At 73.8% G+C, this 114865-nt stretch carries 96 protein-coding genes, 2 rRNA genes, 6 pseudogenes and 2 riboswitches (2 of these 106 only partly in view); of the genes and pseudogenes, 48 read left to right on the forward strand and 56 right to left on the reverse strand.

All coding sequences use genetic code 11. The annotated features are described in order from the left end of the window. The 12 genes from VSR01_RS35695 to VSR01_RS35750 form a co-directional block, all read left to right on the forward strand. A 23S ribosomal RNA gene (locus tag VSR01_RS35695) occupies positions 1-1688 on the forward strand (it extends 1441 nt beyond the left edge of the window). Positions 1689-1768: 80 nt separating this feature from the next. Further along, positions 1769-1885, forward strand: a 5S ribosomal RNA gene (gene rrf / locus VSR01_RS35700). A 135-nt stretch (positions 1886-2020) separates the two neighbouring features. After that, positions 2021-2629: a CDP-alcohol phosphatidyltransferase family protein gene (locus VSR01_RS35705; protein ID WP_326453112.1), complete on the forward strand. Its 609-nt coding sequence runs from the start codon at positions 2021-2023 to the stop codon at positions 2627-2629. 23 nt (positions 2630-2652) lie between these two features. Continuing rightward, positions 2653-5148 carry a mannose-1-phosphate guanyltransferase gene (locus VSR01_RS35710; RefSeq protein WP_326453113.1) on the forward strand — a complete coding sequence of 832 codons (2496 nt, stop codon included), beginning with the start codon at positions 2653-2655 and terminating at the stop codon, positions 5146-5148. Between the two features lie 70 nt (positions 5149-5218). Next, positions 5219-6163, forward strand: a complete 945-nt coding sequence (locus VSR01_RS35715) for a DUF881 domain-containing protein (protein WP_326453114.1) — start codon at positions 5219-5221, stop codon at positions 6161-6163. Then, complete coding sequence (locus tag VSR01_RS35720) at positions 6160-6492, forward strand: small basic family protein (protein WP_311300372.1); 333 nt, start codon at positions 6160-6162, stop codon at positions 6490-6492. Before VSR01_RS35715 ends, VSR01_RS35720 begins: the two co-directional genes overlap by 4 nt. Positions 6493-6499: 7 nt before the next feature. Next, positions 6500-7402: a DUF881 domain-containing protein gene (locus tag VSR01_RS35725; RefSeq protein ID WP_326453115.1), complete on the forward strand. Its 903-nt coding sequence runs from the start codon at positions 6500-6502 to the stop codon at positions 7400-7402. A gap of 91 nt (positions 7403-7493) precedes the next feature. After that, a complete protein-coding gene (locus tag VSR01_RS38130) occupies positions 7494-8336 on the forward strand; it encodes an FHA domain-containing protein (RefSeq protein WP_442785747.1) in 843 nt (280 codons plus the stop codon). A gap of 47 nt (positions 8337-8383) precedes the next feature. Further along, entirely contained in the window at positions 8384-9139 is a 756-nt protein-coding gene (ftsR, locus tag VSR01_RS35735) for a transcriptional regulator FtsR (protein WP_326453117.1), read from the forward strand. 136 nt (positions 9140-9275) lie between these two features. Further along, entirely contained in the window at positions 9276-9749 is a 474-nt protein-coding gene (locus VSR01_RS35740) for a bifunctional nuclease family protein (protein WP_326453118.1), read from the forward strand. A gap of 199 nt (positions 9750-9948) precedes the next feature. Then, positions 9949-10590 (forward strand): MerR family transcriptional regulator, encoded by a 642-nt coding sequence (locus VSR01_RS35745; RefSeq protein ID WP_442785612.1) that lies wholly within the window; start codon positions 9949-9951, stop codon positions 10588-10590. A gap of 112 nt (positions 10591-10702) precedes the next feature. After that, a complete protein-coding gene (locus VSR01_RS35750) occupies positions 10703-12076 on the forward strand; it encodes a DNA polymerase IV (RefSeq protein WP_326453120.1) in 1374 nt (457 codons plus the stop codon). Between the two features lie 282 nt (positions 12077-12358). Here the strand turns inward: VSR01_RS35750 and VSR01_RS38135 are convergent. After that, positions 12359-12508 (reverse strand): annotated as a pseudogene (locus VSR01_RS38135) (PRC-barrel domain-containing protein); the annotation flags it as partial. A gap of 200 nt (positions 12509-12708) precedes the next feature. Next, a riboswitch (glycine riboswitch) is annotated at positions 12709-12817 on the forward strand. Beyond that, a riboswitch (glycine riboswitch) is annotated at positions 12818-12941 on the forward strand. It begins immediately after the preceding riboswitch. A gap of 55 nt (positions 12942-12996) precedes the next feature. Here VSR01_RS38135 and gcvP point away from each other — a divergent pair. Beyond that, positions 12997-15897, forward strand: a complete 2901-nt coding sequence (gene gcvP / locus VSR01_RS35760; RefSeq protein WP_326453121.1) for an aminomethyl-transferring glycine dehydrogenase — start codon at positions 12997-12999, stop codon at positions 15895-15897. An 80-nt stretch (positions 15898-15977) separates the two neighbouring features. On the opposite strand, the gene VSR01_RS35765 is transcribed toward gcvP, so the two are convergent. Together VSR01_RS35765 and VSR01_RS35770 are read right to left on the reverse strand one after the other, a co-directional pair. Further along, a complete protein-coding gene (locus VSR01_RS35765) occupies positions 15978-16184 on the reverse strand; it encodes a DUF5999 family protein (RefSeq protein WP_326453122.1) in 207 nt (68 codons plus the stop codon). 315 nt (positions 16185-16499) lie between these two features. After that, on the reverse strand, positions 16500-17042 hold the full coding sequence (locus tag VSR01_RS35770) for a hypothetical protein (RefSeq protein ID WP_326453123.1): 543 nt from the start codon (positions 17040-17042) through the stop codon (positions 16500-16502). 517 nt (positions 17043-17559) lie between these two features. On the opposite strand from VSR01_RS35770, the gene VSR01_RS35775 reads away from it, so the two are divergent. Beyond that, on the forward strand, positions 17560-19050 hold the full coding sequence (locus VSR01_RS35775; RefSeq protein ID WP_326453124.1) for a glutamate--cysteine ligase: 1491 nt from the start codon (positions 17560-17562) through the stop codon (positions 19048-19050). A gap of 341 nt (positions 19051-19391) precedes the next feature. Next, positions 19392-20201, forward strand: a complete 810-nt coding sequence (locus tag VSR01_RS35780) for a CPBP family intramembrane glutamic endopeptidase (protein WP_326453125.1) — start codon at positions 19392-19394, stop codon at positions 20199-20201. 81 nt (positions 20202-20282) lie between these two features. Here the strand turns inward: VSR01_RS35780 and VSR01_RS35785 are convergent, their stop codons facing one another. Further along, positions 20283-21155 carry a PhzF family phenazine biosynthesis protein gene (locus tag VSR01_RS35785; RefSeq protein WP_326453126.1) on the reverse strand — a complete coding sequence of 291 codons (873 nt, stop codon included), beginning with the start codon at positions 21153-21155 and terminating at the stop codon, positions 20283-20285. A gap of 84 nt (positions 21156-21239) precedes the next feature. Continuing rightward, positions 21240-21431 (reverse strand): DUF1059 domain-containing protein, encoded by a 192-nt coding sequence (locus VSR01_RS35790; protein ID WP_326453127.1) that lies wholly within the window; start codon positions 21429-21431, stop codon positions 21240-21242. A 305-nt stretch (positions 21432-21736) separates the two neighbouring features. On the opposite strand from VSR01_RS35790, the gene VSR01_RS35795 reads away from it, so the two are divergent. The 3 genes from VSR01_RS35795 to VSR01_RS35805 all read left to right on the forward strand — a co-directional run bounded on the left by VSR01_RS35795 (position 21737) and on the right by VSR01_RS35805 (position 24381). Beyond that, the gene (locus tag VSR01_RS35795) at positions 21737-22771 is read left to right on the forward strand and encodes a methyltransferase domain-containing protein (protein WP_326453988.1); all 1035 of its coding nucleotides are present in this window, start codon (positions 21737-21739) and stop codon (positions 22769-22771) included. Between the two features lie 44 nt (positions 22772-22815). After that, the gene (locus VSR01_RS35800; protein ID WP_326453128.1) at positions 22816-23616 is read left to right on the forward strand and encodes a helix-turn-helix transcriptional regulator; all 801 of its coding nucleotides are present in this window, start codon (positions 22816-22818) and stop codon (positions 23614-23616) included. 135 nt (positions 23617-23751) lie between these two features. Next, positions 23752-24381 (forward strand): PadR family transcriptional regulator, encoded by a 630-nt coding sequence (locus VSR01_RS35805; RefSeq protein WP_326453129.1) that lies wholly within the window; start codon positions 23752-23754, stop codon positions 24379-24381. 96 nt (positions 24382-24477) lie between these two features. Here the strand turns inward: VSR01_RS35805 and VSR01_RS35810 are convergent, their stop codons facing one another. Then, complete coding sequence (locus VSR01_RS35810; RefSeq protein ID WP_326453130.1) at positions 24478-25596, reverse strand: LacI family DNA-binding transcriptional regulator; 1119 nt, start codon at positions 25594-25596, stop codon at positions 24478-24480. Between the two features lie 315 nt (positions 25597-25911). Between VSR01_RS35810 and VSR01_RS35815 the strand changes: the two genes are divergently transcribed. From VSR01_RS35815 to VSR01_RS35835, 5 genes and pseudogenes are all read left to right on the forward strand, one after another. Continuing rightward, positions 25912-28170 carry a glycoside hydrolase family 3 N-terminal domain-containing protein gene (locus VSR01_RS35815; protein WP_326453131.1) on the forward strand — a complete coding sequence of 753 codons (2259 nt, stop codon included), beginning with the start codon at positions 25912-25914 and terminating at the stop codon, positions 28168-28170. Between the two features lie 144 nt (positions 28171-28314). After that, positions 28315-29031 carry a pyridoxine/pyridoxamine 5'-phosphate oxidase gene (locus VSR01_RS35820; RefSeq protein ID WP_326453132.1) on the forward strand — a complete coding sequence of 239 codons (717 nt, stop codon included), beginning with the start codon at positions 28315-28317 and terminating at the stop codon, positions 29029-29031. Between the two features lie 388 nt (positions 29032-29419). After that, positions 29420-30064 carry a Clp protease N-terminal domain-containing protein gene (locus VSR01_RS35825; protein WP_326453133.1) on the forward strand — a complete coding sequence of 215 codons (645 nt, stop codon included), beginning with the start codon at positions 29420-29422 and terminating at the stop codon, positions 30062-30064. A gap of 12 nt (positions 30065-30076) precedes the next feature. Further along, positions 30077-31108, forward strand: coding sequence for an EamA family transporter (locus VSR01_RS35830; RefSeq protein WP_326453134.1), 1032 nt, complete (start codon positions 30077-30079; stop codon positions 31106-31108). Positions 31109-31550: 442 nt separating this feature from the next. Beyond that, positions 31551-32594, forward strand: a pseudogene (locus VSR01_RS35835) (DMT family transporter); the annotation flags it as partial. A gap of 95 nt (positions 32595-32689) precedes the next feature. On the opposite strand, the gene VSR01_RS35840 reads toward VSR01_RS35835, so the two are convergent. Both VSR01_RS35840 and VSR01_RS35845 read right to left on the reverse strand, forming a co-directional pair. Next, complete coding sequence (locus tag VSR01_RS35840) at positions 32690-33346, reverse strand: FMN-binding negative transcriptional regulator (protein ID WP_326453135.1); 657 nt, start codon at positions 33344-33346, stop codon at positions 32690-32692. Between the two features lie 17 nt (positions 33347-33363). Continuing rightward, complete coding sequence (locus VSR01_RS35845; protein WP_326453136.1) at positions 33364-34038, reverse strand: pyridoxamine 5'-phosphate oxidase family protein; 675 nt, start codon at positions 34036-34038, stop codon at positions 33364-33366. A 35-nt stretch (positions 34039-34073) separates the two neighbouring features. Between VSR01_RS35845 and VSR01_RS35850 the strand changes: the two genes are divergently transcribed. Then, a complete protein-coding gene (locus VSR01_RS35850; protein WP_326453137.1) occupies positions 34074-35405 on the forward strand; it encodes an aminotransferase class I/II-fold pyridoxal phosphate-dependent enzyme in 1332 nt (443 codons plus the stop codon). Here the strand turns inward: VSR01_RS35850 and VSR01_RS35855 are convergent. Continuing rightward, a complete protein-coding gene (locus VSR01_RS35855) occupies positions 35396-36556 on the reverse strand; it encodes a DMT family transporter (RefSeq protein ID WP_326453138.1) in 1161 nt (386 codons plus the stop codon). The two genes, VSR01_RS35850 and VSR01_RS35855, sit on opposite strands and share 10 nt — an antisense overlap. A 72-nt stretch (positions 36557-36628) precedes the next feature. On the opposite strand from VSR01_RS35855, the gene VSR01_RS35860 reads away from it, so the two are divergent. Continuing rightward, positions 36629-37534: a LysR family transcriptional regulator gene (locus VSR01_RS35860; protein ID WP_326453139.1), complete on the forward strand. Its 906-nt coding sequence runs from the start codon at positions 36629-36631 to the stop codon at positions 37532-37534. Between the two features lie 95 nt (positions 37535-37629). Here the strand turns inward: VSR01_RS35860 and VSR01_RS35865 are convergent, their stop codons facing one another. Both VSR01_RS35865 and VSR01_RS35870 read right to left on the reverse strand, forming a co-directional pair. Next, complete coding sequence (locus VSR01_RS35865; protein ID WP_326453140.1) at positions 37630-38151, reverse strand: Rieske (2Fe-2S) protein; 522 nt, start codon at positions 38149-38151, stop codon at positions 37630-37632. A gap of 85 nt (positions 38152-38236) precedes the next feature. After that, on the reverse strand, positions 38237-40594 hold the full coding sequence (locus VSR01_RS35870; RefSeq protein WP_326453141.1) for a S9 family peptidase: 2358 nt from the start codon (positions 40592-40594) through the stop codon (positions 38237-38239). Between the two features lie 31 nt (positions 40595-40625). Between VSR01_RS35870 and VSR01_RS35875 the strand changes: the two genes are divergently transcribed. The 5 genes and pseudogenes from VSR01_RS35875 to ung all read left to right on the forward strand — a co-directional run bounded on the left by VSR01_RS35875 (position 40626) and on the right by ung (position 44387). Then, positions 40626-41474: a HipA family kinase gene (locus VSR01_RS35875; protein WP_326453142.1), complete on the forward strand. Its 849-nt coding sequence runs from the start codon at positions 40626-40628 to the stop codon at positions 41472-41474. Continuing rightward, the gene (locus VSR01_RS35880) at positions 41420-41854 is read left to right on the forward strand and encodes a DUF3037 domain-containing protein (protein ID WP_326453143.1); all 435 of its coding nucleotides are present in this window, start codon (positions 41420-41422) and stop codon (positions 41852-41854) included. Before VSR01_RS35875 ends, VSR01_RS35880 begins: the two co-directional genes overlap by 55 nt. 140 nt (positions 41855-41994) lie before the next feature. Then, positions 41995-42756, forward strand: a complete 762-nt coding sequence (gene fabG, locus VSR01_RS35885) for a 3-oxoacyl-ACP reductase FabG (RefSeq protein ID WP_326453144.1) — start codon at positions 41995-41997, stop codon at positions 42754-42756. A 65-nt stretch (positions 42757-42821) separates the two neighbouring features. Beyond that, entirely contained in the window at positions 42822-43580 is a 759-nt protein-coding gene (locus VSR01_RS35890) for an SDR family oxidoreductase (protein WP_326453145.1), read from the forward strand. A gap of 130 nt (positions 43581-43710) precedes the next feature. Then, positions 43711-44387 (forward strand): annotated as a pseudogene (gene ung / locus VSR01_RS35895) (uracil-DNA glycosylase). Between the two features lie 85 nt (positions 44388-44472). On the opposite strand, the gene VSR01_RS35900 reads toward ung, so the two are convergent. After that, positions 44473-44916 (reverse strand): hypothetical protein, encoded by a 444-nt coding sequence (locus VSR01_RS35900; RefSeq protein ID WP_326453146.1) that lies wholly within the window; start codon positions 44914-44916, stop codon positions 44473-44475. 182 nt (positions 44917-45098) lie between these two features. Here VSR01_RS35900 and VSR01_RS35905 point away from each other — a divergent pair, with 182 nt between their 5' ends. Beyond that, positions 45099-45992: a Gfo/Idh/MocA family protein gene (locus VSR01_RS35905; RefSeq protein WP_326453989.1), complete on the forward strand. Its 894-nt coding sequence runs from the start codon at positions 45099-45101 to the stop codon at positions 45990-45992. A gap of 23 nt (positions 45993-46015) precedes the next feature. Here the strand turns inward: VSR01_RS35905 and lnt are convergent, their stop codons facing one another. After that, positions 46016-47758, reverse strand: coding sequence for an apolipoprotein N-acyltransferase (gene lnt, locus VSR01_RS35910; RefSeq protein WP_326453147.1), 1743 nt, complete (start codon positions 47756-47758; stop codon positions 46016-46018). 116 nt (positions 47759-47874) lie between these two features. Beyond that, the gene (locus VSR01_RS35915) at positions 47875-48471 is read right to left on the reverse strand and encodes a histidine phosphatase family protein (RefSeq protein WP_326453148.1); all 597 of its coding nucleotides are present in this window, start codon (positions 48469-48471) and stop codon (positions 47875-47877) included. A 255-nt stretch (positions 48472-48726) separates the two neighbouring features. On the opposite strand from VSR01_RS35915, the gene VSR01_RS35920 reads away from it, so the two are divergent. After that, entirely contained in the window at positions 48727-50196 is a 1470-nt protein-coding gene (locus VSR01_RS35920; RefSeq protein ID WP_326453149.1) for a dihydrolipoyl dehydrogenase family protein, read from the forward strand. A gap of 73 nt (positions 50197-50269) precedes the next feature. Here the strand turns inward: VSR01_RS35920 and VSR01_RS35925 are convergent, their stop codons facing one another. Next, entirely contained in the window at positions 50270-50977 is a 708-nt protein-coding gene (locus tag VSR01_RS35925; RefSeq protein WP_326453150.1) for an SDR family oxidoreductase, read from the reverse strand. 148 nt (positions 50978-51125) lie between these two features. Here VSR01_RS35925 and VSR01_RS35930 point away from each other — a divergent pair, with 148 nt between their 5' ends. Continuing rightward, on the forward strand, positions 51126-51701 hold the full coding sequence (locus tag VSR01_RS35930) for a TetR/AcrR family transcriptional regulator (protein ID WP_326453151.1): 576 nt from the start codon (positions 51126-51128) through the stop codon (positions 51699-51701). 222 nt (positions 51702-51923) lie between these two features. Here VSR01_RS35930 and VSR01_RS38140 read toward each other — a convergent pair whose 3' ends face one another. The 12 genes and pseudogenes from VSR01_RS38140 to ku all read right to left on the reverse strand — a co-directional run bounded on the left by VSR01_RS38140 (position 51924) and on the right by ku (position 63798). After that, positions 51924-52577 carry an LLM class flavin-dependent oxidoreductase gene (locus VSR01_RS38140; RefSeq protein WP_442785613.1) on the reverse strand — a complete coding sequence of 218 codons (654 nt, stop codon included), beginning with the start codon at positions 52575-52577 and terminating at the stop codon, positions 51924-51926. Between the two features lie 17 nt (positions 52578-52594). Next, entirely contained in the window at positions 52595-53095 is a 501-nt protein-coding gene (locus VSR01_RS38145; RefSeq protein ID WP_442785614.1) for an LLM class flavin-dependent oxidoreductase, read from the reverse strand. Further along, complete coding sequence (locus VSR01_RS35940; protein WP_326453152.1) at positions 53092-54246, reverse strand: LLM class flavin-dependent oxidoreductase; 1155 nt, start codon at positions 54244-54246, stop codon at positions 53092-53094. The genes VSR01_RS38145 and VSR01_RS35940 overlap by 4 nt, the downstream gene beginning before the upstream one ends. Next, positions 54243-55689 (reverse strand): annotated as a pseudogene (locus tag VSR01_RS35945) (NtaA/DmoA family FMN-dependent monooxygenase). The gene VSR01_RS35940 and the pseudogene VSR01_RS35945 overlap by 4 nt, the downstream one beginning before the upstream one ends. A gap of 19 nt (positions 55690-55708) precedes the next feature. Then, positions 55709-57049 carry an LLM class flavin-dependent oxidoreductase gene (locus VSR01_RS35950; RefSeq protein WP_326453153.1) on the reverse strand — a complete coding sequence of 447 codons (1341 nt, stop codon included), beginning with the start codon at positions 57047-57049 and terminating at the stop codon, positions 55709-55711. A 170-nt stretch (positions 57050-57219) separates the two neighbouring features. After that, positions 57220-57321 (reverse strand): putative leader peptide, encoded by a 102-nt coding sequence (locus tag VSR01_RS38150; RefSeq protein WP_442785615.1) that lies wholly within the window; start codon positions 57319-57321, stop codon positions 57220-57222. Positions 57322-57323: 2 nt separating this feature from the next. Continuing rightward, positions 57324-58244, reverse strand: a complete 921-nt coding sequence (locus VSR01_RS35955) for an NADP-dependent oxidoreductase (protein WP_326453154.1) — start codon at positions 58242-58244, stop codon at positions 57324-57326. A 130-nt stretch (positions 58245-58374) separates the two neighbouring features. Further along, entirely contained in the window at positions 58375-59115 is a 741-nt protein-coding gene (locus VSR01_RS35960; protein ID WP_326453155.1) for a GNAT family N-acetyltransferase, read from the reverse strand. Positions 59116-59227: 112 nt separating this feature from the next. Then, positions 59228-60253, reverse strand: a complete 1026-nt coding sequence (locus tag VSR01_RS35965) for a transporter substrate-binding domain-containing protein (RefSeq protein WP_326453156.1) — start codon at positions 60251-60253, stop codon at positions 59228-59230. Positions 60254-60383: 130 nt separating this feature from the next. Continuing rightward, positions 60384-61208: an amino acid ABC transporter ATP-binding protein gene (locus VSR01_RS35970; RefSeq protein WP_326453157.1), complete on the reverse strand. Its 825-nt coding sequence runs from the start codon at positions 61206-61208 to the stop codon at positions 60384-60386. Then, positions 61205-62200 carry an amino acid ABC transporter permease gene (locus VSR01_RS35975; RefSeq protein ID WP_326453158.1) on the reverse strand — a complete coding sequence of 332 codons (996 nt, stop codon included), beginning with the start codon at positions 62198-62200 and terminating at the stop codon, positions 61205-61207. The genes VSR01_RS35970 and VSR01_RS35975 overlap by 4 nt, the downstream gene beginning before the upstream one ends. Positions 62201-62820: 620 nt before the next feature. Then, entirely contained in the window at positions 62821-63798 is a 978-nt protein-coding gene (gene ku / locus VSR01_RS35980) for a non-homologous end joining protein Ku (RefSeq protein ID WP_326453159.1), read from the reverse strand. 38 nt (positions 63799-63836) lie between these two features. Between ku and ligD the strand changes: the two genes are divergently transcribed. Beyond that, entirely contained in the window at positions 63837-64724 is an 888-nt protein-coding gene (gene ligD, locus VSR01_RS35985; protein ID WP_326453160.1) for a non-homologous end-joining DNA ligase, read from the forward strand. 195 nt (positions 64725-64919) lie between these two features. Here the strand turns inward: ligD and VSR01_RS35990 are convergent, their stop codons facing one another. The 4 genes from VSR01_RS35990 to VSR01_RS36005 form a co-directional block, all read right to left on the reverse strand. Beyond that, positions 64920-65261, reverse strand: coding sequence for a DUF779 domain-containing protein (locus tag VSR01_RS35990; RefSeq protein ID WP_326453990.1), 342 nt, complete (start codon positions 65259-65261; stop codon positions 64920-64922). Next, positions 65225-65404, reverse strand: a complete 180-nt coding sequence (locus VSR01_RS35995) for a hypothetical protein (protein WP_326453161.1) — start codon at positions 65402-65404, stop codon at positions 65225-65227. Before VSR01_RS35995 ends, VSR01_RS35990 begins: the two co-directional genes overlap by 37 nt. Continuing rightward, positions 65404-66921, reverse strand: coding sequence for an aldehyde dehydrogenase (adh, locus tag VSR01_RS36000; protein ID WP_326453162.1), 1518 nt, complete (start codon positions 66919-66921; stop codon positions 65404-65406). The genes VSR01_RS35995 and adh overlap by 1 nt, the downstream gene beginning before the upstream one ends. Before the next feature lie 74 nt (positions 66922-66995). Further along, positions 66996-68249 (reverse strand): MFS transporter, encoded by a 1254-nt coding sequence (locus VSR01_RS36005; protein ID WP_326453163.1) that lies wholly within the window; start codon positions 68247-68249, stop codon positions 66996-66998. Positions 68250-68584: 335 nt separating this feature from the next. Here VSR01_RS36005 and VSR01_RS36010 point away from each other — a divergent pair, with 335 nt between their 5' ends. Further along, a complete protein-coding gene (locus VSR01_RS36010; RefSeq protein ID WP_326453164.1) occupies positions 68585-69382 on the forward strand; it encodes an AraC family transcriptional regulator in 798 nt (265 codons plus the stop codon). 108 nt (positions 69383-69490) lie between these two features. Here the strand turns inward: VSR01_RS36010 and VSR01_RS36015 are convergent, their stop codons facing one another. Continuing rightward, positions 69491-70729 carry a transcriptional regulator gene (locus tag VSR01_RS36015; RefSeq protein ID WP_326453165.1) on the reverse strand — a complete coding sequence of 413 codons (1239 nt, stop codon included), beginning with the start codon at positions 70727-70729 and terminating at the stop codon, positions 69491-69493. 190 nt (positions 70730-70919) lie between these two features. Further along, positions 70920-72119, reverse strand: a complete 1200-nt coding sequence (locus VSR01_RS36020) for an ROK family transcriptional regulator (protein ID WP_326453166.1) — start codon at positions 72117-72119, stop codon at positions 70920-70922. A 226-nt stretch (positions 72120-72345) separates the two neighbouring features. Here VSR01_RS36020 and VSR01_RS36025 point away from each other — a divergent pair, with 226 nt between their 5' ends. Further along, positions 72346-74463 (forward strand): fibronectin type III domain-containing protein, encoded by a 2118-nt coding sequence (locus VSR01_RS36025; RefSeq protein ID WP_326453167.1) that lies wholly within the window; start codon positions 72346-72348, stop codon positions 74461-74463. Positions 74464-74648: 185 nt separating this feature from the next. Beyond that, a complete protein-coding gene (locus VSR01_RS36030; protein WP_326453168.1) occupies positions 74649-76916 on the forward strand; it encodes an alpha-galactosidase in 2268 nt (755 codons plus the stop codon). Here the strand turns inward: VSR01_RS36030 and VSR01_RS36035 are convergent. Then, on the reverse strand, positions 76870-77442 hold the full coding sequence (locus VSR01_RS36035; protein ID WP_326453169.1) for an ATP-binding protein: 573 nt from the start codon (positions 77440-77442) through the stop codon (positions 76870-76872). The genes VSR01_RS36030 and VSR01_RS36035 overlap by 47 nt on opposite strands. Before the next feature lie 199 nt (positions 77443-77641). On the opposite strand from VSR01_RS36035, the gene VSR01_RS36040 reads away from it, so the two are divergent. Both VSR01_RS36040 and VSR01_RS36045 read left to right on the forward strand, forming a co-directional pair. Further along, positions 77642-77878 carry a DUF397 domain-containing protein gene (locus tag VSR01_RS36040; protein ID WP_326453170.1) on the forward strand — a complete coding sequence of 79 codons (237 nt, stop codon included), beginning with the start codon at positions 77642-77644 and terminating at the stop codon, positions 77876-77878. An 84-nt stretch (positions 77879-77962) separates the two neighbouring features. Continuing rightward, positions 77963-78865, forward strand: a complete 903-nt coding sequence (locus tag VSR01_RS36045) for a helix-turn-helix domain-containing protein (protein ID WP_326453171.1) — start codon at positions 77963-77965, stop codon at positions 78863-78865. A gap of 125 nt (positions 78866-78990) precedes the next feature. Here the strand turns inward: VSR01_RS36045 and VSR01_RS36050 are convergent, their stop codons facing one another. The 12 genes from VSR01_RS36050 to VSR01_RS36100 all read right to left on the reverse strand — a co-directional run bounded on the left by VSR01_RS36050 (position 78991) and on the right by VSR01_RS36100 (position 89842). Beyond that, a complete protein-coding gene (locus VSR01_RS36050) occupies positions 78991-79803 on the reverse strand; it encodes an SAM-dependent methyltransferase (protein ID WP_326453172.1) in 813 nt (270 codons plus the stop codon). 102 nt (positions 79804-79905) lie between these two features. Then, positions 79906-80817, reverse strand: coding sequence for an LmeA family phospholipid-binding protein (locus tag VSR01_RS36055; protein ID WP_326453173.1), 912 nt, complete (start codon positions 80815-80817; stop codon positions 79906-79908). 83 nt (positions 80818-80900) lie between these two features. Then, positions 80901-82133 (reverse strand): hypothetical protein, encoded by a 1233-nt coding sequence (locus VSR01_RS38155; RefSeq protein WP_442785616.1) that lies wholly within the window; start codon positions 82131-82133, stop codon positions 80901-80903. After that, positions 82130-82789 (reverse strand): hypothetical protein, encoded by a 660-nt coding sequence (locus tag VSR01_RS38160; protein ID WP_442785617.1) that lies wholly within the window; start codon positions 82787-82789, stop codon positions 82130-82132. The genes VSR01_RS38155 and VSR01_RS38160 overlap by 4 nt, the downstream gene beginning before the upstream one ends. Before the next feature lie 218 nt (positions 82790-83007). Then, a complete protein-coding gene (locus tag VSR01_RS36065; protein ID WP_326453174.1) occupies positions 83008-83289 on the reverse strand; it encodes a hypothetical protein in 282 nt (93 codons plus the stop codon). Between the two features lie 68 nt (positions 83290-83357). Further along, positions 83358-84152 (reverse strand): YhjD/YihY/BrkB family envelope integrity protein, encoded by a 795-nt coding sequence (locus tag VSR01_RS36070; RefSeq protein ID WP_326453175.1) that lies wholly within the window; start codon positions 84150-84152, stop codon positions 83358-83360. A 621-nt stretch (positions 84153-84773) separates the two neighbouring features. Then, positions 84774-85478 carry a hypothetical protein gene (locus VSR01_RS36075; RefSeq protein ID WP_326453176.1) on the reverse strand — a complete coding sequence of 235 codons (705 nt, stop codon included), beginning with the start codon at positions 85476-85478 and terminating at the stop codon, positions 84774-84776. Next, entirely contained in the window at positions 85475-86212 is a 738-nt protein-coding gene (locus VSR01_RS36080) for a hypothetical protein (protein WP_326453177.1), read from the reverse strand. The genes VSR01_RS36075 and VSR01_RS36080 overlap by 4 nt, the downstream gene beginning before the upstream one ends. After that, on the reverse strand, positions 86209-86934 hold the full coding sequence (locus VSR01_RS36085; protein ID WP_326453178.1) for a hypothetical protein: 726 nt from the start codon (positions 86932-86934) through the stop codon (positions 86209-86211). Before VSR01_RS36085 ends, VSR01_RS36080 begins: the two co-directional genes overlap by 4 nt. A 75-nt stretch (positions 86935-87009) precedes the next feature. Then, on the reverse strand, positions 87010-88866 hold the full coding sequence (locus VSR01_RS36090; RefSeq protein ID WP_326453179.1) for a putative T7SS-secreted protein: 1857 nt from the start codon (positions 88864-88866) through the stop codon (positions 87010-87012). 2 nt (positions 88867-88868) lie between these two features. Continuing rightward, complete coding sequence (locus tag VSR01_RS36095; RefSeq protein WP_326453180.1) at positions 88869-89552, reverse strand: hypothetical protein; 684 nt, start codon at positions 89550-89552, stop codon at positions 88869-88871. Further along, on the reverse strand, positions 89549-89842 hold the full coding sequence (locus tag VSR01_RS36100; protein ID WP_326453181.1) for a DUF6507 family protein: 294 nt from the start codon (positions 89840-89842) through the stop codon (positions 89549-89551). The genes VSR01_RS36095 and VSR01_RS36100 overlap by 4 nt, the downstream gene beginning before the upstream one ends. A 325-nt stretch (positions 89843-90167) precedes the next feature. On the opposite strand from VSR01_RS36100, the gene VSR01_RS36105 reads away from it, so the two are divergent. Continuing rightward, positions 90168-92198 (forward strand): NPCBM/NEW2 domain-containing protein, encoded by a 2031-nt coding sequence (locus VSR01_RS36105; protein WP_326453182.1) that lies wholly within the window; start codon positions 90168-90170, stop codon positions 92196-92198. Between the two features lie 100 nt (positions 92199-92298). Here VSR01_RS36105 and VSR01_RS36110 read toward each other — a convergent pair whose 3' ends face one another. Then, positions 92299-92880: an Rv1733c family protein gene (locus VSR01_RS36110; protein ID WP_326453183.1), complete on the reverse strand. Its 582-nt coding sequence runs from the start codon at positions 92878-92880 to the stop codon at positions 92299-92301. Positions 92881-93206: 326 nt separating this feature from the next. Between VSR01_RS36110 and VSR01_RS36115 the strand changes: the two genes are divergently transcribed. The 3 genes and pseudogenes from VSR01_RS36115 to fahA form a co-directional block, all read left to right on the forward strand. Further along, positions 93207-93866 (forward strand): hypothetical protein, encoded by a 660-nt coding sequence (locus VSR01_RS36115; protein ID WP_326453184.1) that lies wholly within the window; start codon positions 93207-93209, stop codon positions 93864-93866. Further along, positions 93860-94093 carry a hypothetical protein gene (locus VSR01_RS36120; RefSeq protein ID WP_326453185.1) on the forward strand — a complete coding sequence of 78 codons (234 nt, stop codon included), beginning with the start codon at positions 93860-93862 and terminating at the stop codon, positions 94091-94093. Before VSR01_RS36115 ends, VSR01_RS36120 begins: the two co-directional genes overlap by 7 nt. A 150-nt stretch (positions 94094-94243) precedes the next feature. Next, positions 94244-95473 (forward strand): annotated as a pseudogene (fahA, locus tag VSR01_RS36125) (fumarylacetoacetase); the annotation flags it as partial. Between the two features lie 227 nt (positions 95474-95700). Here the strand turns inward: fahA and VSR01_RS36130 are convergent. From VSR01_RS36130 to VSR01_RS36145, 4 genes are read right to left on the reverse strand one after another with little or no spacing between them, the layout of a single operon-like run. Continuing rightward, entirely contained in the window at positions 95701-98082 is a 2382-nt protein-coding gene (locus tag VSR01_RS36130; protein ID WP_442785618.1) for a glycoside hydrolase family 3 N-terminal domain-containing protein, read from the reverse strand. Then, positions 98079-98897: a carbohydrate ABC transporter permease gene (locus tag VSR01_RS36135; RefSeq protein ID WP_326453187.1), complete on the reverse strand. Its 819-nt coding sequence runs from the start codon at positions 98895-98897 to the stop codon at positions 98079-98081. Before VSR01_RS36135 ends, VSR01_RS36130 begins: the two co-directional genes overlap by 4 nt. Beyond that, entirely contained in the window at positions 98897-99844 is a 948-nt protein-coding gene (locus VSR01_RS36140; protein WP_326453188.1) for a carbohydrate ABC transporter permease, read from the reverse strand. The genes VSR01_RS36135 and VSR01_RS36140 overlap by 1 nt, the downstream gene beginning before the upstream one ends. A 14-nt stretch (positions 99845-99858) precedes the next feature. Next, a complete protein-coding gene (locus tag VSR01_RS36145; protein WP_326453189.1) occupies positions 99859-101163 on the reverse strand; it encodes an ABC transporter substrate-binding protein in 1305 nt (434 codons plus the stop codon). A 151-nt stretch (positions 101164-101314) separates the two neighbouring features. Here VSR01_RS36145 and VSR01_RS36150 point away from each other — a divergent pair, with 151 nt between their 5' ends. After that, positions 101315-102355 (forward strand): LacI family DNA-binding transcriptional regulator, encoded by a 1041-nt coding sequence (locus VSR01_RS36150; protein ID WP_326453190.1) that lies wholly within the window; start codon positions 101315-101317, stop codon positions 102353-102355. Positions 102356-102373: 18 nt separating this feature from the next. Here the strand turns inward: VSR01_RS36150 and VSR01_RS36155 are convergent, their stop codons facing one another. Further along, the gene (locus VSR01_RS36155; RefSeq protein WP_326453191.1) at positions 102374-103687 is read right to left on the reverse strand and encodes a benzoate/H(+) symporter BenE family transporter; all 1314 of its coding nucleotides are present in this window, start codon (positions 103685-103687) and stop codon (positions 102374-102376) included. Positions 103688-104002: 315 nt separating this feature from the next. Here VSR01_RS36155 and VSR01_RS36160 point away from each other — a divergent pair, with 315 nt between their 5' ends. The 3 genes from VSR01_RS36160 to VSR01_RS36170 all read left to right on the forward strand — a co-directional run bounded on the left by VSR01_RS36160 (position 104003) and on the right by VSR01_RS36170 (position 108226). Beyond that, positions 104003-104611, forward strand: coding sequence for a helix-turn-helix domain-containing protein (locus VSR01_RS36160; protein ID WP_326453192.1), 609 nt, complete (start codon positions 104003-104005; stop codon positions 104609-104611). A 188-nt stretch (positions 104612-104799) separates the two neighbouring features. Next, positions 104800-105855: a slipin family protein gene (locus tag VSR01_RS36165; protein ID WP_326453193.1), complete on the forward strand. Its 1056-nt coding sequence runs from the start codon at positions 104800-104802 to the stop codon at positions 105853-105855. 478 nt (positions 105856-106333) lie between these two features. Continuing rightward, positions 106334-108226: a hypothetical protein gene (locus VSR01_RS36170; protein ID WP_326453194.1), complete on the forward strand. Its 1893-nt coding sequence runs from the start codon at positions 106334-106336 to the stop codon at positions 108224-108226. A 65-nt stretch (positions 108227-108291) separates the two neighbouring features. Here VSR01_RS36170 and VSR01_RS36175 read toward each other — a convergent pair. The 4 genes and pseudogenes from VSR01_RS36175 to VSR01_RS36190 form a co-directional block, all read right to left on the reverse strand. Further along, a pseudogene (locus VSR01_RS36175) lies at positions 108292-110336 on the reverse strand (phosphocholine-specific phospholipase C). An 84-nt stretch (positions 110337-110420) separates the two neighbouring features. Then, positions 110421-111887 (reverse strand): ASCH domain-containing protein, encoded by a 1467-nt coding sequence (locus tag VSR01_RS36180; protein WP_326453195.1) that lies wholly within the window; start codon positions 111885-111887, stop codon positions 110421-110423. A gap of 5 nt (positions 111888-111892) precedes the next feature. Further along, entirely contained in the window at positions 111893-112495 is a 603-nt protein-coding gene (locus VSR01_RS36185) for an ATP-binding protein (protein ID WP_326453196.1), read from the reverse strand. Then, positions 112492-113313 carry a hypothetical protein gene (locus VSR01_RS36190; RefSeq protein WP_326453197.1) on the reverse strand — a complete coding sequence of 274 codons (822 nt, stop codon included), beginning with the start codon at positions 113311-113313 and terminating at the stop codon, positions 112492-112494. The genes VSR01_RS36185 and VSR01_RS36190 overlap by 4 nt, the downstream gene beginning before the upstream one ends. A 733-nt stretch (positions 113314-114046) precedes the next feature. On the opposite strand from VSR01_RS36190, the gene VSR01_RS36195 reads away from it, so the two are divergent. Then, positions 114047-114865 carry the start of a ricin-type beta-trefoil lectin domain protein gene (locus VSR01_RS36195; RefSeq protein ID WP_326453198.1) on the forward strand. The gene runs 2805 nt beyond the window's last position, so the window shows 819 of its 3624 coding nt (coding positions 1-819); its start codon is at positions 114047-114049; the stop codon falls past the right edge of the window.

A 114865-nucleotide genomic window follows, 5' to 3' on the forward strand; every position in this document is an offset into this window, starting at 1 on the left:
CTGATCTGCCCAGGGTAAGTCGGGACCTAAGGCGAGGCCGACAGGCGTAGTCGATGGACAACCGGTTGATATTCCGGTACCCGCTTTGAAGCGCCCAGTATCGAATCCTCTGATGCTAAGCCCGTGAAGCCGCCCGTTCTCAGCTTTGCTGGGGGTGGGAGTGGTGGAGCCGGTGACCCGAGGTGGTAGTAGGTAAGTGATGGGGTGACGCAGGAAGGTAGTCCAGCCCGGGCGGTGGTTGTCCCGGGGTAAGGGTGTAGCCCGAGGGGTAGGTAAATCCGTCCCTCGCGCAAGGGTGAGACCTGATGCCGAGCCGATTGTGGTGAAGTGGATGATCCTATGCTGTCGAGAAAAGCCTCTAGCGAGTTTCATGGCGGCCCGTACCCTAAACCGACTCAGGTGGTCTGGTAGAGAATACCGAGGCGTTCGGGTGAACTATGGTTAAGGAACTCGGCAAAATGCCCCCGTAACTTCGGGAGAAGGGGGGCCACACCTGGTGATCACTCTTGCAGTGTGAGCTGGGGGTGGCCGCAGAGACCAGCGAGAAGCGACTGTTTACTAAAAACACAGGTCCGTGCGAAGCCGTAAGGCGATGTATACGGACTGACGCCTGCCCGGTGCTGGAACGTTAAGGGGACCGGTTAGTCCTGCTTCGGTGGGGCGAAGCTGAGAACTTAAGCGCCAGTAAACGGCGGTGGTAACTATAACCATCCTAAGGTAGCGAAATTCCTTGTCGGGTAAGTTCCGACCTGCACGAATGGCGTAACGACTTCTCGACTGTCTCAACCATAGGCCCGGTGAAATTGCACTACGAGTAAAGATGCTCGTTTCGCGCAGCAGGACGGAAAGACCCCGGGACCTTTACTATAGCTTGATATTGGTGTTCGGTTCGGCTTGTGTAGGATAGGTGGGAGACTGTGATCATCGGGCGCCAGCCTGGTGGGAGTCGTCGTTGAAATACCACTCTGGTCGTGCTGGATGTCTAACCTCGGTCCGTGATCCGGATCAGGGACAGTGTCTGGTGGGTAGTTTAACTGGGGCGGTTGCCTCCTAAAGGGTAACGGAGGCGCCCAAAGGTTCCCTCAGCCTGGTTGGCAATCAGGTGGTGAGTGTAAGTGCACAAGGGAGCTTGACTGTGAGACTGACGGGTCGAGCAGGTACGAAAGTAGGGACTAGTGATCCGGCGGTGGCTTGTGGAAGCGCCGTCGCTCAACGGATAAAAGGTACCCCGGGGATAACAGGCTGATCTTCCCCAAGAGTCCATATCGACGGGATGGTTTGGCACCTCGATGTCGGCTCGTCGCATCCTGGGGCTGGAGTCGGTCCCAAGGGTTGGGCTGTTCGCCCATTAAAGCGGTACGCGAGCTGGGTTTAGAACGTCGTGAGACAGTTCGGTCCCTATCCGCTGTGCGCGTTGGAGTCTTGAGAAGGGCTGTCCCTAGTACGAGAGGACCGGGACGGACGAACCTCTGGTGTGCCAGTTGTCCTGCCAAGGGCATGGCTGGTTGGCTACGTTCGGGAGGGATAACCGCTGAAAGCATCTAAGCGGGAAGCCTGCTTCGAGATGAGGGCTCCCACCCCCGTTGAGGGGTTAAGGCTCCCAGGAGACGACTGGGTTGATAGGCCGGATGTGGAAGCCCTGTGAGGGGTGGAGCTGACCGGTACTAATAAGCCGAGGGCTTGTCTACAAGACTGTGTGTTCGCGTCCACTGTGCGGTTCTGAAACAACCAGCCCCACCCGTTGGCGGGTGGGTGTGTTTCATGGTGTTTCGGTGGTCATAGCGTGAGGGAAACGCCCGGTTACATTCCGAACCCGGAAGCTAAGCCTTTCAGCGCCGATGGTACTGCAGGGGGGACCCTGTGGGAGAGTAGGACACCGCCGAACAATTCTTCACAATGAGGCCCGGCCTCGGATCGCTGATCCGGGGCCGGGCCCTTTTTGTGCCTGGGGTAGAGTCGGGCGGCGGCGTCCGGATCATGGCGCGTCGGTACCGACTTGACAGCAGCAGGAGGGGACCCGGTGGAGGTCCAGGAGACACGGGTGCAAACGGATCGGATCTTCACGATCCCCAACATCCTGAGTATGGCGCGCCTGGTCGGCGTCCCCGTGTTCCTGTGGCTGATTCTGTGGCCCGAGTTCGACGGCCCCAAGGCCGACGGCTGGGCGCTGCTGGTGCTGGCGTTCAGCGGCGTCAGCGACTATCTGGACGGGAAGCTGGCCCGGCGCTGGAATCAGATCAGCAGTCTCGGACGGGTGCTGGACCCGGCCGCGGACCGGCTGTTCGTGCTGTCCACCCTCGTCGGCCTCACATGGCGGGACATCCTGCCGCTGTGGCTCACCGTGCTGCTGCTGGCACGGGAGGCGATGATGGCGGTGATGCTGCTGATTCTGCGGAGGCACCGTTACGGCCCACCCCAGGTGAACTTCATCGGGAAAGCGGCTACCTTCAACCTCATGTACGCCTTTCCGCTGCTGCTGCTCAGCGACGGCAGCGGATGGCTTGCGACGCTGGCGTCAATTTTCGGCTGGGCGTTCGCAGGGTGGGGTACAACCCTGTACTGGTGGGCAGGGTTCCTCTATGTGGTGCAGGTCCGGCAACTCGTCAGGGCGGACGCCACGGCTGACTGAGTCACGAGGAGGATGCTTCCGACATGAAGGCGGTTGTCATGGCCGGCGGCGAAGGTACTCGCCTTCGCCCGATGACTTCGAGCATGCCAAAACCTCTGCTGCCGGTGGTTAACCGCCCAATTATGCAGCACGTTCTGACCCTGCTCAAGCGGCACGGCCTCACTGAGACGGTGGTCACAGTCCAGTTCCTCGCGTCCCTCGTGAAGAATTACTTCGGGGACGGCGAAGAATTCGGGATGGAGCTGACCTACGCCAACGAAGAGAAGCCGCTGGGGACGGCCGGAAGCGTCAAGAACGCCGAGGAGGCGCTGAAGGACGACTCCTTTCTCGTGATTTCCGGTGACGCCCTCACCGATTTCAACCTGACCGAGCTGATCGAATTCCACAAGGAGAAGGGCGCCCTCGTCACGGTGTGTCTGACGCGGGTGCCGAACCCCCTGGAGTTCGGCATCACCATCGTCGACGACGAGGGCAAGGTCGAGCGCTTCCTGGAGAAGCCCACATGGGGCCAGGTGTTCTCGGACACCGTGAACACCGGCATCTACGTGATGGAGCCGGAGGTCTTCAACTACGTCGACCCCGACGTCCCCGTGGACTGGTCGGGCGACGTGTTCCCGCAGCTGATGAAGGAGGGCAAGCCGATCTACGGCTATGTCGCCGAGGGCTACTGGGAGGACGTCGGCACCCACGAGAGCTATGTGAAGGCCCAGGCGGACGTCCTGGAGGGCAAGGTCGACGTCGACATCGACGGCTTCGAGATCTCGCCGGGCGTGTGGGTCGCCGAAGGCGCCGAGGTGCATCCGGACGCGGTGCTGCGCGGCCCGCTGTTCATCGGCGACTACGCCAAGGTCGAGGCCGGCGCGGAGATCCGCGAGCACACCGTGGTGGGCTCCAACGTCGTGGTGAAGACCGGCGCCTTCCTGCACAAGGCGGTGATCGCCGACAACGTCTACGTCGGCCAGGGGACCAATCTCCGCGGCTGCGTGATCGGCAAGAACACCGACGTGATGCGGGCCGCGCGGATCGACGAGGGCGCTGTCATCGGTGACGAGTGCCTGATCGGCGAGGAGTCGATCATCTCGGGCAACGTCCGGGTGTACCCGTTCAAGACGGTCGAGGCCGGCGCGTTCGTCAACACCTCGGTCATCTGGGAGTCGCGCGGCCAGGCGCATCTGTTCGGCGCCCGGGGCGTCACCGGCATCCTCAACGTCGAGATCACGCCGGAGCTGGCGGTCCGCCTCGCCGGCGCGTACGCGACCACGCTGAAGAAGGGCGCCACGGTCACCACCGCCCGCGACCACTCCCGCGGCGCGCGCGCCCTGAAGCGGGCGGTGATCTCGGCGCTGCAGACCAGCGCGATCGACGTGCGCGACCTGGAGAACGTACCCATGCCGGTGGCCCGGCAGCAGACCGCGCGCGGCAGCGCGGGCGGCATCATGATCAGGACCACGCCGGGCCGTCCTGACTCGCTCGACATCATGTTCTTCGACGAGCGGGGAGCGGACCTGTCGGCGGCCGGCCAGCGCAAACTGGACCGGGTCTTCGCGCGCCAGGAGTACCGCAGGGCGTTCCCCGGCGAGATCGGCGATCTGCGGTTCCCCGCGACGGTCTTCGACTCGTACACCGGCGCCCTGCTGCGCGCGGTGGACATCTCCGGCATCGCCGAGTCCGGCCTGAAGGTCGTCGTGGACGCGGCGAACGGCAGCGCGGGCCTGGTGCTGCCCAGCCTGCTGGGCAGGCTCGGCGTGGACGCGCTGACCATCAACCCCGGCCTGGACGAGGCGCGGCCCACCGAGACCGAGGAGAGCCGCAGGGCCGGCCTGGTGCGGCTCGGCGAGATCGTGTCCTCGGCGCGCGCCGCCTTCGGCGTCCGCTTCGACCCGGTGGGCGAGCGCATGTCGCTGGTCGACGAGCGGGGCAAGATCGTCGAGGACGACCGGGCGCTGCTGGTGCTGCTCGACCTGGTCGCCGCCGAGCGCCGCAGCGGGCGGGTGGCGCTGCCCGTCACCACGACCCGGATCGGCGAGCAGGTGGCGGCGTACCACGGCACGCAGGTCACCTGGACGACCACCGCGTCCGACGACCTGACCAGGGTCGGCCGGGACGAGGGCACGATCTTCGGCGGCGACGGCCGCGGCGGCTACATCGTCCCGGAGTTCAGCAGCGTCTTCGACGGCTCCGCCGCGTTCGTGCGGCTGATCGGCCTGGTGGCGCGCACCCAGCTCACGCTCAGCCAGATCGACGCCCGTATCCCGCGCGCGCACGTGCTGAAGCGGGACGTGCCGACCCCGTGGGCGGTCAAGGGCTCGGTGATGCGCCGGGTCGTCGAGGAGGCCGGAGACCGCTCGGTGGACACCACCGACGGCGTACGGGTGGTGGAGTCCGACGGACGCTGGGTGATGGTGCTGCCCGACCCCGCGGAGGCCGTCACCCACCTGTGGGCCGAGGGGCCGGACGACGCGTCGACGCAGGCGCTGCTGGAGGAGTGGTCGGAGGTCGTGGAGAGCGCCGGCCGCTGATCCGACCGCGGACGGGCCCCGCGGCGCGCCGCATGGGGCCCGTTCGAGTCCGGGCTCCCGACGTGGGACGATGTGCGGCATGCCGCAGCAGCGACCCGATCGGAGCAGCCCCTCGCCAGGGGCCGCTCAGCGGCGTCCCGACGCCTCGATGTCGCTGCTGACCAATGTCATGGAGCACAGCCTGGACGACGGGTACGCGCAGGCCGCGGCCCGGCGCGGCGCCGTGGGCAGCTCGCGGCTGCCCACGGCGCTCAGCGGCCGGCTGTGGCTCGCGGCGGGCCTGGTGCTCGCCGCGGTCGTGGTGACCCTGGGCGCCGCGCAGGCGCAGGTCTCGGCGCCTACCGCGGCCAAGGAGCGGCAGAAGCTGATCGACCGGGTGCAGACCGAGACCAGGAGCGCGGACGCGTTGCAGAAGGACGTCGACTCGCTGCGCGAGACGGTCTCCGCCGAGCAGCAGAAGGCGCTGCGCGCCACGGGGGGCGGCGACCAGGCGGCCCTGCTCGGCCTGCTGGCCGGCGCGACGCCCGTGCACGGCCCCGGCGTGAAACTCGTGGTCGACGACGCCAAGGAGGCGTCCACCGGCGACGGCGGCGGCCCCCGGGAGAGCAACGGCTTCGCCGACACCGGCCGGGTCCGCGACCGGGACATGCAGCACGTCGTCAACGGCCTGTGGGCGTCCGGCGCGGAGGCGGTCACGGTGAACGGGCAGCGGCTGACCGCGTTGTCGGCGATCCGGGCCGCCGGGGACGCCATACTGGTCGATAACAAACCGCTGGCGCCGCCGTACACGGTGCTGGCGATCGGGGACGGGGAGCGGTTGAGCAAGGCATTCCAGGACAGCGAGGACGGCCAGTACCTCCGGCTGCTCCAGTCGGACTACGGGATCCGTGCGAACATCTCCGTCCAGAAGGAACTGGAGCTGGCCGCCGCGCCGAGCCTGACCGTGCGGTACGCCAAGCCGGTCGCCGGTGCCCCGAAGGCCGACAGCGCCGCGCATGGGAAGGGTTCGAAGTGATCGCCGTACTGGGCCTCGTCGTGGGGGTCGTGGTCGGCCTCGTGGTGCGCCCCGTGGTGCCCTCCGGGGTGGAGCCGTATCTCCCGATCGCGGTGGTGGCCGCCCTGGACGCCGTCTTCGGCGGCCTGCGGGCCATGCTGGACGGGATCTTCGACGACAAGGTGTTCGTCGTGTCCTTCCTGTCCAACGTCGTGGTGGCCGCGTTGATCGTGTTCCTGGGCGACAAGCTGGGGGTCGGCTCGCAGCTGTCCACCGGCGTCGTGGTCGTCCTCGGCATCCGCATCTTCTCCAACGCGGCGGCCATCCGCCGCCACGTCTTCCGGGCGTGACCGGCGGATGAGCGACGAGCACCACCCGCGCGGGCACCACGCGAGCGGGCACCACGCGAGCGGGCACCACGCGAGCGGGCCCGACCCGAGCGAGCACGACCCGAGCGGGCACGACCCGCGCGGGCACCACGCGAGGGAGCACGAGACGGCCGGGCACGACCCCGTCGGTCACGACTCCGGCGAGCCCGAGGAACGCACCGGACGCCAGCGGTTGCTGGCCGCCCTGTGGCCGCCGCGCGCCTCGCGGGCGCAGCTGATCGTCGCGGTGCTGCTGGCCGTGCTGGGCCTGGGCGTGGCCATCCAGGTCCGCACCACCAGCGACAACGGCGCGCTGCGCGGCGCCCGCCAGGAGGACCTGGTGCGCATCCTGACCGAGCTGGACAACCGCAGCCAGCGGCTCCAGGACGAGAAGCGCGGACTGGACAGCCAGCGCTCGGAGCTGGAGACCAGCTCCGACCAGGCGGCGGAGGCGCTGAAGCAGACCCAGCAGAAGGAGCGCGAGCTGGGCGTGCTGGCCGGCTCGGTGCCCGCGCAGGGGCCGGGGATCACTCTGACGATCACCGATCCGCACGGCGGCGTGGAGTCCGACTCGCTGCTGGACACGCTCCAGGAGCTGCGGGCGGCCGGCGCCGAGGCGATCCAGATCAACGGCGTCCGCGCGGTCGCGGACACATACTTCACGCAGGGTTCCGACGGCGTGCTCGTCGACGGGCACAAGCTCGCCCAGCCCTACGTCTTCAAGGTCATCGGCAACCCGCAGGATCTTGAGCCGGCGCTGAACATCCCCGGAGGGGTCGTGCAGACGCTGGAGAAGGAGCAGGCCACCGCGGACGTGGTGCGGTCGCAGAAGATCGTCGTGGACGCCTTGCGGTCGCCGAAGCAGCCTGACTACGCTCGGTCATCCCAGTGAGGCCGGAGTCGGGGAGTCGGTACGGGGATCGGGGATGTCGGGGAATCGGTACGTGTTGCGTGGTGGAAACTGTGAGTAGCGAGAGTTCGTCCTGCCCCACGGGCGGGTCTGCGTCTTTCAAGGGGAATCGCCCGTGAAGTTGTTCGGGAAGTTGTTCGGCAAGAGCGCGCGGCAGTCGGGTGACCCGGCGACGGCGCGCCATCGCGCCCCGCGGGGCACGGTCGACGAGGGCCAGGGCGGCCAGGGCGCGGGTGACCGCCCGCTGTTCAGGAACGACCCGCAGGGGCAGGGCGGCGGCTATTCCGACGCGTCCGGCGTGGCGTCTGTTGACCAGGGATCTGCCGCCCGCATAGGTTTCGGGGAAGCGTCAACCTCAACCACGGGTGGAGGGTTCGGCTTGCCGGTATGCAGCAGGTGCGGTCACACCAACGCGGAGGCGAGTCGCTTCTGCTCCAACTGCGGTGCGCCCCTGCGCGGGACCGCCGGCGGTGGCCACGAGCGCCCTTCGGAGACCACCTCCACCATCTCGATCTCGGGCATCGAGGCGTACGAGGCGGAGGCCACCGGCCAGACGCCGTCGCCGTCGCTGTCGCCCGAGGCGCAGGCCGCGGTCGACGCCCTGCCGATCGGCTCGGCGCTGCTGGTGGTGCGCCGGGGGCCCAACTCCGGCAGTCGCTTCCTGCTCGACGGTGAGCTGACCACCGCGGGCCGCCACCCGCAGAGCGACATCTTCCTGGACGACGTGACGGTCTCGCGCCGGCACGTGGAGTTCCGGCGCGGCTCCGACGGCGGCTTCACCGTCTCGGACGTCGGCAGCCTGAACGGCACGTACGTCAACCGGGAGCGGATCGACGCGGTGCCGCTGTCCAACGGCGACGAGGTGCAGATCGGCAAGTACCGGTTGGTCTTCTACGCGAGCCAGCGGGGCATCTGACCCCGGGCACAGGCAGGCGGGCGTCCGGGCCCGCGGGGAAGGTGTTCATGCCGAGAACGTCAGGCGGCGCCGGGAGCAACGGCGCCGCCGCGGCCGACGAGGCGCTGCTGAGCATCGGCGCGGTGCTCGGCAGGCTGCGGGACGAGTTCCCCGAGATCACCATCTCCAAGATCCGCTTCCTGGAGGCGGAGGGCCTGGTCGAGCCGCAGCGCACCCCGTCGGGTTACCGGAAGTTCTCCGCCAAGGACGTGGAGCGGCTCGGGTACGTCCTGCGGGTGCAGCGCGACCACTACCTGCCGCTGCGGGTGATCCGGGAGCACCTGGACGCCCTGGACCGCGGCGAGCAGGTCGCGCTGCCCGGTCCCGCCGAGTCCCGCGAGTCGCTGGACGCCCCGGCCGCCGCGGCGGCGGCCTTCGACCCCGAGCCGCCCGCCGAGCTGCGGATCGGCCGTGAGGAGCTGCTCGCGGCCACCGGGGCGGACGGCGCGGAGCTGGCGGAGTGGGAGTCCTACGGCCTGGTCAAGGCCGGCCGCGACGGCGGCTACGACGCGGACGCCGTGCAGATCGCCCGGCTGATCACCGACCTGGGCCGGTTCGGCCTCGAGCCGCGGCACCTGCGCGCGGTGAAGGCGGCGGCGGACCGTGAGGCGGGCCTGGTCGAGCAGGTGGTGGCGCCGCTGCGGCGGCACCGCAACCCGCAGACCCGCACCCACGCCGAGACCACCGCGCGCGAGCTGGCGGAGCTGTCGGTGCGGCTGCACGCCGCGCTGGTGCAGTCCGCGCTGCGGACCAGGCTGCGCTGAGCGGTGGCTCCGGGGCGGCCGAGGACGAGGTCGGAAGCCGCGCCGGGGCCCCCGACCCCCCGGTCGGGGGCCCGGACGGCCCTGCTCCGGCCTGCCCGACTACCCAAACCCGGCAGGCACGGCCTAGGGTTGCTGTGTGAACGAGCTCGACGTTGTGGGTGTCCGGGTCGAAATGCCCTCCAACCAACCGATCGTGCTCCTGCGTGAAGTGGGAGGCGACCGGTACCTGCCCATCTGGATCGGGCCGGGGGAGGCGACGGCCATCGCTTTCGCGCAGCAGGGCATGACACCGGCGCGGCCGCTCACCCATGACCTTTTCAAGGATGTCCTGGAGGCGGTGGGCCAGACCCTCACCGAGGTGCGCATCACGGAGCTGCGGGACAACGTGTTCTACGCGGTACTGGTGTTCGCCAGCGGGGTCGAGGTCAGTGCCCGCCCGTCCGACGCCATAGCGCTGGCGCTGCGCACCGGCACGCCGATCTACGGCAGCGACGGCGTCCTGGACGACGCGGGCATCGCCATCCCCGACGAGCAGGAGGACGAGGTGGAGAAGTTCCGCGAGTTCCTCGACCAGATCTCGCCCGAGGACTTCGGCACCAGCAACCAGTGAGGCCGCGAGCCGACCGGGCGGCCGGTTCCGACCTCGGCGAGGCAAGGTTGCCCCGAGAAGGGGCATTCGGTCAGTCGTTCCCCGGGGCGCGACGAAGCAAACCACTCCTGGGGTGAATTTCACTCGGCGTGCCGAGTGTGGCGATCGTTGACGCACCCCTGACGACTGCCTACCGTCGAGGTGGAAAGTCTCGTGGCACATGCGCGTGGCTACGGGATGCGAAGGGACGGAGGGCGGCGTGAGAAGCACCGGCGACGGTTTGCCGCCCGGCGGCCCGTTTGCGACCGACGGGGCGCTGGCCCGTACGGCGCCCGGGGGGCCCGCCGGCGCCGCGGACGCCGCCGCGGAGCGGATCGGCTACCGCGGACCCACCGCGTGCGCCGCCACCGGCATCACCTACCGGCAGCTGGACTACTGGGCCCGCACCGGACTCGTCGAGCCCAGCGTGCGGCCGGCCTACGGCTCCGGCACCCAGCGGCTCTACAGCTTCCGCGACGTGGTCGTGCTGAAGATCGTCAAGCGTCTGCTGGACACCGGCGTGGCGCTGCAGAACATCCGCACCGCGGTCCAGCACCTGCGCTCGGTCGGTCCGTCCGAGCTGACCCGGATGACCCTGATGAGCGACGGCGCGACGGTCTACGAGTGCACCTCGCCCGACGAGGTGGTCGACCTGCTTCAGGGCGGCCAGGGCGTCTTCGGCATCGCGGTCGGCGTGGTGTGGCGGGACGTGGAGAGCGCGCTGTCCCAGATGCACGGCGAGCGGGTCGACACCGGGGAGACCCTGATCGGCCACAACCCCGCCGACGAACTGGCGCGCCGCCGCAGCAACCGCGCCGTCTGAAATTCGCCCCGCCTGATATTCGCGCCGTCCGGGCCCCCCGTACGGGCCCTGTATCCGCGCCGCACCGTACACGTGTACGGCCGATGTCGGCGGTGTGCGGCACGATCGAGGTGTGAGAAGTGCGCCGACGATCCTCCACCTGGACATGGACGCGTTCTTCGCCGCGGTCGAGCAGGCGGCCAAGCCGAGCCTGCGGGGCAAGCCGGTGGTGGTCGGCGGCCTGGGGAACCGGGGCGTGGTGTCGACCGCGTCCTACGAGGCACGCGTGCACGGCGTCCACTCCGCCATGGCCACCGCGCACGCCCGCAGGCTCTGCCCGAACGCCGCGTACCTCTACCCCCGCTTCGGCATCTACCGCCAGGTCAGCGAGACCGTGATGGCCCTGCTCGCCGAGGTCTCGCCGCTGATAGAGCCGCTGAGCCTCGACGAGGCCTTCCTGGACCTGGAGGCGGGCGCCGCGGCCGACGGGGGCGCCGACCCGCCGCGGGTCGTCGCCGAGCGCCTGCGGGCCCGGATCAGGGCCGCCACGGGCCTGACCGCCTCGGTGGGCCTGGCCGGCTCCAAGCTGCTCGCCAAGATCGCCTCGGAGCGGGCCAAGCCCGACGGCCTGGTGGTGGTCGAGCCGGGCACCGAGCGGGCGCTGCTCGACCCGTTGCCGGTGCGCACCCTGTGGGGCGTCGGCCCGGCCACCGCCGAGCACCTGCGCAAGGCCGGGATCACCACCGTCGCCGAGATCACCCACGCCGGCGAGCCGGAGCTGGTCCGGCTGCTCGGCAAGGCGCACGGCACCGGCCTCTACGCGATGGCCGCCGGCCTCGACAACCGCCCGGTGGTCGCCGACCGGGACGTGAAGTCCATCTCCGTCGAGGACACCTTCGAGTACGACCTGACCGACCGCGCCCACGTCCGCCACGAGATCGACCGCCTCGCCGAACGCTGCGTGCAGCGGCTGCGCGGCGCCGGCCGGTCCGGGCGCACCGTGGTGATCAAGGTCCGCCGCTACGACTTCTCCACGCTGACCCGCTCCGAGACCCTGCGCGCCCCCACCGACGACCCCGCCGTGGTCAGGGAGACCGCGCGGCGGCTGGTCGAGGCCGTGGACACCACCGGCGGCGTCCGGCTGCTCGGGGTGGGCGTCGCGGGCCTGGCGGACTTCACCCAGGAGGACCTGTTCGCACAGCACGCGGGGGAGGGCGGCGCCGGCGGCACCGTGGACGAGGCCGCCGACCTGCCGTCCGAGCCCCCGCCGGTCCCCGAGGGGCACGCCAGGCGCTGGCTGCCCGGGCAGGACGTGGTGCACGAGGAGCACGGCAACGGATGGGTGCAGGGCAGCGGCGTCGGGCGGGTGACCGTCCGCTTCGAGGTGCCCTCCGACACCCGCCCCGGCCGCGTCCGCACCTTCGCCGCCGACGACCCCGCGCTCTGCCACGGCGAGCCGCTGCCGCTCGCCCCGATGTCCCGGGACCGGTCGCCGGCGGCCGGCTAGCGCGCCCGGCCGGTGCCACCGGCCCGCGCGGTCGGCGGGTGCGGCAGGCCCGCGAGGTTCAGTCCTCCCGGCCGACCCGGCCGAAGTCCCGCTCCGGCGCCGCCGGCTGGGGTTCGCCCGCGGCACGTCCATTCCGTAGTGGTGGTAGAGCTGCAGCTCCTGCTCGGGCGACAGATGACGGCCCACGCCGAAGTCCGGCGCGTCCTTGATCAGGGACTTCTCGTACGGGACGCGCAGCTGCCCGTCCTCCAGCGTGCTGGGCTCCAGCGGCACGAAGGCGTCGCGGGTGAACAGCCCGGTGCGGACCGCGGCCCACTCGGGGGTCCCGGTCGCGTCATCGAGGTACACCTCGTCGACCGTGCCGATCTTCGTACCGTCGCGGTCGAAGGCACGTCGCCCGATCAGGCTCCGCGGATCGATGTCGCTCTGCACGGTCCCTCCAACTCACGGTGAAGCACCCCAGGCGAACTGACTGCTTGCTGGACACCAGCCAAAGCCACATTACGGGCGCTGTCGACTCGGAACGGCCGGGCGGGCAGCGCGGCGCGCGGCGGTCCGGGCGGCGCGGGTGCGGTCCGGCAGGGCGGCGCCGGGGCGCGCGCCGGGCGCGCTGGTAGTCTGGAGACGGCTGCAGACCCCATGCGGGAGAGTCCTCCGCCGGCGCACGCAAGGGCGTCACGGAGGCGCCGAAGGAGCAATCCCTCCCCGGAATCTCTCAGGCATCCGTACCGCACGGGCGAGGTCACTCTGGAAAGCAGGACCTGACCCGGAAGCGTCGCCGCCTCCGGGACGCGTCCTCACCGACGGTGAAAGCCGCCCGCGACGGGCGGTGAAGCTCTCAGGTTCTGATGACAGAGGGGGAGGCCGTCCGGGTGCCACGGCACCCCCGAAGGTCGTCGCAGACCAGGAGGCCTCCGCAGATGACTGACCGCCGCACCACCCTCGCCGAGCTGGAAGCCGGCGTGCCGTTCGAGCGCCGCCACATCGGGCCCGACGCCGAGGCCGAGGCCAAGATGCTCGCCCAGGTCGGCTACGGCTCGCTGGACGAGCTGACCGCCGCCGCCGTGCCCGACGCGATCAGGAGCGCCGAGGCGCTCGGCCTGCCCCGGGCGCTCACCGAGGCCGAGGCGCTCGCCGAACTGCGGGCGCTGGCCGACCGCAACCAGGTGCTCGCGCCGATGATCGGCCTCGGCTACTACGGCACCTTCACCCCGCCGGTCATCCTGCGCAATGTCATGGAGAACCCCGCCTGGTACACCGCGTACACCCCGTACCAGCCGGAGATCTCGCAGGGGCGGCTGGAGGCGCTGCTGAACTTCCAGACGGTCGTCGCCGACCTCACCGGCCTGCCCACCTCCGGGGCGTCGCTGCTGGACGAGGGCACCGCGGCCGCCGAGGCGATGGCGCTGTCGCGCCGGGTCGGCAAGGTCAAGCAGGGCGTCTTCCTGGTCGACGCCGACACCTTCCCGCAGACCCTGGCCGTGCTGCGCACCCGCGCCGAACCGACCGGCGTCGAGGTCGTCGTCGCCGACCTCCGCGACGGCATCCCCGCCGAGGCCGCCGAGCGCGGCGTGTTCGGCGTGCTGCTGCAGTACCCCGGCGCCTCGGGCGCGGTGCGCGACCTGCGGCCGGTCGTCGAGGCCGCGCACCAGCTGGGCGCGGTCGTCACCGTCGCCGCCGACCTGCTGGCGCTGACGCTGCTCACCTCTCCCGGCGCGCTCGGCGCCGACATCGCGGTGGGCACCACCCAGCGCTTCGGCGTCCCGATGGGCTTCGGCGGCCCGCACGCCGGCTACATGGCGGTCCGCGAGAGCTACGCCCGCAACCTGCCGGGACGCCTGGTCGGCGTCTCCGTCGACGCGGACGGCGCGAAGGCGTACCGGCTGGCGCTGCAGACCCGCGAGCAGCACATCCGGCGCGAGAAGGCCACCAGCAACATCTGCACCGCGCAGGTCCTGCTCGCCGTCATGGCCGGGATGTACGCCGTCTACCACGGACCCGAGGGCCTGGCCGGGATCGCCCGGCGCACCCACCGCTACGCCGAACTGCTCGCGGCGGGACTGCGGGCCGGCGGCGTGGAGATCGAGCACGCGGAGTTCTTCGACACGGTCACCGCGCGGGTCCCCGGCCGGGCCGCCGAGATCGTGGCCGCCGCCCGCGAGGCCGGCGTCAACCTCCGGCTGACCGACGCCGACCGGGTCGGCGTCGCCTGCGACGAGACCACCACCCGGGACCAGCTGGCGGCGGTCCTCGCCGCCTTCGGGGCGCCCGCCGCCGACCTCGACGCACTGGACGCGTCGACCGCCGGGCAGGCCGGGGACGCGCTGCCCGCGGCACTGGCCCGCACCGAGCCGTACCTGACCCACCCGGTCTTCCACCAGCACCGCAGCGAGACCGCGATGCTGCGCTACCTGCGCCGGCTCGCCGACCGGGACTACGCGCTGGACCGCGGCATGATCCCGCTCGGCTCGTGCACCATGAAGCTCAACGCGACCACCGAGATGGAGCCGGTCACCTGGCCGGAGTTCGGCGCGCTGCACCCCTTCGCGCCGATCGAGCAGGCGGCCGGTTACCTGGAGCTGATCCGCGGCCTGGAGCGGCAGCTCGCCGAGGTCACCGGCTACGACGCGGTGAGCCTGCAGCCCAACGCCGGCTCTCAGGGCGAACTGGCCGGACTGCTGGCGGTGCGCGCCTACCACCGCGCCAACGGCGACACCGCCCGCACCGTCTGCCTGATCCCCTCCTCCGCGCACGGCACCAACGCCGCGAGCGCGGTGATGGCCGGCATGAAGGTGGTCGTCGTCAAGACCGGCCAGAACGGCGACGTGGACATCGAGGACCTGCACGCCAAGATCGAGCAGCACCGCGACGAGCTGGCCGTGCTGATGGTCACCTACCCCTCCACGCACGGCGTCTTCGAGGACAACATCACCGAGGTGTGCGCGGCCGTGCACGACGCGGGCGGCCAGGTCTACGTGGACGGCGCCAACCTCAACGCGCTGGTCGGCCTGGCCCGCCCGGGCCGCTTCGGCGCCGACGTCTCGCACCTGAACCTGCACAAGACCTTCTGCATCCCGCACGGCGGCGGCGGTCCGGGCGTCGGCCCGGTCGCGGTCCGCGCCCACCTGGCGCCGTACCTGCCCAACCACCCGCTGCAGCCGGCCGCGGGACCGGAGACGGGCGTGGGACCGGTCTCGGCGGCCCCCTGGGGCTCCGCGGGCATCCTGCCCATCTCCTGGACGTACGTGCGGCTGATGGGCGGCGAGGGCCTCAAGCGCGCCACCCAGATCGCGGTGCTGAGCGCCAACTACATCGCCAAGCGGCTGGAGCCGCACTTCCCGGTGCTCTACACCGGCCCGGGCGGCCTGGTCGCGCACGAGTGCATCATCGACCTGCGGCCGCTGACCAAGGAGACCGGCGTCACCGTCGACGACATCGCCAAGCGGCTGATCGACTACGGCTTCCACGCGCCGACCATGTCCTTCCCGGTGGCCGGGACGCTGATGATCGAGCCCACCGAGAGCGAGGACCTCGCCGAGCTCGACCGGTTCTGCGAGGCGATGATCGCGATCCGCGGCGAGATCGACCGGGTCGCCGCCGGGCAGTGGCCCGCCGACGACAACCCGCTGCGCGGCGCCCCGCACACCGCCGCCGTGCTGGCCGGCGAGTGGACCCACCCGTACGGCCGTGAGGAGGCCGTCTTCCCGGCCGGGGTGAGCGCCGCCGACAAGTACTGGCCGCCGGTGCGGCGGATCGACGGCGCGTACGGCGACCGCAACCTGGTCTGCTCCTGCCCGCCGCCGGACGCGTACGAGGGCTGAGCCCGCCGCCGGGCCGGGCCGCGGCGGCGACCGCGGTCGGGCCCGGGGCCGGGCCCCGGGCGTCCGCGGTCAGGCCCCGGTCAGGCCGCGGTCGTGACCCGACCGGACTCCAGCGGCCGGTGCGGCGCGATGATCCGCCCGTCGGGCAGCAGCTCGCCGGTGTCCTCGAACAGCAGGACCCCGTTGCACAACAGGCTCCAGCCCTGTTCCGGGTGGTGGGCCACGATGTGCGCGGCCTCGCGGTCGGAACAGTCGGCGGGCGGGCACTGCGGGTGGTGCTGGCACATGGTCGTTGGCGTCTTTCGCTGCGATGTGTGGATGCTGCCTGTGGTCGCTTCCCCTGTCCGCATGTGGTGCGTACCCCCGTTCCTGGTGCGGCCGGTCCCAGTGTTGCTCCGCCGGCGCCGATCCGCAGGGATTTGGCGGAGCCGGGGCACACATGAAGAAGACGCCTCACCCGTGCGGGTGGTTGCGGCCCCGCGCGGGCACGCCGGCGCCCCCTCGCGCAGGTGCGAGGGGGCGCCGCGGGGTCCGTGCGGGAGGCCGGCGGCCGGGCGGGAGCCGGCCCGCCGCTCGCCCGCCGGCCACGGGCCGCGTCCCGCTCAGGCCGGTGAACCCGCCAGCGGCGGCGGCGCGTGGCGCACGCTGATCACCTGCGCCAGCTCCGCCAGCCGGTGGACGCGGTGCGCCGCGATGCCCGGCGGCGCGGGCGCCAGCGGGATCAGCAGGTCCGCCGGGTCGGGCTGGGCGGTGGCCGCGTCGGCGCGCGCGTCGTGGTGCAGCCACAACGCCAGCATGTACAGGCCCGGCACCGACAGCAGGTGCGGCTGGTACGTGGCCGGCAGCGCCTCCGCCTGCCGCAGCGCCCGCTCCGTCGAACCCAGGTAGGGCCCCTCGGAGAAGCGCGAGAAGACCCATCCGTCGGGCGTCGCCACCGTCTCGCCCGCGGCCGCCACCACCGCGCCCGCCCTGATATGGAACCGCCAGCCGGTCAGCCGCGCCCGCGGCAGCCCGCCCGGCACCGACGCCGGTTCGAACACGTGGACAGGAAGAGGGTGTTCGGCGTCCAGTGGGCCCTGCGCCGTGCGCAGTGCGGGGGTCCGCGCCTCCAGGACGGCGGTGGGCGAGCTGAGCGCCGCGAGCACGCTCAGCAGGGCGGGTGCGGGTGCGGGGGGACAAGCAGCGGCATGATGTCGCCTCTCACTTGGAGACACAACGGGAGACACAGGTGGCGGGGGCGCGAACGGCGTCGTCGACGAGGGCGCTCCCGCCCCGGTTCCGGCTCAGCGAGTCCGGCCCGGGGGCAGGGAGCACGGCCTTGTGCGCGGAGTTTATACGACGCGTGTTCGCTCCGTGTTTCATCTAGTCGCTGCCAGTATTACGCGCAAGACGAGAATTCGCCTTCTTCGACGGGCCGCTCGCCGGCATTCCCGCAGGCTATGGGCGGGGCGGCGGGATTTTCCCGGCGCCGCGGACGGCCGGAACCCGTCGGTCGGAAAGTCCCGGCGATTAGGCGGCCCGGGTGGCCCCGAATGTGCCGCCGTCACGTGCGCCGGGTGCTGTCTACAGCAAGCCTAGCGTGCGGCCCGGTTCCCGCGGGACGTTATGGATCATTTGGCCGGGGCATCCTCAGATGAGGACCCGAGCGAGGAGGACCCGTAGATGGGGGAGAAGGTCGAGGCCGGATCGTTCGACCTGGCCGACCGCCGGATGTACCGCACCAAGCTCCAGCAGTGCCTGCTGGGGCTCGAGCGGCTGCTGGACGAGAAGCGATTCGACCGGCCGCGCAATCTGATGGGTCTGGAGATCGAATTGAATCTCGCGGATTCCGGTGGGCTGCCCCGCATGATGAACGAGGAGGTGCTGGAGCGCATCGCGAGCCGCGATTTCCAGACCGAGCTGGCACAGTTCAATATTGAAGTGAACATCGCGCCGCACCGGCTATCGGGACGGGTGCTCGACCGGCTCGCCGAGGAACTGCGCACCGGCCTCGGCTACGCCGACCGCAGGGCGCGGGAAGTCGGCGCTCACATCGTGATGGTCGGAATTCTGCCAACCCTGGAGGCACAGGACCTGGTCTCGGCGAACCTGTCGAGGGCGGACCGCTACACCCTGCTCAACGAACGCATCCTCGCCATGCGCGGCGAGGACATCACCCTCGACATCGACGGCGTCGAGCACCTCGTCTACACCTCCTCCTCGATCGCCCCCGAAGCCGCCTGCACCTCCATGCAGATGCACCTGCAGGTCACCCCCGGGCGCTTCGCCGCGGTCTGGAACGCCGCCCAGGCGGTGTCCGGGCCGCAGATCGCGGCCGGCGCCAACTCGCCCTTCCTGTTCGGCCGCGAGCTGTGGCGCGAGACCCGCCCGTTGCTGTTCCAACAGGCCACCGACACCCGGCCGCAGGAGCTGCGGGCGCAGGGCGTGCGCCCGCTGGCCTGGTTCGGCGAGCGCTGGATCGACTCCGCCGCCGACCTGTTCGCCGAGAACGTCCGCTACTTCCCGTCCCTGCTGCCCATCTGCGACGACGAGGAGCCGCTGCGGGTGCTGGACGAGGGCGGCGTGCCTCAGCTGCGCGAGCTGACCCTGCACAACGGCACGATCTACCGCTGGAACCGCCCGGTCTACGAAGTGGTCGACGGCGTCCCGCACCTGCGGGTGGAGAACCGGGTGATGCCGGCCGGACCGACCGTCGCCGACGTCGTGGCCAACGCCGCGTTCTACTACGGCCTGGTGCGGGCGCTGGCGGAGGCGCCGCGCCCGGTGTGGCAGCGGATGCCGTTCGGGGCGGCCGCGGCCAACTTCGACGCGGCCTGCCGCGACGGCATCGACGCCACGCTGCACTGGCCGCGCGGGCGCGGCGGTTCGCTCACCGAGGTGCCGGCCGCGGACCTGATCGTGGAGGAGCTGCTGCCGCTGGCCGCCGCCGGCCTGGACGCCTGGGGCATCGAGCCGGTCGACCGGGACCGCTACCTCGGCATCGTCGAGGAGCGCTGCAGTCGCCGCACCAACGGCGCGCAGTGGCAGGCGGCGGCGTTCCACCGTCAGCTGGAGCGCGGGCTCGACCGGCGGGCCGCGCTCGCCGCGATGACGCTGCGCTACCGCGCCCACATGGAGAGCGGCGACCCCGTCCATACCTGGCCGGCCGCCTGAGCCGTACGTCCGCCGCGGGCCTCCCGCTCGTGCGCCCGGACGCGCGAGGCGCCGTGGCACGCACCGCCGGGGTCAGGGCAGCCGTGGCACGCACGGCCCGTCAGGGCTCCGCGGCGGCCATCGAGGCCGACACGTCGACCACGTGGTGATCCGGGCGCGCGGGCGTCCGGAGCGGCTGCCGTCCCTGCGGCGCCCGCGGTGACATGGCGTGACGTCCCATGGCGGCCTCTCGTTGCCGGTGAGGCGTGGGTGCGGGTGGAGGGGGCGGCCCGGAACCCCGGGCCTGATCTTCGTATCTTTTTCCGGAAGACCCTACCGTGCGCGCACGGCGCTGAAGCGGGATGACGATATTGGAGGGCCGCGTGCACGCAGAGTCATACGAGGTGGAGACCCGGCGGGACGGCGACCGGACGCTGCGCGACGAGACGCTCATCGTGCTCGCCCTCTCACTGGGCGCCAGCGGGGTCTCGGCGCTGATCAGCTTCATCGGCTCGGTGACCAGGCCGGGCGCGCTGAAGAACCAGGCGGCCACGCTCGTCGGCTCGGCCGCGCCCGGCCGGCCCTGGCTCGACCTGGCCTGGCAGCTCTTCGACATCGCCAGCGCGCTGGTGCCGGTGGTGCTGGTCGCGCACCTGCTCGGCCGCGAGGGCGTCGGGCTGCGCGCGATCGGCTTCGACCTGTCCCGGCCGCGGCCGGACCTGGCCAGGGGCGCGGTGGTCGCTGCGGTCATCGGCGGCACCGGGCTCGCCTTCTACCTCGGGGCGCGCGGCGCGGGCTTCAATCTGACCGTCGTGCCCGAGTCGCTGCCCGCGGTGTGGTGGCGCATCCCGGTCCTGATCGCCTCCGCGGTGCAGAACGCCGTGCTCGAAGAGGTCATCGTGGTCGGCTACCTGTTGCGCCGGCTCGACCGGCTGGGGTGGTCGCCGGCCGGCGCGCTGGCCGCGAGCGCGGTGCTCCGCGGCTCGTACCACCTCTACCAGGGCATCGGCGGCTTCGTCGGCAACATGGCGATGGGCGTGGTGTTCGTGCTGCTCTACCGCAGGTGGGGGCGGGTCGGCCCGCTGGTCGCCGCCCACTCGCTCATCGACACGGTGGCCTTCGTCGGCTACGCGCTGCTCGCCGGCAAGGTCGGCTGGCTGCCGACCGGCTGAGGCGGCGCGCCCCGGAACAGCAGCCGACGGCGGCGTCCTCACGCGTCCCGGCGCGCCCGGACGGTCCTGCCACGGCCCGGCCTACGGCACCGCGTGCAGTTCGCCGTCGACGACGGTGACCGCGGTGCCCGACAGCAGCACCCGGTCGCCGAGCAGCCGGGTGGCGACCAGGCCGCCGCGCGCGGACGCCTGGAAGCCGGTGAGCGCGTCCCGGCCCAGCCGCGCCGACCAGAAGGGCGCGAGCGCGGTGTGCGCGCTGCCGGTCACCGGGTCCTCGTCGATGCCGACCGCGGGGAAGAAGCCGCGGGAGACGAAGTCGTAGCCGAGCCCGGGACCGGCCGCCGCGGCGGTGGCGATCACCCCGCGCCGCGACAGCCGGGCCAGCGCGGCGAAGTCCGGGCGCAGCGCGCGCACCTGGGCCTCGTCGGCCAGTTCGACCAGCAGATCGCCGCAGTCGGGACCGGTGTCCAGCACCGTCAGCGGCCGCGCGCCCAGCGCCCGCGCCAGGCCCGCCAGCGCCGGCTCGGGGGTGAGCGGCGCCGCCGGGAAGTCCAAGGTCACCGTGCCGTCGCCGCCCGCCCGCGCGGACAGTGTGCCCGCCCGGGTGCGGAACCGGATGGTGTCCCGCGCCTGCCCCACGGTGCGCAGCACGTGCGCGGTGGCCAGCGTGGCGTGCCCGCACAGCCCCACCTCGGTGACCGGTGTGAACCAGCGCAGCGCCCACTGCGTACCGCCGTCGGACCTGCCGCCGCCGGCGGCGCCGCCGTCCGAGCCGCTCCCGTCGGCGCCCGCCGCCAGCGGGTGCGCGAACGCCGTCTCGGAGAGATTGAGCTCCGCCGCGACCTGCCGCATCCACGCGTCGTCGGGGAACGCGGGGGAGTCCAGCACCAGGACCCCGGCCGGGTTGCCCGAGAACGGGCGGTCGGTGAAGGCGTCGACGATCCGGATGCGCATGCCGAGAGCGTACGGCCTGACACGCCGCCGCCCCGCGCGGGAGCACGCGAAGCGGCGGGGAGAGCAGAACCTGCCCGGAACACGTCAGGCGTGCTGCGGGACGTCGTCCTTCAGCATGGTCCTGATCTGCTCGCGCAGCTCCGGTGTGTCCTCGTGGCCGTGCACGGACACGGCGTGCTCGCTCGCGGCGCGCACCACTTCGTCCTCTTCACCGGAGATGGCGAGGGTGCAGTGCGATTCGCTCGGATGATCGCGGCAATCGGCGACTTTGCGCATGATGTGCCTCCTGTGCGCAGTCCGTGCCCCCTCATCACCGAGTCTAGGCCGCCGACCGGGACCGGGAACCGCGCGGTCACGTCCCGAACGTACGGAAAAGTCCGTATGGCCCGCGTGCGTGGGTCCTGGTGCAGTGGAAGGGACGGGGGACGGCCGCAGGACCTGCCCGGCGGGACGTGGCCGGCGAGACCGGGGGGATCACGAGAGGAGTGAGCACCATGACCGCCACGACCCCGAGGCCGCCGGCCCGCAACGCGCGCCGTCCCGCCGAGGACACCGCGCGCCGTCCCGCCGAGGACGAGGTCATGGAGTTCCTCGAACAGGTCATCACCGACGGCGCGGCCGCGATGTCCGGCCTGTGCACCTCGCTCGGCGACCGGCTCGGCCTCTACCGCGCCATGGCGGGCGCGGGACCGCTCACCTCGCGGCAACTGGCCGACCGCACGGGCCTGTCCGAGCGCTACCTGCGCGAGTGGCTGGCCGCCCAGGTGGCCGGCGAGTACGTCGACCACGACCGTGCGACCGACACGTACGAACTGTCCGACGTGCGCGCCGCCGTCCTCTCCGACCCGGACGCGCCCACCTACGCGGCCGGCATGTTCACGATGCTCCAGGCGCTCTACGGCACCGAGGACGAGCTGATGGAAGCCTTCAGGACCGGCGAGGGCGTCGGCTGGGGCGACCACGGCCCGGCGCTCTTCGAGGGCACCGCGAAGTTCTTCCGCCCCGGCTACGCGGCCGCGCTGGTCCCCGAGTGGCTGGCGTCGGTGGAGGGCCTGACGCGCAGGCTGGAGCGCGGCGCGAAGGTCGCCGACGTGGGCTGCGGCTACGGGCACTCGACGCTGCTGATGGCGCAGGCCTTCCCCCGCTCCTCCTTCTACGGGTTCGACTTCCACCGTCCGTCGATCGAGGCGGCCCGAGGGCTCGCGGCCGAGCAGGGACTCGGCGACCGCGTCGCGTTCGAGGTGGCGACCGCGCAGGACTTCCCGGGCGAGGGGTTCGACCTGATCACCTTCCTCGACTGCCTGCACGACATGAGCGACCCCGCGGCCGCCCTGCGCCGCGCCGAGCACGCCCTGTCCGCCGAGGGCGTCTGCCTGCTGGTGGAGCCGAACATGTCCGCCGACGTGGACGAGAACGTCCATCCGGTCGGCCGCGGCATGAGCGCCGCGTCCGTGGCGGTGTGCCTGCCGTCCGCGCTGGCCCAGCACGGGCCCGAGGCGCTCGGCAACCACGCGGGCGAGGCGAAGATGCGCGGCATCGCCGACGGCGCCGGCCTGCACCACTGGACGATGACCGCAGAGACCCCGGTCAACAGGATCTACGCGCTGGCCCGATGAGCCGGCGCCTTGACCGCTCGCCGGCGGCTGGTCAGGCTGGAGGCATGACCACGGCCGGGGAGGCCGCGCTGCGGCGGGTGCTCGCCGTCGCCGACCTCCTGATCGACGCGGTCGACGAGGAGGCGCTGGTCCCCGCGCTGCTGCCGCCGCTGCTCGCGGCGCTGCCGGGCGACAGCATCGTCTGGGCCCCGCACCCCGCCCCCGCCGGCCCGGTCTGCCTGCCCGGGGACCTCATCGGGCCGGACGCGCTGGCGGCCTACGAACGCGGCGCCGGCGCGGACCCGCTGGTCGCGCACACCACGACCGGGTCCGGCGTCCCGGCGCGCCGCTCGGACCTGCAGAGCCGGGCCCAGTCCCGGGCGATGCGGGTCTACGCCGAGGTGTACCGGCCGCTGGGCGCCGAGCACCAGCTCGCGATGGCCTTCCCCGCGGGGTCCGCGAGCGGTGCGCGCGGCCGGATCTGCCTGGTGGTCAACCGCTCGTCGGCCGACTTCGGCGACGCCGAACTGGAGACCGCGGCCATGCTCCGCGTCCGGCTGGCGCACGCCATGGCACGGCTCGCCGCCGGGCCGCACGCCGCCGGGCCTGACGGCGTCGGGCCGCACGCCGCCGGGGCGCTCGCCGTCAGGCCTGACGGCGACGACGGCGGGCTCCCGGTGACGCGGCGCGAGGCAGCGGTGCTCGGCCTGCTCTCCCGCGGCCTGACCAACGAGCAGATCGCGCACCGCCTGGACATCAGCCCCCGCACCGTCGACAAGCACCTGGAGCACGTCTACCCGAAGCTGCGCGTCCGCGGCCGGGTGGAGGCGGCCAACGCCTGGCGCACGGTCTCGCACTCGCTGTAGGCGCGCAAGCACACCCGGTCCGCACGCTGCGAACACCCGCTCATCCCGCTCCGCACGGATACATCCTTGCCATCCGATCGGTTCCGATATATCGTTGAGTTGTCGCGAACGATCAACGATGGAAGGAGCGACATCATGTACTCCCACGGACACGGACATGACCACGAGCGCGGCCACGGGGGCCCGGGCCGCCACGGCTGGGGCGAGCGCGAGGGACGCAGGTCGGCCTTCGGGCCGTTCGGGCCGCCGTTCGGCGGCGGCCCCTTCGGCGGCGGCCCCTTCGGACCCGGAGGCCGGGGGCGGGGCGGGGGAAGGGCGCGGCGCGGCGACGTGCGCGCGTCGATCCTGGCCCTGCTCAAGGACCGCCCGATGCACGGCTACGAGATGATCCAGGAGATCGCCGAGCGCAGCGGCGGCGCGTGGCGGCCGAGCCCCGGCTCGGTCTACCCCACGCTGCAGCTGCTGGAGGACGAGGGCCTGATCAGCAGCGAGAGCGAGGGCGGCAAGAAGCTGTTCACGCTCACCGACAGCGGTCGCACCGAAGCCGAGGCGGGCCCGGAGGCCCCCTGGGAGGAGGCCGGCCGCGGCGTCGACTGGGACTCCCTCAACGAGATCAGGAAGGCAGGCGGCGGCCTCTTCGAGGCGTTCCGCCAGGTGTGGGCCACCGGTACGCCCGAGCAGCGCGACAAGGCGCTGGCCGTGGTCAACGACGCCCGCAAGAAGCTCTACCTGATCCTCGCCGACGAGGACTCCGAGCAGGGCTGAGGCCCGGCCACCCGCTCCGGCGCGCCCCACGTGGCCCGGGCGACGCCGGGTACGCCGCGACAGCGGCGCGTTCCGATCGAGCCGGTCCGCGACCTCTCAGGTCCCGGGCCGGCTCGATCCGCGTATCAGCAGCCGCGTCGGCACGATGTGCGCGGCGGCCGCGCGCCGCTCGGACTGCTCGGTCCCGGCGCCCTTGGCGGCCTGCGCCGCCGCTCCCACCGACCGGGCAGCCGACGCGTGCACCGTGGCCGTCGCCGTCCGGGACGGCGCGGAGTCGTCCAGCAGCGCCCGCAGCGCGGCCACCGCCGCCTCGCCCAGCGCCCGCTGGTCCTGGGCCACCGTGGTCAGCGCCGGGCGCACCAGCGCCGCCGCGTCGATGTCGTCGAAGCCGACCACCGCCAGGTCCCGCGGCACCGAAAGGCCCGCGTCGGCCGCCGCGTGCATCGCGCCGATCGCCATCTGGTCGCCGGCCGCGAAGATCGCCGTCGGCGGCCGGTCCACCGCAAGCAGCGCGCGCGCCGCCCGCTCGCCGCTCTCCAGAAAGAAGTCGCCGCCCGCCACGTACTCCTCCGGCACCTCCAGGCCCAGCCGCTGGCACGCCCTGCGGTAGCCGGCCAGCCGCTCGGCGGCCGGCGGCAGGTGCAGCGGCCCGGTGACGGTGGCGATCCTGCGGTGCCCGAGCGCGTACAGGTGCTCCACCGCGGCCTCCGCGCCCGCCGCGTTGTCCGAGCTGACCCGGACGGTGCGCGGACCGGTGAACGCGGTGTCGATGCCGGCGCACGGCACGTTGGAGGCCGCCAGCACCCGCAGGCAGCGGTCGTCCGGGGGAGTCGTGAGCACGATGACGCCCTCCAGATTGTGCCGGCGTACCGCCTGCAGATAGCTCGCGTCCGGATCCTCCGGCGTGGGCGTGGTGAGCAGCATCAGGTGGTAGTCCGCCTCCGACAGGGCCGTGCGCACCGCGCTCAACAGGCCGAGCAGGAACGGGTTGTGCAGGCCCTGCGCCTCCTGGCCGCTGTCCCAGATCAGGCCGATGGTGTCCGAGCGGCGCCGCACCAGCGTGCGGGCCGGCTCGTTCGGCGCGTACCCCAGCTCGCTGGCCAGCCGTCTGATCCGCTCCCTGGTCGCCTCGCTCACCTCGGCGCGGTCGTTGAGCGCGCGCGAGACGGTGGCGGTCGAGACCCCGCTGCGGCGGGCGAGTTCACGGATGTTCACGGGAAAGCCGTTCTGCGCGGGGACGGTTGCGGACGGGGAACGCATCGGGCCGGCGGCCCGCGGCAGCGGCCGGCCGGGCGGGGGAGGCGCCGGGTTCGGAGTGCGGACACGGGGACCAGAGTGCGGACGCATGGATCAGGGTGCGGGAAAACACCTCCTGCGTACAGTCTTGACGGTCCGTGAGAACGCGGGACAGACTTCCGGCCGTTCGAAAACGTTTACGGCAGTTTACGGGAATTCGGTCCCGAAACACGTGCTCGGGACCCTGACAGGAACGGGACTCCTGCCATGCCAGCGAACGCACGACGACTACGGATGAACGCCCTGCTGACGCTCGCCACCGCGGTTGCCTGTGTGGCGGCCGTCGCGTCGGTGCCGGCCCAGGCCGGCGACAACCCGACGTACACGAACCCTAATGCGCCCGTCGACCTCCGCGTCAGGGATCTGCTGCACCGGATGACGCTGGACGAGAAGATCGGCCAGATGGACCAGATCTCGGTCGTCAACATGCAGGGCGACTGCCAGTGGAGCGGCGGCGCGTTCACCGAGTCCTGCATGAAGAACGTGCTGGTGGACAACCACGCGGGCTCGGTGCTGTCCGGCGGCGGCGCGGGACCCTCCGTGAACACCCCGGAGAACTGGGCGACGATGGTCAACACCGTCCAGAAGTACGCCGTCGACAACACCCGGCTGCACATCCCGATCATCTACGGCGTGGACGCGGTGCACGGCCACAACAACGTGCTCGGCGCGACGGTCTTCCCGCAGGAGATCGGGATGGGCTCGACCTGGGACCCGTCGCTGGTCCGCCAGGCCGGCGCCGCCACCGCCCGCGCGGTCGCCGCCACCGGCATCGACTGGAACTTCGCACCGGTCACCGACATCGCCCGCGACCAGCGCTGGGGCCGCTACTACGAGACCTTCGGCGAGGACCCGCTGCTGTCCGGCACGCTGGCCGCCTCCGCGGTCCAGGGCATCCAGGACGCGGGCGGCGCGAAGGACGTCGCCGCGACCGTCAAGCACTTCGCCGGCTACGGCGAACCCGGCAACGGCCACGACCGGGTGCCCGGCGACGTCTCGATCCGCTACCTGCAGGACACCCTGCTGCCCTCCTACCAGCAGGCCATCGACGCCGGCGCGCAGAGCGTGATGGTCAACTCCGGCGCGATCAACGGCGTCCCGGCGACCGGCTCGCACTACCTGCTCACCGACGTGCTGCGCAAGCAGTTCGGCTTCCAGGGCGTGGTGGTCAGCGACTGGCAGGACGTCCGCGCCCTGCAGACCTCCTACCACGTCGCCGCCGACTACCCCGCCGCCATCGCCAAGGCCGTCAACGCCGGCCTGGACATGGCGATGGAGCCCTACGACGCCCAGGGCTTCAGCGACGGCCTGAAGACCGCCGTGCAGCGGCACCTGGTCTCCGTCAGCCGCATCGACCAGTCCGTCTCCCGCATCCTGCGGCTGAAGTTCGAACTCGGTCTGTTCGAACACCCCTACGTGGACGCCTCCAAGGCGAACTCCCGGGTGATCGGCGCGGACACCGCGCTGGCCCGGCAGGCCGCCGACGCCTCGCAGGTGCTGCTGCGCAACGACGACAGCGTGCTGCCCATCTCCTCCTCCGCCAAGAAGATCGTCGTCGCCGGCTCCTACGCGGACGACATCAACGACCAGGCGGGCGGCTGGACGATCGGCTGGCAGGGCGTCCCCAGCGGCGTGACGCTGCCCGGCACCACCGTGCTCCAGGGCATCGAGAAGGCCGCGCCGTCCGGCACCCAGGTGATCCGCGCCACCTCCGCCGACGACGCGGTGGCCAAGACGAAGGACGCCGACCTGACCGTCGTGGTGGTCGGCGAGAAGGCCGCCGCCGAGGGCGCGGCGGACAGCCCGCGGCCCGAACTGAGCGCGGACCAGCAGGCGCTGGTGAAGTCCCTGAAGGCCACCGGCAAGCCCGTGGTCACCGTGGTGATCGCCGGCCGGCCGCTGGTGCTCGGCGACGCGGACGGCACCGAGGGCCTGCTGATGTCCTGGCTGCCCGGCAGCGAGGGCGGCGACGCGGTCGCCGACGTGCTCTTCGGCAAGGTGAACCCGAGCGGCAGGCTCAGCGCCTCCTGGCCCAAGGACATCGGCAACGAGCCGCTGTACTACCAGCAGCTGCCCGGCACCAACAGCGGTCCGGAGTCGTCGTACGACGCCGCGTACCCCTTCGGCGCCGGCCTGTCCTACACCACCTACTCCTTCGACTCGATCAGCGCGGGCGCCCCGACCGGGCGCACCAGGGACACCGTCCACCTGAAGGTGAAGGTCACCGACTCCGGCGCGCGCTCCGGCGACGTGGTCGTGCCGGTGTACGTCTCGCAGCCGGTGAGCGACGTGCTCTCGCCCTCCCGCAAGCTCGTCGCCTTCACCAAGGTGCACCTGGACGCGGGACGGTCCCGCACGGTGACGCTCGACGTGCCGCCGAGCCGGCTGGCCGTCACCCCGGGCGACATCGACGGCGCCGGCCGCAGGGCGGTCGCGAGCGGCGCGTACGTCTTCACGGTGGGGACGCAGACCACGACGGTGACGCTGCACTGAGCGGAACCGGCGCTCGCACCGGCGCCGGGCCGCGCGGTGGGTCCTCCCGCCCGCGGCCCGGCGCCGGGTGTGTGATGGACGCCGGGGAGCCGGCCCCGCGGCGGAGCGGCGGCACGGCGGACCCCGGGACCGGCGGGAGGACGGATGGGCACGGACGGCACGGACGGCACGGGGGCGGGCGACGGGGCCGCGGAGCGCGACGCGGAGCTGCTCGCGCGGATGCGGGCCGCGCCGGTGCTCGCCGGGGAGCTGCCCCGGTTCGACCCGGGGGACGCGCCCGCCGCGCCCGGACCGCTGTTCGCGCGGTGGCTGGAGCGCGCGCTGGCCGACCGGCTGCCGGAACCGCACGTGATGACGCTGAGCACGGCCGGCCCCGGCGGCGAACCCGGCGCCCGGGTGCTGATGCTGCGGGGCGTCGACAGCGCGGACTGCGCCTTCCTCTTCGCCTCCGACGCCCGCAGCCCCAAGGGGCGCGACCTGGCCGCCAACCCGCGGGCCGCGCTCACCTTCTACTGGCCCGGGCACGGCCGGCAAATCAGGCTCACCGGCCCGGTCGCCGTCCTCGGCCCCGAGGCCGCCCGGCAGGACTACCTCGGGCGCAGCCCCGCCTCCCGCGCGGCCGGCTTCACCGGACGGCAGAGCGCACCGCTGTCCGGCCCCGAGGAGTACGAACGGGCGACCCGCGAGGCGCGCGCCCACGTGGCCGCGGACCCGGCGGCCGTCCCCGCCACACACACCGTCTACCGGCTGCGCGCGCGGGAGGCGGAGTTCTTCCAGGCCGACCCCGCGCGCGGACACCTGCGGCTGCGGTACGCCCGCACCGCGGACGGCGGCTGGGACCGCACCCTGCTCTGGCCGTGACGCGTACCGCGCCCTGCGGCCGGCCGTGGACGGCGGCTACGGCGGCGGTCGGTGCCACCCCGGCCGCCGGCGGCGGCGCGCCGGGCGCGGACGGCGTCGGACCGGCCGGAATCCGACACGGGGACCGCGTATGCGAGAAAGGCCGGAAGTCGGTGGTATTGCCGTGGCCATGACTCATCCCTCCGGATGATGCGGCGCCGTCCGGAATGCCCCGCTGAGCCGATGCGGCCACGCCCGGCCGCCCGATGGGGTGGGACCCGTGCACACCAGTCCCGGGCTACCGCCCGAATCCCACGGCCCCGCGGACCACCGACCCGCGGACCACAACCCCGCGGACCACCGACCCGCGGACCACCGACCGGCTGACGACGCGCGCCTGAGCATAGGGGTGCGCGCGGTCGCCGCGGCGGCCCGCCGGCGTGCGGTCAGGGACGGCGACCGCCAGGCCGACACCGCGCACCTGCTGCACTCCCTCCTGGAACGCGATCCGGCGGCGCGCGAGGCCTGCGACGACGGCACCGGCCGGATCGTCCGCGTGCTCGGCTATCTGGTGCAGCGCAGCATCGGCTACGGGATGCGGTGGAGCGGGTCGGTCGAGGACTCCGGCGCGGTGCCGGTCGTCTCCGAACGCGGCGAACGGGGCGGGGGCGGCGCCGGTGGTGTGGGTGCCGCCGGCGGTGTGGGCGGCTCGGGCCGCGGTGGGCTGCGGGGCGGTGGGTTGCGCGATGTGTCGCGCGCGCCGGGCGGGTCCGGCGGGGACGCCGCGACGGTCCGGGCGGGTGGGGCGAGCGGGTCCCGGTCCGAGGCGGCGCGGTCGCTGCGGGCCGGCGGGACCGTCGCGTGGAGTCCCGCCGCGGCGGCCGCGCTGCGCGCCGCCGTGATCCTCGCCGAGGAACGCGGCCGGGCGCAGGCCGACGGCACCGACCTGCTGGACGCGCTGGTGGCCGACCCCGGCTGCCGCGCGGTGGAGGTGCTGCGCACCGCCGGACTGGATGTCAGCCGCTACCGGGATGACGGTCCTGTCGCGAGCTGACATCATGACCGGATGCAGGGGACATCGGGGGCCGGCCCGGCGCGGGCGAAATCCAGGGGGCTGGGGCTCGCCCTGGCGTCCGCGGTCGCCTTCGGCGGGAGCGGGGCCGCCGCCAAGCCGCTGATCGAGGCCGGGTTCACACCGCTGCACGTGGTGTGGATGCGGGTCGCGGGCGCGGCGCTCGTGCTGCTGCCCGTCGCGCTGCGGCACCGCGCGCTGCCCCGGCTGCGGCCCGGACTGCTGCTGGGCTTCGGCGCGTTGGGCGTCGCCGGGTGTCAGGGCCTGTACTTCCTGGCGATCTCCCGCATCCCGGTCGGCGTCGCGATCCTGGTGGAGTACCTCGGTCCCGCGCTGCTGCTCGGCTGGGTCCGCTATGTGCAGCGCCGCCCGGTCAGCCGGGCCGCGGCGCTGGGGGTGCTGCTCGCGGTGTCCGGCATGGCGTGTGTGGTGGAGATCTGGTCGGGGCTCGCCTTCGACGCGCTCGGCCTGCTCTGCGCGTTCGGCGCGGCGTGCTGCCAGGTCGCCTACTTCGTGCTCGCCGACCACGGCGCCGCGGGCGACGACGCCCCCGATCCGGTCGCCGTCATCGCCTACGGCCTCCTCGTCGGCGCCGCCCTGCTCACCGCCGTCTCCCGGCCGTGGAACCTCCCCTTCGGCACGCTCACCCACCGGGCCGCGCTCGACGACCGGGAGGTGCCGGCGGTGCTGCTGCTGGGCTGGCTCGTCCTCGTGGCCACCGTCGTCGCCTATCTCACCGGCGTGGTGGCGGTCCGCCGGCTCAGCCCCCAGGTCGCCGGCGTCGTCGCCTGCGTCGAGGCGGTCGTCGGGACCGTGCTGGCCTGGACACTCCTCGGCGAGCACCTCGGCGCGTCCCAGATCGCGGGCGGACTCCTCGTGCTGTGCGGCGCGTTCGTCGCCCAGACCGCGGCGGCGCCGCACGCACCGGTGACCGCTCCTGTGCCGGAGCCGCCGGAGCCGCCGGAGCCGCTGCCCGAGCCGGCCGCCGACGCCCTGCCCCCACCCACCTCACAGGTCCGGCGCTAGACGGCTCTCGGGGCTCCCCGGCGCGTGCCGCCGCGTCCGGCGAGGCGCCACGGTTCTCGGCCCGGCCTCGTCACCGTTGGGGCGGCCACGCCGGACACCGGGGGCCGCGCCTGTCGAAGTGCGTCCGGCGGGTGGGGCCCGCGGGGCAGCGCGCGGGCCGTGCGGGGCGCTAGGGTGGCCCGCATGACGTCGATGGTTCTTCCGCCGCCGGCCCGCTGAGGCGGGCGGCGCGCGCAGACGCGACCGCAGAGGTCCCGGCCCGGGAAGGGCGCCGGCTCGTCGTACGGCGAGGGCGCACCCGGCGGTGAGTGCTGCCCGCAGACGGTGATGTGTCCATCGCTCACCTCCTCGCGGGAGAACTCTCGTGTCCCTCACGAAGATCCGTCATGCCTCCGTCCCCGCCGATCCGGCGCCGACCGCCGTACGCGGCCTGCTCTACGTCATGTTCGCGGCCACCGCCTGGGGTACCGCGGGCGCCGCGGCCGCGCTGCTCTACCGGGGCAGCGGCCTCGGACCGTTCGGCCTCACCTTCTGGCGCGCGGCCGGCGGCTTCGTGCTGCTGCTCGCCGTCCGTCTGACGCGGCGCTCCCTGCGTGCCGGTGCCGGTGCCGGTGCCGGTGGCGGTGCCGGTGGCGGCGTGGGCGCGCGTGCCGCGCGCCGAGCGGCGCGTCCCACGCCGCTCGCCACCCCGCTCGCCGTCCCGACCGCCTCGCCGACCGCCGTGCCGCTCGCCGCCTCGCGCCCGCGCCGGACGGACGTCCGTGGCGCCGCGGTCCGCATCCTCACGACCGGCGCGGGGCTGACGCTCTTCCAGGCGGCGTACTTCTGCGCGGTCCAGGTGACCGGCCTCGCCGTCGCGACGGTGGTGACGCTCGGCTCGGGACCGGTGATGATCGCCCTGATCGCGCGGCTGACGATGGGCGAACGCCTCGGCCGCGGCGGCGTCGCGGCGGTCGGCGGGGCGATGGCCGGGCTCGGCGTGCTGGTCCTCGGCGGCGGCCACGCGGCGGTCCGGCCGGCCGGCGTCGCCCTCGCCGTGCTCTCGGCCGCCGGGTACGCGGGCATCACCCTGCTCACCCGGTGGTACGGCAGCCGCGGCGTCGCCGCCGACCCGCTGGACACCTCGCTGTGGTCGTTCGGGATCTGCGCGGTCCTGCTGCTGCCCGCGGCCCTCGGCGAGGGGCTGCTGCCGCACGCCGCCGGGCTCGGCCGCACGCTGGTGCTGCTCGGCTACCTCGCCTCGGTGCCCACCGCCGTGGCGTACGGCCTGTACTTCGCGGGCGCCGCGGTGCTGCGGGCCGCGACCGTCTCGGTGATCGCCCTCATCGAGCCCGTCTCGGCCGCGGTCCTCGCCGTCGCCCTCCTCGGCGAGCACCTCGGCGCCGCCACCTGTGTGGGCACGGCGATCCTGCTGGCCGCGGTGACCGCACTGGCCCTCCAGGAGGCGGCCGGCGCGAGGGCGACGCCGACAGCGCCGGCCGTGGCGCCGGCATCGGCCGCCTCGGGCCGGCGGCGGGTGACGAAGGACGGGCCGCTGCCCACACCCGGTAGCGACCCGTCCGTCCATGGGGGAGCCGCCTGTCACGGCTCCCGGTCGGCCGCGGCGAGGCGGCGCACCTGCTGCGCGCGGGCGGCGCGGTCGCGCGGCCCGTCGCGGCGGGCGAGCAGCCCGGTGACGCGGCGCTGGACCTCCCGCGCCTTGTTGCCGCCGTACGTGAACTTGGCGCGCACCTCCGTCACCTCGATCCGCACGCCGCGGATGCCCGAGAGCATGCGGCCGAACGGCTCCTCGCCCACCGCCGGCCGCGCCGTGCCGCCGTCCGGCTGGAAGTGGTCGAGTCGGCGGCGCAGCAGCTCCGCCTTCTCCTCCGGGTCATCCAGGACGTGCGCCACGCCCACCAGTTGGACCGCGGCGTAGTAGCTGGTCGGCGTGCCGTGCTCGGGCGGCGCGCCGACCGGCGCGTGCCAGGGGCCGGGGATGTACGCGTAGTCGTCGACCACGCTCAGGGTGACCCGGGGAGCCGCCGCCAGCGCCCGCCACAGCGGGTTGGGGCGGGCCAGGTGCAGCAGCGCCTCGCCGTACGCGCCGGGCCCGGTGGCGTACGCGACGTGGACGGGCTGCACGAACGGGGGTTCGCCGTCGAGCCCGTTGACGGCCAGCTGGCCGAAGTCGTGGGCGGCGAGCCAGGTGCGCCACTCGGCGTCCTCGGCCGGCGCGTCCCAGGGGTGGATGAGCACGGTCCCTCCGCGGCCGGTCAGGCGGCGCCGCGCGGCGCGCCCGGCTTCAGGTAGTCGGGCAGGGGCGTCTCGGCGGCCTGGTCGGCGGCGGGTATCGGCGCGCCGTAGCCGGTGGCCACCGGGATCACGCCGGACCAGTGGGGGAGTTGCGCGTCCTCCGGCTCGTCGTTGGGCCCGCCGGTGCGCAGCTTCGCGGACACCTCGGCGAGCTCCAGCCGGAGCACCGCGGTGGCCGCGAGCTCCTTGGCGTTCGCCGGCCGGGAGTCCGCGGCCCGGCCGGGCACCACGTGGTCGACCAGGACGTCGAGCGCCGCCGCCTTCTCCCGCGGGTCGGTGACCTGGTAGGCGGTGCCCTGCACCACCACCGAGCGGTAGTTGATCGAGTGGTGGAACGCCGACCGGGCCAGCACCAGGCCGTCCACATGGGTCACCGTCACGCACACCGCGACCCCGGGATCGGCCCCCCGCAGCGGCCGCGAGCCCGTCGACCCGTGCAGATAGAGCGTCTCGCCGGAGCGGGCGTAGAGCGTCGGCAGCACCACCGGGGCGCCGTCGCGGACATAGCCGAGGTGGCACACATAGCCGCCGTCGAGGATGGCGTGCACCGTGGCGCGGTCGTACGCCGCACGCTCGCGCGCGCGGGTCGGCACGTTCCGCCCGGTCTGCGGGTACGGCGGGGCCGTGGTCTCCATGGCGCCATCCTTTGAACTAGTGCATAATGAACTTTGTGCTAGGAGCATATCGGATCACCGGTCGGGGCGCATCGGGTATCGCCGCGGACATCGAGGGCGCCGTCGGCGCGGGCGCGCTGCGCCCGGGTCAAGCGCTGCCGCCGCTGCGGGAGTTGGCGCGCGAACTCGACGTCAACCCCAACACCGTCGCCGCCGCCTACCGCCTGCTGCGCGACCGCGGCGTCATCGAGACGGCCGGACGCCGCGGCAGCAGGGTGCGGACCCGCCCGGCGACGGCGCCGCGCGACGCCCTGCGCATCGACCTCCCGCCCGGCACGCGGGACGTGTCCACCGGCAACCCCGACACCGCCCTGCTGCCGCCGCTCGCCGAGGCGCTCGCCGCGGCCGCCGCCCACCACGCGGCGGCGCCCGCCCTCTACGGCGGCCCGGTGACCGACGCGGAACTGGCCGCCGCGGCCCGCGCCGCCTTCGACGCCGACGGCGTGCCCGCCGGCCCGATCGGCCTCGCCTCGGGCTCCCTCGACGCGATGGAACGCGTCCTCACCGCGCACCTGCGCCCGGGCGACGCGGTCGCCGTCGAGGACCCCGGCTGGGGCAGCGTCCACGACCTCGCGCCGGCGCTCGGCCTGCGGGTGGTCCCCGTCGGCGTGGACGACGAGGGGCCGATGGCCGAGGACGTCGCCGGTGCGCTGGAGGTCGGGGCCCGCGCGCTCGTGGTCACCGACCGGGGCCAGAACCCCACCGGCGCCGCGCTGTCCGCGGCCCGCGCCGCACGCCTGCGGGACCTGCTCGCCGACCACCCCTCCGTGCTCGTCATCGACGACGACCATGTGCACGGCCTGACCTCCCTCCCGCTGCACTGCCTGTCCGGCGCCACCGACCACTGGGCGCTGGTGCGTTCGACCGCCAAGGCGTACGGCCCCGACCTGCGGCTCGCCGTGTACACCGGCGACGCCGTGACCGTCGACCGGGTGCGCGGCCGGCACCGGCTCGGCGCCGGCTGGGTCAGCCACCTCCTCCAGCGCGCCGTCCTCCACCTGTGGCGCACCGGCGCCGTCGACACCGAGGCCACCGCCCGCTCGTACGACCTGCGCCGCGACGCCCTGCTGGCCGCCCTGGCCGAGCGCGGCGTCGTCGCCCACGGGCGCAGCGGCATGAACGTCTGGGTGCCGGTGTCCGACGAGACCGGCGCCGTCGCCGGACTGCTCCAGCGCGGCTGGGCGGTGGCGCCCGGCGCCCGCTTCCGCGCGCGCTCGGCTCCCGGTCTGCGGATCACCGTCTCCCCGCTCGGCGCCGACGACATCGCGCCCCTCGCCGACGCCGTCGCGAAGACGCTGCGCCCCTCCGGCTCCGGGCGCTACGCCTGAGCCTCGGCGGTCTCCCGCGCTCCGGCCTGCGGCGCCCGGTCCTCCCGCGCGGCCGCGGTCGGTGCGTCGGACCCGGCCACGCCGCTCGCCCGCACGGCGGCGCCCGACCTGGGCCGGCGCTGGGTGAGCGCCGCGCCGAACAGGATCACCACGGCGCCCACCGGTTCGTTCCAGCTCAGCGACTCGCCGAGCAGCAGCACGCCGGCAGCGGTGGCGACGATGGGTATCAGATACGTGACCATCGAGCCGATCGTCGGGCCCTTCTCGGCGACCAGGCCGTACTGCACCAGGAACGCCAGCCCCGTGCCGAGCGCGCCGAGTGCCAGCACCGACAGCACCGACCTGGCCGGGTAGGAGTGCGGCAGCGAGGTGAAGAAGGGCGTTACCACCAGCAGTTGCAGGGTGCCGATCCCCAACTGCCCCGCGGACATCGCCAGGTGGGAGCCGCCGTTGCCGGCCAGGGTACGGCGCACATAGGCCCAGCCGACCGCGTAGCTGACCGCCGCCGTGAGCGCCATGAGCGTGCCCCCGGGGTCCTCCCCGGAGAAGCCCTGCCAGGCCCCGAGGACGGTGAGCACGCCGATGAAGCCTATGCCGACACCGGCGAAGCGCTGCCGCGACGGCCGGTCCTCGGAGAGCGCGACGACCGAGACCAGCATCGAGAACAGCGGCGTCGCGGCGTTGCACATCCCCGCGAGCATCGACGGGATGGTCTGTTCGGCCGTCGCGAAGAGCGAGAACGGCAGCGAGTTGAGCAGTATCGCGGCGACGAACAGATGCAGCCAGGTGCGCCCGCCGCGCGGCAGCCGCTCCCGTGTGACCGCGACCGCCACCGCCAGCACGGCCGTCCCGAACACCATCCGCCCGAGCGTGACCTGAAGCGGCGCGAAGGCTTCATTCCCCACCTTCATGAACAGGAAGCTGAAGCCCCACACCAGGCCGAGCGCGACGAAGCGGATGCGCCAGTCCACGAAGCGCCCGAGCCCGGCGGCCCCGCGCGCGGCGGACGGCGAGGGCGAGGACGCAGAGGACGCAGAGGACGCAGCGGGCGAGGGGGACGCGGGGGACGCCGCGGACGCGGCGGATGGGTCGGGATCGGTGTCGGATGCGGCCGCCGCTGCGGCGGGGCGGCTCTCGGCTGGTGCGCTCATGCCCCCACGATGGCCTCCGGGACGTCGTAGAACAAGCGAGTTTTTTTACATCCACGATGTAGAATCACTAACATGTTGAGCCTGGAACGCCTGCGCATCCTGCACGCCATCGACACCTACGGCTCGGTCAGCGCCGCCGCCGACGTGCTCAGTGTGACGACCTCGGCGGTCTCGCAGCAGATGGCCAAGCTGGAGCGCGAGACCGGGCAGTCGCTGCTGGCCAAGAGCGGCCGCGGGGTCAGGCTCACCGACGCCGGCCGGCTGCTGTCCGGCCACGCCGAGCGGATACTCTCCCTGGTCGAACTGGCCCACGCCGACCTGGAGGCGCACCGCGGCGCCGCGGTCGGCGAGCTGCGGGCCGGCGCCTTCCCCACCGCGGTCCGCGGCCTGTTCCCCGAGGCGCTGCGCGAGCTGCGCCGCGAGCACCCCCAACTGCGCACCGTGGTCCACGAACTGGAGCCGCACGACCAGCTCGCCCGGCTGGCCCGCGGCGACATCGACCTGGCGGTGGTCCTCGACTGGTACAACAAGCCGCTGTCGCTGCCCGGCGGGCTGGCCAAGGCGCCCCTGTTCGACGACCTCGTGGACGTGGCGCTGCCGGCCGGCCACCAACTCCAGGACAGCGCGGGCGTCGACCTGGACGAACTCGCGGACGACGACTGGATCGCCTGGCCGGACGGCGGCTTCTGCCACGAGTGGCTGCTGTTCACCCTGCGCGGCAAGGGCATCGAGCCGCGGATCTCGCACCACGCCGAGGAGCACGCGACGGTGCTCGCCCTGGTCGCCGCGGGCCTCGGGGTCGCCGTGATGCCGCGGCTCGGCCGCGACCCGATGCCCGAGGGCGTGCGCATCGTGCCGGTCCGGCACACCATGCGCCGGCACGTCTACGCGGTCTGGCGCGAGGACGCCGACCGCCGCCCGGCGATCCGGGTGGCGGTCGACGCGCTGCGCCGATCGGCCGGCCGCTACGGCGACTGATTCCGACGGGCCCGGGCCGGAGGAGACCGCCCCGCCGGGTTTCCGGGCCCGGCGGGGCGGCCTCCGCTCGTGGGGGCCGCCCGGGAGCGGCCCGCTCAGGCCAGCGTGATCTCGCCGCCGGAGACGGTGACCTGCTTGGCGGGCAGCGGCGAGGTCGCCGGGCCGTTGGCCACGCTGCCGTCGGCGACGTGGAACTTGCTGCCGTGGCACGGGCAGACGATGACGCCGTCGGAGACGCCGGAGACCGAGCAGCCCATGTGGGTGCAGACCGCCGAGAACGCCTTGAACTGCCCCGCGGTCGGTTGGGTGACGACCACCTTCTGGGCGTCGAAGACCTTGCCGCCGCCGACGGGGATGTCCGTGGTCTTCGCCAGCGCCTGGCCGCCGCCCCCGCCCGAGGCGTCGGTCGGCCCGGACGCCGAGGGCGTCGCACCGGCGTCCGAGGAGGAGCCGCTCGGTGTCGCGTCCGCGCCGGAGTCCGCCTTGGAGTCCGAGTCCGAGTCCGAGTCCGAGTCCGAGCCGCACGCCGCCAGCACGGCGGCGAGTCCCACGCCACCCGCGGCGGCCACGACGCCGCGACGGGTCGGGGAGTCGGGGAATCCGGAGTTTTCGGCCATGAGGTGCATCCTGTCCGCTGCTGGGACCGGGCGGCCGGAACGGTGGCGGTGCGCCCGGTGGCGTGCTGGTGTCACGCGTGACCGTTCATACGGGCCGGGACGCCGCGGTGTTCAACGACGCGCGCAAAAAGTCCAACTGGTGTCGCAACAGTCCCTCCACCACCACGGGGTCGGACGGCGAATGGGTGACGTGCGACAGCGGCAGCACCTGGTGCGGCCGTCCCGCGGCCAGCAGCGCCGCGGACATCCGCAGGGTGTGCGCCGGGACCACGTTGTCGTCGGCCATCCCGTGCACCAGCAGCAGCGGCCGGGTCAGCGCCGCGGCCTCCTCGATGGGGGACGAGCGGCGGTAGGCCTCCGGCTCCTCGTCAGGGTGGCCGAGGAAGCGCTCGCGCCAGTGCGTGTCGTACAACCGCTGGTCGCTCGGGCCGGCCCCGCAGATCGCCGCGTGGAAGACATCGGGCCGGCGCAGCACCGCCATCGTGGCCAGCGAGCCGCCGAAGCTCCACCCCCGGACGGCCACCCGGCCCAGGTCCAGCCGGCCGCCGCGCGCCGCCAGGTGCTCCGCGGCGGCGTGCAGCGCGGTGACCTGGTCCTCGACCGGTCCGCCGAGCGAGTCCAGGTGGATGGACTTGTCCCACTCGGGACCGCGTCCCGGCGTGCCGCGCCCGTCGGCCACCACCACCGCGAAGCCCTGCTCGGCGAACCACTGCGCCTCGCACAGCCGCGCGGTCCTGGCGCGCACCACGAGTTGGAGGGCGGGCCCGCCGTAGGGCGCCATCAGCACCGGCAGCGGCAGCGGCCCGCCCTCCGGGTCCCGCCCGTCCGACGTCTCCCGGACCCGCGCACCTCGACCCTCCGCCTCCGGTTCCCGCCCGCCCGAGTCTCCCGCCTCCTTGCCGGGCAGCCGGTACCAGGAGGGCAACAGCAACGCCGTGCGCACCTCGTACTCGCCCGCCCGCAGCCACAGGGGCCTGGGCACCACGGCGGGCCGCGCCGCCAGCGAGGCGATCGGGCGGCTGCGGCCGCCCGCGGACAGCCGGAAGACGTCCCCGTCCTCGGTGTGCGAGATCAGCAGCAGCGTGTCGCCGGCGCGCCGACCCTCGTGCAGGCCCGGCCCGTCGCTGAGCCGCACCGGCCCGGCTCCGACCCCCGAGCCGTCCCCGTGCGGGGGCGCGTACGACCACAGGTGCTCCTCGGTCGGCTCGTCGCTCGCGACGAACAGCACCGAGGCGCCGTCCACCGAGAGGACGTCGCGCACCTGGAGCCCCTCGGGCGTCACCGGCTCGCCGCCGACCGTCAGCCGCCGGGTCGCGCCGTCGTCCACGGTGTGCACGAGCGCGCCGGAGGCGGTACGGGCCGGGGTGCCGGGGACCAGTTCGACCCACGCGGGATCGCGCTGCTCGTGCAGCAGATGGGTGGCGCCGGTGTCGGGGTCGCACCCCAGCACCCGCAGGGTGCGCTGGTCGCGGCTCTGCACGCCGATCAGCGGGCCGTGCGCGTCCCAGGCGGCCGAGGTGAGGTACTCGAACGCGGCCCGGTCCCAGGCGACCTCGGTCCGCGACCCGTCGACGCCGAGGATGTGCAGCGAGACGTCGGCGTTGGCGGTCCCCGCGGCGGGATACGGCACCGCGCGCGGTGGGCGCGCCGGGTCCGCCGGGTCGGCGATCCACCAGCGGGACACCGGGGAGGTGTCCACGCGGGCCGCGAGCAGCCGCTCGCCGTCCGGCGCCCACCAGTAGCCGCGGGGACGGTGCATCGACTCCGAGGCGACGTGCTCGGCGAGGCCGTACACCACCTCGGGGCCCTCCGGGCCGGCCAGCAGCCGGTCCTCGCCGCCGTCCGATCCGCCGCCGTCCGATCCGCCCCCGGCCGTATCGCCCCCGTCCAGTTCGACGACGCGCAGCGCGCCGCCGGTGACGTACGCGACGCGGCGGCCCAGCGGGTCGGGACGCGGGTCGACCACCGGACCCGCGGTGCGCACCCGGCGCGGCGCGCCGCCGTCGCAGCCCAGCGTCCACAGCTCGCCGTCGAGGGCCAGGACGATCACGCGGGCCGCCGCGTCGGTGGCGTACCCGACGATCCCCGACGTGTGCTCGCGGGCGCGCTCGCGCCGTATCCGCTCGGCCTCCGGGATCTCGCCGGCCGCCCGGTCGAGGGCGGCGGGGTCGAGCAGCAGGTGCTCGCCCGCCTCGTCCGCGCGCCACAGGCAGCCGGTGGCGTCCTCGGGGCCGCGGGTGCGCAGGAAGAGCGCGAAGGAGCCGTCGGGGGCGAGGGTGAAGGCGCGCGGCGCCCCGAGGCTGAAGCGGCGGGTGCGGGCGTACTGGGCGGGGAAGGCGTCGGAGTCGGCGGGCTGGTGGGGCGGCCGGCCCGCGGGCCGGCCGGTGGTGTGGCCGGGGGGCTGATGCGCGGGCGGCCCCGCGGGCGGAGTGATCTTGTCCATGGCGACAGTCTCCACCGCATAGCCTGGGGGGATGGTGAGAGAAGTGACCGGCATCCGGTACGTGACGCCGCTGCGCGAGGGCGGCTCGGTGCCCGGCGTGGTCGAGGCGGACGACCTCGGCACCTATGTGGTGAAGTTCGTCGGCGCGGCCCAGGGGCGCAAGGCGCTGGTCGCCGAGGTGATCGCGGGGGAGCTCGGCAGGCGGCTGGGCCTGCGGGTGCCGGAGCTGGTGCGGTTCGTCTTCGACCCGGTGATCGCGCTGGGCGAGCCCGACCAGGAGATCCAGGACCTGCTGAAGGCGAGCGGCGGTCTCAACCTGGGCATGGACTTTCTACCAGGTTCCCTCGGGTTCGATCCACTGGTCTTCCCGGTGGACGCCGAGGAGGCGAGCCGCGTCGTCTGGTTCGACGCGCTGATCGGCAACGTCGACCGGTCGTGGCGCAACCCCAACATGCTGGTCTGGCACCGGGACCTGTGGCTCATCGACCACGGCGCCTCCCTCATCTGGCACCACAACTGGCCGTCCGCGCCCGCCGCCGCGGCCAGGCTGTACGACGCCTCGGACCACGCGCTGACCCGGTTCTCGCCCGATCCGGCGGCGGTGGCGGGGGAGTTGGCGGCCCGGGTCACCGAGGACCTGCTCACCGAGGTGACCGCGCTGGTGCCGGACGAGTGGCTGGTCGACGAGCCGGGCTTCGACACGCCCGACGACGTGCGGGCCGCGTACCGCGACCTGCTCGGCGCCCGCGCGCCGCGGGTCCACGAGCGGATCACCCTGGCGCCCTCGGTGCGCGAGAAGCAGCCGCCGCCGGAGTGGCTGCGCCCATGGGTGGAGGGGCACGCGGGCAGGAGCGACGCCGACGGGAGGGGCGCGCGGTGAGCGGGCGGGACGTCTTCGAGTACGCGCTGGTGCGCGTGGTGCCGCGGATCGAGCGCGGCGAGATGATCAACGCGGGTGTGCTCGTGTACTGCCGCGCCCAGGGCTACGTCGGCGCCCGGGTGCACCTGGACGAGGCCCGGCTGCGCTGCCTCGACCCGACCGTCGACGTGGTCGGCGTGCGGGCCGCGCTCCGCGGCTACCAGGGCGTGTGCGAGGGCGGCGCGCGGGCCGGGCAGGCCGAGGGCGAGGACCCCGGGCGGCGGTTCCGCTGGCTGACCGCGCCGCGCTCCACGGTGGTGCAGCCCGGACCGATCCACACCGGGCTCACCGAGGACGCCGACAAGGAGGCCGACCGGCTGCTGGAGCTGCTGGTCCGCTGAAGCGTCCGCCACATCCGCCGTGGTGGCGTTGACAGTGGGTCACTGGCCTCCTACGGTTTCGACCACGAGACCTACTAAGCGGTCGCTCATGTGCGCGGAGGCGCACGCGGCCGGCCACCACCGGGCTTGAGGAGACACAGATGTCCACCACCGAGCAGCGCGTCGCGATCGTCACCGGGGCCGCCCGCGGGATCGGCGCCGCCACCGCGGTGCGGCTGGCCGAGGAGGGTCGCGCCGTGGCCGTGCTCGACCTCGACGAGGGCGCCTGCAAGGAGACCGTCGAGGCGATCACCGCGGCCGGCGGCCGGGCGCTCGCCGTCGGCGCGGACGTCTCCGACGAGGCCCAGGTCGAGGCCGCCGTGGCGCGGGTCGCGCAGGAGCTGGGCGCGCCCACCGTCCTGGTGAACAACGCGGGTGTGCTCCGCGACAACCTGCTGTTCAAGATGTCCGCCGCCGACTGGGACACGGTGATGGCCGTCCACCTGCGCGGCGCCTTCCTGATGACGCGCGCGGTGCAGAAGCACATGGTGGACGCGAGGTTCGGCCGAGTGGTCAACCTCTCCTCGTCCTCCGCGCAGGGCAACCGCGGCCAGGCCAACTACTCGGCCGCCAAGGCGGGTCTGCAGGGCTTCACCAAGACCCTCGCCATCGAGCTGGGCAAGTTCGGCGTCACCGCCAACGCCGTGGCGCCCGGCTTCATCGCCACCGACATGACCGCCGCCACCGCCGCGCGCGTCGGCATGGCCTTCGAGGACTTCAAGGCCGCGGCCGCCTCGCAGATCCCGGTCCAGCGGGTCGGCGTCCCCGACGACATCGCCAACGCGATCGCCTTCTTCACCGGCGAGCAGGCCGGCTTCGTCTCCGGCCAGGTGCTGTACGTGGCCGGCGGCCCGCTCGACTGACCCCGCCCCGCCTGCTCCGCCCGTCCACCGCCGCCGCACCGGCCCGTCCAGAAGGTCCCGCACCCATGACCCAGCTCCCCCCGGAGAGCGGCCGCGCCGCCCTCGTCACCGGCGCCAGCCGCGGCATCGGCTACGGCATCGCCGAGGCGCTCGTCGCCCGCGGCGACCGCGTCTGCATCACCGGCCGCAACGAGGACGCCCTCAAGGCGGCCGTCGAGAAGCTCGGCCCCGAGCGGGTGATCGGCGTCGCCGGCAAGGCGCACGACGAGGCGCACCGGGTCGCCGCGGTCGAACGCGCCATGGAGGCGTTCGGCCGCATCGACTACCTGGCCAACAACGCCGGCACCAACCCGGTGTACGGGCTGCTCACCGACCTCGACCTCGGCGTGGCCCGCAAGGTCTACGAGATCAACGTCGTCTCCGCGCTCGGCTTCGCCCAGCAGACCTGGAAGGCGTGGCAGAAGGAGAACGGCGGCGCGATCGTCAACGTCGCCTCCATCGCCGGCCTCGCGCCGTCCCCGCTCATCGGCGCCTACGGGATGAGCAAGGCCGCCATGGTCAACCTGACCGTGCAGCTCGCGGCCGAGATGGCGCCGGGCGTGCGGGTCAACTCGGTGGCGCCGGCGGTGGTCAAGACGAAGTTCGCCGCCGCGCTGTACGAGGGCCACGAGGAGGAGGTGGCGGCGACGTACCCGCTCGGCCGGCTCGGCGTGCCCGAGGACGTCGGCGGCGCGGTCGCGTTCCTGCTCTCCGACCAGGCGTCCTGGGTGACCGGGCAGAATCTGGTGCTGGACGGCGGCCTGTTCCTGCAGGCCGGTCACTGACCCGTCCTGCAGGCCGGCCACTGACCCGGCGCACCCCGCCGCGACCTGGGCGTTCGGGCGTTGTCAGTGGGTGGGGCTAGGTTCTGAGGCAGCATCGGATCGTTCACCGGAGGTTCCCGACGTGCCCAGCATGCTGCCCGACTCCTGGCAGGCCGCCCTCGGCGGGGAGTTGGACAAGCCCTACTTCCAGCAGCTCACCGACTTCGTGGAGGCGGAGCGGCGCGAGCACCGCGTCTTCCCCCGCGGGACGAGGTGTTCGCCGCCCTGGAGGCCACGCCGTTCGACCGGGTGAAGGTGCTCGTCCTCGGCCAGGACCCCTACCACGGCGAGGGCCAGGGCCACGGGCTGTGCTTCTCGGTGCGCCCGGGCGTCAGGACGCCGCCGTCGCTGCGGAACATCTTCAAGGAGCTGCGGGACGAGTTCGGCTACCCGGTGCCGGACAACGGCTATCTGATGCCCTGGGCCCAGCAGGGCGTCCTGCTGCTCAACGCGGTGCTGACGGTCCGCGAGGGCGAGGCCAACTCGCACAAGGGCAAGGGCTGGGAGAAGTTCACCGACGCGGTGATCAGGGCGGTCTCCGCCCGGCCCGACCCCGCGGTCTTCGTGCTGTGGGGCAACTACGCCAAGAAGAAGCTGCCGCTGATCGACACCGACCGGCACGCCGTCGTCCAGGGCGCCCACCCGTCCCCGCTGTCGGCCAAGCTCTTCCTCGGCAGCAGGCCCTTCGGACAGATCGACGAGGCCCTCAAGGCGCAGGGACACGACCCGGTCGACTGGCGCATCCCGGACCTGGGCGCCACGGCGTAGGGACCTCGCGGGAAGGCACGAAGGGCCTTCGCGAAGGCCGACCGGGGTGCACCCGATGCCGGCGGTCTCGCGCGGCCGGCAGGGCTCAACGGCCGTACGCCCGGCGGCAGATGTGCGCCGCCTGGCTGCCGCCGCCCCAGCCGCCGTACGCCTCGCCGAGCGTGCACACGTCCGGCAGCGCGTGCGCCGGCGGCGCGGACCCGGCCGGACGGGTGCGGTCCGGCACCGTCCCCCGGCCACGGGCGCGACGGGGTGCGGCGGGACGCACCGCGACCGGAGCGGACGGCGCGGCACGAGACGCCGCGCCGGGCCCCGGCCCGGTGAACCCCAGCACATGGTGCACCGGCGGCGGTGGGACCTCCGGCCCCTCCCGGACGCCGTCCAGGTGGTCGGCGCCGTCGGCCGCAGCGGGAGCACTGGTCGCTGCGGCCGACGGCACCGCGGACGGCGGGTCGGGGGAGACGGTGGCGCACCCGGCCGCGGCGCACGCCGCCACCGCCAGGACCACCGCCGCGGGGAAGCGGCGCACCTGCCCAACTGTGCAGGAACCGGGCCGGATCGGAAATTCCCCGCAGGAGTGAACATGGCCGCCGACCCCGTATGCTGCGGTGACGGCGGCGCCGCGCGACCTGCGGAAACGGTGTGCGGCCAGGCGGAACGGCGGAACACCGGTCGGAAGAGGAGCACGGCATGGTCCCGGGCAGCGCCCCGCTGAGGGTCGGCGTCATCGGACTCGGCGACATCGCGCGGAAGGCGTACCTGCCGGTGCTCACCGCGCAGCCCGGACTCGACCTGCACCTGCACACCCGCACCCCGGCCACCCTGGACCGGGTCGGTGAGGCGTACCGGCTGCCGCACCGCCACACCACCCTCGACGCGCTGCTCGACCAGGACCTGGACGCGGCCTTCGTGCACGCGCCCACCGAGCACCACGTGGAGATCGCCGAGCGACTGATCGAGGCGGGCGTCCCGGTCTACGTGGACAAGCCGCTCGCCTACGACCTGGCCGCCGCCCGCCGCGTCGTCACGCTCGCCGAGGGGCGCGGCGTGCCGCTCACCGTCGGCTTCAACCGCCGCTACGCGCCCGGCTACGCGCAGTGCCTGGACCACCCGCGCGACCTGATCCTGATGCAGAAGAACCGGGTCGGTCTGGCCGGCGAACCGCGCGCCGTGGTCTTCGACGACTTCGTGCACGTCGTGGACACCCTGCGGTTCCTCGCGCCGGGACCGGTGACGCAGGTGCGGGTGTCCGCGCGGACGGAGCGCGGCCTGCTGCACCACGTCGTGCTGCACCTGTCGGGCGACGGCTTCACCGCGATCGGGTCGATGAACCGGATGAGCGGCTCCACCGAGGAGAGTCTCGACGTCAGCGGCGCCGACTCCCGCCGTCAGGTGGTCAACCTCTCCGAGGTGATCGACCACAAGGGTCAGCCGTCGGTGCGCCGCCGCAGCGACTGGGTGCCGGTGGCCCGGCAGCGGGGCATCGAGCAGATCACCCTCGCGTTCCTCGCCGCGGTGCGCGAGGGCAGGCCGCTGGACGGCCGGGACGCGCTGCTCACGCACGAACTGTGCGAGCGGGTCGTCACCGAGATCCTCGCGGCCTGACGCGGCCGCAGGAGCCGGACCCCTCACACCAGCGGCGGTTCCTGCCGCTCGGGGCCCCGGACGCGGCGCGTCACCTCGTAGGCCAGCGCCGACAGCACCAGCACCAGGGCCAGGTGCGGAACCCAGTCGCCCAGCCGCGCGTACGGGCTCTGGCCGGTCGCCAGCGGCACCTGGTAGACCGCCGCGGTGCTCGCCCCGGTGCCGATCCGCCGGCCGACCGGACGGCCGTCGGCGTCGTAGACCGCGCTGATCCCGGTGAGGGTGGCGTGCACCATGGGCCGCCACGTCTCGGCGGCCCGCAGGGCGGCGAGCGAGGCGTGCTGGGCCGGCGCCCAACTGTGCTGGAAGGACGACGTGGAGGACTGCGCGACCAGCAGCCGCGCGCCGTCGTCCGCCAGGTGGCGGCTCATGTCCGGGAACGCCGACTCGAAGCAGACCAGCGGTCCGATCCGCAGCCGCCCGGTGTCCATCACCACCTGCCGTCTGCCCGGCGTGCGGTTCTGGTCGGCGGCCTTGCCGACCGAGGTGGCCCAGCCCAGCACCGGGCGCAGCGGGATGTACTCGCCGAACGGCACCAGCCGCATCTTGTCGTACTCCGGGCCGGTCACCCCGCGCGGGCCGATCAGCTCGGAGGTCTTGGAGATGCCGGAGCCGTCGGCCTTCTCGGCGTCCACGTTCACCAGCAGGTCCGCGCCCACCTCGGCGGAGAGCGAGGCCAGCCGGTGCAACATGTCGGTGCGCGTGGTCAGGTCCTGGCCGACGCTGCTCTCGCCCCACACCACCAGGTCCGGGTGGGCGCCGGCGAGCTGCCGGGTGAGCCGGACCTCGCGCTCGAAGCGCGCGTCGGCGGTCGCGACCACGCCCGGCTGCACCACGGCGACGCGCACCGATCCGGCCGCGTGCGGTCGCGGCGCCCACAGCCACACCGAGCCGGTGGCCAGTCCGGCGGCGGCGAGGGCCGCCACGGCGGGCCGGCGCAGCGCGGGCGCCGCCACCAGCGCGGCCAGGCAGGTGTTCACGAGCACCACCAGGAAGCTGACCAGCCACACCCCGCCCAGCGAGGCCAGCCGCAGCGCCGCCGGGACCTGCCACTGGCTGGCGCCCAGCAGCCCCCACGGGCCGCCCAGATACTGCCAGGACCGCACCAGTTCGACCATCAGCCAGCCGCTCGGCAGCAGCAGCACGGCGGCGAGGGCCTGCGCGGGCCCGGCCCGGCCGCCGAGCAGCCGCCGCACCAGCCAGCCCCAGGGCGCCCACAGCGCGCCCAGCATCAGCGCGAGCACCGGCAGGAAGACGGTGAGGCTCGGCAGCAGCCAGTGGTGCACCGCGAGCATGAAGCCCGCGCCGCCGAGCCAGCCGTCCCGGGCCGCGGTACGGCCGCTGTCCGCGGACCGCGCCAGCAGCATCCACGGCACCAGGGCGACGTAGGCGAGCCACCACAGCGAGGGCGCGGGGAAGGCCAGCGCGGGCAGCGCGCCCGCCACGGCGGCGGTCAGCAGCCGCGTCCGCCCGGACCTGATCCGTACCGTCCACGGGGGCGGGCTGCCGTTCACACCGTCCCCGGCGGGCGCGGTCCCGGTCGTCGCGTCTCCGGTCGTCGCGGTCCCGTCCGGCCCGTTCCCGGCCGCCGCGGGCGCGGCGCCGACGGCGGCTCGTCCCGCGGTGTCCGCCGCGAGATCCACGGGTACGCCGTCGCCGGTGGCGGCGGCGTCCTCGGGCGGCTGCTCCGCGGGGCTTCCCGCGGGTCTTCCGGCGGCGACGGCCATGCGTGCTCCCCTGCTGCGGCGGATCCTGGTGTCCGGTTGCGCCCGGCCCGCGGCGGCGGCCCGCCGGCGTCCGCGTCACGCCGGCCGCGCTCGGGCCGCGGCCGCGCGCGTCCGGTTCAGGGCAGCCGGTTCCACGCGGTCAGCACGTGCCGGCCGTGCTCCAGGCCGAGGCGGCTGACGGTGCCGGTGGCCAGCTGGAACAGCGCGCCGTCGGCCGGCGGCAGGCCGAGCCGGCGCGCGGTCAGCACCCGCAGGAAGTGCGCGTGCGCCACCAGCACCACGTCGCCGCCCTCGCCGTTGGCGAAGGCCGCGTCGACCCGGGCGAGGACCCGGTCGGCGCGGTCGCCGACCTCCTCGGGAGTCTCACCCGGATGGCCGTCGGGACCCGGGACCACGCCGTCGGTCCACAGGTCCCAGCCCGGCCGGTGCTTGTGGATGGCCCGGGTGGTCACGCCCTCGTAGCCGCCGTAGTCCCACTCGACCAGGTCCTCGTCGATCCGCGCGTGGTCCAGGCCGGCCAGCTTGGCGGTGTCGCGGGCCCGCCGCATCGGGCTGGTCAGCACGCACGCGACGTGCCGGGACGCCAGCAGCGGCGCCAGCGTGCGGGCCTGCCGCTCGCCGTTCTCGGTCAGCGGTATGTCGGTGTAGCTCGTGTGCTGCCCCGACAGGGTCCACTCGGTCTCTCCGTGCCGGATCAGCACCAGCTCGCCCATCGGAAACCTCCCGTGACGCCCTCCGGCGCCCCGACTGTGATCATATGCGCTGCCGTGCGGCGACGCCCCCGGCGGCCGCCGGCCGCCCCTTCCGTTCGGGGAACCGTCAGGGCTGCGAAAGACTTCCCCTCACACCCCGTCAGTACCATGGCGCTGAGCACCCCGGCCAGACGGCGGCCCCGGCCGACGTCGCCGCGGGGGGCTTCCGGCGGCGCCGTCGCCGGGCCGCAGCCGCCAGGACAGGAGCCCGCCGACATGGCCGACAGGGACGACACGAACGACGCCTCCCGCACCTACGACGTCGTGGTCATCGGCGCCGGACCGGTGGGCGAGAACCTCGCCGACCGCACCCGGGCCGCCGGACTGAGCACGGTGATCGTGGAGAGCGAACTGGTCGGCGGCGAGTGCTCGTACTGGGCGTGCATGCCGAGCAAGGCGCTGCTGCGGCCGGTCGTCGCCCGCGCCGACGCCCGCCGCCTGCCGGGGCTGGGCGAGGCGGTCGCGGGGCCGCTGGACGCCGCGAAGGTGCTGGCGCGGCGGGACGAGTACACCTCGCACTGGAAGGACGACGGCCAGGTGGGCTGGCTGGAGTCGGTCGGCGTCGACCTGGTCCGCGGCCACGGCCGGATCGACGGCCCGCGCACGGTGGCGGTCGCCACTCCCGACGGCGGCACGGTACGGCTGACCGCGCGCCACGCGGTGGCGGTCTGCACCGGCACCACCGCGGCGCTGCCCGACCTGCCGGGCGTGGCCGACGTACGGCCGTGGACCAGCCGTGAGGCCACCGCCGCGAAGGAGGCGCCGGCCCGGCTCGCGGTGGTCGGCGGCGGCGTGGTCGCCGTCGAGATGGCCACCGCGTGGCAGGCGCTCGGCTCGCAGGTCACGCTGCTGGTCCGCGGCGACGGCCTGCTGCCGCGGATGGAGCCGTTCGCCGGCGAGCTGGTCGCGGGCGCGCTGCGCGAGGCCGGGGCGGACGTCAGGTTCGGGGTGTCCGTGACGTCCGTGGCCCGCGAGGGCGGCCGGTCCGACGGCGCGGTGCGCATCGCCCTCGACGGCGGCGACGGGCCCGGCGAGCTGGTCGCCGACGAGATCCTCTTCGCCACCGGGCGCGACCCGCACACCGGCGACATCGGCCTGGAGACGGTCGGGCTCACCCCCGGGGACTGGCTGACCGTCGACGACACCTGCCGGGTGACCGGCGTCGCCGACGGCTGGCTGTACGCGGCGGGCGACGTCAACCACCGCGCGCTGCTGACCCACCAGGGCAAGTACCAGGGCCGGACGGCCGGCGCGGCGATCGCCGCGCGGGCCAAGGGCGAGCCGGTCGACGACGCGCCGTGGGGCGCGCACGTCGCCACCGCCGACCACGCGGCCGTGCCGCAGGTCGTCTTCACCGACCCCGAGATCGGGTCGGTCGGACTGACCGCGGCGGAGGCGGAGCGGGCCGGCCTGCGGACGCGGGTCGTGGACTACGACCTCGCCGGCGTCGCGGGCGCGGGGCTCTACGGTGAGGGGTACGAGGGCCGGGCCCGGATGGTGGTCGACCTCGACCGCGAACTCGTGGTCGGTGTGACGTTCGCCGGGCCCGGCGTGGGGGAGCTGCTGCACTCCGCGACGGTCGCGGTGGCCGGGCAGGTGCCGCTGGCCCGGTTGTGGCACGCGGTGCCGGCCTACCCGACGATCAGCGAGGTGTGGCTGCGCCTGCTGGAGACCTACCGGGGCTGAGCCCGCGGCTCCGTTGCCCCGCCCGGCCGGGCGGGCGGGGCCGTCGCGGGAGGGGGGCGGGAACCGCTCCGGGCTAGGCCGCCGCGAGGTCGGGGTAGAGGGCCGGGACGCCCGCCGTGAGCGCGGACTTCACCTGCGTGGCCGTGGCGTCCGCGGTGACCTCGGGGTCGCCCGCGGCGAACCCCGCGAGCGCCGCGCGGACGATGTCCGCCGGATCGGCCTTGGCGACGTCGAGGCGCGCGGTCAGATCCGTGTCCACGTAGCCCATGTGCAGGGCGGTGACCTGCGTGCCCTGCGCGGCCAGGGCGACCCGCAACGCGTTCGTGACCGACCACTGCGCCGACTTCGCGGCGCAGTAGGCCGCGCTGCCCGGCAGCGACACCCAGGACAGCGCGGAGAGCACGTTGAGGATGCCGCCGCCCCCGTTGCCCGCCAGGACGGGCGCGAACGCGCGGCTGACGGCCAGGGTGCCGAGCACGTGCGTCTCGTACTCGCGCCGCCAGTCGTCGAGGCCGCCGCCCAGGATGTCCGCGCCGGTGGCGATGCCGGCGTTGTTCACCAGCAGGTCCACGTCGGCGGCCTGCTCCGCCGCCGCCCGGACCTGCTCGGGGTCGGTGATGTCCAGGCGCAGCGGCACCGCGCCGGCCGCGGTGACCGTCCGCGGGTCGCGGGCCGCGGCGTAGACCTTGGCCGCGCCGCCGTCGAGCAGCGCGCGGACGAAGTGCGCGCCGATGCCGCGGTTGCCCCCGGTGACGAGCGCGACGGAGCCGTTGATCTTCATGGGAATGCCCTTCGAGCGAGTGGTGCGCGGACGACCGCGCGCGGGACGCCGCCGGAGACCCGTACCGGCGAGTCGGGAAACCGATCGGTTTCCACCGACCGTATACCGATCGGTTTCCGATGTCGAGGCGGAGCGCTAACCTGGCCGCATGAGCAGCACCACACCCGGGCAGCCGACCCGCGAGCGCCTGCTGGACGCGGCGGCGGACCTGATGTACCGGCAGGGCGCGGCCACCGGCATCGACGCGCTGTGCAAGGCCGCCGGTGTCTCCAAGCGGTCGATGTACCAGTTGTTCGGCAGCAAGGACGAGGTGCTCGCCGCCGCGCTGGAACGCCAGAAGCCGCGGCTGGAGGCGCGCCTGCTGCCGCCGCCGGACGAGCCCGCGGCGCCGCGCGCCCGCATCCTGTACCTCTTCGAGCGGATGGAGGAGGCGTCGGCGTCGCAGGACTACCACGGCTGCCCGTACCTGTCCGCGCAGATCGAGCTGAAGGACCCGGCGCACCCGGCCAGCGCGGTCGCCGCCGACGCCAAGGAGCGGCTCGGCGACCTCTTCCGGGTCGAGGCCGCACGGGCGGGCGCGGCCGATCCCGACCTGCTGGCGCGCCGGCTGCTGGTGGTCTACGACGGCGCCGCCGCCCGCGCGGGCATCGGCGCGGAGCGCCTCGACGGCCTGGCGGTCGAGCTGGCCGCCGTCGTCCTCGACGCGGCGGGCATCACGGACTGAGCCGGGCGCGGCCGGACCCCGCGCGGCCCTCGCGCTCCCCGCACACCGCCGCGCCCCCGTGTTCCCCCGGCAGGGCAGGACCGGGGGAACACGGGGGCGCGAGGGGCGGGCACACGGGCCGGGCCTCCTGACGTCACGCGACAGGCATCCCGCCCCCGGACCTCAGCGGCTTCCCGACCTCAGCGGCTCCCGGACCTCAGCCGCTCTCCCGGACCACCCGCGTCACGGGCTCCCGTCCCGCGCCCACGCCTGCGCGAGCAGCTCCAGCGAGCGCACCCGGTCCGCGTGGTCGTGGGTGATCGTGGTGATCAGCAACTCGTCGGCCCCGGTGGCGCGTTGCAGGACCCGCAGCTTCTCCGTCACGGTTGCGGGGGAACCCGCGAACTGGGTGCGCACCCGGTCGTCGACCAGTGCCCGCTCCTCGTCGGTCCAGACGTGCGCCTCGGCCTCCTCCGGCGTCGGGAACGGGATCGCGCCGCGCCCGGAGCGGATGCTGTGCACCCACAGTCCGTACGGCGAGGCCAGCCGCCTGGCGGTGGCGTCGTCCTCGGCGACCACCACGTCGGCCGAGACCAGCACATGCGGTTCGGCCAACACGTCGGAGGGCACGAACGCCTTGCGGTAGGCGTCCACCGCCTCCACCACGGCGGCCGGGCTGACGTGGTAGTTCGCGCCGAACGGCAGGCCGAGCGCGCCGGCCGCCTGCGCGCTGGAGCCGGCGCTGCTGCCCAGCACCCACAGCTGGAGGTCCGCGCCCTCGCCGGGCAGCGCGTGCGCCTCCAGGCCGTCGGCGGTGCGCAGGTCACCGCGGATCAGCGCCTGTATCTGGTCGACCTGCTCGCGGTAGTCCGGCACCTCGGAGCCCGGATACTGCACGAGCTGCTGGTAGCGCCTCAGCAGCGGCGAGCCGAGCAGCCGGCTGACGTCGTACGGCGGAGGCAGCAGCAGGCCCTCGGGCGTCCAGACGTCCTCGGTGCGGCGCGGCGGGGAGCCGGCGGCGTGCCGCCGCCCTTGGGGGCCCTGAACCCGGTGCGGCCCAGGCCCAGGTCGATCCGCCCCGGGAAGAGCGCGTCGAGCAGGCCGAACTCCTCCACCACCGACAGCGGCGTGCGGTGGCCGAGCTGCACCGCGCCCGAGCCGACCCGGATGCGCTCGGTCGCCGCGGCCACCAGCTGGATCACCAGCGCGGGGGACACCCCGGCCACGCCCGTCGCGAGGTGGTGCTCCGCCAGCCAGTAGCGGGCGTAGCCGGCGGCCTCCGCGCGGCGGGCGAGGTCCACGGTGTTGCGCAGCGCCTGCGCGGGCGTCGAGCCGGAGGGGATGGGGGAGAGGTCCAGGACGGACAGCGGGACGGTCGTGGTCGCGGGTGTGGTGGGGTGCGCGGGTGCGGTCATGACGTGCCGCCGCCTTCCTCTTGCCGGGTGGACGGTGTCGCGGGGCGCGGCCCCTCGGCACCGCCCTGGGGGTGCTGCGGCCGTTCGGTGGGGCTGAGCGGCCCCGGTCCCCACTCCCACGGCGGGTCGGGGATCTCCTTGCGCAGCACCGGCGCGATGTCGCACTGGAACAGCTCCAGCGCGGCGCGGTGCCGCGCCGGGGTCAGGCCGCTGCGGTCGGCCTGGAGGTGCAGCACGGTGTGCCCGAGCCGCTCGTGGTAGCGGTGCACCTTCTCCACGATCTGCTGCGGACTGCCGATCAGCGCCGAGCTGCGCTCGACGAAGTCCTCCAGCGTGGTGAAGACCGGTTCGAGGCCGATCTTTTTCTGGAACGCCAGCCGGCCCTCGAACACCGGGCGGTAGACCGCCAGCGCCTCCTGGGAGGTGCGCGCGGCGTAGTCGCCGGCGGTGCCCGCGCCGACGGCGGCGAGCGCCGGGTCGTGGCCGTACGCCTCCCAGCGCTCCCGGTAGTGCCGGACCAGTTCGGCGTACGGCTCGATCGGGTTGGTGACGTTCGCGGAGAACAGCGGGTCGCCGTAGCGGGCGGCCAGGTCCGCGGACTCGCGGCTGGTGGCGCTGCCGTGCCAGACGCGGATCGGCTGCTGGAGCGGGCGCGGCCACACCTCAGCCGCCGCCAGCGCCGGGCGGAACCGCGGCTCGGCGGTGACCTTGTCCTGCCGCCAGATCCGCCGGAACAGGTCGTAGCTCTCGGCGTTGCGGTCCCACTGGTCGTCGGTGGTGACGTGGAACAGCTCGCGCTGCGCGGAGCCGTTGCCCTTGCCGATGATCAGTTCGAGCCGGCCGCCGGACAGGTGGTCCAGCGTGGCGTAGTCCTCGAAGGCCCGCACCGGGTCCAGCAGGCTCAGCGTGGTCACCGCGGTGAACAGCCTGATCCGCGAGGTCAGCGCGGCGATGTGGCTGAGCACCACGGGCGGCGAGGAGGAGATGAACGGCCGCTCGTGGCGCTCGCCCACGCCGAAGCCGTCGAAGCCCAGCTCCTCGGCCAGCAGCGCGTCGTCCAGCACCTCGCGGAAGCGGTCCGCGGTGGACACCCGCACCCCGGTGACCGGGTCGGGCGCGTGCACGATGAGCGTGATCGCCAGGAACCTCATGAGACGACCGCTCCCGCTCCCGGCTCGGCGCCCGGGCCGGACGCCGCCCCGGCCCCCGGCCGGACCCGCGTCCCGGCGCCCGGCTCGGGGACGCGCAGGCCCAGGTGGTCGCGGAGCGTCGTGCCCTCGTAGTCGGCGCGGAACACCCCGCGCTCCTGGAGCAGCGGCACCACCGTGTCCGCGAAGACGTCGAGGCCGCCCGGCGTCACGTGCGGCACCAGGATGAACCCGTCGGCGGCCTCGGCCTGCACGAACGCGTCGATGGTGCTCGCCACGGTCTGCGCCGTGCCGACGAACGTCTGCCGCGCGCTGGTGCGGATCACCAGGTCGCGGATCGACAGCTTCTCCGCCTCCGCCAGCTCGCGCCACTCGCGGGCGGTGGCCAGCGGATCGCGCACCGAGCGCACGCTCGCCCGGCCGCGTGCCACGGTGTGCTCGCCCGGATCCGGGTCGATGTCCGGCAGCGGCCCCTCCGGGTCGTACGCCGACAGGTCGCGGTTCCACACCTGCTCCAGCAGCTTGATCGCGGTCTGCCCGCTGACCTGCGCGCGCCGCACATGGTGCGCCAGGTCGGCGGCCTCGGCCTCGGTGTCGCCGAGCACGAACGTCGCCGCGGGCAGGATCAGCAGTTCGTCGGGCGTCCTGCCGTACTTCGCCAGCCGGCCCTTGACGTCCCGGTAGAACGCCTTGCCCTCCTCCAGTTGGGCGTGCCAGGCTGAAGATCGCGTCGGCCGACGACGCGGCGAACTCCCGGCCCTCCTCGGAGTCGCCGGCCTGGAAGATCACCGGCCGGCCCTGCGGGCTGCGCGGCACGTTGAACCGGCCCTCGATGTCGAAGTGCCGGTCGTGGTGGCGGAAGGTCCCCGCCGCCGGGTCGGACAGGAAGCGGCCCGACTCCTTGTCCGCCGTGATCTCGTCGCCGCGCCAGGAGTCGAACAGCTCGGTGGCGGTGGTGAGGAAGGACTGCGCCCGCGCGTAGCGGTCCTCCCGGGCCAGGAAGCCGCCGCGGCGGAAGTTCTCGCCGGTGAAGGCGTCCCAGGAGGTCACCACGTTCCAGGCGGCCCGGCCCGCGGACAGGTGGTCGAGGCTGGCGAACTGCCGGGCCACCTCGTACGGCTCGTTGAAGGTGGAGTTGATGGTGCCGGTCAGGCCGATCCGCTCGGTGACTGCGGCGAGCGCGGCGAGCACCGTGAAGGTGTCGGGGCGGCCCACGACGTCCAGGTCGTAGATCAGGCCGCCCTGCTCGCGCAGCCGCAGCCCCTCGGCCAGGAACAGGAAGTCGAACTTGGCGCGCTCCGCGGTCCGCGCGAAGTGCGCGAACGAGCTGAACTCGATGTGGCTGCCGGCCTCCGGGTCGCTCCACACGGTGGTGTTGTTCACACCGGGGAAGTGCGCCGCGAGGTGGATCTGCTTCGGGCGGCCGTCGTTGCCTTGCGTGGTCATGGTGTCCTCGTCCTCCGGCTCAGGCGCTGGCGGTGGCGTAGCGGTTCGCGGGCCGGGGCAGCCCGAGCAGGCCGCGCAGCGTGGCGGCCTCGTAGGAGCGGCGGAACACGCCGCGCGCCTGCAGTTCGGGCACCAGGCCGCGGGTGATCGCCTTCAGGTCGTGGTCGGCGTCGGCCGGCCGCAGCCGGAAGCCGGTCAGCCCGGCCGCCCGCAACTCCAGAAGCAGGTCGGCCAGTTCGGCCGGCGTGCCGGTGAAGATCCGGGCGTCGGAGGTGTACGGCGCGTCCAGCAGCGCGTCGAGCCGGTCCCGGCGGGCGCGGGCCGCGGCGGCGTCCTCGTCCAGGAACACCACCAGGTCGCCGAAGACGTGCACGGTCTCGCCAGCCCGGCCGGCCTCCTCCTGCCCGGCGCGGATCTCGGCGACGATCGCCGCGGCCCGCTCGGCGTCCTGCGGCGTGGTGAAGCCGATGTCCGCGGCCCGGGCCACCAGGCGGTACGGCACAGCGGCGTGCGCGAGCGCGGCCACCGGGGGCTGGCCCTGCGGCGGGCGCGGGGTGATCGACGGGCCCCTGACGCTGAAGCGGGCGCCCTCGAAGTCGATGTAGTGCAGCTTGTCGCGGTCGATGAACCGGCCGGTGGCCGCGTCGCGGATCTCCGCGTCGTCCTCCCAGCTGTCCCACAGCCGGCGGACCACCTCGACGTAGTCGGCGGCCTCCTCGAAGAGGTCCGCGACCAGCTCCCGCACCCCGGGCCGCTCCAGGTCCTCGAAGGAGAACGAGGGGATCGTACGGCGGCCGAAGTGCGCGGCCACGTGCGGCTGGGCGGCGACCTGCACGCGCAGGCCCGCCCGGCCGGTGCTCGCGTAGTCCAGCGTGGCGATCGCCTTGGACAGGTGGAACGGCTCGGTGTGCGTCGTCACCAGCGTCGGCACCAGGCCGACGCGGGCGGTCAGCGGCGCCACCCGGGCGGCGGTCAGCACCGCGTCCAGCCGGCCGCGCACCCGGTCGGTGCGGTCGTCGGGCCGCAGCGGGTCGTCGGACTGGAGCGCGAGGGAGTCCTCGAACGTGACGAAGTCCAGCAGGCCGCGCTCGGCCTCGCGGACCGCGTCGACCCAGTAGCGGGCGTCGAACAGCTCGCGCGGCCGTGCGCCGGGCTCGCGCCACGCGGCCGGGTGCCAGCCGGCGTCCTGGAGCGCGACGGCCAGGTGCACAGGAGCGGACGGGTCGGGAATCCGGCCGGCCGGCCGGGCGGCGGGGGTCCGGGCGGCGGAGGCGTCGGGAGCCGTGGCGTCGGGGGCGGCGGACCCCGCGGCGGCGTCGGGGGCGGGGGTCTGGGCGGCGGGTTCGGGTGAAGCGGGCATGCGTCGGCAACGCCTTTCTCGGTCGACCGGAGGCGGACGCGCGCGCTCCGCCCCGCGGCCGCGCCGTGGCCAGGGGGCGCACGGGCGGGGCGTGGGCGGACACGGTTCCCTGGCGGCAGGGCGCGTCGCAGTCGGGTCCGGCATGATCGGCAGGCCGGGCCCCGGGGCGGTCAGCCGCGACACAGGGCCGCGGCGACGCGCTGCAGGTCGATGTGCCGCCGGCGGTACAGCAGGACCGCCGGCGGTGCGAAAGGCGTCGGGACGCGGGGCACGGTCAGCCGCCGAACTCGATCACGATCTTGCCCCGGCTGTGGCCCTCCTCGACGGCGCGCAGCGCGCGGTCCGCCTCGGCGAACGGGAAGCGGGCCGTCACCCGCGGGTCGAGGACGCCCTCGGCGACCAGGGCGGCCACCGCCTCCAGCACCTGCGAGGTGCGCTCCCGCAGCACCGGGGCGCCGCCCAGCTCCGCGACCGTCGCCCGGTCCGCGCCGCTGATCAGCCGCGAGCGGTCGGGCAGCAGCGCCGCGGCCTCGCGCAGCGGCTCGCCGCCGACCAGGTCGAACACGGCGTCGACGCCGTCGGGCGCGGCGGCCCGCACCCGGTCGGCGGCGCCGGGGCCCGAGGCCACGTGCACCGCGCCGAGCGCCTCCACGAAGTCCTTCTTGCCCTCGCTCGCGGTGCCGATCACGGTCAGGCCCTCGTGGACGGCGATCTGCGCCGCGGCCGTGCCGACGCCGCCGCCGATCCCGGTGACCAGCAGCGTGGCGCCGCGCGGCAGGTCCAGCTGGCGCAGGCCGTCCCAGGCGGTGGCCGCGGCCACCGGGAGCGTCGCCGCGTCGGCCCAGGACACCCCGGCGGGCTTGCGGGCCGCGCCGCCCACCGGCAGCAGCGCGTGCTCGGCGTAGGAGCCGGCGACCGGGTGGCCGAACACCTCGTCGCCCACCGCGAAGGCGGTCACGCCCGGCCCGGTCTCCTCGACCACGCCGGCCGCCTCACGGCCGAAGACCACCGGGAACCGCGGCTCCGGCTCGCCCGGTCCGCGCAGCCCCTGGCGGCGCTTCCAGTCCGCGGGGTTGACGCCGGCCGCGCGCAGCGCGATCAGCACCTGCCCGGGGCCCGGCACCGGGCGCGGCACCTCGGCGAAGCCCTCGACCTCGGGACCGCCGTTGCGGGTGAAGACATAGGCGCGGGTCATGACGTGGGTCCTTTGCGGTACGTGGTGCGCGGTGCGGATGTGCGGGTGCTGGATCGCGGGCGGCGGGTGCGGACCGGCGTGCCTGCGGTGCGGGCTGCGGCGCGGCCGGTGCCGGTCTGCGTGGGGCGGCTCACGGCGCGGCGACCGCGTCGCCGGGCACCTGCAGGAAGTGGAAGACGGTGGTGCGGCGCAGCACGAAGCCCATCGACTCGTACAGCCGGATCGCGGTGGTGTTGACCGCGGCGGCGTGCAGGAACGGCGTGTCGCCGCGCTCGACGACGCCCGCCGCGACGTGCCGGACCAGCCGGCCCGCCAGGCCCTGGCCGCGGTACGCCTCGTCGGTGCACACCGCGCTGATCTCGGTGTAGCCGGGCGGGCGCAGCCGCTCGCCCGCCATCGCCACCAGCCTGCCGTCCCGCCGCACGCCGTAGTACGCGCCCATCTCGACGGTGCGCGGCCGGAACGGCCCCGGCTGGGTGCGCGCCACCAGGTCCAGCATCTCCGGCACGTCGGCCGCGCCCAGCCGCACCGCCTCGCCGTCCCGCTCGGGTACGAGCGTCTCGGCGACGAGCTGTACGCCCTGTCCGGACTGGCCGGTCGACCAGCCCTCGGGCAGCGAGCGGACCCCGGCCAGCGCGAAGGTGTTGCCCGCGCCGACCAGCGCGGCCAGGTCCTGCCAGGCCCGCGGGTCCTCGGCGTCGGCGAGCGCGGTGAACGGCGACACGTCCTGCAGGTAGCGGGCGGCCGAGCCGACGGTCTGCGCGAGGTGCCGGTGCGCGCCGCTCAGCGAGGCCCACGCCGGGTTGTCCAGGACGTGCCCGGCCGGGTCCTCCTGCGGAAGCGGCTCGTGCGGCTGAAGGCTGGTCGACATGGCGGCTGGATCTCCGAATCTGTAGTGCGGCGGCGCGGGGCCGGGAAGCGGACTGCGCCACAAGGGGGCAACCGGCTCGCCCGGCCGGCCATTCCGCGCGGCGGCGGCGGTCTCAGGAATTGGACGTCGGCAGCCCCGGAGGGTTGATCTCGGAGGCCGGCACCGACTCGTTGGAGAGGTTCCAGGCGGCCAGCCACTGCGCGTACTGGCCGTTCTTGATCAGGTAGTTCAGCGCGTCGGCGACCGGCTTGACCAGGCCGCTGTCCTTCTTGGTGGTCGCGCAGATCAGCCCCTGCAGGCTCGCGCCCGCGCCGGAGTACGCGCCGGCGTTGCGGGTGGCCTGCGGGGTGCCGGCGGTCTTGGCGACGTGGTAGGCGACGCTGGGGTTGGGCGCGAAGTAGGCGTCGATCTTGTGGCCGGCCAGGGCGAGGTAGGCGCTGTTGGAGTCCTGGTAGTACTTGACGTCGAGCTTCTTGCCCTCGGCCTTCAGCTTGGTCTGCCACTCCAGCAGGATCTTCTCCTGGTTGGTGCCGGAGCCGACCGCGACCGTCTTGCCGGCCAGGTTCCGGTAGTCGCCGGCGAAGTTCCAGGTGTCCTTCCCGCGCACCTCGAACGCGACGTTGTCCTTGCGGTAGCTGGCGAAGTCGTACTTGAGCTTGCGCTGCTCGGTGTCGGTGATGTTGGAGAAGCCGACGTCGGTCTTGCCGCTGTCGAGACCGACGAAGAGGTTCTCCCAGGTGGCGTTCTCCAGCACCGGCTTCAGGCCCAGGACCGCGGCGACCAGGCGGCCGATGTCGGGCTCGGAGCCGGTGAGCGTCTTCTGGTCGCTGCCGAGGAAGCCCAGCGGCGCGGAGCCGGCCGGCAGCTGGCCGAGGCCGATGACCAGCTGGTTGCTGTCCAGCACCCGCTTGGGCAGCTCGGCGCGGATCGAGGCGACGGCGGAGACCTTGACGGTGGTCTGCTTCGCGGCGCCGTTGGAGAACGCGCCGACCACCACGGCGTCCTTGACCTGGGCGGCGGGCGCCGCCGCGTCGGAGCCGTCGTCGCTGCCGCAGGCGGTGAGGCCGAGGCCGAGCGCGAGGACGGCGGCGGTCGCCACGGAGGCGGTGCGGGCGGGTCTGGTACGCAGACGGGGCATGGCTGGCTTCCTCGCTGAGGGACGGGCACGCGGGGCGCGGTGCGGGGATGGTGCGGGGACGGTGCGGGGACGAGAGGGGACGGGACCGGAGGGACGGTGCGGTTCGGGCGGTGCGGGAGGGCGGGCGGTCTCACAGGACGCGGCTGAGGAACTCCCGGGTGCGCGGGTGCTGCGGCCGGTCCAGCACCTCCTGCGGTGGGCCCTGCTCGACGATCCGCCCGCCGTCGAGGAAGACCACCGTGTCGGCGACCTCACGGGCGAAGGCGATCTCGTGGGTGACCACGATGAGCGTGGCGCCGCTCCTGGCGAGGTCGCCGATCACCGCGAGGACCTCGCCGACGAGTTCGGGGTCCAGCGCCGAGGTGGGTTCGTCGAACAGGATCAGGCCCGGTTCGAGGGCCAGCGCGCGGGCGATCGCCACCCGCTGCTGCTGGCCGCCGGACAGCTGCCGCGGGTAGGCGTCCGCGCGGTCGGCCAGGCCCACCCGGGCCAGCAGTTCGCGGGCCCGCTCGCGGGCCTGCGCCTTGCTCGCCCGGCCGGTGGCGACCGGGGCCGCGGCGACGTTCTCCAGCGCGGTCAGGTGCGGGAAGAGGTTGAAGCCCTGGAAGACGAAGCCGATCCGGCTGCGCTGCGCCAGGATCTCCCGCTCGCTCAGCTCCTTCAGCCGGCCGCGGTGGTGGCGCACCCCGATCGGCTCGCCGCCCACCTCGACATGGCCGATGTCCAGCTTCTCCAGGTGGTTGACCGCGCGCAGCAGCGTCGACTTGCCCGAGCCCGACGGCCCGAGCACCACCGTCACCTCGCCGGCCCGCACCGTCAGGTCGACGCCGTCCAGCGCCCGGTGCGCGCCGTACCACTTGTGCGCGTTGTGCACGGTGACCGCGGCCGGCCGGACCTTCGCCGCGGGATCGGGCGCCGCGTCCTGGGGGGCCGCCGCCGCGGCGTTCGCGCTCATCCGGCCGCTCCGATCGCGATACGGGTCCGCAGGTCGCGCAGCGCGGCCCGGAGTTTCTGCAGCGGCGTCGGGGGCAGCGTGCGCAGCGCGCCGCGCGAGTAGTGCCGCTCGACGTAGAACTGGACCACCGACACCACGCTGGTCAGGATCACGTACCAGACGGTGGCGACCAGCAGCAGCGGCACGATGTCGCCCGGGTAGGTGCTGCCGAGCGTCTCCACCTTGCCGAACAGGTCGAGCAGCGAGACGTAGAACACCAGCGAGGTGCTCTTGACCAGTCCGATCAGCTGGTTGACGTAGGAGGGGACGATCGCCCGCAGCGCCTGCGGGAAGACGATGCGGGAGAACTGGTAGCCGCGCGGCAGTCCCAGCGCCGCCGCCGCCTCGTGCTGGCCCTGGTCGACCGAGAGCACCCCGGCGCGCACCACCTCGGCGGCGTACGCGGCCTCGTTGAGGCTCAGGCCGACCACGGCCACGACCGTGTCGGAGGCCAGCCGCGCCTCGTCGAAGTGCGCGAAGCCCGGGCCGAACGGCACCCCGAGGCTCAACGTGGCGTACAGCGCGCTGAAGTTGTAGAGGAACAGCAGCACCACGATCAGCGGCACCGAGCGCAGCAGCCAGATGTACACCCAGCTCACGGTGCGCAGCACCGGGCTGCGCGACAGCCGGGCCAGGGCCAGCACGATCCCGCCGAGCAGCCCGAACACCGCGCTGAGCGCGGCGACCTTCAGGGTGATCACCAGCCCGTCGAGGATGATCGGGCGCAGGAACCAGTAGCGGAACCGGTCCCACTGGAAGAACGGGTTGGTGACCAGCCCGTGCACGACCTGGGCGAGCAGCACCAGCACCACGGCGGTGGCGACCCAGCGCCAGGGACGGCGCAGCGGGATCACCCGCTGCGCGGACAGTGCGCCGCTGTCCCCGCCGGGCCGCGGTGCGGGCGGGTCGAGGTCGGGTGGTACGGGTGGGGCGGCTGGCGGTGATTCGCTCATCGCGGGACTCCACGCGGGGACACGGCGGAGCGGGCCTCAACGGCGTTGCGGTCCGGTTCCGTTCGGCGGTGGGACGAAGGACGGGGCTCGGCCCCGGAAGGGTCCGGCGGCGCGGTCGCGGCCGGCGCGGCGCCGGCCGGACGGCCGGGGCGCGGGCGGGCCCGCGGACCGGGCGGTGGTGACGCGGGGCGCGTGCGGGCCGGCCGCTCGCGGCGCGGGCCCGGCCCCTGGCCTCAGCGGCCGGGGCGGCTCGGACAGGGCTGACACAGGGCGCTGCTGACGCGCTGGAAGTCGATGTGCCTGGCCAGGTACGCGGACGCACGGCCGTGGCGACGCCACGCTGCCATGCCAGGTCCCGAATACATGCCGGCCGCCCTCGTCCGCCCACTGGGGCGAAGCATCGATGCGGCGGCCACGGAGGCGGGCCGCCTTGGCCGTAACGTAGGCAGCGGCGTTCCGGGGTGTCAACGGCGCGCGGAGCGCTTCGCCCCGCTTTGCGGGGATTGGCTGCGCGCGCCTTCATACGCCGTTCAAAAACCGCGCGGGGCACCCTGCCCGGGGGGGCCGGGGCCCGGGGCTTTTCGGGGGCCCGGGGCCCCGAGGCCCGGGGACGCGGGCGGTCAGCTCGCCTTGCGCCGGGTGCTCTTGCGGGCCGGCGACTTGGCGGCCTTCTTCCCCGACGAGGACGACTTCGCCGCCGACGCGGACTTCCCCGAGGAGGCGGACTTCGCGGAACGGGCCGATCCCGCCGATCCCGCCGATCCCGCCGACTTCGACGACTGCGCCGTCTTGCGGGCCGGCGCCTTCTTCGCGCCCGACCTGCCGCCGCGCGGCCTCGCCTGGTCCACCGACGCCTGGAGGGCCGCCATCAGGTCCACCACCTCGCCGCCGCCGCGCTCGCCGGACGGGGCGGGCGGCTCCTCGCCCTCCAGCTTGGCCGTCACCAGCGCCTGGACGGCCTGCGCGTACTCGTCGTGGTACTCGCTCAGGTCCGCCTCGCCCAGCGCGTCGATCAGGGTGTCGGCCAGCCGCAGCTCGTTGTCGCTGATCGACACGCTGCCGCGGGGCGCGGCCTCCGCCGAGGAGTTCAGCTCGTCCGGCCAGCGCAGCGTCTGGAGCAACAGGATGTCGTCGCGCGAGGTGATCAGCGCCAGATGCTCGGAGTTGCGCATGGCGAACTTGCCGACCGCGGCCTTCCCCGAGCGGCTCAGCGCCTCGCGCATCAGCACGTACGGCTTGTTGGCCGCGGGGGTGGCGGGCGCGATGAAGTACGGGGTGTCGAGCTGCATCGCGTCGATCGAGGACGTCTCCACGAACCCGCTGACCTCGATGGTCTTCGCGGTGGGCAGCGGCAGCGACTGGAGGTCGGCGTCGCTCACCTCGACCAGCCGGTCGTCGGGGGTCTCGAAGGCCCGCCCGATCTCGGACGGCTCCAGCACCTCGGCGTCCAGCTCGCAGGTCTTCTGGTAACGGACCCTGCCCTGGTCGGCCAGGTGGATCTGGCGGAAGCTGATCTTGTGACTGGAGACCGCTGATCCCAGCTTCACGGGGATGGAGACGAGGCCGAAGGCCAGGTTCCCCGACCAGACGCTGCGCATGGCGTGTCCTTTTTGTCAGCCTATGGGATCTTTATGGTATGCCGATCACCGAGGTCGAGGGCCGGACGCTCAGGCTCAGCCACCTCGACCGCGTGCTGTGGCCCGCGACCGGCACCACCAAGGCCGAGCTGCTGCACTACTACGCGACCGTCGCCGACGCGCTGCTGCCGCACGTGCGGGGCCGGCAGGTCAGCTTCGTGCGCACCCCGGACGGTGTGGAGGGGCAGCGCTTCTTCCAGAAAAGGCCGCCCGCCGGTACGCCCGACTGGGTGACGACCGCGGAGACGGTCAGGAACAGCGGCGAGATCATGGACCAGGTGCAGGTGAACGATCTGGCCACGCTGATCTGGGCGGGGAACCTCGCCTGCGTGGAGATCCACACCCACCAGTGGAAGGCCGCCTCGCCGCAGTCCGCCGACCGGCTGGTGCTCGATCTGGACCCGGGTCCCGGCCGCACGGTGGTGGACTGCTGCCGGGTCGCGCTGCTGCTGCGCGACCGGCTCGCCGAGGACGGCATCGTGGTGTGGGCCAAGACCAGCGGCTCCAAGGGCCTGCACCTGCTGGCCGCGCTGCGCGGCGCGACCCCGGCCGCCGCGGGGGACTACGCGCGGCGGATCGCCCGTGAACTGGAGGCCCGGCACCCCGACACCGTGATCTCGCGGATGACCAGGGCCGACCGGGCGGACCGCGTCTTCATCGACTGGTCGCAGAACTCCGCGCGCAAGACCACCGCGGCGCCGTACACCGTACGGGCCCGGCAGACGCCGACGGTGTCCGCGCCGCTGTCGTGGCGCGAGGTCGCGTCGGCGCGGCGGCCGGCCCAGCTGGAGTTCACCCTCGCCGACGTGCCGGACCGGGTGCGCCGCGGCGGCGACCTGATGGCCGGCCTGCTCGATCCCGCCGCGGCGTCCCCGCTGCCCGGCTGAGCGCCCCCGGGGCGGACACCGTCGGCTCGCGCGGCGCGGACGACCGCGGCGCCCAGGGCGTGGCCCCCCGTGGCCCGGTGCGGCTGGGCGTGGCAACCGCCGCCCGGCGCCCGCCGACAGGCGCCGGACGGCGGATGCCGGTCCGGTGGCGCGGCCGGCCGCACGGGGTGCGGTCGCCGCGCGGAGGGCGCGGGGTCAGCCGCGCCGCGGCGGCGGCTCCGCGGCGATCCGCTCCAGCTCCTCGTCGGTCAGCAGCCGGGAGCGCAGCAGGAACCGCACGCCCTCCGGCGCCTCCAGCGAGAAGCCGCTGCCACGGCCGGGCACCACGTCCACCGTCAGATGGGTGTGCCGCCAGTACGCGTACTGGGCCGCGCTCATCCAGAACGGGGTGTCCCCGGCGACCAGTCCGAGCAGCACGTCGGAGCCGCCGACCCGGAACTCGCCGCGCGGATAGCACATCGGCGAGCTGCCGTCGCAGCAGCCGCCCGACTGGTGGAACATCAGCGGGCCGTGCCGCGCGGCCAGCCGGTCCACCAGCTCGCGCGCCGCGGGGAGAGGTCGACGCGGCGCACCGGCTCCGCTGCCGCGGCGGCGGAGCCGCTCCCGCCGGCCGCGGCGGCGCCCGGCGCCCGCGCGCCCGCCTCGGTGTCCGGGCCGCCGGGGCCGCCGGAGCCGTCCATCAGAAGAACCCCTGTGCCTTCGGCGAGTAGCTGACCAGCAGGTTCTTGGTCTGCTGGTAGTGCTCCAGCATCATCTTGTGGTTCTCCCGGCCGATCCCGGAGTTCTTGTAGCCGCCGAACGCCGCGTGCGCCGGGTACGCGTGGTAGCAGTTGGTCCACACCCGGCCCGCCTTGATCTCGCGGCCCAGCCGGTACGCCGTGCCGCCGTCGCGGGTCCACACGCCCGCGCCCAGCCCGTACAGCGTGTCGTTGGCGAGCTTCAGCGCCTCGTCCACCGAGTCGTACGTGGTCACCGAGACCACCGGCCCGAAGATCTCCTCCTGGAAGATCCGCATGTCGTTGGTGCCGCGGAAGATCGTCGGCTCGATGTAGTAGCCGCCGTCCAGGCCGGGGACCTTGCGGGCGCCGCCGCCGGTGACGACCTCCGCGCCCTCCTGCCGGCCGATGTCGATGTACGACAGGATCTTCTCGTACTGGTCGTTGCTGGCCTGCGCGCCGAGCATGGTCGCCTGGTCCAGCGGGTCGCCGCCGCGGATCGCCCGGGTGCGCTCGACGCATCGCGCCATGAACTCGTCGTAGATCGAGGACGCGATCAGCGCGCGGGACGGACAGGTGCAGACCTCGCCCTGGTTCAGCGCGAACATCACGAAGCCCTCGACGGCCTTGTCCAGGTAGTCGTCGTCGGCGGCCATGACGTCCGGCAGGAAGATGTTCGGGCTCTTGCCGCCCAGCTCCAGCGTCACCGGGATGATGTTCTCGCTGGCGTACTGCATGATCAGCCGGCCGGTGGTGGTCTCGCCGGTGAAGGCGACCTTGGCCACCCGGGGGCTGGACGCCAGCGGCTTGCCGGCCTCGACGCCGAAGCCGTTGACGACGTTGACCACGCCGGGCGGCAGCAGGTCCGCGATCAGGTCGATCACCAGCAGCAGGCTCGCCGGGGTCTGCTCGGCCGGCTTGATCACCACGCAGTTGCCCGCGGCCAGCGCGGGCGCGAGCTTCCAGGTGGCCATCAAAATCGGGAAGTTCCACGGGATGATCTGGCCGACCACGCCCAGCGGCTCGTGGAAGTGGTACGCCACGGTGTCCGCGTCGATCTCCGCGATGCTGCCCTCCTGGGCGCGGATCGCCCCGGCGAAGTAGCGGAAGTGGTCCACCGCGAGCGGCAGGTCCGCGGCGAGCGTCTCGCGCACCGGCTTGCCGTTCTCCCACGTCTCGGCGACCGCCAGCTTCTCCAGGTTCTCCTCGATCCGGTCGGCGATCCTGTTCAGGATCACCGCCCGCTGGGTGGCCGAGGTGCGGCCCCACGCCCCGGCCGCGGCGTGCGCCGCGTCCAGCGCCCGCTCGACGTCCGGCGCGGTGGACCGGGCGACCTCGCAGAACGTCTCGCCGGTCACCGGGGACGGGTTGTCGAAGTAGCGTCCCTCGGCCGGTGCGACCCACTCCCCGCCGATGAAGTTGTCGTAGCGGCGGGCGAAGCTGACGATGCTTCCCTCGGTGCCTGGCTGCGCGTAGACCATGGTGGCGCTCCTGAAACGCAGGGGTTGCGACGAGCCCACTGTGACCGCCGAAGGTTGGCGAAAGGTTGGTCGCGTCAGGCGCGCCCGGGTGCTGGGGCGTGGGCGTCGTAGGTCCAGAACGGGCGGACGGCCACCGCGCCGCCCAGCACCAGGACCACGCACAGCAGCGAGCTGCCGGACCAGGCGACGCCGAGCGAGGTCGCCGCGGCGAGGCTGCCCGCGCGCAGGTCGCCCAGCGGCGGCCCGCCGGAGACCACGACGGTGAACACGCCCTGCATCCGGCCGCGCATCTCGTCCGGGGCGTACGTCTGCAGCATCGTCTGCCGGTACACCGCGCTGACCAGGTCCGCGGCGCCGGCCAGCATCAGCAGCAGCACCGCCAGCCACAGCGTGCGGGCCTGCCCGGCCAGCGCCATCGCCGCGCCCCAGCCGGCCGCCGCGCAGGCCAGCGCCACGCCCTGCCGGCGCACCCGGCCGATCCAGCCGCTGACCAGCCCGGCCAGCACCGAGCCGATCGCGAGCGAGGCGTAGAGCAGCCCGATCCCGCCGTGGAAGCGGGTCTGCGCCGCCTGCGGGAACAGCGCGCGCGGCATGGCCAGCGTCATGGCCGCGATGTCCACCGCGAAGGACGTCAGCAGCACCGGGCGCGCCGCGATGAAGCGCAGCCCCTCCACCACCGCGCGGGTCCCGGCGCGCGCCGCGGCGGCGGGCACGATCGGCGGCAGCCGCACGGTCGCGTAGAGCACGCCGGCGAACAGCACCGCGTCGACGCCGTAGGCGTAGCCGAAGCCGTGCGGCAGCGACACCAGGACGCCGGCCAGCAGCGGCCCTGCCACCTGGGCGACGTTGCCCGTGGTGAAGTTCAGCGTGTTCGCGGCGGCGACCATGTCCGCGGGCACCAGCTGCGGGATGATCGCGCCGCGTGCCGAGGACGCGATCGCGAACCCCGCCGACTGCACCGCCACCAGGGCGAGCACCGCGGCCACCGAGTGCAGGCCGAGCACCGCCTGGGCGAGCAGCAGCAGCGTCACGCTCCAGGTCAGCAGGGACGCGGCCACCGACAGCCGCCGCCGGTCCATGGAGTCGGCGATCGCGCCGCCGTAGAGCCCGAACGCCACGATCGGCACCACGCCGGCCAGCCCGGTCAGGCCGACGTACAGCGAGGAGTGCGACATGCGGTAGATCTGCACCGGGACGGCCGTCTCGGTCACCATCGTGCCGACCAGCGCGGCGCTCTGGCCGAGCAGCAGCCGGCGGTACGCGGGAACGGCCAGCGGCCGGGTGTCGAGCGCGAGCCGGCGCAGCAGGCCTTTGCGCGGGCCGGGCACGGGCGCGGCTTCCGGAGCGGGCGCGGCTTCCCGAACGGGCCCGGGACTCGGAGCGGGCGCGGCTTCCCGAACGGGCCCGGGACCCTGAGCCGGCCCGGGACCCGGAGCGGGCGCGGGACCCGGAGCGGGCGCGGGCGCCGGCTCGCCGTCCGGGTCCGTGCGGTGGTCCGGCCCGGACGCCGGGTCCGGCGCCGACCTGCGGTCCTGCTCCCGCGCGGGCGGCGTGTCCGGCGCCGTGTCCTGCGTCGTCATCGGTGGGTCGGGTGGTGCGGTGTGATCATGACATCAACGCTGCCATCCGGCGCGGCTGCGGACTTCCGGTATTCTGCCGCGTGATGTCGGAGATCGGCCATCCCCACCCGTCCGGCCGCCCCCGCCGCCCCGGCGCCCGCCCGGCGCCCCTGCCGGGCTATGTGGAGCAGCGCGCGGGCGGCGAGGTGGTCGCGCGCCACTCCCACGACCACCACCAGCTGATCTACGTCAGCACCGGGGTGCTCGCGATCCAGACCGAGCGGGGCGCGTGGGTCGCCTCGCGCGACCGTGCGGTGTGGACGCCCGCCGGGATCTGGCACGAGCACCGCGTCTACGGCAGCAGCTCGCTGCACATCGTGAACTTCCCCGCCGACCGGGACGCCCCCGCGCCGCTCGCCACCACCTCGCCGGTGATCCTCGCCGTCGACCCGCTGCTGCGCGAACTGCTGGTCGCCTACACCGAGCCGGGGCTGCCCGCGGGCGAGGCGGGCCGGATCAGGGCGGTGCTCTCCGACCGGCTGCGCCGCGCCCGTGCCCGGCCGCTGGCGCTGCCCGAGGCCCGCGACCCGCGACTGGCGCACGCCTGCCGGCTGGTCGCCGAGGACCTGAGCAGGCCGCGCGGCCTGGCCTGGCTGGCCCGCGAGTCCGGGGCCGGGCAGCGCACCCTGACCCGGCTGTTCCGCACCGAGTTCGGCATGACCTACCCGCAGTGGCGGACCCACCGGCGGGTGTTCCACGCGATGGTGCTGCTCGCCGAGGGCGTGACGGTCACCGAGACCGCGCACCGCTGCGGCTGGGCCACCGCGAGCGCGTTCATCGACACCTTCACCCGCACGATGGGCCAGACGCCCGGCGCCTACCAGACCCCGCGCCGGGCGTAGCCGCGCCCTCGGCCCCGTGCACCTCCCGGTGGCCCGCAGTTCTCCCAGGACCGGGTGTGCGCGGACCGCGGCCGCCGTGCACGCCGCAGGCGCGGCGGGGCGGTCGGGTCAGTCGTCGAGTGCGGCGGCCAGGCGGCCGAGGGCCAGCGGCCGGCGCGGGTCGGCGGCGGGGAGCAGGCGGAGGGCGTGTTCGTGGATCTCGGCGTCGTAGGGCGCGCGCTTGCCGTAGCTCAGGGCGTGGTCCGCGGTGGTCGAGGCGAGGACCGACTCGCGCAGGACGACCTCCAGCCGGGAGCGCCAGGCCAGCACGCCCGGCGCCTCGGAGGCCGGCAGCAGCGGGCCGCGGTAGAGCCGTACGGCCGTCGCGGTGTCGCCGCCTTCGAGCGCGCGCAGGACCCGCACCGCGTCGCAGTCCACCGGCGCAGTCAGCGCGTAGCGGCGGGTGGCGACCGCGCCGTCCAGCGCGCGCCGCAGGTGGGAGACCTCCGCCTTGAACGTCGACGCGGTGACCGGCCGGTCGCCGTAGAGCGCGTCGTGCAGCCGGTCGGGTGAGAAGCCCTCGGGCTCCAGCGCGAGCAGCGTGAGGATCTCCACCTGCCGCGGCGGCAGGTGCAGCCGGGCGCCGTCGCGGGCCGCCGACGCGGCGCCGAGGCACGTCAGCTCCACCCGCCCCGCACGGTCCGCCGCGCGGGGCCGGCCCTCCCGTTCCAGGTCGCGCAGCCGCCCCTCGATCGCGGAGGTGAGGGTGCGTACGGTCGGCAGCGCCAGCGGATGCGAACGGTCCCAGGTGGTGGACAGGTCCAGCACCCCCAGCACCCGCCCGTCGGCGCCGCGCACCGGCGCGCAGTAGCAGACCCAGCCGTGCAGCGCGGCGACCAGGTGCTCGGCGGAGAAGACCGTGCTCGGGCGGCCGGTGCGCAGCGCCAGCGACAGCGCGTTGGTGCCCATCGCGCCCTCGTCCCAGCGGCCGCCGGGCGCGAAGTTGACCCGTTCGGCGCGGCGTCGCATCACCCGGCCGCCGCAGGTCCACACGATGGTGCCCGCCTCGTCGGTCACCGCCGCCACGAACCCGGCGTCCTCGGTGATGCTGCGCAGCTCCCCGGCCAGGTCGGCGACCGGGCGGTACAGCGGCGAGCGGGTCCACGCGGGCTCCCGGCGGGCCGGCGGCGCGCTGCTCAGACCCGGGTCGACGGTGGGCAGCGACCGCATCCAGGACTCGCTGACCTCGGGCCTGACCAGATCGGTGGGCGGCGGCACGACCGCCGCGGTCCGCAGCTGCGGCACGCGCAGCGCCCACTCCTGCTCCAGCGCCGCCCTGCGCTCCCTGAGCGCACCCAGTGCTGCCATCGCCATCCCGACGCCATCCCGACTTCGTCGTCGCCCGAGGCCCCTGCCGTGCGGCCGCGTCAGCGGCTTCCCACATTGAAGGCACAATCGGGCGGCGCCGTCGAGGCTTTCGGCGCGGCTTCCTCCGGACGGGGCGCACGGCCGTCCGCCGGTCGTCCGCCGGCCCGCCGCCGCGCCCTCCGCCGCCCCGCTACGCGCCGGGCGCGAAGAGCTGCTGGGCCGCGACCGCCGCGCCGCCGCGGGCCCACTCCTCGAAGGGCAGCGGGCGGACCAGGATGTCGCAGTCGGCGGCGGCGCCGAACGCGTGGGCGGCGAACGTCTGCCGGATCTGGTCCGCGTAGAGGTCATAGGAGGCCACGCCCTCGCCGGAGATGATGATGCGCTCCGGGCCCACGAGGTTGGCCACCGACGCCAGCGCGCGTCCCATGGCGCGGCCGGCGCGGGCGAAGACCGCGCGCACCGCCGGATCGCCGTCGTGCGCCCGGCGCACCGCGTCCCGCATGGTCAGCCCGGGGTCGCCGGTGGCCCGCCGGGCCTGGTCGGTGATGGCGTGGGTGGACGCGACAGCCTCCACGCAGCCGGTGTTGCCGCAGGTGCAGACGCGGTCGCCGCCGCCGACCGGGAGATGGCCGATCTCACCGGCCACCCCGCGCGCGCCGGACACCACCCGGCCGCCGATCGACAGCCCGGCGCCGATCCCCGCGCCGACCGTGACCAGGGCGAACGAGGAGAGGCCGACGCCCGCGCCGAACCACTGCTCGGCCACGGTCAGCGCCCGCACGTCGTTCTCGATCAGCGTCGGGACGCCGGTCGCCGACTCCACCAGCCGGGCGAGCGGCACCCGCCGCCAGTCGAGGAAGGGCGAATAGGCGACCGTGCCGGTCCTGCCGTCCACGTCGCCGGAGACGGTGACGCCCAAGCCGTGCACACCGCCGCCGCGCTCCGCGTCCTCCGGTTCCGCGTCCTCCGGTTCCGTGCTCTCCGGCCCCGCGCCCGCCTGCGTGCGCAGCGCCGCGACCAGTCGGGCGACGGCCAGCACCACCGCCCCCACGTCGCGCGACCCCAGCTCCGCGCGGCGGGTGGCCAGCGGCCGCGCCGTCAGATCGGTCAGCACGCCGATCAGCTCGTCGCCGGTGATCTTCACGCCGATCAGGCGGGCCCGCTCGGCGCGGACCGCGACGAGCGTGGCGGGCCGGCCGGTGGCCTTCTCCACCGCGGGCCGGCCCAGTTCGGTGATCCAGCCGTCGGCGAGCAGGGGAGTGGCGACCTTGGTGACCGCGCCGGGCGACAGCCCGGTCCGCCGGCCCACCTCGGCCCTGGTGAGAGGGCCGTGGGCGAGCAGGGTCCGGAAGACCAGAGCCGCCGCGGGCGGCCGATCGGCGAGCGTCATGCCAGGACATTACCTTTCCGGAGGAAACATCAAAAGGCCCAGGTGCGACCGGAGGTGGGGTGCGCCGCCGGAACTGGAGGCGGCGGAATATGTTGACGGTGGAAGGAAAGTGCCGCTACGTTCGCCGCACTCCGCGCCGGGAGCGGACGGGACGGTCCCTCCCGGCGCGGAGCGCGGCCGGGCCCACTCCCGGCCGCTGCCCTCGCTGAAGAGATGGAGGACACCGATGCCTCGTCTGTCTCGTCCGGCAGCACCCGCGCTGATCGCCGCCGCACTCGTCGCCGCCTTCGCGCTGCCCGCCGCTGCCGCCGCCTCCCCGCCGGCGCCCGCGTCCACGCCCGTTTCCGCGTCCGCGCACGCTCCTGCGTCCGCCCCCGCACCCGCAGGGGCCCCCTCGCCCGCGTCCGCGCCCGTGCTCGCCGCCAAGCCGTACATGGGCTGGAGCAGTTGGAGCCTGGAGTCGACCGGCTTCCCCGGCTACGGCGGCGAGGACTGGCTCACCGAGTCCCATGTCCTGGCCCAGGCGGACGTGGTGGCCGCCAAGCTCGAACCGCACGGCTACGACTACGTCAACATCGACGCCGGCTGGAACGTCGACCAGGGGACCAACGTCTTCGACGCCTACGGGCGCCCGGTCGCGGACCCGCGGAAGTTCCCGCACGGCATGAAGTACGTCGGCGACCGACTGCACGCCAAGGGCCTGAAGTTCGGCCTGTACCTGGCGGTCGGCCTCTACATCGACGCGTACAACGACGGGCGGACGCCGGTCGCCGGCGCGCCCGGCTGCACCACCAAGGACCTGGTCTACCCCGACCTGCGCAGGACCAGCGGCTGGGACGACGTGTCGTACCAGATGGACTGGTCCAATTCCTGCTCGCAGAAGTACATCGACTCCGTCGCCGACGAACTGGCCTCCTGGGGCGTGGACTTCCTCAAGCTCGACGGCGTCGGCCCCGGCTCCTTCCAGGGCGACGCGGCCCACGACAACGTGCCCGACGTGCGCGCCTGGCACACCGCGCTGCAGGCCACCGGCCGGCCGATCCAGCTGACCGTGTCGTGGGCGCTCAGTCACGCCCAGGCCGGCGTGTGGAAGGCGAACACCAACGGCTGGCGCATCGACACCGACGTGGAGTGCTACTGCGACTCCCTGGTGACCTGGAACAACTCCGTCAAGGGCCGCTTCACCGACGTCGTGCCGTGGATCGACGACGCGGGACCCGGGGGCTGGAACAACCTCGACTCCCTCGACGTGGGCGTCGGCGCCATGGACGGCCTCACCGACGCCGAGCGGCAGACCTACGCCACGCTGTGGGCGGTGGAGTCCGCGCCGCTGTACACCGGCGACGACCTGACCAGACTCGACCCGTACGGCCTGTCGCTGCTCACCAACGACGAGGTCATCAAGGTCGACCAGGCAGGCAACCCGGCCCGCCCGCTCAGCCAGGCGACCGATCAGCAGGTGTGGTACGCGCGCAACGCCGACGGCAGCGTGACCCTCGCGCTGTTCAACCTCGGCTCCGGCTACGCCGACGTGACCGCCGACCTCGCGGACCTCGGCATCGGCGGCGCGGCGCGGGTGCGCGACCTGTGGGCGCACCGCGCCCTCGGCGGCGTCTCGGGCCACCTCACCGAGAACCTCCCGCCGCACGGCTCGCGGCTGTTCACCCTCACCCCCGCCGCCACCGGCTCCGCGCCGGGCGTACCGCTCGGCGTGCACGCCACCGCGGCCACCGCGACCAGCGTGTCGCTGGCCTGGCAGCCGGTGAACTCCGGTGCCGCGACGACGGGTTACGACGTCTGGTCGGGCGGTCGCAAGGTCGCCAGCACCACCGGCGCCGCCGCCACCGTGACCGGGCTGCGCCCCGCCACCGGCTACTCCTTCACCGTGACCGCCCACGACCGCCGCGGCCGCTCCTCCGCGGCCGGCCCGGCCGTCCCGCTCACCACCCCGGCCGCCGGCGGTCCGACCGGGTACGAGGCCGAGGACGCCGCGAACGCCCTCAGCGGCACCGCGAGCGTGGGCGACTGCTCCGGCTGCTCCGGCGGGAAGAAGGTCGGCAACCTCGGCGGCAGCGGCAACTCCCTCACCTTCACCGGCGTCTCCGTCCCGAGGGACGGCACCTACCTGCTGACCCTCGGCTACGTGGACGGCGACTCCAGCCGCACGCTGGTGGTCACCGTCGACGGCACGCCGCAGCGCGTCCCGGTGGCCGGCAGCAACGACAACGACTGGGGCCGCGCCCAGCAGGTGACCGTGCCGGTGCGGCTGACGGCGGGCGCCAACACCGTCGTCCTCGGCAATCCGGACGACTACGCGCCGGACGTCGATCGGATCAGCGTGTGATACGTCACCGGATCACCGCCCGACAGGCCGCGGCGGTACGTTCTTCCCGTTGATCACGACCGCGACGTGCGTCCGGGCGACGAGCCCGGGCGCACGTCACGGTCCGCGAAGGACCGCCCCGACCGCACGCACCCGGTCGTCCGGCACGGCGCCCGCCGCGCCGGACTCGATGGAAAGGACCCCGTATGCCCACCACCCCCGCGCGGATCGTCACCCTGCGCGCGGCCGGCGCCGGCTTCGTCGTCGAACTGTGCGAACCGGTGCCCAGAGTCCTGCACTGGGGGGCCGACCTGGGCGAGCTGACCGAGGCCGACGCGGCCTCCCTGGCCCTGACCGCGGACGGCGCGGTCCTCAACAACGCCATCGACATCGTGCGGCGCTTCACCGTGTGGCCCACCGAGGCCGACGGCTGGCACGGGACGCCCGCCCACCAGGGCCACCGGGCCGGCGGCGCCGCCGCGCCGCGTCCGCGGCTGACCGGTTCCTCGGTGCGGCACGACCCCGACGGCGGCGGCGAGCTGGTGCTCGACCTCACCGACGCGGCGACCGGCCTCGACCTGCGGCTGCGCTACGCGATGGCGCCCTCGGGCGTGCTGAGCGCGCAGGCGTCGGTGTCCCGCCCCGCGCCCGCCGGCTCCGACGCCGGCTCCGACCGCGACGTCGACTCCGACCGCGACGCCGGCTCCGACCGCGACGCCGGCTCCGACGCCGCCGCCGACCCCGCGCCGTACGACCTCGCCCAGGTCACCACGCTGCTCCCGCTGCCGCGCAGGGCGAGCGAGATCCTCGACTTCACCGGCAAGTGGAGCCGCGAGCGCTCCCCGCAGCGCCGCCCCCTCGGCCACGGCGGCCACGTCCGCGAGGTGCGCCGCGGCAAGCCCGGCCTCGACTCGCCGTACCTGCTGGCCGTCGGCGAGCCCGGGTTCGGCTTCGGCTCCGGAGAGGTGTGGGCGGTGCACGTCGCCTGGAGCGGCGACCAGCGCTACCTGGCCGAGCAGCTGCCGGAGGGCGCCGGCGTGCACGCCGGGGTGCTCGGCGGCGGCGAACTGCTGCGCGCCGGCGAGATCCGGCTCGCGCCCGGCGAGACCTACCAGGCGCCGGTCTGTCACTTCGCCTGGTCCGGCCACGGCCTCGACGGCCTCGCCGACCGCTTCCACACCCTGCTGCGGGCTCGGCCCACGCACCCGAGCAGGCCCCGCCCGGTGATCCTCAACAGCTGGGAGGCGGTCTACTTCGACCACGACCTGGACCGGCTGCTGGCGCTGGTGAGCCGGGCCGCCGAGGTGGGGGTCGAGCGCTTCGTGCTGGACGACGGGTGGTTCGCCGGCCGCCGCGACGACCACGCCGGGCTCGGCGACTGGACGGTCGACCCGCGGGTCTGGCCGCGGGGGCTGACCCCGCTGGTGGACCACGTCCGCTCGCTCGGCATGGAGTTCGGGCTGTGGGTCGAGCCGGAGATGGTCAACCTGGACTCCGACCTGGCCCGCGCCCACCCCGACTGGGTGCTCGGTCCCGCGGTCGGCCTCGGCCCCTCCTCGCGCCACCAGTACGTGCTGGACCTGGCCAACCCCGACGCGTGGCAGCACCTGCTGACCGCGCTGGACGCCCTGCTCTCCACGTACGACATCGGCTACCTGAAGTGGGACCACAACAGGGAACTGCACGAGGCCGTGCACGGACCCGCGGACCGGCCCACCGCGCACGCCCAGGTCACCGCGCTCTACCGGCTGCTGGACACGCTCAAGGAGCGCCACCCCGGCCTGGAGATAGAGAGCTGCGCCAGCGGCGGCGGCCGGGTCGACCTCGGCATCCTGTCCCGCACCGACCGGGTGTGGGCCTCGGACTGCAACGACCCGGTGGAACGCCAGCAGATCCAGCGCTGGACCGGACAGCTGCTGCCGCCCGAGCTGTTCGGCTCGCACGTCGGACCCTCGCCCGCCCACACCACCGACCGGCGCAGCACCGACCTGTTCCGGCTGACCACCGCGCTCTTCGGCCACCCCGGCATCGAGCAGGACATCACCGCCTGCGCCCCCGACGAACTGGCCCGGCTCACCGCGTGGACCGCGCTCTACCGCGAGTTGCGCCCGCTGCTGCACACCGGCCGCGTGGTCCGCGCCGACCTCGGCGACGACGCGGTGCTGCTGCACGGTGTGGTGGCCCGCGACGGCGGCGCGGCGGTGTACTCCTGGGCGCGCGTGGCGACGTCCGCCGAGGCGCAGTCCGGCCGGGTCCGGCTGCCGGGGCTCGACCCGCGGGCCGGGTACGAGATCCGGGTGCGCACCGATCTGGGGCTGCCGTCGCTGCACCAGACGGCGGGCCCGGCGTGGTTCGAGCGGGCCGTCGAGGGCTGGCTGCCGCTGCCCGGCGCGGTGCTCGCCGTCTCCGGCGTGCCCATGCCGACGCTCAACCCCGACCAGGCACTGCTGATCGAGGTGCGCAGGCGGGGCTGAGGCGGGCCCAGACCGTCTTGCCGGCGGCCCGCGGCTGCGAGTGCCCCCAGCTGTCGCTGAGTTCGGCGACGATGCGCAGGCCGCGGCCCGACTCGGCCAGCGGCCCGGGGTCGCCGACCGCGGGCAGCAGCGGGCTGGGGTCGGCGACCGCGCACACCACCGCGTCGTCGCTGCGCACCAGCGCGATCCACGCCGAGTCGGCGGGCGGGGCCAGCGCGTGGGTCACCGCGTTGGCGACCAGTTCGGCCGCGACCGCCGTGGCGTCGTCCACCAGTTCGTTCATCCGCCACCCCGTCAGCGTGCTGCGCAGGAAGCCGCGGGCGCGGGTCACGCTGCCGGGCGTGGCGTCGAACCGCAGCGCCGCGAAGCCCTCGTGGGCCGCGGGGCGCCGTGTCCCGCCCCACGCCCCGGCCCCGTCGCCCAGGAGCGCCGCCAGCCAGGGGAGCGCGGCCGGCTCCCGCTCGGCGAGCGCCGACCGGCCCGGTCCGCGGCGGCCCGGCACGGTGTCGGAAAGCTGAGCGGTCATGCGGTTCACCCCTTCGAGCGGCGCCGGTGCGCACGCATCGAGATCGATGTGGCACGCACAGTATCGTCACCACCCCCGAAGTGATGCAATTGCATCGGGAATTGCATTCGCAAGTGCGCGAGGGGTACCAGTGTCCCTATCGTGGTCCCTGGTGCGTGAACGGACGCACGGTGCGGCCCAGTCCGAAGGAGTGATGCACGTGCAGCAGTTCGAGAACGGCGTCCCGGCCGGCAGTCTGACCGGGGTGCGGTGGACCAAGAGCAGCCACAGCAACCAGAGCGGCAATTGCGTCGAGGTGGCCGCACTGCCCGACGGCAGCATCGCGGTGCGCAACTCCCGCGACCCCGAGGGTCCCGCCCTCGTCTACACCCGCGCCGAGATCACCGCCTTCGTCGCCGGCGCCCGGGACGGCGAATTCGACGCGTTCACGGCCTGACTTCGGTCAACCGTCGCCTTCGGGCGGCGTGAGCGGGCTCCCCGATGCAATACTGGCCTGTCCGGTATTCGTTTGGGAGCCCGCATGCCCGCTTCGTTGCAGCCCGTGTCCCCGGTGCAACTCCTGGAACGCCGCCCCGACATGGGCGCCAAGGCCATGGCGCGCGTGCTCGGGAACTACCTGCGCGCCCTGCGCGAGAGCGTGGGTGTGAGCCCGGCCACCGCGGCCCATCACATCAGGGCGCACACCTCCAAGATCAGCCGCATGGAGACCGCGCACGTCGCGCTCAAGTACCGCGACGTCGAAGACCTGTTGACGCTGTACGGCGTACCGGAGCGGGAGCGCGCCGAGATCGGCGTGCTGGTCCAGCGCTCCGCCCAGCCCGACTGGTGGCAGCCCTACGGCGAGGTCGTGCCGGACTGGCTGCAGCAGTTGATCGGCCTGGAGCGCGACGCCCATGTCATCCGCACCTACGAGACGCAGTTCGTGCCCGGCCTGCTGCAGACCCCCGACTACGCGCGGGCGGTGGTGATCAGCGGCCACCGGCTCGCGCCGGAGCACGAGGTGGAGCAGCGGGTGGCTCTCCGGCGCGAGCGGCAGCGCCGGATGAACGAACCGGGAGCGCCGGTGCTGTGGGCGATCATCGACGAGGGCGTGCTGCACCGCCCGGTCGGCGGCAACGACGTGATGCGCGAGCAACTGATCTTCCTCATCGACGCGTTGCGCCAGCCGGGCGTGCGCCTGCAGATCGCCTCCTACGAGGCGAGCGCCGCGGCCACCCCGGGCGCCGCCGTGACGTATCTGCGGTTCGCCCAGGGCTTCCTGCCGGACGTGGTGTACCTGGAGCACATGACCAGCGCGATCTACCTCGACCGGCTGGAGGACCTGGACAAGTACCGTGCCGCGCTGGACGAGTTGAGCGCTCGCGCGGCCACGCCGGCGGCCAGCCGCGCGATGCTGGAGGACGCCCTCAAGCGCTATCTCTGACCGGACCGGGATGCGGCCGACCGCACCACGAAAGGCCGGGCCGGACGGCGCGGAAGACGACGCGGGCCGGGCGGGGGAGTCCCCGTCCGGCCCGTGACGCGTCGTCAGAGCGCCTCGCCGCCGCGTCAGATGCGTGCGACGCCGCCGTACTCGATCCACTCGTGGGTCGTCTGCTTGGGCGCCAGATCGTTGTCCGCCCGCCAGGTGGAGACCTCGACCAGGCCGGGCTCCAGCAGCTCCAGCCCGTGCAAGTAGCCCGCCACGTCGGCCGGTTCGCGGACCCGGCCCCAGTTGCCGCCGGTCGACACGTCCATGAACTCGGTGACGCCGCGCCGGGTCTCCTCGTCCTCGCTGACCAGCTGGCACACCACGAGGAAGCTGCCGGGCGGCAGCTTGGCCCGCACCCGGTCGACGACGCCGGCCGGGTCGTCGCTGTCCTTGATGCAGTGCAGCACCGAGACGAACAACGCGGCGATCGGCTCGTCCATCCTTATCAGCCGTTTGACCTCGTCGCTGCCCCAGATGCTCTCGGTGTCACGGAAGTCGGCGGTGATCACCGCGGTGTTCTCGTTCTGCTCCAGCAGCGCGCGGCCGTGGGCCAGCACGATGGGGTCGTTGTCGGTGTAGACGACCCGGGCGTCGGGGTTGATGCGCTGCACGATCTCGTGCACGTTGTCCACGGTGGGCAGGCCGGAGCCGTGGTCGACGAACTGGGAGATCCCGTACTCCTCGGCGAGCACCCGCACCACGCGGCGCAGGAAGTCGCGGTTGTTGAGCGCCAGCACCTTCATGCTCGGGACCTGTTGGAGCAGTTGCTCGGTGGCCGTGCGGTCGGCCGGATAGTTGTCCTTACCGTCCAGGAGGTAGTCGTACATGCGGGCCACGCTGGGCACCGTCACGTCGATCCTGTCGGTCAGCGGTGTGTCCCCGTGTTCCATAGGGTCCCTCGTACCGTCTCGACTCAGAGTGATCCGCCGGTAGCGGAAGTAGGCTCATCCTAGGGAGCGATGATCGCGGGGTCGAGACGTTCTCCAAGGTCGTTACCGAGAACAGCCCCTCGTGTGGTGGGCCACGGCCGAACGGGAGATGGCCAGTGACAGCCGCAGCCCGTCGCTCGCCGCGGTGAAGGCGGTGAAGCTGACGCCGGAGGGGAGTTCGGGCACCGGCACGGTGCGCGGGCCGAGGGAGCCGGCCAACGCGGCGGTGCGCGGCGAGGAGGAGAGCCGGTCCACGGTGAAGTCCTCGCCCAGGATGGCCACATCGGTCGGAGTGACCGTCAACTCCTGCCCCGAGGCGCTGATCCGGGCCCGCACGGTCACCGGCAGCGGAATGCCGGCCAGGGTGCCGGTCAGCGCCAGCCCGTGCGGCCCGTCGGCCCGCGGGCGCAGTCCGGCGATGCCGCCGCCGAGCCGCTCGGACACCTGGTCGTAGGGGATCGTCGCGACCGCGCTGCCGCCGCTGCTGCCGCCCTTGGTGGTGACCCCGCGCACCTCGGCCGCCACCGACAGCCGGGTGCCGTCGCGTTCGACGTCCTGCGCGCGGATGCGGACCGTGCCCACCTCCCCGGTGAGCATCCGCAGCCCGGCCATGCTGCCGCTCAGCTGCGCGGAGACGTGGCCGACCGGCTTCAGCCGGCAGGTCGCGGCCGCGACGATGCGGTGGCGCGCGGTCCGCTCGATCAGCACGTCGCCGACGCCGGCGAGCACGGCCAGGGCGAGGACCGCGCACCCGCCGGCCAGCAGCGGCCTGCGCAGCAGCGCGCTCCCGCGCCCGGCCGGGGGCTCACCGCCGGATATGTCGGGGTCGCTGCCCAGGTCGCTGCCCGGTTCGCTGCTCGGCTCGCGCCCGACCTCGCCGTCCGGCTCGCGGTCGGGTGCGCCGTCCGGACCGTGATCGGCGGCACGCGCGGCCGGCTCTGGCGAACGCTCTCCAGGGGCGGCTTCAGCTGGCATCCCGACAGCCTAATCGAGGCGCCGGCCCCCTTCGTCACCCCAGCTCAGATGTGAGGGGGCCGCCGGTGCGCCCGGCGGCCCCCTCACCCCCATGCCCCCCGTGCTCGGCCAGGCGGATACCGCACGACGTCCACCGGAACGGTGTCCGCGCCCTGCGCCGGACCGCCGACGTCGTTGATCACGTGCTCGATCACGCCGGCCCCGTTCAGCGAGACCGTCAGCAGGTCGTGGAAGACCACGCCCGGCCGCCGCGGCGCCTCGAAGGCGTGCGCGGTGCGGATCGTCGGATCGACGTCGAAGAAGCAGTAGCTGCCCAGCCCCCACGCCTCGTGGTGACCGACCCCGTCCGCCACCTTGTAGGCGGCGTAGCCGGCGACGCCGTGGTGGGTGTACGCGGCCTGGTCGGGCGGATCGTACGGCAGCTCGTTCTGGAACATCACCGTCCGGCCGTGGTCGCCGTTCCAGACCACGTTGTACTGCTGGAAGTGCTCGACGAACAGCCCCGTGGCCAGCACGTGGTCGCCGTTGACGACCACGCCGGTGTCCGCGGTGTTCACCGTCCAGCCCACCCCCGTGCCGTGGTCGGCGCGCCACGCCCAGACGTGGTCGAGCAGCACGTGGTCGCTGTTGACCACCAGCGCGGTGGCCGCCCGGCCCACACCCGCGCCGCCGATCCGGAAGAACACGTCCTGCACCGACGCCGGCTCGCGCGGATCGGTGCGCCCGCGGTGCTTGCCGCCGACCTCCAGCAGCACCCGCGAGGAGACCGGCCCGGCGTCGAAGAGCAGGCCCGCGATCCGCACCCCGCGCGGGTCCGCGACCGTCATCGGCACCACACCGCGCAGCGGCGTCAGCGTCGCGTACCCCAGGCCCAGCACCACGGTGCCCGCCCACTTGACCCTGATGGTGTCGGTCAGCCGGTAGACGCCCGGCGTCAGCAGCAGGTGCTTGCCCTGCGACAGCGCCCTGTTGATGGTCCGCGCCGAGTCCGACGGCCGCGCCACGAAGAACCGCTCCAGCGGCGCCGACGACCCCGCAGCCGGCTCCCGGTCCCAGGTGACGCCCACCGCGTCGTGCCGCAGCGCGGGCAGGAACACCCGGTAGCCCCCGGCCTCGTCGACGTACAGGAACGGCTTCTCGCGGCTGAGCGGGCTGGTGGGGAGCGTGGTGTACGGCGGGTCGGGGAAGGACTGGGCGGGTGCGCCCGACACGCCCGCGAAGACCTGGTTCCACACGGCGTTCGACCAGCCGCCCACCGAGCTGTCCCGGGTCAGCCACTGCTGCTGCGAGGCGTTGACCACCTGCCCGTCGATCACCGAGTCGGCGATGAAGCCGCCGCTGGAGAAGCCGCCCTGCCGGGGAAGAGGAAGAGCTGCCCGCGGACGTGCACCCGGCGCAGCGGCGCGGCCTGCGACACCGCCCACCAGTTGATCCCGTCGGCGGGCACGACCGCCAGGTTCTCCGCGCTGCGCCAGAAGTTGGTCAGCGCGCTGTCGCCGCCGCCCGGCTGCGGCTGCCCCTCCACCCGCACCGCGCCGTTGATCGTCACGTCGTCTGGGGACAGGCCCAGACCCGCCACCGAGGTGTAGTAGCCGAGCTGCGCGTCGACGTCGTACGTGCCCGGCTTGAACAGGAAGGCGTAACGGCCTGTCCCGAACTCGGCCGTCACCTGCTCGGCGGCGGCCGCGTCCAGGGCGGCCTGGATCCGCGCGGCCGGCATGGACGGGTCGAACACCGTCACGTTCGGCCCGAAGTCCGGCTCGGCGGGGGCGTGCTGCCGCCCGCCGTACGGGACCTGGGCCGCCGCGCCGGTCCGCGGCTCGGACCGCGCGGCGGCCGGCGTCGCGGCGCCGGCCACCGGGACCGCCGTCGCCAGCGCCGCGGCGGCCACGAACGAGCGGCGGCTGATCCGCTCCTCGGGGCGCCGCTGGAGCGCGGGGAGTCCGGTGTCTGCGGCCCGGTTCGAGGACATGAGGTACGACCCACCTTCACACACAACTGTGGCCAGCGGCCCGACGACGCATGGCGGTCGATGAGCGCCCTCCGATGCGGTGAGAGCGCTCTCTCGCAGACGTACCCTGCGGGTCGGAGAGCCGTGTGTCAAGCGGTTCCGAGAGCGCTCTCAGAGATGGGCGGCGCACGTGGTCACCGGTGTGGGTGGGGGTGGTGGGGCCGGGGCCCCGCGGCTCGTCAGGCGCCGCCGGCGTCGGCGGCGTCGGCGGCCGGGGCGGGCGACTGCGCGGACGTCTCGGCCCAGGCCAGCTCCTTGAGTGCCATCCGGGCGGCCGGTGCGCCGCCCGGGAGCGTCGCCCAGTACGGGTGGGCGGTGATCCGTACCGAGAGCCGTACCAGCCGGCGGCGCAGGACGGTGGTCTGGGCGCCGGAGCCGCCGCGTGTGGCCAGTTCGCGGTAGGTGGCGTACCAGTCGCGCTGCGCCTGGACGAGGTCGTCGGGGAAGAGGTGCTGGGGCATGGAGGGATTCTGGCACAGATTCGAACGAGTGTGCGAGAAGGGGGGTGAGCGTCACCTCCGCGCGTCGCTCACCCCTCGGCCGGCCGCCGCCGGCGGTCGAGCAGCGGGGCCAGCGGGGGCTCGCTGCCCAGGACCGCGCCGGCCGTGATCGTCGCGGTGACCACGGCGCAGCTGGCGATCAACCACGACAGCACGGTGAACACCGAGCCCAGCGAGCCGTAGGCGGAAAGACTCCGGTTGAGGGCCAGCGGCATGTACAGCCGCGCGGTGACGGAGAGCGCGGTCATCGCCGCGGCCGTCAGCACCGCGCCCGGTAGCAGGCGCGGCCACGGCACCCGGCCGCCGAGCAGCAGCCGCTGAGTCCACCACCAGACCGCCACGTCGGCCAGGAAGATCAGCGGCACGCCCAGCCACGGCCCGGCGCCCAGACCCGCGCGCAGCGGCCCCTGCAGCACCAGGACGAGACCCCAGGCCACCAGCCACGCGAACCACCGCCAGACCGCCACCCGCACCCCGGACCGGGGCAGCCGCCAGGCCCGCTCGCACACCCGCGCCATCGCGCGGCTGCACGCGGTCGCCGACAGCAGCGCCATCAGGCCGCCGATCGCGCCGGTCGTCTGCCGCAGGCTCGCGTGCTCGTCGCCGTGCGCCGCGTAGACCTCCTTCAACTGGGCCTGTGACGCCCCGCTGAGCCCGAACAACTGCTGCGCCGAGTGCAGCATCTGGTCCCGCACGCTGCGGGGGGCCACCGCCGCGGCGACGAACATCAGCGGCACCGCCGTCAGGAACACCTGTGCGGCCAGGCGGGTGGCGCCGTCCAGCACGTTCACCGACACCAGCCGGGCGGTCACGTCCGTGATCACCGGGAAGCGCCGCTGGGCCGCCGCCCACGTGTCCAGCGCCCTGCGTCGCCAGTGCCGCCAGCGCCGCCACCGCCGGCCCCGAGTCCTGCGCGGCTCCGGCCCCGCCGGGGGGCGCCGCCGTCCGGCGGCGGGGCGGCCGCTGCCATACGGGGACCTCCAGGGGCGGGCGCGAGCGGGGACGGGGGCGGGGATGGCGGGGGCGGGGGCGGCGGGTACGGGGCGGTGGGTACGGGATGGCGGTTGAGGGCATTATGCGCGGAATGGCGGCTTTTCCCGGGGAGGACGGGCGGGCGCGGGCGCAGCGGCGGAGAAGCGGGCGGGGCGCGGCGTGCGGCGTGCGGCGTGCGGCCCCTCGCCCGGCCTGTCCGGGGCTCGCCCCCGACGCGCGGGCAGGGGCCCGGCGTCACCGCGCGGTCGGGCGCGGGAGCGCGCCCGAGGGGCGTCAGGAGGGCCGGACGGCCGAGAGATGGGACCGCGCCCCCGAGGAGTGGACGTGAACGGGCAGCGCGGCACGGGCGCGGGCCCGCGCCCGGCCCGGCGGGCGGCGGGGCGGCACCTGCTCCGGCTCCGAGCGGCGCGGAGGGGTGAGTGCGCGCCGACCGGCGGGACCCGGCGCGGGTCTCAGCGGGCGTCGTCCAGGCCGGCGCGGACGTACGCCGGCGGCACGTCCTCCAGGAGCATGTCGTGGAACGGCTCCGGCACGTCGTCCAGGGCCACCACCTGCATCGGGTCGGTGAGGCCGATCTCGGCGGCGGCGTCGATGAACGCGTCGGCGGCGATCGCGTCCGCGCCCTCGACGCCCCGGTCGTTCTCGTAGACGACGAGGAGCTTCTCGCGCGCGTCGGCGACCTGGTAGCGGGTCAGGTAGACCCGCAGCACGCCCTCGGACGCCTCGATGCGGCGCAGCGCCGCCTTCAGCAGCGGGCGCTGCGGCACGCCGCGCTTCTTGATCCGGATCGGCGCGCCCGCGGGGAACGGCAGGCTCGCGGCCATCACCGCGTCGCGCTCGTAGGGCATCACCATCAGCGGCGACGCGGCCCGCGGTCCGATCAGCAGACCGCACGCCGGGTGCAGGCGCTTCAGCAGCTCCGGCACGGTGATCTGGAACAGCCGGTAGCCGTCCGGCAGGTCCCGCCGGATCTCCTGGGGATCGGTGTACGCCACCGCGCACACCGTGTCGCCGACGTCGGTGTACATCAGCTCCGGCCCGCGGTCCGTCGGTTTCACGCCGATCAGCACGATGCTGTCCGCGATCCGGAACACCAGTGGGTTGAGCGCGAGTTCCAGCGCCGGCACCGAGTCCGCCGCCAGTTCGTCCCCGCTCACAGCGCCACCTCCCCTTCCCCGTGCGGCCACTCGTCTGGCAGCGGCGTGTGGATCGTGACGTACTCCTCGCTGTCCGACATCACCATCCGCGCCCTCTCGTGCCGGTGGCCCGGGCGGGGGAGGACTGCCCACAAGCCGATGTTCGCCGGGAACCGGAAGGTCCGGCGCAGCTTCTCCACGTGGAACGGCTCCGCCAGCGTCAATGTCCGGTCGTCGAGCAGCTTGTCCCCCCGCTGCCACGGCGACTGAATCCTGTTGCCCCAGGACAACTCGGCGTGGACGACGGGTTCGAGGTGTGCCTGCGGCTGCTGGCGCCACCCCCGCGCGGCGATGGGCCGGCGGCCGTCACCCGGCTCGTCGGGCGTCAGCGGGACGGCGAGGTCCGCGTTGGGCCAGCCGTCCGGAACGGGGGCGGAGACACGCGCCACCCCGAGCCGGTCCATGAGGTGCATCATCGGCACGTCCTTGCGGCGCCGTCCGCCGACGACGTAGAGACTCACCTCGTAGGGGAAGCGGAACCGCTCGCGGAGCGCGTCGACGTGGAACGGCCGGGCCGGCGTCAGTCCCCAGTACTCGAAGCGCGGGTCGGTCACGTGCCAGTCCTCGGCGACCTCGTTGCCCCAGGACAGGTCGGCCTCGACCACCGGGTCCAGACGCGCGTGCGGGTGGTCGGCCGTGCCGGACGTGGCGATGGGCTCACGTTCGTGGTCGTCGCCGGGAATATGCGTGCTCACAGGTCCACGAAGTCCGTTCCGTACGGCCACCCCTCGGGAAGGGGCGCCTCGATGTTCACGTAGTCCTCGAAGTCGCTGATGAGCACCCGGCCGATCTGTCCGGGGCGTGGTCCGGGGAGATTCGCGTACATCCGTACGTTGGGAGGGAATCGGAACGTGGCCCGGAGCCGGTCGAGGTGGAACGGCGATGTCAGCCGGAGCGTGCGGTCGTCCAGCAGTTTGTCGGTTCGCCGCCAGTCGTAGTCGATGCGATTGCCCCAGGAGAGTTCGGCGGCCACGATCGGTTCCAGATGTGCTTGGGGTCGCCGCAGCCAGCCGATCGCCGCGATGGGTCGGCGGTCGTCGCCCGGCTCGTCGGGTGCCAGCGGGACGGCGAGGTCTGCGTTCGGCCAGCCCTCTGGGAGCGGGGCGGTGACGTGGCCCTTCGAGAACCAGTCGCTGAGGTGCATCATCGGCACCTCCTTGCGGCTCCGCGCACCGATCACGTACAGACCCACGTCCCGTGGAAAGCGGAACCGCTCGCGCAGCGCGTCGACATGGAACGGCCGGGCCAGAGCCAGCGCCTGGTGGTTCGCCGCAGTGACGACGTGCCAGTCCTCGGCGACCTCGTTGCCCCAGGACAGCTCGGCCTCGACCACCGGGTCCAGGTGCGCGTGCGGGTTGTCGGCGGTGCCGGACGACGCGACGGGGACCGGGCCGCTCCCGGGGGACTCTTCGCTCACAGCGGCACCTCCCCGTCACTGTACGGCCAACCGTTCGCGACGACGGGGCGGCGGGTGTCCTCGGTCATGACTGCCTCATCGGGTGGGGGCCGTGGCGTCCGCGCCAGTTTGCACACCACGGAAACTGCCGTAGCCGACGCCGGACACGAAGGAGACGCCGTTGTCGAAGGTTCGCTTCGTTCCGTCGTACGTGAGGATCGGCGCGCCGTGCGGCAGGTCGACGTTGGTGAGCGGTATGTGGCCGCCTCCGCTTATGTCGGCCACCTTCGAGTTGACCATGGGCAGCACGCGACCGCTTCCTCCTGAGTCGACGACCGATATGCTTCCGTCAGCCACGTGGGTGGACATGTCCGGCACGAAGAACTGGGTCTGTCCGCCTGCGCCGAACTGCGGGTTGGCGCGAGCGACACCCGTGGCCGCCGGGGTGTCCGCGTTGAACTGTATGGTCACCCCGTGGGTCCGGTAGTTGTGCTCGATGCCACGCGTGACGTTGATGTCCGACGGGCTGACCTGGACGCCGCGGCTGATCTCCGCCGAGTCCAGACCCAGCTTGGCCATCGTGCCCTCGGGCACGGCGAAGCCCGTCAGGGCCGGGTGCAGCACCTCGAGTTTGGTCCCTGCCGGTATCACCGTGTCGTGGAAGACGTCGATGCCCACGTAGGGGGAGGATCCCTGCCAGTCGCGGGCCAGCCAGGAGGGGAGGCCCCGTGCCGTGGACCGGCCGGCCTTGAAGCCGTCCATGGCCTCGGAGAAGCCGTTGCGGAAGGAACCGAAGATGCCCGAGCCGTCGGAGAAGCCGGCGCCGAAGCCGGTCAGCAGCCCCTTGGCCCCGTAGCGCAGTTCGCTCGACATCTGCGTGAGCTTGCCCCACGCGGTGAACGGGAGCGCGCGGATGAGGCCGGGAAGCGCGGACTTGCCCTCCCACGCGATCTTCGCCATGTTGCCGAGGCCCTTGACCGCGCCCCACCCCGCTCCCAGGACGTGGACTCCCGCCCCGATCAGGCCGCCCTCCTGGAACGCGGTCTTCAGCTCGGCCAGCGTCGTCAGACCCTTGGTCATCGGGATGCAGCTCAGGGCCGCCAGCGCCACGTCCCACAAGGACGCCTGGCCCTGGGTGTACTTGTAGATCGTGTCCGCGAGGACGAGCAGCGCCGCCGCGAAGACGATCCAGGCGATCGGGCCGCCGATGATCAGCGCGATGATGCCGCCGACCGCGACCACGATCTTGGCCACCGTGATCAGGCCGTGCCAGACCTTCGCCGCGATCTCGCCGAGCTTGTGCCAGAACGAGTCCGGCGGGATGCCCGCGTTGGAGGCGTCGTGCAGCTTGCGGCTCGCGGTGTCCGCCGCGCCGTCGCGCAGCGCGGCCGCCTGGCCGGCCAGCTTCTTCGCCGCCTCCAACTGCGCCTGCGGGCCGCTGAGCTGGGACGTGAGCGAGTCGACCTGGCTCTGGGCGGCGGTGTGCTTGCGGGCCTGCTCCTTGACCTGCTCGGGGTCGGGCGGCTGCGGCGAGTCGCCCGGCTTGTTCAGGCTGTTCAACGTGCCGGTGGCGGTGGCCAGTTGGCTGTGCAGCGACTGCACCTTGTCGTAGACCTCGCGGGCCTGGGCCAGCGCGCGGTCGGCCTGGCCCTGGGCGTGGTCGAGGTCGGTGGCGTAACCGTCGAGCGCGTCGGCCGCCATGTGGTGCGAGGTGGCGACCTTGTCCAGCTGGCCGGGGAACTTCCCGATCGCGTCCTTGAAGACGTCGCCGGCCGCGCCGATCCAGGACATGGTGGCCTGGTCGCCCGCCAGACTGCGGACGTTGCGCGCCGCGCCCTCGGCGTTGTCGGCGATCGTACGGGTCCTGCGGGCCAGCTCCCGGATGCGCTGGACGTCGCCCGGGGTGGGGTCGCCGTCCAGGTCCAGGACGTGCCAGTCGGTGGGGCGGCCCATCGTCAAAGGCCCTTCACGAGATCGGCGGCGGGGAACAGGCGGAACGTTCCGGTGATCGCGTCGAACACGTCGAGCAGCGCCGGCGCGACCTCCACGGCGGGGCTGCTGCACGAGACGACCGCGACCCGGTTGACGTCCGGCACCGGCACGTAGGTCTGCATCGTGACCACCCGCACCGAGCGGACCGGCCCGGAGCCGGGCCCGGCGTCGGGGTCCTCGACGTCCTCGACACCGTAGGTGCGCGCCGCCGCGCCCGCGTGCGGCAGGTCGACTGCGGCGACCTCGGTCCACGGGTCGTCCTCGCCCCTGGCCGCCTTGGTGCGGAAGGTGGACATCAGCGGCGACAGCCGGTCCTGCGCGCCGCTGTCGGCGTCGGCGGGACCGGGCAGGAAGGACACCGTGACGCACGCCGGCAGCAGCCCGTCGGCCACCGGCTCGGCCATCACCGCGCAGTACACCGCGCCGGCGTCCCACGCGGCGGCGGCCTGGCGGCGGATCAGCCGCACGATGTCGGCGCGGCGCTCGCGCAGTTCCGGCAGGTCGGTGATGCGCGCGTTCACCAGCTCGGCGGCCGAGGCGGCGCGGGTGGCGGGGCGGACGTCCACCTCGAACCAACTGCCCGGCACCGACAGCGCGTAGCCGTACCCCGAGTCCAGCCGCGGCCCGTCGCCCGACGCGCCGGTCACGTGGCCGCCTTCTGGGTCAGCTGCTTGGCGAGGTCCTCGTCCACCTTGGTGTACGCCTTGATCGCCTCGGTCACCATCGAGGACAGGCTGCCCGCGGTGTGCTCGACGTGGCCGCGGCCGTCCCGCCAGTGGCTCTCGAAGTGGTGCATCGCGTCCCGGACGCCGCCGTGCCCGTAGTCGGAGTCGTAGGAGTCGATCGCCGAGTGGCTCTCCTCCAGCCCCTTCTTCACCGTGTCGAGCTGACCGCTGAACGTCTCCAGCGCGGTCAGGTCGTACCCCAGATCGGGCATCCGCCGTTCCCCCGTCCCTTCGCGGCGCCGGCCGCCTCCGTCTCGTGGTCCGTCCGCCGGTGCCACAGCTTGCCACAGCCGACGACGCGGCCACAGAGGCGGTGGTTCCGCCCGGCGTACGCACGAGGCGATCGCCTTTGCGTGCACGGGCCTTGTCAACTCCACGACAACGAACCTACCGTGTCGCCCTGAACGGAAATGAGCGACTCTGTTTTGTTCCGTTGGGTTGAAGGGCCGCAACCCCGCTGTTCCGCACACATCTCAGCGGGTTGCGGCGTGTCAGGACTCGTACCGCCCACGTTTCACCGCGAGCAGAGGAACCTTCATGCCAAGACTCGCCCGCAGGCTGCTCGCCTGCGCGACCGCCACCACCCTCTGGGCCGGCGTCCTCGGCGCCGCCGCGGTGACCACCGCAGTGGTCACCACCGCGCCGCCCGCCGCCGCCCTGGACAACGGGCTCGCCCTCACGCCCCCGATGGGGTTCAACGACTGGAACGCGTTCGGCTGCAATGTCGATGAGCAGTTGATCGAGCAGACGGCGGACTACTTCGTGTCGTCGGGGTTGAAGGCGGCGGGGTACACGTACGTCAACATCGACGACTGCTGGATGACGCACAGCCGGGATGCGGAGGGCCGTCTGGTGCCCGATCCGGTGAAGTTCCCGGACGGGATCAAGGGGACGGCGGACTATGTCCATTCCAAGGGCTTGAAGCTGGGGATCTACGAGGACGCGGGCACGGCGACGTGTGCGGGGTATCCGGGGAGTCTGGGGCACGAGTCCACCGACGCGCGGTCGTTCGCGGACTGGGGGGTGGACTATCTGAAGTACGACAACTGCAACAACCAGTCGGACGGGTCGCGTCAGGACTATGTGAACCGGTACACCGCGATGCGTGACGCGTTGGCGGCGACGGGCCGGCCGATCCTGTTCAGTCTGTGCGAGTGGGGGGTGCAGAACCCGTGGGAGTGGGCCGGCCCCATCGGCAACTCCTGGCGCACCACCGGCGACATCAACGACAGCTGGTCCAGCATGCTGGACATCGCCAAGGCCAACATGCCGCTGGCCGACGCCGCCGGGCCGGGCCACTGGAACGACCCGGACATGCTGGAGGTCGGCAACGGCGGGATGACCGACACCGAGTACCGCACCCACTTCTCGCTGTGGTCGATGATGGACTCGCCGCTGCTCATCGGCACCGACCTGCGCAAGGCCACCCCCGCCACGCTCGCCATCCTCGGCAACAAGGACGTCATCGCGCTCGACCAGGACCCGCTGGGCAAGCAGGCGACCGTGCTCTCCTCCGACGACGGCCGCTACGTCCTCACCAAGCCGCTGGCCGGCGGCGACCGCGCCGTCGCCCTGTTCAACTCCACCGACCGGGCCCAGCGGATCGCCACCACCGCCACCGCCGCGGGACTGCCCAAGCGCGGCAGCTACGCCGTACGCGACCTGTGGCAGCACGCCGACCGGCAGAGCGCGGGCTCCCTGGCCGCGACCGTGCCCGCGCACGGCACCGTGGTGCTGCGGGTGAGCGCCGCGCCAGCGGCCGGCGCCAAGGCGCTGCTCGACCCGCCGCTCGTGGACACGGGCGTGACCGGCGGACCCGACCACATCGAGCCCGGCACCAGCGCCGACGTCGACACCTACGTCACCGACCTCGGCTCGCTGCCCGCCACCCGGGTCGCCGTGCACCTCGACGCCCCGGCCGGCTGGACCGTCACCCCGCGCGGCGGCACCACCGCGATCGTGCTGCCCCGCGGGAAGACGCTGACCACGCCGTGGAAGGTGACGGTGCCCGCGGGCACCCGGCCCGGCACGTACGCGCTGTCCGGGACGGTCGGCTACCGCGGCCCGGTCGGCGGCGTGGTCACCGTGCCGCTCGCCGGCGGCGTCACCGTCCTCGTCCCGCCGCCGTCCGGCACCAGCCAGCTCAGCGACCTCGACTGGACGTCCGCGACCAACGGATGGGGACCGGTGGAGCGGGACCAGTCCAACGGCGAGACCGCGGCCGGCGACGGCCACCCCATCACCATCGGCGGCACGGTCTTCGCCAAGGGCCTGGGCACCAACGCGCCCAGCACCATCACCTACTACCTCGGCGGCAAGTGCTCCGCGCTGACCACCACGGTCGGCGTGGACGACGAGAAGGACGGCAGGGGCACCGTCGAGTTCCTGGTCGTCGCCGACGGCACGACCGTCGCCGACAGCGGCGTCCTGACCGACGCCTCGGGTCCGAAGCAGCTCCAGGCGGCCCTGGCCGGCGTGCAGAACGTCCAGCTCGTCGTCACCGACGGCGGCGACGGCAACGACAGCGACCACGCGGACTGGGCGAACCCGCAGATCACCTGCGCGTGAGCACACCGTGACACCCCGGCCGGCCGGCGGCGCCCCGCACCCGCGGGCGCCGCAGGCCGGCCCCGTCATGCCGCAGGTCTGCCCCGTCATGCCGCAGGTCTCACGCCGGATGGTGGCCCCACGTCGGGCCGACCTGCGCCCACTCGCGGTCCAGCGCGGCGAAGCGCCGGCGGTTCAGCACCGCCACCGCCGCCGTCCGGCCGCCGAGCACCAGCAACGCGGTCGCCGTGCCCGTGACCACGCCGAAGACGACCGCCCGTGCCTGCGCCTGCGTCGGATCGGTGGGGTCGGCCTGCGGCACGCCCTTCGGGTCCAGCCAGATCCGGACTTGCTGCCCGGCCGGCGTGGACGGCGGGACCAGCGCCTCACCGGTCCGCGGGCTGCCACCGGGCGGCGTCCACCGGACCTCCGCCGCCACCCGTACGCTGTCGGAGCCGAGCGCCCCCCAGCCGGTCATCGGCGCGGCGGGGGAGCGGTGCAGCAGCACCGCGTCCACCTGGTGCCAGCCGGCGGCGGCCCGCGGCGCGTCGCCGGCCATCAGCAGACCCCCCACGGCGCCCGCCGCCGGCGCGCCCAGACACAGCAGAACGGCCGCCACCAGCACCACCCACGCCTCGGCGCGATCGCTGCGCCGGCGGAGCGTGTTGCGGCGCCAGCGCCAGAACCTCACGGTGGTCCGCATCGCCGCACTCCTCTCCCTTGTCCTCTTCCCGCTCGGCCGCCGGTCACACCGTGCGGCGGGGGGAGATGAGGACGCAGACCGGCAGCCCGACACGCGCAATCGGCCCACGAACGACGGCGCACGCGGTCATCTGCTATGCAGATTGTCCAGCCGACCGGCGGGAAGTTGTCACGCGTGCGTTCCTGGGCCTGTACTGGGCTCGTACGGGCCCGGCGAAGGGCCGGTACCGGCGCCCAGGACGGGCCGGACCGGCGCCCGCCGGTCCGGCCTGGGCCGCCCCCGCGGCCCGCGCGTCCCGTCCGCCGGCACCACCAGGGAGTAGCCACGTGACCGCGTCCCGCGCCGCACAGAACCCCGCCGTGCCGCCGTACCTCGCCGGGCTGTGCGACGACGCCGCCCTCTTCCCGCCGGGCAGCGCGCCCGTCGTCGCCGCCGTGCAGGCCCACCGGGTGCACCGCGCGGCCTGGTACGCGGACCTGGTCGGGCCGTTCCTGCTCGGCCCCGACACGATCGCCGAGACCGGAGCCGCCGCCGGCGACACCCCGCTCGACGTGGTGCTCGTGGTGCGGGCCGGGCCCGCCGCGCTGGCCGGCGCCCTCGCCGACCTCGCGGCCTGGCCGGCGCTGCGCCCGGTCGGCGTCGAACTCGGCCCGGACGGCGACGGCACACCGGCCGAGGCCGCCGCGCGCGGGGCCGCCGCCCTGGACCGGCTGCTCCCGCCGGGCGCCGGGGGAGTGCTGGAGGTGCGCCGCGGGCCCGGCCTGGAGGCGGCGCTGGACGCGGTGGCCGCGACGCCGTACCGGGCGAAGTACCGCACCGGCGGCCTCACCGCCGCCGACTTCCCCCGCCCGCCGAGCTGGCCCGCTTCCTCACCGGGTGCGCGCGCCGCGGCCTGGCCTTCAAATGCACCGCGGGGCTGCACCAGGCGGTCCGGCACACCGACCCGGCGACCGGCTTCACCCACCACGGCTTCCTCAACGTGCTGACCGCCGCCCACGCCGCCGCCCAGGGCGACCCGGCCCGCGCCGAGCACCTGCTGGAGGCCACGTCGGGCGCCGTGCTCGCCGAGGCCGCCGCGGGTCTGCCCGACCGCGGGCTGTTCACCGCCTACGGCACGTGCAGCATCGCCGAGCCGCTCGCCGACCTCGCCGCGCTCGGGCTGCTCGCCGCCCCGGCCGGAGCGCCGCCCGCGCCCTCGCTGCCGCTGCCGTAGCCTCCTGTCGTCCGCCGCCGACCCGCCCCGCCCCGCGCACGGCTCCGTCCTGTCCCCGCCGCCGCTGCCGTGTCCCAGTCCCCGTACCGCCGCGCACCGCGCCGACCCGCTCCGATCATCCCCTCATCCGCCCGCGACCCTGGACGGCACATGACCGACTGCTGGCTCGACCTGCCCGACGACACGCTCTTCGGCGTGCACAACCTGCCGTACGGGGTGTTCACCACGCCCCAGGAACCGTCCCGGCGCCGGATCGGCGTCGCCGTCGGGGACTACGTGCTGGACGCGGGCGCCGCCGCGCGCGAGACGCACGCGGCGCGGGAGGTCGCCGTGCCGCTGGCCGCGCCGGTGCTCAACCCCCTGCTGGCCGGCGGACGTCCGCTGTGGACGCGGGTGCGGGCCGCGCTGATCGCCTGGCTCACCGACAGCGCGCACCGCCCCGCGGTCGAGCCCTTCCTGCTGCCGCGCGAGGACGTCGTCCTGCACCTGCCGTTCGAGGTGGGGGACTACGTCGACTTCTACTCCTCCCAGCACCACGCGGCCAACCTCGGCCGGCTGTTCCGGCCGGACGCCGAGGAGCCGCTGACGCCCAACTGGAAGCACCTGCCGATCGGTTACCACGGCCGTTCGGGCACCGTGGTGGTCTCCGGCACGCCCGTCGTGCGCCCGCGGGGCCAGCGCAAGCGGCCCGACCAGCAGGTCCCGGACTTCGGACCGAGCCGCCGGCTGGACATCGAGGCCGAGGTCGGCTTCGTCGTCGGCGCCGGCTCCGCGCTGGGCGCGCCGGTGCCGCTGGACGCGTTCGCCGACCACGTGTTCGGGGTGTGCCTGGTCAACGACTGGTCGGCGCGCGACCTCCAGGCGTGGGAGTACGTCCCGCTGGGACCGTTCCTCGGCAAGTCCTTCGCCACGTCGCTCTCGCCCTGGGTGGTGCCGCTCGACGCGCTCGACCACGCGCGCACCGCCCCGCCGGACCGCGACGTCGCGCCGCTGCCCTACCTCGACGACCGCGGGACGGCCGAGCCGTGGGCGCTCGACCTCACCCTGGAGGTGCGGCTGAACGGCGCGGTGGTCTCCCGGCCGCCGTTCTCCGGCCTGTACTGGACGGCCGCCCAGCAGCTCGCCCACATGACCGTCAACGGCGCGAGCCTGCGCCCCGGCGACCTGTACGCCTCCGGCACCGTCAGCGGCCCCCGGCCCGGCACCGAGGGCTCGCTGATCGAACTGTCCTGGAACGGCGAGCGCCCGCTGACCCTCCCGGACGGGTCGGTCAGGAGCTTCCTGGAGGACGGCGACGAGGTGACCATCACGGCGAGCGCGCCCGGGCCGCACGGCACCCGCATCGGCTTCGGCGAGGTCACCGGCCGCGTCGAGCCGGCCGGCACCGGGCCGGCACCGGGGCCGGTACGGGGATCGGCGCGGAGCCCGGCGCAACGCCGGCCGGAGGCCCCGGCGGCGGTCCGTCCGCGCGCTGACGCGCCGCGGCGCCGCGCGGTGACGGGCACGACCCGCACCGCGCGGCGCCGACCTGCGCCGGGCCTCGACGCCGAGCCCGGCGCCCCGGGACTCGACGCGCGGGCCCTGACGCCCGCCGCCGCGCCGGGAGTTCAGCGCGCGGCCGGCTCCTCGACCTCCCACCGCGCGTGCAGCCGGCGGGTGTGGTCGAGCTGCCGCACCTCGCCGGTGAGGGTGCACGCGACCGTCAGCCGCTGGTCCGCGGACGACGCGCCGAGCCGCAGTTCCAGCTCTCCCGGCTCGACGATCCGCCGCCCGTCGCGCCCGGTGAAGCTCACCAGGTCCGCGGGCACGCTCAGGCGCACCCGGGCCGCGGCGCCGGGCGCCAGTTCCAGCCGCCGGTAGCCGATCAGCCGCTGCACCGGCTGCACCACCGAGGCCACCGGGTCGTGCGCGTACACCTGCACCACCTCGGCGCCCTCGCGGTCGCCGGTGTTGCGCACGGTGAACGCCAGCCGGACCTCGCCCGCGGTGTCGCACCGCAGACTCTCCACCTCCAGCTCCGTCCAGTGGAACGAGGTGTACGACAGCCCGTGCCCGAAGGCGTACGCGGGGGTGGGGTCGATGCTGGAGACCTCGCTGCTCTGGCCCAGCCGCGCGGCCAGGTACGTCGACGGCTGCACGCCGGGCCGGCGCGGCACGCTGACCGGCAGCCGCCCGGAGGGGTTGACCCGTCCGCTGAGCACGCCCGCGACCGCGCCGGTGCCCTCCTCGCCGGCGAAGAACGTCTGCACCACCGCCGCGGCCTCGTCCACCGCCCGGCCGAGCGCGTACGGCCGCCCGGCCAGCAGCGTCAGCACCAACGGGGTGCCGGTGTCCAGCAGCTCGTCCAGCAACCGCCGCTGCACGCCCGGCAGTTCGAGGGACTCGACGTCGCAGCCCTCACCGCTGGTGCCGCGCCCGAAGAGCCCGGCCCGGTCGCCCAGCGCCAGCACCACCACGTCCGCCCCGGCGGCCAGCCGCACCGCCTCGGCGATCCCGCCGGTGTCCGGCCCGTCCACGCTCGCGCCGACCGCCCAGGTGATCTCGCTGTCCGGGAACTCCGCCGCCAACGCCTCGCGCAGGGTGGGCAGTTCGATGCCCAGCGGCAGTTCCGGGTGCTGCGAGCCGACGTGCACGGGGAAGGAGTAGCAGCCCAGCACCGCGGTCGGCACATCGGCGTTGGGACCGATCAGCGCGATCCGCGCCGGGCGGGACAGCGGCAGGATGCCGTCGTTGCGCAGCAGCACCACGCTCTGCTCCGCGACCTTGCGGGCGACCGCGCGGTTGTCCGCGGTGTCCAGGTCCACCGAGCCGCGCAGCGCGCCCGCGTCCTCCAGGTCGGCGCCGGCCAGCGCCGCCGGCACCGGGTCGAAGTCCGGGTCGAGCAGACCGAGTTGGGCCTTCTGCGCGAGCACCCTGCGCAGCGCCCGGTCGACGGTCGCCTCGTCCACCGTCCCGTCGGCGATCGCTTTGAGCAGCGGCTCGGCGAACGCCTTCACCGTCGGCAGCTCGACGTCCACGCCCGCGGCGAGCGCCGCGCCCGCGGCCTCGCCGAGGGTGCCCGCCACGCCGTGCAGCGTCTTGAGGAACGCGATGCCGAAGTAGTCGGCGACGACCGTGCCGGAAAAGCCCCAGGTGTCCCGGAGCAGCCCGGTCAGCAGTCCGGCGTCGGCGGCCGAGGGCAGACCGTCGATGTCGGTGTAGGCGCTCATCACCGACCGCACGCCGCTCTCGCGCACCGCCATCTCGAACGGCGGCAGGATCACGTCGGCGAACTCCCGCGGCCCCATCCCGACCGGCGCCAGATTGCGCCCGGCCCGGGAGGCGGAGTAGCCGGCGAAGTGCTTGAGCGTGGCGACGATCCCGGCCGACTCCAGGCCCTTCACATAGGCGGTGGCGACCGTGCCCACCAGGTACGGGTCCTCGCCGACGGTCTCCTCGACCCGGCCCCAGCGGGCGTCGCGCACCACGTCGAGCACCGGGGCCAGGCCCTGGTGGACGCCGACCGCGCGCATGTCGCGGCCGATCCGGCCGGCCATCTCGGCGATCAGCTCCGGGTCGAACGTCGCGCCCCAGGCCAGCGGCACCGGATAGGCGGTGGCGCCCCAGGCGGCGAAGCCGGCCAGGCACTCCTCGTGGGCCAGCGCGGGTATCCCGAAACGGTTCGCCGCGATGATCGCCCGTTGGGTGCGTAGCAGCGACAGCGCGCCCAGCGCGGGGTCGACGGGCGCGGTGCCGAACGGCCGGGTGAGCTGTCCGAGTCCCTGCGGCAGCAGCGACCCGAGGTCCACCGGTTCCTCCATCTCGTGCTGGAAGGGCGCGACCTCGCCGCCCTCGTCGGACGCGCCCACCCACACGCCGAACAGTTGCGCGACCTTCTCCTGGAGGGTCATCGCGGCGATCAGCGCGTCCGCCCGGGTCTCGGGCGCGAGCGAGGGGTCCCGCCAGGCGGGAGCAGCGGAATCTGTCTCTTCGACCACGGTGCCGGTCACTTTCCTCCGACGCCCATCAGCCCCTGGACCAGGGCACGGCGGGCGAACAGGTAGACGATGAAGATGGGCAGCATCGACAGCACGACCGCGGCCAGCACGCCGGGGATGTCGATGCCGTGCTCGGTCTGGAAGTTGTAGAGGCCGAGGGTGATGACCTTCGAGGAGTCCGACTGGGTCAGCACCAGCGGGAACAGGAAGCCGTTCCACGCCTGGAGCGCGGAGAAGACCACGATGGTGGACAGCCCGCCCTTCGACAGCGGCAGCACCAGCTGGAAGAACACCCGCCACGGCGGCGCGCCGTCCATGGCCATCGCCTCGTACAGGTCCGGGGTGATGTCCCGCATCACGCCGGTGAGGATCAGCGCGCACACCGGCAGCGAGAACGCCGCGGTCGGCAGGATCACGCCGATCAGGTTGTCGTAGAGCCCGGCCTTGCTGATCACGTAGAACATCGGCACGATCACCGCCTGCGCGGGGATCGCCAGGCCCAGCAGGAACAGCCGGAAGACGCCGGTGGTCAGCCGGCCGCGGCTGCGCACGATCGCGTACGCCAGCGGCGGCACCAGCAGCAGCACGATCGCCACCACCGCGAGGGTGACCCAGACGGTGTTGAGGAAGAACTTCCCGAAGCCGTTGGAGAAGTCCTGCGTGTAGTTGTGCAGCGTCCAGTGCCGGGGGAAGGACAGCGGGCCGTTGTCCGCATAGTCGCTGCGGGTGCGCAGCGTCGCGGCCAGCATCACGTACAGCGGCAGCCCGATCAGGAACAACCAGACGAGCGAGGCGAAGCCGGCGAGGTAGTTGGGGCGTTGCTTCATCACAGGCCCTCCGCGGAGCTGCGCATCTTGTCGTAGCCGGAGAAGCGCACGACGACCAGCGAGACGACCGTGGCGATGACCACCAGGACCAGGGCGATGGCCGAGCCGCCGCCGAAGTCGAAGCCCTTGAACGCCTTCTGGTACATGTAGTAGGCGCTGATGGTGGTGTCGGTGCCCGGACCGCCCTGGGTGAGGATCAGCACGGTGTCGAACGTGGTGAGGCCGCCGACGACCATCAGGATCATCGAGGTGATCATCGTGTTCCGCAGCTGCGGCAGCGTGATGTGCCAGAACTGCCGCAGGGTGCTCGCCCCGTCGATCGCCGCCGCCTGGTAGAGCACCTGCGGGATGGCCCGCGCCGCGCCCTGGTAGATGAGGGTGTGGAACGGCGTGTACTGCCAGGCGCCGACGAACACCAGCACCCCGATCGCACCGGACTGCATGCCCAGCAGATTGCCGTCGCCGAACAGCCACTTGGCCTGGGCGGGCACGCCGAAGTTCGGGTCGAGCAGCGCCCGCCACAGCACCGAGATCGCGGTCGCGGACAGCAGCAGCGGGATGAAGTAGACCGCCGAGAGCACCGCGCGATTGCGCTGCCGGCCGGCCGCCCACACGCCCAGCAGCAGGCTCAGCGGTGTCTGCACCACCACGCCGAGGACGGTGATCAGCACGCTGAGCCACAGGCTCTGGATCATCGTGTGGTCGTGGATCAGCGCCTTCCAGTTGTCCACGCCGGTCCACTGCGGCGACCCGAGGCCGTTCCAGGAGGTGAAGGAGAGCACCGCGACCAGCACCAGCGGGAGCACGGCGAACAGGACGAAGAACAAGGTGGCGGGGACCGCCCAGGCGAAGCCCGGGCGGATCACCGCGGCGCCGGACCGGCCGGTGGACCGGCCGGCGGTCCGGCCGGTCCGGCGCCTGGCCACCGGTGAGGTGGTGGTGGTCATGTCTGCGCTTCCGGTCAGGACGTCGGCAGGGCCTGCATGGCCTTGATGAAGCCGTCGGCGTCGAGCTTGCCGTCGAAGAACTCCTGGACGGCCTGGTGCATCGGCGTCATCGCCGACGGCGGGTACGCCTGGTCCCACGACAGCTGGAACGACGGGGCCTTCTTGACCAGGTCGTACTGGTACTGCGAGTACGCGGGGTTGGCCGAGGTGTTCAGGAACTGCGGGGTGTTGGTGGTGGTCGGCAGGTTCCCGATGGACAGCTGGGCCTTCACGAACTCGTCGCTGTACATCAGCTTCAGGAACTGCGCTATCGCGTCCTGGTTCTTCGCCTTCTTCATCACCGAGTAGTAGTTGTTGGTGTTGCCGGCGATGTCGTTCGGGTCGCCCTTGCCGCCGGGCACGGTCGGGAAGGAGCTGTAGCCCAGGCCGCTCTTGGCGAAGTCCGGGTGGTCGGTCTGCTGTTGCGAGTAGTACCAGGAGCCCATCAGCTCGAAGCCGGCCTTGCCGGTCGCGACCAGGGCCACCGAGCCGCCGTCGGTGTACTTCACGGAGTCGAAGTTCTTGCCGAACGCGCCGGCGTCGACGAGCTGCTTGAGCATGCTCAGCGCCTTGCGGCTGTCCGCGCTGTCCCAGGCGCTCTTGTCGCCGCCCATCGCCTTCTCGAACAGGCCGGGGCCGGCGACCCGGTCGTAGAGGTACTCGAACCACATCAGCGTCGGCCACTGGTCGCCGCCGCCGAGCGCGATCGGCGTCTTGCCCTTGGACTTCAGCACGCTGACCGCGTTGAGCAGGTCGTCCCAGGTCTTCGGCGCGCTCAGTCCGGCGTCGGCGAGCACCTTCTGGTTGTTGAACAGCAGCACCGGCTGGGTTCCGCGCATCGGGATGCCGTAGGACTTCCCGTCCACCACCGCGGTGTTGAACACCGAGGGCAGGAAGTTGCTCTTGAGTCCCGGGTCCTTGGCGATCATGCCGTCGAGGGGCTGGAGGAGGCCGGCCTTGACGAAGGGCTGGATGCTGCCGGCGCCCCAGTCGAAGAAGACGTCGGGGGCCTGCTTGGTGTTGATGATCGTCTGCAGCTTCTGCTGGTAGTCCGCGCCCGGGATGGTGTCCAGGACGGCCTTGACCTTCGAGGTCTTGTTGAACGTGTCGACGAGCTGCTTCTCGACCTTGTTGTTCGCGTCGCCGTAGACGAGCACGTGGAACGAACCGGAGCCGCCACCCGAACCGCTGCCGCCGCCACCGCAGGCGGCGAGGGTTAGGCCGAGCACGAGAGCGGTGCCGCCTGCGGCGGCGCGTGGGAGCCAAGCGCGCTTCTTCATCGTCCAGCCTTTCGAAAAGTTTCGGCACCTTCGCCGAAATTTGCTGCGCGCTGCGACGCTAAGGTGCGGCCTGGAGGGGGTCAACCCTCGGGTTCCTGGTTATCAAAGCGTTACCGTGGGGTGTCGCGGGAAGTGCCGTACGCTGCGGTGCATGGATGTTGCAGGGGAGACGGGCCGGGTGACCCTGGCCCAGGTCGCCGAAACTGCCGGGGTGTCGATCTCGACAGTTTCGAAGGTGCTCAACGGACGGCAGGACGTCTCCGCGCCGACGCGACTGAAGATCGAGCGCCTGCTGGAGCAGCACGGCTACCGCAGGAGCACCCGGGCCGCGCCCGAGGCGCCGCTGATCGAGATCGTCTTCCACGAACTCGACGCGATCTGGGCGATGGAGCTGATCCTGGGCGTCGAGGCGGTCGCCAAGGACAACGGCGCCAGCGTGGTGCTGACCGAGAGCGGCACCCGGCACTCGCCCGGTCCGGAGTGGATCGAGGGCGTGCTGCGGCGCCGCCCGGTGGGCGTCATCCTGGTTTTCTCCTCGCTGCCGCAGGGGTTCAAGCAGCAGCTCAGGTCCCGGTCGATCCCCTTCGTCATCATCGACCCGGCCGGCGACCCCGAGCCCGACGTGCCCTCGGTCGGTTCGGCCAACTGGTCCGGCGGGCTGGCCGCGACGCGCCACCTGATCGAGTACGGGCACCGGCGGATCGGCATCATCACCGGGCCCGAGGACATGATGTGCTCGCTGGCCCGGCTGGACGGCTACCGCTCGGCGATGACCACCGCGGGCCTGGAGATCGACCCGGAGCTGATCGCGTACGGGGATTTCCATGTCGAGGGCGGCTACGCCCACGCGCTGGACATGCTGGGCCGGCCCGACCGGCCCACCGCCGTCTTCGCGGGCAGCGACCTGCAGGCGATCGGCGTGCTGGAGGCCGCCGCGGCGTGCGGACTGCGCACGCCGGAGGACCTGTCGGTGGTCGGCTACGACGACGTCGCGGTGGCCCGCTGGTCCCGCCCCGCGCTGACCACGGTCCGCCAGCCGCTGCGCAAGATGGCCGAGGCCGGCGCGCGGATGCTGCTGCGGCCCGGCGGTCCGGAGAGCGCCGCGACCCGGATGGAACTGGCCACCAGCCTGGTGGTCAGGAAGAGCACCGCGCCGCTCGCCGGCGCCCCCGCCCTGATCCAGACCTTTTGACCGGCTGCCGCGGGGGTTCTACGGGGCCGGCGCCGTCGCCGCGTCCGCCGCCGCGCGGCCGTCCTGCGCCGGCGCCGCGTCGCGCTCCGCCGCCTCCACGGCCGCGCGGTCGGGCCGCGGCCGCAGGCCGCCGCGGGTGACCGCGGCGGTGAGGGCCCCGGCGAGCAGGCCCCAGAAGGCGGAGCCGATGCCGAGCAGCGTCACGCCGGACGCGGTCGCCGCGAAGGTCACCACCGCGGCCTCGCGCATCCCCTCGTCGGCCAGCGCGCTGTGCAGCGAGCCGCCGATGGTGCCCAGCAGCCCGATCCCGGCGATGCCCAGCACCAGCGCCGGCGGCATGGCGGTCAGCAGCGCGCCGATCGTCCCGGCGAGCAGCGCCACGCACAGGTAGAACACGCCCGCCCAGACCGCGGCCAGAAAGCGCCGGGCGCGGTCCGGGTGGGCCTGCTCGCCGCAGCAGATCGCGGCGGTGATCGCCGCCAGGTTGAGGCCGAAGGCGCCGAACGGCGCGAGCACCGCGTTCACCGCGCCGGTCCAGCCGAGCAGCGGCGAGATCGGCACGTCGTAACCGGCGCCGCGCAGCACCGCCACGCCCGGCAGGTTCTGCCCCGCCATGGTCACCACGTACAGCGGCACGCCCACGCCCAGCAGGGTGTGCCAGCCCAGGTGCGGCGCGGTGAACACCGGCGCGGCGGGGGACAGCCGCACCCCGCCGGCGTGCCAGCCGCCGGTCGCGGTGGTGGCCGCGACGCCCGCGGCGAGCGCCAACAGCACCGCGTAGCGCGGCAGGAAGCGGCGGGCGGCCAGGTAGGCCGCGAACATCGGGAAGGCGATCCGGAAGCCGCCGTGCATCGAGCTGAACAAGCCGGTGCCGAACTGCAGCAGCACACCCGCGAGCAGCGCCGCCGTCAGCGGCACCGGCACCGCGTCCATCACCCGGGCGAACCAGCCGGTCACCCCGCTGAGCAGGATCAGCACGGCCGACAGCAGGAACGCGCCGACCGCGTCGGCCATCGGCACGCCCACCAGCCCGGTCGCCAGCAGCGCCGCGCCCGGCGTCGACCACGCGGTGACCACGGGGACGCGGTGGCGCAGCGACAGCCCGATGGACGTCGCGCCCAGGCCCACGCCGAGCGCCAGCATCCAGGAGGCCACCTCTGCGGAGTCCGCGCCGGCGGCCCGCGCCGCGGTGAAGACCACGGCCGCCGAACTGGTCACCCCCACCAGGACGGTGACCAGTCCGGCGGTGACGGCGGAGGGCGGTGCGACGGCGCGTACGGCGCGTATCGCACGTGCGGAGCGCGGGGCGGTGCGGGCGGAGTGCGGAGCCATGGAGATCCCCCGGGGCGGATGTGCGGGTGTGTCGACGCGGGTGTGCGGGTGTCCGGGCGTGCGGGTGTGCGGGTGTGCGGGCGTACCGGTGTGCGGGCGTGCCGGTGTGCGGGCGTGGGGATGCGCGGCGCCCGACCGTGCGGCCGGCGTGCGGTGCGCCGAGTGCGCGGCGGCGGCACCGCGCGCCCGCGGTCGCGCGGCCGGGTGCGTTCCGCAAACGGAACGTTCCGTATGTGGAACACTAGAGTCGTCCCCGGCGGCACGTCAATCGACCGGCGGCGCCGAGGACGCGGCAAAGGAGGGCCGGAGCGGGCGATGGAGCTGAACGAGCGAGTCGGCAGGCGGCTGCGGGAGCTGCGCGAGGACCGGGGCCTGTCGCTCTCCGCGCTGGCCCGCCGCTCGGGCACCGGCAAGGCCACGCTGTCCGAGTTGGAGGCCGGCCGCCGCAATCCCACGCTGGAGACGCTCTACGCGCTGACCACCGCGCTCGGCGTCTCGCTCAGCGCGGCGCTCACCGACCCGCGCGCGGCGGCGGGCGCGGCCGGGGACGGCGGCGGCCCCGGCGGCCCCGGCGGCGCGGCGGGCGCGGGCGGGCACGCCGGCATCTCCGGCGCCGCGGTCACCGCGGTCCTCACCGAACGGCACGAACACGGCGGCGCGGTCACCGACGTCTTCCGGATACGGATCAGGGCCGGCGCCCGGCAGGAGTCCGCCGCGCACATCCCCGGCACGCGCGAACACCTCGTGGTGCTCGCCGGGACCGCCGTCGTCGGCGACCCCGCACAGCCGCTGACCGCGGGCCCGGGGGAGCACGCGCACTGGGCCGCGGACGCGCCGCACTTCTACAGCGCGCCGCACGGCGACGTGGAGGCGGTGCTCTTCGTCCGATCCCCCCGGGAGCCCGGCCCGGCCGCCCACGCCTGAGAAGTCTCGCGGGCGGGAGCGGGCGCGTCGTGGCGGGCGCGGGGGCCAGCGCCTCCCGTGCCGCGGCCCGAAGACCGCCCCGGGGATCGCCGTGGCGGGGGTGGGCTCCACCGTCGCCATCGGGCCGGCACGGAGCGATGCTGGAGGAGTAGGCACACGCGGGGGGCGGGGCGGGAGGAGGCCGCGCCATGGCGAGCATGGGAATCGCCGTCGTCCGGCAGTACGAGCGCGGGGTCGTGTTCCGGCTGGGCCGCCTGCGCGGGGTGCGCAAGCCCGGCTTCCGGTTCATGATCCCGATCGCGGACCGGATGACGAAGGTCAGCCTGCGCACGGTCACCATGCCGGTCCCCGGGCAGCAGGTGATCACACAGGACAACGTCTCGATCGGCGTCGCCGCCGTCGCCTACTTCCGCCGGGTCGACGCGGTGAAGTCCATCGTGGAGATCGAGGACGTCGCCGCCGCGGTACGGCAGATCGCCCAGACCACCGTGCGCAACATCGTCGGGCGCTCGCTCCTGGACCAGGTTCTCACCGACACCCAGACCCTCAACCTCGCGATCAGGGAGATCCTCGACCGGATCACGCAGCAGTGGGGCGTGCAGGTGTTCCTGGTGGAGCTGAAGGACATCGAGCTGCCGCCCAGCATGCAGCGGGCCATGGCGCGCCAGGCCGAGGCCGAACGGGAGAAGCGCGCGAAGATCATCGCGGCGGACGGCGAGGCGCGCAGCGCCGGACGGCTGGCCGAGGCGGCGGACGTCATCGGCGAGCACCCGATCGCGCTCCAACTGCGCAACCTGCAGATCCTCTCCGAGATCGCCGCGGAGAAGAACAGCACGATCGTCTTCCCCGCGCAGTTCCTGGACAGCGCCCGCGCCATCGCCGAGTTCGTCGCCGGTGAGGCGAGGGCGGTCCCGTCGCCGGGCGAGTCCGCCGCCGCGGACCCGCCCGAGGTCTCGGGCGCGGCGGCGGAACAGGGACGTCTGCGCCGCGCGGACCCCGAGGCGCTCGGCGCCGCCGACGCCCTGCGCCTCACCTCCGGCGTCCCGTCCGGACCGGCCGGCGCGGACGGGGGCGCACCTCTACAGCCCGGCGTGGACCCCGGTGCGGACCCGGCCGCGGACCCCGCCGCGGACGCGAGCGTCGGTCCCGTCGCCGACCCCGGTCCGGCGACCCGGCCGCCGGCCGATGCCGGGCCCGATCCCGGCCTCGGCCCTGACGACGCCGCGACCGGCCCCGGCGCCTGAACCCCCGCGGACCCCCGCCTGAACCCCGCGTCCCCGCGGGGCGGCCACGCGGCCGGACCTCGTCCGTCGCGCCGCCGCCCCGCCGGGACGTCGCCGCCCGCGCCCGCGCGGCCACGCCCCGACGGCGGCCGGCCCGGCCGCCGCCCCCGGCACGGCACCCGTGTCGACGCCCGCGTCGACGCCCGCGTCGACCCCCGCCCGGCACGTCGCACGTCCGTGCGGGACGTACGGGTCCCGCGGCCGGATAATGCGTGGGTGACGACGAGTTGGGTGCCGTATGCGGACGTGCGGGCGCGACCGTGGCTGGCCGCGGACGCGGGCCGGTGGGCGCGCGTACGGCTCGCCCGGTGGGCACTGCCCGCCGGCCCGGCGATCGCGCTGGTGGTGGCGGTGGCCGTGGCGGTCGCGTACGGGCCGCCGCCGGAGTGCACCGCCGCGGCACCGTGCCGCGAGCAGTGGACCGACACGGCCTGGCACGATGCTGTTCCTGCCGCATCTGGTGTGGCTGTTCGTGCTGCCCGAACTCGCCCTGGTCTCCGCGCCGCTGCTGCTGGCCTGGCTGGCGGAGCCCAGCGCCTGGGAGGGCGGCGCGGCGGTGCGGGTGACCGACGCGCTGGTGGTCGCCGCCCTGCTGTGGGGCTGGGCCGCGGTGCTGGCCCGGCTGCGGACGCGCCGCCGCCAGCGGCTGCTGGTCCTCGACGCAGCGGGCGGGCTCACCGCGGTCGCGCCGCGCCCGCGCGGCTTCCTGCCCTGGCGCCGCGGCCTGCTGCGCGCCGCGACCGGGCTGCTGCTGTGCGGCGCGGCCGTCTCCGTGCTGGCCGGGATCGTCGAGGACGGGCGGGCCGACGACCGGTCCGCGCGCACCGCCACCGCGCTGACCGCGGTCGTCGTCGGATACGACGAGAACGCCTCGGTGACCACGCTCCGGCTGCCGGACGGCACCCGGCGCAGCATCGGCACCCTCGGCCGGTACCGCAAGGGCGCCGCCGAGCGCGTGCTGATCGACGGCCCACGGCTTCGCCTGGCCGCCGAGCCGCACGGCGACCGCTCGGGCCGTGAGCTGTTCGGCCTGCTGCTGGCCGGGTGCGGCGTCACGTTCCTCGGTCTGTCGGCGACCGCCCGGCGCCGCACCCGCGCGCTGCTGCGCGGCGAGGTCCCCGTGCTGCGGGTGCTGGCGCACCGGGAGCACGTGCGCACCGAGGTCTTCCCCGCGGACGACCGCGAGGGCCTGCGGCCGGCCCTGCACTACCTGCCGCGCGGCATGGGCGGCCCGCTGACGCTGCGGCAGGGGCTGCTGTTCGGCGTGCCGCGCGAGGGCGGCGACGTCATCGTGGCGACCGCGACGGAGGCGGGGGAGTGGGTGGCGGAGATCAGCGCGACCGCGGTCCGGCGCGGCCGCTCGTGGCCGGTGCCGCCGGTCGCCTTCGGCGTGCCCTACGCCGGTCCGCGACCTCCTGGCGGCGCGGCGTTCCCGCCCGACGCCCCACGCCGCGGCGTCGGACGAAGGCGCGGCGGGACGCGCCGGGGCGGGCGCCGCGGACCGCGTGAGGAGCCGCCGGCCGACGGACCGCGTGAGCGCGCCCTCGGTGATCCGCTCGACGGTCCGGAGGACGGTCCGGAGGCGGAACTCCCGCGCGAGGACAGGCTGTTCGGCGGCGGGAGCTCTGGAAGTCCTGGGAGCCCCGGGAGTTTTGGGAGCCCCGGGAGCGGCGAGTTCGGCGACGGACCAGGACTGGGCGGACCGGGACTGGGCGGATCAGGACTGGGCGGACCAGGAACCGACGACCCGGGGGCCGGCGAACCCGGAACCGGCGGCCTCGGGAGCGACGACCGCCCGCACCCCCGGCTGCGCGCCCACCGCGCCGCCGCCGAGGCCCAGGTGGTCGCGGCCCTCGCGGCGCTGTCGGCGCGGCCCGTGGCGCCCGGGCCCGTCCGCTGGCACGCGGGCCCGCTGGCCCGTGGCGCCGCGCTGCTGATGGTGCTGTGCGGCGCGGCGGTGACCGCGCGGGCGCTGTCCGAGCCCTACCGGTGGAGCCTGCTCGGCCCGCTCTGCCTGGGCTGGTGGTTCCTGCTGGAGGTCTGCCGCAGACTCGCGGGATGGCGGCTGACCGCGCGTCCCGAGGGCCTGCGCTTCAGCGCCGTGTGGTGGCGCCACGACGTCGCCTGGGCCGACGTGACCGGCATCGAGTACACCGTGCACGGCGAACTCGTCGTCTCCCGCCGCGCGGGCCTGCCCGACCTGCGGCTCGCCGGCGTCGGCCTGCCCCGGCTCGAACGCGGTCTGCCCCGCCCCAGCGGGCCGGCCAGGGCCGCCGCCGAGGCCACCGCGATGCTCCGCACCCCGCCGCGCCGCCCCACCGACGACGGGTGAGGCGGCACGCCCTCGGTGCCGCGCCCGGCACGCGGGCGCGCAGCACACGCGGGCCCCGGCGGGCATCAACCGCTCACGCCGGCCTCGCCGTTCTCCAGCCGGCCGGTGAACCGCTGCGACCAGTCCGCCTCGCCGCTCGCGGTGATCGTGAAGTCGTACCAACCGCCGCTGTACGCCATCGCGTTGAAGTAGTCGGAGACGCTGCCGCCGGGCTGCACGGTGTACGTCCAGGGGCCGTCGGCGCGGTACGCGGCCGCCGTGACGGTGAAGGTGACCGCGGCGGGGCCCGCGTTGGCGAACGCGAACCACAGCGCGAGCTTCCCGGTGTTCGGCGCGGCGGCGTAGGACGCGGTGACCCTCCAGTCCTTGCCGGCCTTCGTCGCGTCGCCGGTGAAACGCCGCAGGAAGCGGTTGGGCCCGATCACCGACAGGTCGTACGGCCCGCCGCCGTACCCCGTGCCGCAGTTGAAGAAGTCCCTCGCCGTGCCGCCCGCGTCCAGCGTGTACTGCCACGGTCCGCCGCCGCGGTGGGCGTTGGCGTACGCGGCCAGGTGCGTGGCCGAGGTGGCCGGCGCGCCCTGGTTGGCCATGTCGATCCACGCCAGGATCTGACCGCCCGAACCGAACGTGAACGGGGCGAGGTTGGCGTTCGGCTGGTAGGGCAGCGCCCGGGCCGGGCGGGTGCCGGACTCCTGCTGCGGCAGCCTGTTGTCCACCGGCGCGGGATTGGGCAGCGGCGCGCAGGTCGCCTCGCCGATCACCGCGCTGGTGTCGGGCAGCGGCGGCAGCCCGTAGACGGGGTGGGCGAAGTCGAACATGCCGGTCAGGTCGCCGCACACCTTGCGCCGCCACGCCGAGATGGAAGGGCACGTCGCGGGCGTGCCGAGGGCCGCGGTCCAGCGTTCCAGGAAGCGCAGCACCGACGTGTGGTCGCTGACCTCGGAACTGACCCAACCGCCGCGCGACCAGGGCGAGACGGCGATCAGCGGCACCCGCACGCCCAGGCCGATGTTGGTCCCGCCGTAGAACTCGTCGGCGGTGCCGGCCGGGGCCACCGGCGGCGGCACGTGGTCGAAGAAGCCGTCGTTCTCGTCGTAGTTGAGGAACAGCACGGTGGAGTCGAACACCTCGGGCGACGCGGCGAGCGCGTCGATCACCATGTGCACGAAGTGCGCGCCGTCCTGCGGCGTGGCGTAGGGGTGTTCGGACGAGCCCTCGTCGGAGACCACCCACGACACCTGCGGCAGCGTGCCCGCGAGCGCGTCGGCGCGGATCGCCGCGGCGATGTCGTCCGGGGTGCGGCCGGTCGTCCTCGGCACCGACCCCATGCCCTTGACCGCCAGGGCGCTGCCCGCGGGCGCCGAGCTGAACCGGGTGAAGTACGCCAGGCCGTTGTCGCCGAAGTTGTCCGCGGCGTTCTGGTAGACCTTCCAGCTGACCCCGGCCGCCTCCAGCGCCTCGGCGTAGGTCTGCCAGCGCAGCCCCGACTCGTCGCCGCCGTCGCTCGCCGGGCCGCCCGCGGAGCCCGCCGGGTCGATCATGCCGCTCCACAGATAGGTGCGGTTGGGCCCGGTCGCGCTGAGGATCGAGCAGAAGTAGGCGTCGCAGACGGTCCAGTTGTCCGCGAGCGCGTAGTGGAACGGGATGTCGTCGCGGGTGAGGTGGCCGAGGGTGCGCACATTGCCCTTGGCCGCGACCCAGCCGTCCATCCTGCCGCCGTTCCACGCGGCGTGCTGATCGCTCCAGCCGTGCGCGAGGTCGCCGTTGCACTGCGCCAGCCGCTCGGGGTCCGCGCCGCCGGCCGGCTTCGTGGCGCTGAACTGCCACGGGTACTGCCGCCCCGAGCCGTCGGGCTGGTCGAACACGCTGTGCCCGCCGGCCAGCAGGATGCCGCTGCGGTCGGCGAAGCCGCGCACGCCGCGCAGCATCCCGAAGTAGTGGTCGAAGCTGCGGTTCTCCTGCATCAGCACCACGACGTGCCGCACGTCCGCGATCGTGCCGGTGGTGGCGGCATGCGCGGCGCCGGCCGCCCCGGCAGCGCCTCCAGCCCGAGCGCGGCCCCCGCCGCGACGGCGGAGCCGAGGAAGGTACGGCGGGTCACAGGGGTCATGGGGGGATCTCCCGGAGTGCGACGGGTGGACGACGGGGTCAGTTCGGCGGCGAGGCCATGCCTGCGCCATGTGCGGGCCGCTTCTCAGAGCACGCGGGGCGGACCCACGAGTTCGATGCCGAGGGCGACGACTCCCAGGGCTTCCCGCTCGGGCGGGTAGATCTGGCGGATGTTGGCGAGTTGCTCCTCGCGGGTGGCGAGCGGATTGACCGAGGCGACCTCCTCGTGGTCGAACATCTCGTCGAAGCTCTCGTAACGCGCGACCCGTGTCACCCGTGTGAGGACATGGTCACCCTGGCAGTGGAACCGGATCAGCGAACCCTGCCTGATCTTACGGCGGCTGGAGTCGTTGACCCGGATCTCGGTCGTCTTGCGTCCGGTGGCGATCAGGTCGAAGTAACGCTTGTAGATGCCCATTTCGTGCGCGCGGATGACGGGTTCAGTGGGACGAGCTGCCATGATGCGGCCGAGTTCCTTGACGGTGAATGAGCGGAAGAAGTGCTTGGGATCGGTGAGCAGCTCGCCCACCATCCAGACCAGTGAGTCCACATAGTGGTCGACTGTTCCGGGCCACGCCACGGTGTCCAGCATCCATGGCTCGACGTCGGCTGGGAGGGCCCCTGATCCCCTCTCGCGTAGCAGGGATTTGGAGAGCTTGGCTCCGGTCGGAGCGAGGACCTGGGGAGTGAAGACCCGGACGGGCGCCCGCGCGGGCGGCGTGTCGAGCGCGGCGAGCGCCCCGTCGACCAACTGACAGCCGAAGACCCAGTCGCCACCCTTCATCATGATGTGCAGGGTGTCCGGGTCGCGCCCGAGCGCACGCTCCTTGACCAGATTTCGGTAGAGCGTCGCCAGGTCGAGGTACGGCTTATCGTCCTCAGGGTCTATGTGGGTGCGGTAGGGGCCGTGATCGAGGCATACGGCGTTGAAAGTCGCACCGTCCTCGTCGAGCCGCGTAAGCCTCGTCCGATCGGCGCGTTTCTCAGCCCAGCCGCACTCAGGACATGGAATCCGGACATGCACCACGCCGTGCGAGGGAGCCATCCACCAGCGGATGTCCTCCAACCGCTCCAGGGTCCGCAGGAATTCGGCGCGGAACCCCGGAGATGCCTGCTGGTCGGTGTAGGTCTCAACCCAGTAATCGATGTCCGTCGCCTGAGACAGCGACGCGAAGAACGCCTGGTAGTACCTCTCGATCAGCTCGCTGATCCGGTCCTTGCCCAGGGCGTGGAAATACGTCTGCTGGTAGGCGGTGTGCGTCTCGGGGTCGAGCACCACATCGTGCGGGGCGTTGTCGAGCGCACTGAACCGTACGACGGTGTCGATGGAGAACTCCCGGCGGGCGGCCTTCGCCAGCAGAAAAGCCGCGGTCTGGACCAGATTGGTGCCCAGGTGCGGTGCGCCGTTGATCTGGGTGCCCACGACGAATTCGAGTCGAGACGGGCGTGTGGCCAGGACACGCGGACGCAGGATGTCGATCGATCGCAGCAGTGCGTTGGCCAGAACGCTGTTGGGGGAGGTCAGTAACGACCGCTTTCCGTTACGGCTCAACGAGATCACGCTCCTCGGCTGGGCTTGGGCAGGCGCAGGTTGGCGCAGATGAAGTCGAGCCGGGCCGACGCGGAGTCGGGAGCGACGAACACCGGCTCGTAACCGGCGTCGTAGTAGCCCTGCACGATCAGCTCGTGGACGCGGCGGATCTCTCGGTCCTTCGCCCATACGATGTCGTCCGGGTCCTCGAACGTGTCGAGCGGGTCGAGCACGAAGACCGCGTCGTAGCGGTGGCGCCGGGTCGCCTCCTCCAACTGCGGAGTCGGCCGAAGCCCGAAGAAGCCCTCCCATCCATAGCCGTCCGGGATGCCTCTGTTGTAAAAGCGGACCCCGTGCCGATGCGCGCTGTACTCCGCGATGAAGGCTTCGAGCACCTCCAGCGAGTAGGCGCGCCGGTCCTCCTTCCGCAGATGGCGTCCGAGCCGCTCCCGGTGCCTGCGGTAGATCTCCCGGCCGGGCTCCTCGACCATGCACGGGATCTCGGCTCTGTGCACGGCCTCCAAGAGGTCGTCCTTGCCCGATGAGGGGCCTCCGGTGATGACGTAGCGGCGTGGATCGCCGGTCGAGGCGGCGCGCAGGGCGGCGGTCAGGGCCGGGTTCGTGGTCACGGCAGTGGTCCGTTCTCTACGTGGGAGCTCGTCTGCGCTCCGGGAGGCGGCGTGGTGTGAGAGCGTGAGTCGGAGGCGGACCGTGTCAGGAAGCCCTGGACCCAGGCGGTGCCCACGGTTGTGTCCGCGTGCAGTGAGGCGACGAACCGTTCCCGGTCCGCATCGCCGCTGGCGGCCTCCGTCAACAGGGACACCTGCGTGTCCGTCAAACGAGGTACCCATCCGGCCAGGGCGACCCACTCGTCTGGCGAGGCGTTGAGGTCGGGGTCGAAGGCGATGGCGCAGTCGATCGCCTGGGCGCGCGCTGCCGACCAGCGCCATGCTGCCGTCACCGCCGCGCGCACCACGTCCGCCCGTGCGGCGTCCAGGCTGATCAGCCGCTCGACGGCGAGGAGTTCGGCGCGGGCGGCGTAGATCGCCGACCACAACCGGCTGAGCTGCTCCTCGCGTTCGGCGACCTCCCAGGCGAACGGGTCGGCCTGGACGGGCTGCCGGCCTCCGGACGGAGCCAGCCTGGGGGCGATCAGCGGCGAGCGGGTGAAGCGCTCGGCGTCCGCTACCAGCTCCCATGCGATCCGCTCGACCAGCCGCGGTTCGACCCGTTTGCGGAAGTGGTGGACCTCGTGGCCGGCCTGCACAGCGGCCAGGTCCCTCCGCACGGTCAGAGTCTGGCCCGGCTCGGCAGGTGGCAGGCCGAACAGCGCTCGGGCAGCTGTGGCGTACCTGCTGTCGGGGTAGCGCGCCAGCAGTCCGCGCAAGGTGCCGTCCAGGGCCGCGGTCCGGCTGGCGTCGTCGGTGGGGTCTGCGGCTCGTGCCACGATCCCGCGAAGGTCGAGGAGGACGGAACCGGCGGCGGTTCCGGTGACCGGCAGACCGCGCCGGAGCAACCCCCCGAGCGCCGCGACCACTTGGTCTGTCGCTGGGCTTTTTGTGGGCATGCTCGAGTGAAGCACAATGCCCAGGGAAAGCCCAGTCCTCTTCGCGTGGTCTGTCCGGTCCGACCCCGTGGTGTGCGCCGGGTGTCGTGGGCCGTGCGCTCCCCGGTTGCGCGAACCGGCCGGACCGGCCGGCCTCTCGGAAGTCTCGGTGTGCCCCCGGCCGCTGGCGCAGCCCCCTCGCCCCGTGGGACCCTCGGGTCCCATGAGCCGGACGAGCCCGTTCGCCCCACTCACTTGACGTGAACGCGTCTTACGTCGACACTCCATCTGCCAGTGAGAGCGCTCTCATGTGCGGGTTTCGAGAGGCCCACCGCCCGGACCCGGCATCCCTTTGGCCCCCCACCGAAGAAGGGACACCGCACCCGATGCGCAACTCCCCCCACGCGCGCGCCCGCCACGCCCCGGTCCCGGTCCCCGGGGACCGGGACCGCCGTCGCCCCCGGCCGGCGACGGCCGCCCGCAGCAGGTCGCGCTGATTCTCGGCCCGTTCACCTGATCACGCGCTCCCCGCGTCCGAGCTCCGGGTCGGTGCGGCCGAAGAGCCGGCCAGGACGTGGAGACCGCCCGCGGCCCCAGACAACGTTGTCGCATCACGCCTCGGAGGTAACCCCCCATGCATGTGCGCCCCCCGCGCGGCACACCCCGACGCGCCGCCGGCACGCCGGGCACGTCCGGCGCCCCAGGCACGCCCGCCCCGACCGCCCCCGTCCCGGGCCGCCGCGCCGCCCGCCGGCTGCTGCGCCGCGCCGCGGTCGCCGCCGGCGGCAGCCTCGCGCTGCTCGGCGGCCTCGTCGTCTCCGGCGTGGCCGGCGCGCCCGCGGCGCACGCCGCGAACGGCGCGGCGGTCACCGACGGCAGCGCCCGCTTCGAAGTGCTCACGCCGACCCTGATCCGGCTGGAGTACGCCGGCGACGGCGCGTTCCAGGACGCCGCCACCTTCAACGCGGTCAACCGCTCCTTCAGCCCGCCGTCGTACACCACGGACGTGACCTCCGACGGCTACCGCGAGATCAAGACCAGCGCGCTGACCCTGCGCTGGAAGGAGGGCAGCGGACCCTTCACCGCCTCCAACACCACCGTGACGATGACCTCCACGGGCGTGCAGGCCAAGCCGGCGTTCCCGTCGTACTGCGCGGTCGGCACCGCCTGCGAGGGCGAGGACGCGCTGTTCAGCGGGCGGGCCGCGGTGGCCTACGACCACACCGGCTACACCGGCACCGGCTTCGTGGCCGGCGACGAGGCCACCGGCAGCGGCATCACCCAGGACGTCTCGCAGGTCCCCTCGACCGGCAGCTACCGGCTGCAGGTCCGCTACTCCAACGCGGCCGGCGGCACCGGCACCCTGTCCACCAGGGTCAACGGCGCGGCCGGCCCGCAGCTGAGCCTTCCCGCCACCTCCTCCTGGGAGACCTGGTCCACCGCCTCGGTCACC

It is taken from the genome of Actinacidiphila sp. DG2A-62 (genome assembly GCF_035825295.1).
Classification (GTDB): domain Bacteria; phylum Actinomycetota; class Actinomycetes; order Streptomycetales; family Streptomycetaceae; genus Actinacidiphila.

Coding starts and splice junctions, on each gene's coding strand:
- VSR01_RS35710 (WP_326453113.1), top strand. CDS start 2,653: ATGAAGGCGGTTGTCATGGCCGGCGGCGAAGGTACTCGCCTTCGCCCG.
- VSR01_RS35715 (WP_326453114.1), top strand. CDS start 5,219: ATGTGCGGCATGCCGCAGCAGCGACCCGATCGGAGCAGCCCCTCGCCA.
- VSR01_RS35725 (WP_326453115.1), top strand. CDS start 6,500: ATGAGCGACGAGCACCACCCGCGCGGGCACCACGCGAGCGGGCACCAC.
- ftsR (WP_326453117.1), top strand. CDS start 8,384: ATGCCGAGAACGTCAGGCGGCGCCGGGAGCAACGGCGCCGCCGCGGCC.
- VSR01_RS35745 (WP_442785612.1), top strand. CDS start 9,949: ATGCGCGTGGCTACGGGATGCGAAGGGACGGAGGGCGGCGTGAGAAGC.
- gcvP (WP_326453121.1), top strand. CDS start 12,997: ATGACTGACCGCCGCACCACCCTCGCCGAGCTGGAAGCCGGCGTGCCG.
- VSR01_RS35765 (WP_326453122.1), bottom strand. CDS start 16,184: ATGTGCCAGCACCACCCGCAGTGCCCGCCCGCCGACTGTTCCGACCGC.
- VSR01_RS35775 (WP_326453124.1), top strand. CDS start 17,560: ATGGGGGAGAAGGTCGAGGCCGGATCGTTCGACCTGGCCGACCGCCGG.
- VSR01_RS35780 (WP_326453125.1), top strand. CDS start 19,392: ATGACGATATTGGAGGGCCGCGTGCACGCAGAGTCATACGAGGTGGAG.
- VSR01_RS35785 (WP_326453126.1), bottom strand. CDS start 21,155: ATGCGCATCCGGATCGTCGACGCCTTCACCGACCGCCCGTTCTCGGGC.
- VSR01_RS35790 (WP_326453127.1), bottom strand. CDS start 21,431: ATGCGCAAAGTCGCCGATTGCCGCGATCATCCGAGCGAATCGCACTGC.
- VSR01_RS35795 (WP_326453988.1), top strand. CDS start 21,737: ATGGAGTTCCTCGAACAGGTCATCACCGACGGCGCGGCCGCGATGTCC.
- VSR01_RS35800 (WP_326453128.1), top strand. CDS start 22,816: ATGACCACGGCCGGGGAGGCCGCGCTGCGGCGGGTGCTCGCCGTCGCC.
- VSR01_RS35805 (WP_326453129.1), top strand. CDS start 23,752: ATGTACTCCCACGGACACGGACATGACCACGAGCGCGGCCACGGGGGC.
- VSR01_RS35815 (WP_326453131.1), top strand. CDS start 25,912: ATGAACGCCCTGCTGACGCTCGCCACCGCGGTTGCCTGTGTGGCGGCC.
- VSR01_RS35820 (WP_326453132.1), top strand. CDS start 28,315: ATGGGCACGGACGGCACGGACGGCACGGGGGCGGGCGACGGGGCCGCG.
- VSR01_RS35830 (WP_326453134.1), top strand. CDS start 30,077: ATGCAGGGGACATCGGGGGCCGGCCCGGCGCGGGCGAAATCCAGGGGG.
- VSR01_RS35845 (WP_326453136.1), bottom strand. CDS start 34,038: ATGGAGACCACGGCCCCGCCGTACCCGCAGACCGGGCGGAACGTGCCG.
- VSR01_RS35855 (WP_326453138.1), bottom strand. CDS start 36,556: ATGAGCGCACCAGCCGAGAGCCGCCCCGCCGCAGCGGCGGCCGCATCC.
- VSR01_RS35860 (WP_326453139.1), top strand. CDS start 36,629: ATGTTGAGCCTGGAACGCCTGCGCATCCTGCACGCCATCGACACCTAC.
- VSR01_RS35865 (WP_326453140.1), bottom strand. CDS start 38,151: ATGGCCGAAAACTCCGGATTCCCCGACTCCCCGACCCGTCGCGGCGTC.
- VSR01_RS35870 (WP_326453141.1), bottom strand. CDS start 40,594: ATGGACAAGATCACTCCGCCCGCGGGGCCGCCCGCGCATCAGCCCCCC.
- VSR01_RS35875 (WP_326453142.1), top strand. CDS start 40,626: ATGGTGAGAGAAGTGACCGGCATCCGGTACGTGACGCCGCTGCGCGAG.
- VSR01_RS35880 (WP_326453143.1), top strand. CDS start 41,420: ATGGGTGGAGGGGCACGCGGGCAGGAGCGACGCCGACGGGAGGGGCGC.
- fabG (WP_326453144.1), top strand. CDS start 41,995: ATGTCCACCACCGAGCAGCGCGTCGCGATCGTCACCGGGGCCGCCCGC.
- VSR01_RS35890 (WP_326453145.1), top strand. CDS start 42,822: ATGACCCAGCTCCCCCCGGAGAGCGGCCGCGCCGCCCTCGTCACCGGC.
- lnt (WP_326453147.1), bottom strand. CDS start 47,758: ATGGCCGTCGCCGCCGGAAGACCCGCGGGAAGCCCCGCGGAGCAGCCG.
- VSR01_RS35915 (WP_326453148.1), bottom strand. CDS start 48,471: ATGGGCGAGCTGGTGCTGATCCGGCACGGAGAGACCGAGTGGACCCTG.
- VSR01_RS35920 (WP_326453149.1), top strand. CDS start 48,727: ATGGCCGACAGGGACGACACGAACGACGCCTCCCGCACCTACGACGTC.
- VSR01_RS35925 (WP_326453150.1), bottom strand. CDS start 50,977: ATGAAGATCAACGGCTCCGTCGCGCTCGTCACCGGGGGCAACCGCGGC.
- VSR01_RS35930 (WP_326453151.1), top strand. CDS start 51,126: ATGAGCAGCACCACACCCGGGCAGCCGACCCGCGAGCGCCTGCTGGAC.
- VSR01_RS38145 (WP_442785614.1), bottom strand. CDS start 53,095: ATGACCGCACCCGCGCACCCCACCACACCCGCGACCACGACCGTCCCG.
- VSR01_RS35940 (WP_326453152.1), bottom strand. CDS start 54,246: ATGAGGTTCCTGGCGATCACGCTCATCGTGCACGCGCCCGACCCGGTC.
- VSR01_RS35950 (WP_326453153.1), bottom strand. CDS start 57,049: ATGCCCGCTTCACCCGAACCCGCCGCCCAGACCCCCGCCCCCGACGCC.
- VSR01_RS35955 (WP_326453154.1), bottom strand. CDS start 58,244: ATGACCCGCGCCTATGTCTTCACCCGCAACGGCGGTCCCGAGGTCGAG.
- VSR01_RS35960 (WP_326453155.1), bottom strand. CDS start 59,115: ATGTCGACCAGCCTTCAGCCGCACGAGCCGCTTCCGCAGGAGGACCCG.
- VSR01_RS35965 (WP_326453156.1), bottom strand. CDS start 60,253: ATGCCCCGTCTGCGTACCAGACCCGCCCGCACCGCCTCCGTGGCGACC.
- VSR01_RS35970 (WP_326453157.1), bottom strand. CDS start 61,208: ATGAGCGCGAACGCCGCGGCGGCGGCCCCCCAGGACGCGGCGCCCGAT.
- VSR01_RS35975 (WP_326453158.1), bottom strand. CDS start 62,200: ATGAGCGAATCACCGCCAGCCGCCCCACCCGTACCACCCGACCTCGAC.
- ku (WP_326453159.1), bottom strand. CDS start 63,798: ATGCGCAGCGTCTGGTCGGGGAACCTGGCCTTCGGCCTCGTCTCCATC.
- ligD (WP_326453160.1), top strand. CDS start 63,837: ATGCCGATCACCGAGGTCGAGGGCCGGACGCTCAGGCTCAGCCACCTC.
- VSR01_RS35995 (WP_326453161.1), bottom strand. CDS start 65,404: ATGGACGGCTCCGGCGGCCCCGGCGGCCCGGACACCGAGGCGGGCGCG.
- adh (WP_326453162.1), bottom strand. CDS start 66,921: ATGGTCTACGCGCAGCCAGGCACCGAGGGAAGCATCGTCAGCTTCGCC.
- VSR01_RS36010 (WP_326453164.1), top strand. CDS start 68,585: ATGTCGGAGATCGGCCATCCCCACCCGTCCGGCCGCCCCCGCCGCCCC.
- VSR01_RS36015 (WP_326453165.1), bottom strand. CDS start 70,729: ATGGCAGCACTGGGTGCGCTCAGGGAGCGCAGGGCGGCGCTGGAGCAG.
- VSR01_RS36020 (WP_326453166.1), bottom strand. CDS start 72,119: ATGACGCTCGCCGATCGGCCGCCCGCGGCGGCTCTGGTCTTCCGGACC.
- VSR01_RS36025 (WP_326453167.1), top strand. CDS start 72,346: ATGCCTCGTCTGTCTCGTCCGGCAGCACCCGCGCTGATCGCCGCCGCA.
- VSR01_RS36030 (WP_326453168.1), top strand. CDS start 74,649: ATGCCCACCACCCCCGCGCGGATCGTCACCCTGCGCGCGGCCGGCGCC.
- VSR01_RS36035 (WP_326453169.1), bottom strand. CDS start 77,442: ATGACCGCTCAGCTTTCCGACACCGTGCCGGGCCGCCGCGGACCGGGC.
- VSR01_RS36045 (WP_326453171.1), top strand. CDS start 77,963: ATGCCCGCTTCGTTGCAGCCCGTGTCCCCGGTGCAACTCCTGGAACGC.
- VSR01_RS36050 (WP_326453172.1), bottom strand. CDS start 79,803: ATGGAACACGGGGACACACCGCTGACCGACAGGATCGACGTGACGGTG.
- VSR01_RS36055 (WP_326453173.1), bottom strand. CDS start 80,817: ATGCCAGCTGAAGCCGCCCCTGGAGAGCGTTCGCCAGAGCCGGCCGCG.
- VSR01_RS38160 (WP_442785617.1), bottom strand. CDS start 82,789: ATGTCCTCGAACCGGGCCGCAGACACCGGACTCCCCGCGCTCCAGCGG.
- VSR01_RS36065 (WP_326453174.1), bottom strand. CDS start 83,289: ATGCCCCAGCACCTCTTCCCCGACGACCTCGTCCAGGCGCAGCGCGAC.
- VSR01_RS36090 (WP_326453179.1), bottom strand. CDS start 88,866: ATGGGCCGCCCCACCGACTGGCACGTCCTGGACCTGGACGGCGACCCC.
- VSR01_RS36100 (WP_326453181.1), bottom strand. CDS start 89,842: ATGCCCGATCTGGGGTACGACCTGACCGCGCTGGAGACGTTCAGCGGT.
- VSR01_RS36105 (WP_326453182.1), top strand. CDS start 90,168: ATGCCAAGACTCGCCCGCAGGCTGCTCGCCTGCGCGACCGCCACCACC.
- VSR01_RS36110 (WP_326453183.1), bottom strand. CDS start 92,880: ATGCGGACCACCGTGAGGTTCTGGCGCTGGCGCCGCAACACGCTCCGC.
- VSR01_RS36135 (WP_326453187.1), bottom strand. CDS start 98,897: ATGAAGCAACGCCCCAACTACCTCGCCGGCTTCGCCTCGCTCGTCTGG.
- VSR01_RS36140 (WP_326453188.1), bottom strand. CDS start 99,844: ATGACCACCACCACCTCACCGGTGGCCAGGCGCCGGACCGGCCGGACC.
- VSR01_RS36145 (WP_326453189.1), bottom strand. CDS start 101,163: ATGAAGAAGCGCGCTTGGCTCCCACGCGCCGCCGCAGGCGGCACCGCT.
- VSR01_RS36150 (WP_326453190.1), top strand. CDS start 101,315: ATGGATGTTGCAGGGGAGACGGGCCGGGTGACCCTGGCCCAGGTCGCC.
- VSR01_RS36155 (WP_326453191.1), bottom strand. CDS start 103,687: ATGGCTCCGCACTCCGCCCGCACCGCCCCGCGCTCCGCACGTGCGATA.
- VSR01_RS36160 (WP_326453192.1), top strand. CDS start 104,003: ATGGAGCTGAACGAGCGAGTCGGCAGGCGGCTGCGGGAGCTGCGCGAG.
- VSR01_RS36165 (WP_326453193.1), top strand. CDS start 104,800: ATGGCGAGCATGGGAATCGCCGTCGTCCGGCAGTACGAGCGCGGGGTC.
- VSR01_RS36170 (WP_326453194.1), top strand. CDS start 106,334: ATGCTGTTCCTGCCGCATCTGGTGTGGCTGTTCGTGCTGCCCGAACTC.